This window comes from Nonomuraea sp. NPDC050451 (assembly GCF_044458585.1).
On the sequence record NZ_JBITHZ010000001.1, the window covers coordinates 227,927 to 339,577 of the forward strand.

The following is a 111,651-nucleotide window of genomic DNA, read 5'->3' on the forward strand; positions in this document are numbered from 1 at the left end:
TTCACCATCTGGATGCCGGCCGGGATGGAGGCGTGCACGTATCCCGCTGCTTTGGTGAACAGCAGGGCACGGAAGCCGTGGAGGGTGGCACTGGTCGCGTGGGCGGGAGCCGGCGCCAGCGCCAGCAACAAGGCTGGGAGTAAGAGGGCAGTGAGAAATCGTCGCATGGCGAATCTCCTGGGGGGTGTGGCGACACCTCGGAACGAGGTGTGAAGGAACACTGCTGCGAAGGCGCGCGCCACTGGGGGCGCACGCCGACGCGCGTCAGAGGGTGCGCAGGTAGGCGAGGCCGTCAGTGGCCAGCGTGTCCTGGCTTTCGGCGAGTGGCCGCCAGATGGAGGCCGCGGTGGCGATGGTCTGGTTGTGCGCGGTGAACGACTCGATGACGAGCGGCCCGTCATAGCCGACGTCGCGCAGGGCCCCGGCGAAGCCGGGCCAGTCGAAGCGGTCGGCCCCCGGCGTGCCGCGATCGGTGCCGCACACCTGCACGTGCGCGATCCGGCCTGCGGCGACCCGCACCGCCTGGGCGGGGTCTTTCTCCTCGATGTTCATGTGGTAGGTGTCGAGCGCCAGGTGGCAGTCCTCGGGCAGCGCGTCGAGGGCCTGCTCGACGGTGTTGACGAGGCTGGTCTCGTACCGGTTGAGCGGCTCGACCGCGAGCTTCACCCCGCGCTCGCCCGCATAGTCCAGGACGGGCCGCAGATGCTCACGCAACTCGGCGTAGACCGCCCGGCGCTCGTCCGGTGCCAACCGCCAGGTGCGGCCGACCGAGGCGTACGCCGGCCCCCCGATCACCGGGGAGCCGACGGCCACCGCCACGTCGACGCAGTGCCGCAGATAGTCCTGGGTATCGCGGACGGTCTCCGAGGAGGCGGCCACGAGCTCGCGCCCCGGCGGCATGACGAGCACCACGGAGGCGGCCAGCCCGTGCTCGGCCAGCACCGCCGCGGCCTTGCCGGGGTTCCAGTCACCGGGCTGCTCGACGGGCAGCTCGATGACGTCGAAGCCCCACCCGGCGATGCGGGGCGCGAGCCGCGCCAGGTCGTCGTCGGTCAGCGGGGAGACCCAGACCCAGGTGTTCACTCCGATGGAGAACATGGCGTCCCTCTTCGTCGTCGAATGGGCGGAGGGAAATGGTCAGCTCTTCTTCCCGCCCCAGGTCTCCGGGAACCCGGGCAGGTCCTCACAACCGCACAGCGCGTAGTGCAGCGGCGGCATGTTCGGCTTCAGGTAGGTCGACAGGTTCTCCGAGGTGACCTTCGGCTGCGGCAGGTTCCACATCTTGGGCACCTCCTCGCCCTTGAGGATCTTCAGTGCGGCGATGATCGGGGTGCGCCACTGGTAGGTCGGGTACGTGGGGGCGATGGCGGTGAGGTTGGAATCCTTCCACTTCTGCAGGAAGTCCTGCTGGTCCTCACCGTTGATCGGAGGCACCGGCAGGCCCGCGTCCTCGAACGCCTCGATCGCCGCCACCGCCGTGGCTCCCGCGTCCATCCAGACACCGTCGATCTTGCCGTACCGCTGGAGGTAGTCGCTGACGATGCTCTTGGTCTTGGCGGCGTCGCCGTCGGTGAACTCCACCCCCACGACCTGGACCTTGCTCTTGTCGAAGACCACCTTGGCCGCCGACCAGCGGGTCTCCAGCACGTCCACACCGGGCAGGATGCGCAGCGCCAGCACCTTCCCGCCCGCCGGCACCGGCACCTTCTCGACCAGGAACTCGGCGGCGTCGGCGCCGAAGGCGTAGCCGCCGATCGGCTTGATGAACGTCACCGGGCAGTCCGTCTCCACACCCCGGTCGAACACGATGACGGGCACCTTCCCGCAGGCGGCCGTCACGGCGGGGGTGAGCGTGGCCGTCGTGTTCGGCGAGACGATCAGCGCGTCGCACCCCTTGGCCTGCAGCTCGGCGATGTCGGAGATCTGCTTGTCGTCCTTGCCCTCGGCGTCGAGGGCCGTGAACTTGGTGATCTCCTTGTGCAGGCCGGCCTCTGCCTGCATCGTCTTCCACCCGACCTGCCGCCAGGGGTTGTTGACCGCCGCGTTGGAGAAGCACAGGTGGTACGGCCCGTCCTTCTTGTACTTCGCCGTGTCGGCCATCTGCGGGGCGATGGCCTGCTCCCAGGGCTTGTCGGAGGGACCCTCCGGGGTCTGGGTGCGCATGGCCAGCTGGGCGTCGAAGTCCGCCTGCACGAAGAACTTCGACTGCGCGCCCGTGCCCGAGCCCTGGGCACTCTGACTGGCGCTCGGGGCGGACGCGGCGGGTTGAGTCGTGGCCGTCGGCTTGTCTGTGGTGCAGCCGGCGAGGGCGAGAACGGCGAACACGGCGACTGCGGCCTTACGACGCGGCATGTGCGTCTCCTCTTCGGGGGGTGAACTTCCGGGGAAGTCGGATGGCTCCCGCCGCGACCGCGGCGATGATGATGACGCCCTGCACGGTGAACTCCAGCGCTCCCGAGATTCCGTACAGGTTGAGCAGCGTGAACAGGGCCTCCAGCGTGAAGGCCCCGGCCATGGCGGCGAGCACGGAGCCGCGGCCGCCGCCGAGCGCCACGCCGCCGAGGACGACCGCGGTGATGGCCGAGAACTCCAGCCCCTGACCCACCTGTGCCGAGACGCCGGCGAACCCGCCCAGCAGGATGGCCGCGACGGCCGCTGCCAGGCCGGACAGCATGAACGCAAAGATCTTGGCCCGATCGACCCGCACTCCGGACAGCGACGCGGCGCGCTCGTTGTCGCCGGTGGCCATCAGCGTTTTGCCAAAGTCTGCGCGCATGAGCCAGATCGTGGCGGCGCCCACGGCCAGCAGGATCAGCACCGACCACGGCACCGGTCCGAGACTGCCGCGGCCGAAGACTCGGAAACCTTCCGACAGGGCGCCGCGGGGCGCGCCGCCGGTCCACAGGAACACCGCTCCGCTGAGGACGAGCAGCATGCCGAGCGTCACGATGAACGACGGCACCCGCAGCTTGGTGGTGACCACGCCGTTCACCAAGCCCACGAGTAGCCCGATGATGATCAGTAGGGCGATGACCGGCCAGGTGGCGGACTCGTCGCCGTCGATGAGTCGTGCGGCGATCACCACTTCGGCCGTCACGAGCGAGCCGACCGACAGGTCGAACTCGCCGGAGACGATGACGAAATACTGTCCCGCGGCCAGGATCACCAGCGGCGCGGCCCGCTTGAGCAACGCCAGGAACCCGGCGGGCTCCAGGAAATGGGGATTGGCGGTGGCGATCGCGGCCAGCAGCACCACGAGGGCCACGAGGATGGGAAGTGCCCGCTTCATGCCGACCGTCCCTTGATGCGCCGGGCGTAGACGGCCACCGCGATGACGATGACCACGCCACGGACCACGTCCTTGACGAAGGAGTTGACCTCGAGCTGGTTGAAGATGGTGTCCAGGACGGCCAGCAGCAGGACCCCGCCGACCGTCCCGGACACGCCTCCTTTGCCGCCGGCCAGCGCGGTCCCACCGAGTACGACCGCGGCGATGGACTCCAGGTCGTAGCCGCCGTCGGTGCCGACCGTGGGCGCGCCGGCGCCGAGCCGGCTGGCCAGCAGCAGGCCCGCGATGCCGGCGCAGGCGGAGCAGAGCACGTGCGTGAGCACGATGACCCGGCTGGTGCGGATCCCGGACAGCCGGGCGACCTCCTCGTTGCCGCCGACGGCGTAGATGCGGTAGCCCAGCCGGGTCCTGCTCAGCAGGAACCAGGCCACGACGGCCACGCCCGCCCAGAGCAGGGCGGAGACGGGGACCGGCCCGAGGCGGGAGTAGCCGAGGAGCTGGAACGACTCGGGCACCTTGCCCGCCGGGCCGTCGTACAGGTGGTCGACGATGCCCCTGATGATCAGGGCGACGCCGAGCGTGGCAATGAAGGCGTGGACCTGGAGCCTGGTGATGACCAGCCCATTGATCAGCCCCACCAGCGCGCTGACGCCCAGCACCGCGACGACCGCGGGCACGATGTTGCCGTCCTGGCCCGCCATGATCTCCGCCGCGATCAGCGAGGTCAGGCTGATCAGGTACGCCACGGACAGGTCGAGCGAGCCGGCCAGAATGGCCAGCGTCTGCCCGATCGCCACGATGCCGAGGGCCGCCGAACGCTGCTGGATCCCGACGACGCTCTCCATGGTCAGGAACTGGCCGCCGTCGAGTGCGACGAGGACCCAGCCGACTGCGATCAGGCCGAACAGTGCGAGGAACACCACGTGCGTGGGCTCACGTAACCGGGCCGCCAGGCCGCCTCGTGCCTCGCTGCCGAGGGCGGGACGGCGACTGCGTGACAGAGTGTCCATTCAGGCCACCTCTCCCGCGGCCAAGCGCATGATGGCTTCCTCCGAAGGCCCGGCCGGCAGCGCGCCCGCGATTCGGCCGTCCCGCAGGACGACGATGCGATCGCTCATACCGATGAGCTCGGGCAGCTCAGAAGAGATCATCATGATGGCCATGCCGTCATCGGCCAGCTCGCGCATCAGGTCGTGGATGGCGGCTTTGGCGCCGACGTCGACACCCCGGGTCGGCTCGTCGAACAGCAGCACCCGCGGCGCCATCGTCATCCATTTCGCCAGCACGACCTTCTGCTGGTTGCCCCCGGACAGGTAGCGCACCTCCTGCTCCTGACGCGGAGGCGAGAGGCGTACGCGTTCGAGCAGGCCGCGGATGCCGTCGCGGCCCTTGGCGCCCACTGCGCGGGTGACGAGCAGGGCGTTGTCCCGCACCGACTGGCGTAGCGCGAGCCCTTCGGCCTTGCGGTCCTCGGTCACCAGCCCGATGCCCATGGCCACGCCCTCCCGGACCGAGCGGGGGCGTGATGGGGTCATCTCGCCCATGGTGAACGGCTCCGCACCGAAGATCGCTTTGGCCAGTTCCGACCGGCCGGCCCCCTGTAGGCCGGCGATGCCGACGATCTCCCCGGCACGCAGTTCCAGATCGATGTCGCGGAGCTTGCGGTTGCCCGCTCCGCGCAGGCTGAGCCGTACCTCGCCGGTCGCGGCCGACCGTGGCGGAAAGTAGGTGCCGAGATCGCGGCCGACCATCAGACGGATCAGCTCGTCGGACGACACCTCGCCGATCGGGACCGTCGTGACGAGCTTGCCATCCTTGAGCACGGTGACCCGGTCGGCCAGGTCGAACACCTCGCGCAGACGGTGGGAGATGTACACGACGGCGACGCCACGCTCCCTCAGCCGCCCGATCAGCCGGTAGAGCAACTCGACCTCGTGCTCGGCGAGCGCCGCGCTGGGCTCGTCCATGACGACGAGCCGGGCGTTCATCGACAGCGCCTTGACAATTTCCACGACCTGCTGCTGGGCTACCGACAAGCGCTTGACGGCATCACGCGGGCCGAAGGAGTTCTCGCCGAGCTCGTCGAGGAGCCGGGCGGTCGCTGTTTCCATGGCGGTCCGGTCGACCAGGCCGCGCCGGACCGGCTCGCGCCCGAGGAAGACGTTCTCGGCGACGGTGCGCTCGGGCAGCAGGTTGAACTCCTGGTAGATGATCGCGATGCCGGAGCGCTGTGCGTCCAGGGGGTGGCCGAAGGAAACCGGCCGACCGTCGATCTCGACGGTGCCCTCGTCCGGCGCGTGCACCCCGCAGATGATCTTCATGAGGGTGGACTTGCCGGCTCCGTTCTCGCCGACGACGGCGTGTACCTCGCCGGCCGCCACGTCCAGGTCGACGCCGGACAGCACACGTACGCCCAGGAAGCTCTTGCCGATGCCGCGCATGCTCAGCACTCGGTCCACCCCCCGGTCCGCGCCGAGGTCAGGACGGCCTCGCAGATGGCGGCGGCTCGGGCGCCGTCCGCGAACACCGGCAACCCGTCACGATGCTCGTCACGGAGCGCGGCGTAGGTGTCGGCGACGAAGGCGTCGAAGCAGTCATGGTAGCCCTGAGGGTGTCCGGCCGGGAGCGGCGAATACGGCTGGGCCGCCTCGGAAAGGATCGCCGGGTCGCGCAGGAGCGTCCGCGATCCGCTGCGGTCGCCGACCCAGAGAAGCTCGGGCTGCTCCTGGTCGAACGCGAGGCTCGCCTCGGTGCCTGAGATCTCCAGGAACAGGCGGTTCTTGCGGCCCGGGGAGACCTGGCTCGTGGCCAGCGTGCCGACGGCGCCGGAGGCGGTGCGGAACTGGACGGTCGCCACGTCCTCCGTCACGACGGGCGCGTTGGTCGCCCGACTGGACTGGACGATGGCGGTCTGCGCGCAGACGCTGACGATGCGGTCGGCGGTGACGAACTCCGCCAGGTCGCACCAGTGGGAGCCGATGTCGGCGAATGTCCGGCTGGGCCCGCCGAGCTCGGGGTCCACCCGCCAGTTGTCGTCGTCCGGGCGGAGCAGCCAATCCTGCAGATAGCTTCCATGGATCAAGCTGATCCTGCCGATGTCACCGCGGGCGACCCGTTCCCGCGCCTCCCGCACCGTGGCATGGAAGCGGTACACGAACGGCACCGTCGCGACCAGTCCCGCCTCGGCCGCCCGGCCCGCCATGAGCGCGGCGGTCATCGCGTCGCCGGCCAGTGGTTTCTCGCAGACGACGGCCAGTCCGGCCGACAGCGCTTTGAGGACGAACGGGGCGTGGAGATGGTTGGGGGTGCAGATATGCACCAGATCGATCTCGCCCGACTCGATGAGCTCGTCGGCGGAGGCGAAGACCCTGGCAGCACCCAGTCCGGCCTTCTGCGCCTTCTCTAATCGAGACCCGGCCACCCCGGCGATCGTTGCCCCGGCCATGCGTGCGGCGCGGGCATGCACCCGGCCCATGAAACCGGTGCCGACGATCCCTACACGTGGAGCATCATCCGGTTTCCGGCTTATGTCCTTCATGTTGCGGGATGCTAGATCGCACTTATGCCGAGGGTCAAGCAAAAGTTGAAGTGTAAATGGCATAATGGCGCATGAGGGATCATAGGAAGTGTGCATCTCTCGACGAAATGGAGCGCTGTTGACTGAGAGCATGCTGACCGGCACAAGCAGCCCGGCGGCCGGAGCGGGGGCTCTGCTCTCGCTCCTGCGCGACGGGCGGGCCCGCACCCGCGCCGAGCTGGTCGAGCTCACCGGCCTGGCGCGGTCCACGGTGTCCCTGCGCCTCGACGCCTTGCTGAGTCAGCGCTGGGTGGTGCCGGCCGACGACGTGATCTCCTCTGGCGGCCGTCCGGCGACGGCGTTCGCCTTCAACAAGAGCGCGCGGATCGTACTTGCGGCTGACCTGGGTGCGACGCACGCCAGGCTCGCCGTGACCGACCTGGCGGCCACGATGCTGGCCGAGCAGGAAGTGGAGATGCCCATCGCCCGCGGTCCGGAGGCCGTGTTGACCTGGCTCGTGGACACCTTCCGCGAGCTCCTCACCGAGTGCGACCGCCGTCTCGCCGACGTGTGCGGAGTCGGCGTCGGCCTGCCGGGTCCGGTGGAGCATGACACCGGCAAGCCGGTCAACCCGCCGATCATGCCCGGCTGGGACGGTTTTCCCGTGCCCGACTGGCTCGGCGCTCGGCTCGGTGTCCCTGTGCTGGTCGACAATGACGTGAACATGATGGCGCTGGGTGAATACTGGGCCGGGCGGTCCGGGGCCGAGCACCTCATCTACGTCAAGATCGGCACCGGCATCGGCTGTGGCATCATCAGCGGCCGCAGCCTGCACCGCGGTGCGCAAGGTGCGGCGGGGGACATCGGCCACATCCGGGTGCCCTCGTCCGAGGAGAACGTGGTGTGCCGCTGTGGCAACGTCGGCTGCCTGGAGGCCGTGTCGGGCGGCGCGGCGCTGGCCGCACGCCTGCACGCGGCGGGCCACGAGACCGCCGACAGCCGCGACGTCGTACGCCTGGTGCGTGCCGGCAACACCGAGGCCATCCAACTGGTCCGGCAGGCAGGCCGGGAGGTCGGCGTCGTCCTGGCCTCCATTGTGAACTTCTTCAACCCAGCCGTGATCTTGATCGGCGGTGACCTCTCGGGAGCGGGCGAGCACCTGCTCGCCGGACTTCGAGAGGTGATTTACAGCAGGTCCCTACCCCTCGCCACCCAGCATCTGAGCATTCGTGTCAGCGAGCTCGGCGACCGGGCGGGGGTGGTCGGCGCGGCGGTGATGATGATCGAGCACATGCTGTCGCCGGAGGCCGTGGACCAGGCGTTGTCGGCCTGACCGGCGCCAGTTAGGGCGAGGGTCGGCAGACTTATGCTTGACCATCGATAAAAGGACTCTTACGATCCGCGTAATCCCATACCGGTATGTCAACTCCATACCGGTATACGCGGAATGAACAGGAGCTCCTATGCGCAAGGTCGGTGTCTGGTTCATCGGAGCACGCGGATCCGTGGCGACCACCGCGACCATCGGTGCCGCCGCGGTCAGGGCGGGCGTTTTACCGGCCCAGGGATGCGTCATCGAGTCTCCGGACTTTCCCGGAGGTCTGGTTCCGATCGCCGGCCTGCTCTTCGGCGGCCACGACATCACTGAAGTCCCCTTACGGAAGCGCGCCGAACAGCTGAGCAAGGCGGGAGTGGTGCCAGCGGGCCTGCCCGGACTGCTCGACCAGGATCTCGACGCCGCCGACGCGGAGATCAGACCGGGTCATGTTTCCGGCGACAACACCCAGGCGACAGCCGCGGCCCGCCTGGCCGACGACATCGCCGACTTCCGCGACCGGCACCGGCTCGCCCGGGTGGTCGTCGTCAACGTCTCGTCCACCGAGCCTCCCGCCGCCCCACGCCCGGAGTTCCAGAGTCTGGCCGACCTCGAAGAGCGGCTCGCCGCGGGCGACGAGGTGCTGCCGACGAGTTCCCTCTACGCCTACGCCGCGTTCCGCGCCGGCTGCGGCTACGTGGAGTTCACCCCGTCGACCGGGCCTGTCCTGCCGGCCTTGGCCGAGCTCGCGGAGTTGCGGGCCGTCCCGTATGCCGGGCGCGACGGGAAGACGGGCGAGACCCTGGTCAAGAGCGCCCTCGCACCCATGTTCGCGCAGAGGTCGCTGGGGGTCCGCTCGTGGTCCGGGCTCAACCTGCTCGGCGGGGGAGACGGCGCCACCCTCGCCGACCCGGCCGCCCGGGCGAGCAAGGCGCTCTCGAAGGACCGGGCCGTCGCCGGGATCCTCGGCACGCCCGTCGAAGGAGAGACGCACATCGACTACGTCGAGGATCTCGGGGAGTGGAAGACCGCCTGGGATCATGTGACCTTCGAGGGCTTCCTCGGCGTGCGCATGAGCCTCCAGTTCACCTGGCAGGGTTGCGACTCGGCGCTCGCCGCGCCGCTCGTCCTGGATCTGGCCCGGCTGGTGGCTCGCGCGCACGAGCGCGGGCGGTACGGCGTGCTGGCAGACCTCGGCTTCTTCTTCAAGGACCCGCTGGGCACGGATGAGCATGCGCTCGCCGCCCAGTACTCCCGGCTGCGCGCGTTCGCCGAGGACCTGGCCGGGGATGCCTCGTGAAGGCGCTGCTCGAACTGGTCCGGGCTCCCGCCGCGCTGTCGGTGCCGGGGGACATGATGGCCGGGGCCGCCGCAGCCGGGCGGCGCTCCACACCTGGCCTGGCCCTCACCTCGGTGCTCATCTACTGGGCGGGCATGGCGCTGAACGACTGGGCCGACCGCGAGGCCGACGCCGTCGAACGGCCGGAACGCCCCATCCCCTCCGGCCGGGTGCGCTCGGGCGCCGCGCTCGGCATCGCGGCCGGGCTGACCGGCGCGGGCCTGATCACCGCCGCGGCGTCCGGAGGTCGCCGCGCCTTGGGAGTGGCCGGGTTACTGGCCGGTGCCGTGTGGGCGTACGACCTGGGACTCAAACGGACCCCGCTGGGACCGGCCACGATGGCGAGCTGCCGCGTATTGGACGTGCTCCTCGGAGCCGGCCCACGGGTGAGGGCTGCCGCTCCGATGGCGTTGGCGATCGGCGCGCACACCTACGGGATCAGCATCCTCGGCAGAGCCGAAGTGACCGGGGCGACGGTGCAGACAGTGCGCGGCGCGCTCGCCGCCAGCACCGCTGCGGCCGGGCTGGCGGCCGTGTCCTGCCTGCGTGACAGTTCCTCTTCGAAGGACGCCGCCGCGCGGGCGAGCGCGGTTCTTCTGCTTGCCGGCCATCTCGCTACCACCATCCCGGCCCAGGCAGGGTTACGCGCCCGCCCCGATCCCGAGCAGGTACGCAAGGCCGTCCGGGCGAGCATCCTCGGGCTGATCCCCCTGCAGGCGGCGGCGGTCGCAGGCAGTGGACGGCTGCCGACGGCAGGGGTGTTACTCGGCGCACTGCCCGCGGGCAGGTGGCTCTCGGCCCGGATGGCCACGTCATGACCGGGACCGGCGTGAAAGCTCCGGCCCTGAACTGGGCCTATTGCACCAACGGATTTTCCGGCCATCGACTCCACGAGGCTCTCGTCATCCTGTCCGAGCTGGGCTACACGGGTGCCGCCATCACCCTGGATCATGGCCATCTGGACCCCTACGCCCCCGGATTGACCGCCGAGGTGAACCGCATCGCGGGTCTGCTCGACCGGCTCGGCCTGAACGCGGTCATCGAGACGGGCGGTCGCTACACCCTGGACCCCCGGCGCAAGCACCATCCCACCCTCATCAGCGAGGACGCCGAGCGCCGCGTCGGATTCCTGAGCCAGGCCATGCGGATCGCCGCCGACCTGGGCGCTCCCGTGGTGCACCTGTGGAGTGGGGTCAAGCCCGAGGACGTGCCCGAGGAGACGGCGTGGGCCCGGCTGGCGCGCCAGTGCGAAGAGCTCCTCACCACAGCCGACCGCCTCGGCATCACGCTCGGATTCGAGCCCGAACCCGGAATGCTCGTGGAAGATCTGGCCGGGTTCGAGGGGCTGCGGGCCATGCTCGGCGATCACCCTCGCTTCGGGCTCACCCTCGACATCGGGCACTGCCGCTGCCTGGAGCCGGACGACGTGCCCGCATGCGTCCGGCGGGCGCTGCCGTATCTCGTGCATGTGCAAATCGAGGACATGCGCCGAGGCGTCCACGAGCACCTGGAGTTCGGCGAGGGCGAGATCGACTTCCCGCCGGTACTCGCCGCGCTGGCCGGTTATCGGGGCCAGGTGGCCGTGGAGCTCGCCCGGCACTGCCACGCGGCACCGCAGGTCGCCCGCCGGTCGATCGATTTCCTCAGGACGGCGAGTCAGGAAGGAAGGAGACAGTATGGGCGAGATGGGGCCGCGGGCGGAGGAGTGGCTGGCGCGGGCGCTGTCGCAGGTCGAGGCTGACCACGGCGCCGTACACCTGCTCTTCCCGCAGGCCGAACGGCGGGGCGGCACCGGCGCGCGGCGCGCGCTGCTCGCGGCGCTGCACGGGGACCTGACAACCGTACGAGCGCTCTACGAGCGGGGCGACAGCGGTGAGCGGCTGGCGATCCTGGCGGCCCTGCCCGAGCTCGGCCTCGGCGCGGCGGCGATCCCGCTGGTCGAGGACGCGTTGCGGACCAACGACGCGCGGCTGGTGGCCGCGGCCCTGGGGCCGTACGGCGCGCAGTGGCTCGACGACCACGCCTTCCGCCAGGGCGTGCTCAAGTGCGTCTTCATGGAGATCCCGCTGGCTTCCATCGCCGGGCTCGACCGCCGGACCGACGTCGAGCTGACCCGCATGCTGTCGGACTTCGCGACGGAGCGGCGGGCGGCCGGACGCCCGGTTCCCCACGACATCCTGGAGAGGATCTGATGCGCATCTTCGACCCGCACATCCACATGACCTCCCGGACCACGGACGACTACCAGCGGATGTACGACGCCGGGGTACGCGCAGTGGTCGAACCCGCCTTCTGGCTGGGCCAGCCGCGGACCAGCGTCGGGAGCTTCCTCGACTACTTCGACGCGCTCCTCGGCTGGGAACCGTACCGCGCCGCGCAGTACGGCATCCACCACCACTGCGCCCTCGCGCTCAACCCGAAGGAGGCGAACGACCCGCGCTGCGCCGAGGTGCTCACCGAACTGCCGCGATACCTGCTGAAGGACTCCGTCGTCGCGGTCGGTGAGGTCGGCTACGACTCGATGACCGACGCCGAGGAGCGGGCCTTCGAGGCCCAACTCGCGATGGCGGCGGAGAACGACCTCCCGATCCTGGTCCACACCCCCCACCGCGACAAGGTCGCGGGAACCCGCCGCAGCCTCGACGTCGTCAAGGCGGCGGGCACCCCGCCCGAACGGGTGCTCGTCGACCACCTCAACGAGCCCACCGTCGGCATGGTCGCCGATTCCGGCTGCTGGATGGGGTTTTCGATCTACCCCGACACCAAGATGGACCCCGGCCGGATGGTGGCGATCCTCAAGGAGTACGGCACCGCCAGGATGCTGGTGAACTCGGCCGCCGACTGGGGCCGCAGCGACCCGCTGAAGACCCGTGAGGTCCGCGACGCCATGCTCGCCGCCGGCTTCGGCGACGACGACGTGGACCAGGTGCTCTGGCGCAATCCGGTCGCCTTCTACAAGCAGAGCGGACGGCTCGATCTGGAGACCGGCTCAGCCGACCCGGACTACGCCGGCAACACGATCAAGCGGGGATGACCATGCGACTGCGCCACCCGGACGGCTCGACCGTGCACCTGGCTTACTGCACCAACGTGCACCCTGCCGAGGATCTCCCCGGCATCCATGGACAGCTCTCAGGTATCGCGGCGAGGGTCAGGAATCTGCTCGGCACCGAACGGCTCGGTCTCGGCCTGTGGCTGTCGCAGCACGCCGCCGCGGACCTCCTTGCCCGGCCCGAGGAGCTCGCCGGCCTGCGTGAGCGGGTGTCCGAACTCGGGATGGAGGTCGTGACCCTCAACGGGTTCCCGTACCGCGGCTTCCACGACGAGATCGTGAAGTACCGCGTGTACATCCCTGACTGGGCCGACGCGGAGCGGCTGCGCTACACCCTGGGGCTCGCCGAGATCCTCGCCGCGCTGCTGCCAGACGACGTCACCGAGGGCACGATCTCCACGCTGCCCCTCGCCTGGCGGACCGGCTGGACGGCGGAGAAGGCGGCAGCGGTCGCGGCCAATCTCGACACCGCCGCTCGTGGACTGCGCGAGCTGGCCGATCGAACCGGCAAGACGATCCGGCTGGGCTTCGAACCAGAGCCCGGCTGCATCGTCGAGACCACCCCGCAGGCCACCCGCCTGCTCGCCGACGTCGACCGCGACCACCTCGGCGTATGCCTTGACGCCTGCCACCTGGCCGTGGGCTTCGAGGAAGCCGCCGCGGCGGCCGGCCTCGGACTCCCCATCGTCAAGCTCCAGGCATCGTGCGCCCTGGAGGCGCCACCCGGCAGCCAGGACACGCTGAAGGCGTTCGACGAGCCCCGCTTCCTGCACCAGACGCGCTCGCCGAGCGGATTCACCGACGATCTGGGCGAGGCGCTGGCCGGCGGGCTGCCCGTGGGGGAGCGCTGGCGGGTGCACTTCCACGTACCGCTGCACGCCGCACCACCGCCACCGCTCACCACCACCGCGCCCTACCTGCGGGAAGTGCTGGACGCCCTGCTCGGCGGCCCCGCCCCGCTCACCCGGCACATCGAGGTGGAGACCTACACCTGGAACGTGCTCCCCGGCGCACCGCCGGACCTCGCCGAAGGCATCGCCGCCGAACTCGACTGGACCCGGCGGCAGTTGGTCGCGCTCGGTCTGAAGGAGCTGTGATGGCGCCACTGGTCGTGATCAACGTCGTCGGACTCACTCCGCGCCTGCTGGCACACATGCCCAACGTGGCTAAGGTGGGCCCGGCCGCCGGCCTCCGCCCGGTCCTTCCGGCCGTCACCTGCTCGATGCAGGCCACCCTGCTCACCGGCGCGCTGCCGCGCGAGCACGGCATCGTGGGCAACGGATGGTACTTCCGCGACCTCGGCGAGGTGCTGCTGTGGCGCCAGCACAACGCGCTCATCCAGGGAGACCAACTCTGGAGCGCCGTGCCCGGCCTGCGCACCGCCAACGTCTGCTGGTGGTACGCGATGGGCGCCGCGACCGACCTGCTCGTCACCCCGCGTCCGATCTACCACGCCGACGGCCGCAAGTCGCCCGACTGCTACACCCGCCCGCCCGCACTCCATGACGACCTCGAGGCCGCGCTGGGGCCGTTCCCCCTGTTCACCTACTGGGGCCCGAACGCGGGGATCGCCTCCTCCGCGTGGATCATCGCCGCGGCCCGCCGCATCCTGGCCCGCGAAAGGCCGGATCTGCTGCTGGTCTACGTGCCTCACCTCGACTACGACCTGCAACGGTACGGCCCCGACGGTCCCGAGGCGATCGCCGCGGCCCGCGCCGTCGACGCCGCGCTGGCCCCGCTCCTAGAAGAGGACGCCGAGGTGGTGGTGCTCTCGGAATATGGCATCACGCCGGCCTCCCGCCCGGTGGACATCAACCGCGCGCTGCGCACCGCAGGCCTGCTGGAGGTCTACACCCAGGCCGGGATGGAGTACCTAGACCCGTGGACCTCCCGCGCCTTCGCCGTCGCCGACCACCAGGTGGCCCACGTTTACGTACGTGACCCTGCCGACCTCGACCGTGCTCGCGACGTCATCGCCGCCCTGCCCGGCGTGGACGAGGTGCTCGACCAGACGGGCAAGGCCAAGTACGGCCTCGACCACGAACGCGCGGGGGAACTCGTCGCGGTGGCCGAGCCCGACGCCTGGTTCACGTACTACTACTGGCTCTCCGACGATCGGGCGCCGGACTTCGCGCGGTTGGTGGACATCCACCGCAAGCCCGGCTACGACCCGGCCGAGCTGTTCATGGACCCCCGGGACCCGTTCGTCAAGCTCCGCGCCGCGGCAGCGCTCGCCAGGAAGAAGCTGGGGTTCCGCTACACGATGTCGGTCGTGCCGCTCGACCCCTCGCCGGTCCGCGGCAGCCACGGCCGCCTCCCCGACGATCCCGCCGACGGCCCCGTCCTCATCGGCCCATTCGACGGCGACGCCTACGCGGCGACCGAGGTCAAGGACCTTCTCACCGCACTCATCCGCGGTTGACCGCCTTGACCTCGACCTGGTGTGGCGGGCGGTCACACTTGCCGCGCGAGTCCGTCTCTGTAGCAGCTTCCCCAGAAAAATCACTAAGCCGCGTAATCGCCTTCGGCGGACGGACTCCTTTCTGGCGAAAGGAGCTCCATGAAGAGAATCAGATTGCTGTTCCCGCTGTCGTTGCTGTTGTCGATGCTGGCGGGAGTGCTGACCGTACCGTGGTCCACCTCAGCGGTGGCAGCTTCGCGATCGCAGTTCGCCTGCGACGCAGCGGATTCGCCGGGCAAGGGATGGGTGTTACCGATCTACGTCTATCAGCCAGAGCAGGACAAGTACGACGCCGACCTGGGCGCCCTGTTGAACGCCATCTGGGAGACGGACCAGACCTTCGACGCCAGCGCTCAACGGTTCGAGATCTCCCGGAGAATCCGGTTCCTGCAGGATGGCGACTGCCGTCCCGTGGTGGCGAAGCTGCCCTTCGTCAAGGGCCGCAACCGGGCGGAGATGAGCAAGGCGCTCGGGGAGAACCTCGCCGCCCAGCCGGCCCTGGTGCGTAAGCTCTGGCCTACCAATCGTGTCAAGCCGCTGTTCTTCGTCAGGGACAACGACATCACCAACTCGTGCACGGGCGGCGGTGCCGACGCCGGACTCAGCAATGGTGGCGCCATCCTGCCTCGCTGGTGCTGGGGCGAAGCCGGGCTCACCCACGAGCTGCTGCACACCTTCGGGCTTTCGCACTGCAACAACGATCCCAAGAACGGTAACGACCCGCTCTGCCGCAACTCGGGCAGCAAGCCGGAGTGCAAGAGCGACGCCGCGTCGAACTACCACCTCGACTCCTGCCGGATCGACGACTTCCGCTACTTCGAACCGACCCCGGTCAAGCAGCCGCCGCTGGCGAAGAACAGGAACGTCGCGTTCAGCCCGTACCTGATCCAGGACCAGCCGAGCCCGGTGTGGAACCTCCGCCTCAAAGCAGTCGATAACGGCAAGTGTCTCGACGACAGCGGGCAGCAGGTGGTACAGCGCTCGTGTGCGGACGCCAAGGACCAGACCTGGCAACGGAGCATCGACGCCGACGGCTATCTGACGATCCGCAACGCCGGAACCGGCGAGTGCCTGAAGATGGCCGACACGGTGACGACCGAGAAGTGCGTGGCGAAGGAACGGTCGCAGCAGTGGCTGCCCCAGGCGGAGCAGGAGCGGACGAGCTTCGTCAGTCGGGCCGGTGGCCGCCTGTCCGTCAAGGACAAGAATGACGGAGCTCCGGCGGTGCGCGATGCCGGAGGCACCGTCGTGGCCGAACTGCTCGGCAGCACCACAGCCGCGTCGACCCCGGCCAAGACCCCGGAGGCAACCACGACTCCCGCTCCGACCCGGACGCCCGAACCCTCCACGGCTCCGACGACGGCCCCTGAACCGCTGCCCTCCGCTGGGCCGCAGGCAAGGACCGCCAGCTTCAAGAGCTCGTACGGGACCTGCCTGACCGCCACCCGCACACAGGCGAGCCTGGGGGCGTGCCGGACGAAGTGGCGCGTCGTGCCGGTCGCCCGCGGGGCCGTTCAACTGCGATACAACAGCCGCTGCCTGGCTCTCGGCGCGGCCCGCCTGGGTAAGCGCGCGGTCGTCCTCACCGCCTGCCGCGGTACGGCCAAGGGCCAGCGCTGGCTGCTGGAAACGCAGCAGGACGGCACGGTGACGGTGAAGAGCGCGAGCACAAGGGCCACTCGGCTCGTCGGTCTCGCCGTCGGCAAGTCGGCTCTCGTGTACGCGAAGGCGGCGTACACGAAGAACGCGCTGAAGTTCGCGATCAGGTAAGTGACGGAGTCCACCATCGAGGACACCGCCCTGACCCGCCTGGTCAGGGCGGGGGACAGTCGCGCCATCGCCGAACTCCATGAGCGGCATCACGCGGCTGTCCTCGCTCTCGCCCGCCGTCTGTGTCCAGACCCGCAGACGGCGGAGGATCTCGCCAGTGAGGCGTTCGTCCGCACCCTCCGGACCGTCCGCTCTGGCACGGCCGGTCCGGAGGGGCCGTGGCGTCCCTACCTGTACGCAGTGGTCCGTAACACGGCAGCCGAGTGGGCCCGCCGCGATCAGCGGCTGGTCCTGACCCCTGAGTTCGGGGAAGACGCGCTGACGGCAGAGGCGCCGGAGCCGCCCGACCACTTGGTGGCCCGTGCTTACCGTTCGCTGCCGCCACGCTGGCAGACCGTGCTGTGGCACACGTTGATCGAGGAGGAGACGCCCGAACAGGTCGCCCAGATCCTCGGTATCACGACCGGCAACGTGAACGTGCTGGCCTTCCGTGCCCGTGAGGGGTTGCGCAAGGCGTATCTGGCCGCGCACATGGCAGGTGCTTCCCCTGAATGCCGCGTGTACGCCGAACCGCTGGCCGCGGCCGTACGCAGGAAGACGGGGTGGCTTCCGCGGTCGCTGCGCGCGCATTTGGTGTCCTGCCCGAGCTGCACGCAGGCCTATGGAGAGCTGCTCGATCTCAACACCACGCTGCGGGCCGCGCTGCCGATCTGGGTGCTGCCCCTCGCCATGGGGGCCGTGGGCAAGGCGAAGGGGCTCTCCGCCGGAGGACTGGGCTGGGTGATTCCCGCGTCGATCACGACGGCGGTCGCAGCCACCGCGGCCGTTGTGCTGATGGCCCTGCCGCCGGATCCTTCACCTCCAGCCGCAGCCCAGCCGACACTGAAAAGCTCAGCCAGCCCGGTGCCCACCCCCAAACCCAAGAAGACCCAGATACCCACCCCCGAACCCACGAAGACCCCGAAGCCCACGCCGACACCCACCCGGAAGCCCACGCCCAGAGCGGTCCCGGGCACCCGGATCGTTCACGCCGGCCGTTGCGTCGGTGTGATCAGCGGTCAGATCGCTGCGCCAGCCTGCACCGACGCGCGGACAGCCTGGCGCACCCAGGGGGAGCCTCAGGGCTTCCAGCTCGTCAACATCGTCAGCGGATTGTGTTTGACAGCGGGAGAGAAGTACGACGATGTCGCCTTCAACGGCGGCGGTATGCGTGCGGTCCGGCTCTCGCGCTGCTCCGACGCCCCCGCCCAGCGTTGGCACAGACCCATCTTCTCCGATGGAGTGCCGCGCCTGATCAGCGTGTCCTCCGGCATGGCGTTCTCGATCGGCAAGGAGTTCGCCGGCAAACGCCCACCGACCGCATTCATTCTGTATGGCGCCTACACAGAATCTCTCGACCAGCAAATCGCTTTCGCGTCCACTCGCGGATGATCGTGAAGGATCGCTTGCCCCTGTGTGCTCGTGATCGCATCAAATAACAACGGGTGGACATAGAGCCCTGCCCCTGCGGATGGGTGTATGCGGGGCCGTTCGCAACGTCGTCACGGTGACGCCATCGCGAATGGATCTGCGTCGCCGCCACGCCCGCGTCCGGCACCGGGGACTGCGCGATCGCACCGGGCTGATGCTCGGCACCCGCAGCCGCGGCGCCCTCGCCGAGTGGAAGATCCGCCGTCTGCGGCATCGGCACGTCCGGGAGTGCGCCCGCGATCCGCTGGTGTCCGGAATCGTGCCTGCGATGCTGCGTCGTTCGCGTGTCATCATCTTCGTCCGGGCGGTTGAGGGCCTCCCGGAAGGGTGTCAATACTCCGTTCGCAGTTGTGAGCTGCGGGTTTGTCCCGGCTTCCTGGTCGAAGCAGTGGTCAGGGTCGGACATGCTCGAGGCTCGTGGCGCTTCGTCTCTTCTATTTGATCTTCTGTCGCATCGTAGGCTGGTTGACACTGCTGGCTCGTGGCGACGCGTCCAAGACCTTGGAGATCCTCATGCTGCGGCATGAGGTAGCAGTGCTGCGCCGTGTGCGGTGCCAAAACGCGGACACTGCTGCTGAGCTGGGCGTTTGCCGGGTGATCAGGCTGCCCTATGGTACTCGTTGATCAGGCCTGCGGCGGTCCTTCGACGGTGGATCCGGGAAGTCATGTCGATCACCTTGCTGGGATCATGCAACGGCGGGCGAAGCGAACGGCCCTGATGCGGGCGATGATGGTTGAAGTGGTGTTCGTACTCGGCCAGGACCTTACGCAGGTGCCGCTCACCATGGATGAGTAGGTGATCGAGGCACTCACGGCGTAGCGTTCCCATGAACCGCTCCGCGAACGCGTTCGCTCGTGGCGACCGGACGGGCGTCTTGATGACCCGCACGCCATTGGCGGTGAACACCTCATCGAACGAGCGGGAGAACTTGCCGTCACGGTCTCGGATGAGAAACCTGAAGGCGTCGGCACGCTCGTCCAGGTCCATCAGCAGGTTCCGGGCTTGCTGGGTGGTCCAAGCGCCGGTCGGGTTGGAGGTGAGGCCCAGTAGGTGTATGCGGCGTGTCTCGATCTCCATGATGAAGAAGACGTACAGGCGTTTGAGGAACATGGTGTCGATGTGCAGGAAGTCGCAGGCCAGGATGCCGGAGGCTTGGGAGGTGAGGAACTGTCGCCAGGTCGGTGAGGTCTGGCGTGGCGCTGGGCCGAGGCCGGCCGCGGTGAGGATGCGGCGGATGGTGCCCTCCCCGATCCGATGGCCGAGGCTGAGCAGTTCGCCCTGGATCCGCCGGTGCCCCCATCGTGGATTCTCTCTGGCCAGCCGGATGACCAGCTCACGCAGTTCGTCCGGGATCGGCGGACGCCCGGTCGCGTTCGGGTAGGTCCAGCGTTGACTGACCAGCTGTCGGTGCCAGGCCAACAAGGTGCCCGGCGTCACGATCCGATGGAGACGTAGCTGCGTGGGCAGTAGTCGCGCCAGTGCGGCCAGCAGCGCTCGGTCGGCCCAGTCTGGTCGTGGCCGGGAGACCTGACGATGCAGGACGGCGACCTCATGACGCAGCACCAAGATCTCCACGTCCTTGGAGGTGTCGTCCCGCGTGAGAAGCGTCAACCAGCCGAACAACCGGACCATCAGCAGATACAGCAGGCGTAGAAACACGAGTGCCGAGGATAGAAGGCCAGGCCAGATGCCATGGACAAGTTTTTGGCACCGCACAGGGCCACCATCACCACCGTCCGGCCGGCCATCAGGCGCTCGATCCGCGCTACGGGTGACGCCCCAAAGGGACCGCCTGGTGCGGGATCGCGCCAGGTCGGGGTGGGCGGCATCAGGGTGCCGAAGACCTGCTCGGCCGCCGGGTAGCTTCTGGACCGGCAAGTGGCCGCTCTGACCGAGGCGGGCTGCCTGCGGATCTTCGCCGACAAGTAACTTCCGCAACTTCAAGGGTCTGATCTTCTTCCGCGCCTCGGAGAAGATCGCCTACCCGCACATCGACCAGCTGTTCGGCGAGAGCGGCCGCAACGTCATCGACTGGAAGCTGATCGACAAGCACTGGGTCGACCTGATGCAGGTGGCGATCTCCATCAGCGAGGGCCGGCTGTCCTCGGCCACGCTGATGCGGCGGCTGCGGTCCAACTCCCGCAAGAACCGCATCTACAAGGCCTTCCGCGAGGTCGGCCGCAGCGTACGTACCGTCGCCCTGCTGCGGTATCTGGCCGACCCGGCGCTGCGGGCCCGGGTCACCGCGGCGACCAACAAGGTCGAGTCCTACAACGGGTTCTCCAAGTGGCTCGGCTGCGGGGTCTTGGCCGACAACGACCCCGAAGAGCAGGAGAAACTGATCAAGTTCAACACCCTGCTGGCCAACCTGGTCGTCTTCCACAACGCCCTGGACATCTCCGACATCGTGCGGCAGTTGGTCGCCGAAGGATGGCAGATCACCGCCGACCAACTCGGCCGGATCGCCCCCTACCTGCGCGCCCACATCAGCCGCTTCGGCGCCTACGCCACCGACGACTTGCACCGTCGGCCCGATCCGTTCGATCCGCTGCTGAAGGAGGTCGACTTCACCGAGGTCGATCTGGCTGCCTGATCGTCGGCGGACGGTCTACGCGAGCCCGGCGTCCGGGGTTCTGTCATCGGCCGAGGGGATCGGCTGTGTCGAGGAGGTGGCGTAGCCGCAGCGCGTTCGGGGCGAGTGCGGTGATCAGGATGGCAGGTCCGGCGAGCGGGGTCAGCACGGCCTGCCCATCGGCGGGGTCGTCGCCGAACAGCCGGACGCCGGGCGGCTCCTTGTCGTAGGCGGGGTCGACGATGAGGATCTGGCCGGCGGCGCGGTGGCCGGCCAGGACGGCGGGTCCGTCCCAGCCGGGCGCGTCCGGCCCGTAAGCGCTCTGCTGGTCCAGTACCAGGCGTCCGTCGTGCCGGACGGTGAGGCGGGTGGTCAGCCGGCCCGGTGGTTCGCCGGCGCGGCCGAGGACCTGTTCTTCGCGCAGGACGAGACGGGCGTCGGCGGCGAGGTCGATGGTGCAGCTCTGGCGCAGGTTGCTGCGGGCGGCGGAGATCAGCGGCTCGGGCAGCCAGTGCAGGCTCGCTTGTTCGGCCACGCTCAGGTGCACGTCGTAGGTGGCGTGTCCGGGGGTGGGGCCGCGCAGTGCGATGGTGGCGGCGGCCGTGGTGAGGTGCAGGTGGGCGCCGGGTTCGGCGGTGGCTTCGATGCGCAGCCGGTCGCCGCCGAGCGGGGCGCTCATCACGCCCAGGATGCACACCCGTGCCTGATTCCCGCGTGGGCGGTGGCGGCGCAGGTCGAAGGGGCCGGCGCCGGCCAGGACGGGAAGGGCGGTCTCGTCTCCCACGCTGATCGCCCTGATCCGGGCGGTGGCATGCACGCCCCGGGTCGTGCGCCCGGCCGCGGCGGCCTGGGAGGCGAGGCTCACGCGGTGCTCGCGGTCCAGTCGGCCAGGCGCGCGCGGACCCAGTCCGAAACCGGTGTGACGCCGCCTTCGGTTTTGAGGGCGGTGAAGGCGACGGGCAGGTCGCCGCGCTGGGCCTTGGCATCGCGGGCCATGCCCTCCAAGTCTGCGCCGACGTAGGGGGCGAGGTCGGTTTTGTTGATGACCAGCAGGTCGGAGGCGGTTACGCCGGGGCCGCCCTTGCGAGGGATGTCGTCGCCGCCCGCGACGTCGATGACGAAGATCTGCGCGTCGACCAGGCCCCTGGAGAAGGTCGCGGTGAGGTTGTCGCCGCCGGATTCGATGAGGATCAGGTCCAGCGGGCCGAGCTGGTCTTCCAGGTCCTCGACGGCTTCGAGGTTGGCGGAGATGTCGTCGCGGATGGCGGTGTGCGGGCAGGCGCCGGTCTCGACCGCCCGGATGCGCATCGCGGGCAGGACGGCCTCGCGCAGCAGGAACTCGGCGTCTTCGCGTGTGTAGATGTCGTTGGTGACCACCGCGATGGACAGGTGGTCGCGCAGCGCCCGGCACAGGGCGGCGACGGTGGCGGTCTTGCCGGAGCCGACCGGCCCGCCCAATCCGATGCGCAGCGCGCGACGGCGGCCGTCGGAGCGGCTGTCAGGGTGTCCGGGGGCGGAACCGCCGGGACCGTGGGCGTGATCCTCGGGGAAGGCGTGGCTGTGGTGCAGGTGCATGGCTGCTCCAGGCGTTGGGAGGAGAACAGGTCAGGAAGCGAACAGGTCAGGAGGCGAACAGGCGCATCGGGTGGGCGGCATGTTGTTCGGCGGTGATGTCGAGCAGTGGCGCCGAGGTGGCGGGCAATGCCCGCACGCCCTCGGCCGGAACGCGCCGCGCGGCTTCGGCGGCCCGCTGCGCGAGGTGGTCGATGTCGGCGGCCAGGTGGGCCAGGATGGCGGTGGCGTCGAAGGGGTTCAGGCTGAGCAGGCGGACGGTGGCGGTGGCCGGGCCGCTGACGCTCTCGTACGCAGCCGCATAAGCGGCGTCCAGCGGCGTCAGGCCGGCCGAGCGGGCGGCCAGGCCGAGGACGATGGGCTGGTGCGCGCCGCGGGGCCGTGCTGCGGCCAGGGTGTCGAGTTCGGGTGAGGGCCAGGCGGCGCGGGCGGCGCGCAGGAGTTGCCGGCCGAGCCTGCGCGCGGCCTGGCGCAGGGCCAGTGAGGGGGTGCGAGCGTCGGCGGCCTCATCCAGCAGGAGAGGGTCGTAGCCGCTGGCGGACGCGGCGGCCAGGCCCGCCGCGACCAGGCCGGTCGTGTGCAACCGGCCTCGGCAGAACTCCTGCAGGCTCGCCACGTCGCGCACGCGTCGCGCGCTGACGGCCGCCTCGGCGCCGCCGGAGTGGGCGTGCCCGCCGGCGGGGAAGCGGCCGTCGGCCAGGACGAGTAGCGCGGCATGGTTCATCGCGCGTGGCTCACCTCTCGTGCGCGGGTCTGCGGGGGCGGTCGTTCACGGGCGCGATCAGGAGGCGATCACCAGGTGGTGGTCAGAAGAGGAAGTACAGCTGCGCCATCGGCAGTTCACTGGCTCCCGTGTCGCGGTCGGCGATCTCCTCGATCTCCTTGCCGAGCTGCTCGACCTCGGTGTCGATCGCGGTGATCTCCTCGGTCGTGGCGCTCTCGGTCCTGTTCCCGTTCTCGTCCTCCAAGCCGCCGATCATCACCTCGAAGGTGTTGGGATCGACGCGGATGTCGGGGAGGGCGTCGTTCTCCCGCATGTCGGCCTTGAAAACCTTGCGGGTGTCGCGGATGGGCGTGAACGTCTTACGCACGGTGACCCGGCCGGGCAGGCCGGCTCTGATGGCGGCCGCGGTGACGAAGTTGACGGAGTTGGCGGCCGGGGCCCGGCCGGTTGCGCCCCACATCGGGCGGGGCAGGATCGGCTGCGGGGTGCTGATGGAGCCGTTGGCGTCGCCGACCTGCGCGTAGGCGATCTGGCCGCCCTTGATCACCCGGTGCGGTTTGACGCCGAAGAACTTCGGCTCCCACAGCACCAGGTCCGCGAGCCGGCCCACCTCGACCGAGCCGACCTCGTGATCGATGCCGTGCGCGAGGGCCGGGTTGATGGTGTATTTCGCCACGTAGCGGCGGGCGCGATGGTTATCGTGCCCGTCTTGGCCCGCTTTGTCGCCGGCCAGTGCGCCGCGCCGCTCCTTCATCACGTGCGCGGTCTGCCACGTCCGCGTGATCATCTCGCCGATGCGGCCCATCGCCTGGGCGTCCGACGACATGATCGAAATGGCGCCGATGTCATGCAGGATGTCCTCGGCGGCCATCGTGGTGGGCCGGATCCGTGACTCGGCGAACGCCAGGTCCTCCGGCACCAGCGGGTTGAGGTGATGGGCGATCATCACCATGTCGATGTGCTCCTTGACCGTGTTGACGGTGAAGGGCCTGGTCGGGTTGGTGGAGGCGGGCAGCGCGTTCGGCAGGCTGACCATTTTGAGCATGTCGGGGGCGTGCCCGCCGCCGGCGCCCTCGACGTGGAAGACGTGGATCGGGTGGTCGCCGATGGCCGCGATGGTGTCCTCGACATTGCCGGCCTCGTTGAGCGAGTCGGCGTGCAGGGCGAGTTGCACGCCGGTCGCCTGGCACACCTGCAGGCAGCGGCGCAGCACGGCCGGGGTGGCGCCCCAGTCCTCGTGGACCTTCAGGCCGAGCACGCCAGCCTCCACCTGGTTGTACAGGGACTCGGTGGACATGGTGTTGCCCTTGCCGAGCAGCCCGATGTTGACCGGGAAGCCGTCCAGCGCCTCGAACAGCCGACTGATGTGCCAGGAGCCGGGCGTGACGGTGGTGGCGGTGCTGCCCTCGGCCGGGCCGGTGCCGCCGCCGATCAGCGTGGTCACCCCGGAGGCCAGCGCCTCGGTGATCTGCTCGGGGCAGATGAAGTGCACGTGGGTGTCGACGCCGCCGGCGGTGAGGATCTTGCCGTTGCCGGAGATGACCTCCGTCTCGGGACCGATCACGAAGTCCGTCGCTGTGGCGTGCCCGTCGTGCAGCCGGTCCATGGTCTCGTCGTTGTAGGCCTTGCCGAGCGCGACGATGCGGCCGTCGCGGATGGCGACGTCGGCCTTGACGATTCCCCAGTGATCCAGGATGACCGCGCCGGTGATGACGGTGTCGGGCGGCTGGGGGGCGCCGAACCGCGCCGGGTCGCGCGGCGCGCACGACTGGCCCATCGACTCCCGCACGACCTTGCCGCCGCCGAAGATGACCTCGTTGCCGCTGCGGCCGGGACCGCCGCACCAGTCCTCGGTGATCTCGATCCGCAGGCTGGTGTCGGCCAGCCGGATGCGATCCCCCGCGGTGGGCCCGAACCGGTCGGCGTAGTCGACCCGGCTCAGCGGCTGATGCCTGTCGTGTCTGCCCGGCCCAGGCAGCGGCGTCGGCGGCTCGGGTGCGGGCGGCTCAAGGGTCGGTGAGTCAGTCACGAAGTTTTCCTCCGACCTTGCCGTTGAGGCCCTCGACGATGCGCTTGCCTTCGATGGGCACCAGCTCCACCTCCAGCGGGTTGGGGGGTTCGAAACGCACCGAGCTGCCTGCGGGGATGTTCAGCCGCTTGCCGTAGGCGGCCTCGCGGCTGGGTTCGATGGCCAGGCGGGAGTTGACCTCGTAGAAGTGGAAGTGTGAGCCCACCTGGATGGGGCGGTCATCGGTATTGGTAACCGTCACGATCGTGACGTCGCGACCGGCGTTGAAGGCTACCGGGCCGGCGTCGCGCGGATGGTCGATCTTCCCGGGGTGAACCGGCGCCTCCTCCTTGCTCCCCTCCGGAATGGGGAGGATGCCCAGCTTCTGGATGGGGTTGCGAAGGGTGACCATCTTGGTGCCGTCGGGGAAGGTGGCCTCGATCTGGAGGTCGCTGATCATCTCCGCCACGCCGGGCATGACCTCGTTGTACGTGGGCAGCGGCAGGTCGTCCGGCTGATGCTTCAGTTCCATGAGGTCCTTGACGGATCTGCCGTCCCGTGCCCCTTCCAGCACATACGCGGTCAAGATCGCGACTGTCTCCGGGTAGTTGAGCTTTCGCCCTCGTCTTCTCCGCTTGTGGGCCACATCCGCGGCCACATGGATCATCAGACGTTCCTGCTCATGCAGAGTCAGATGCATTCCGCCACCTCGCCTTCGCTCTGCCCCGGGGAGGTCGCCCCTGGGAGACCGGCCATCGGCACGGGATGATCACCTCAGCGGCCCCGTCGGCCGGGCCCAGGCTATCGCGATCATCACCTCTTGCCCACTGAAAGTAATTCGATGAATACTTACAGTGATATGGCGTGGCGGTGAGGCGTGCGTCACCCGTGACACAGAATTCCCAGTACCTGTCACCCCCGGCGCTCTCAAGCCGTATCCGCCCAGCTCACCCACGCCACCGCAGGGCCGACTCGGTGGTGTTGTCTGTCACATCAGCCCTGTGGAGGGGGTCATGTCAATCCTGGCCTTCCCTGGCGCGCACGGCCCCGGCAACTCTGCGGGCGAGCTGGACGAGCGGGCCACTGTCGCCGACGCCGTCGACCCCTTCCTCGACTCCCTCACTACGGCCACCACCCGCCGCAGCTACGCCCCTGACCCGGCTGACCGCTGTGGCCAGTCCCCGCTATCCGGTCGCCGACCTCGACTGCGACCACTACGCCGCGGTGATGACCGCCTGGGACACCACAGCGGCGGCCACCTGGAACCGGCACCTGTCCGCGCTGATCTCCTTCACCACCTGGGCCCAGCGCCAGGACCTCCTGGCGACCAACCCGACCCGCCGCCTCCTGTGCCGCAAGACCGTCCAGCGCGGCGACCGCGCCATCCCCACCGCACGGCTGGAGAAGCTGTTCACCGACGACCGGCATGCCCCGCGTGAGCGGGTGCTGTGGCGGCTTCTCTACGAGGCCGCGGCCCGGGCAGAGGAAATCCTCTCCCTTGACGTCGAGGACCTGGACTTTGAGTTCCGCCGCGCCCGCGTCCGCTCCAAGGGCGGCGCATCGAATACGTGCACTGGGCCACTACCACCGCCCGGCTGCTGCCCCGCCTGCTGAACGGCCGCGCCGCCGGGCCGGTGTTCCTGGCCGACCGACGCCCCCACCTCCGGCCCCCGCGCCCCCGCGGCCGCCGACATCTGCCCCACCACCGGGCGGGCCGGCCTGTCCCACCCGCGCGCCGAGTACCTGTTCAAGACCTGTACCGCATCAAAACTAGCCATGGCGGCTCTGACTTGTGGTTTGACGAGGTTCATCCATGCAGACAAGATCGCGTCCTGTGCTGGTCCGCCTGTTCTACCTGATCATGCTCCGGGTATTCGGCTGGCTGATGTTGCTGGGCCGTGGCCAAGCGTCGAAGGACGCGGAGATCATGGTGTTGCGTCACGAGGTGGTGGTGCTGCGGCGTGAGGTCGGACGGCCGAAGCCGGACTGGGCCGATCGTGCTGTTCTCGCGGCGTTGGCTCGATGGTTGCCTGCCGGGCTGCGCGCTCATCGGCTGGTTACTCCGGCGACGTTGCTGGCGTGGCATCGTCGTCTGCTGCGTCGGGCGTGGACCTACCCGCATCGGCCCGGGCGTCCAGGAACGAGCCAGGAGCTTCGTGACCTGATCAATCGCTTGGCGCGGGAGAACCCCGCGTGGGGCCATCGACGGGTGCACGGAGAGTTGGTGCGGCTCGGTTTCCAGGTCAGTGAGGCCACCGTGCGACGCATCATGCGCTCGCGCCGTTTCGGCCCGGCGCCGCGGCATCTGACGCTTCCTGGCGCACCTTCTTACGGTCGCAGGCCGAAGGGCTCCTGGCTTGCGATTTCTTCCATGTTGACACGATCTTTCTGAAGCGCTTGTACGTGCTGTTCGTGATGGAGGTCCGCACGCGACACGTGCACATCTTGGGCGTGACCAGCCACCCGACCGGTGCGCTGAGTGCACCGATCGCCTGCTGATCTATGGCGAACGTCATCTGCGCTTGGTCCTGAACGAGTATCGCGATCACTACAACACGCATCGGCCGCATCAGGCTCGTGGACAACGACCTCCCGATCACGATGAGCATGTGGTCGTACCGATGGAAGGTCGGATCGAGTGCCACGAAATACTTGGAGGGGCGATCAACGAGTACCGCCGAGCTGCGTAGTCCGATCGGAGAACCCCCAGCTCAAACCACACGCGCGAGTTCTGACGCCCTACAGGTGGAGCGACTGAGGACCTAGTCTTGACCTACTGCATGTCCTCGATTGACCGAGCGGCCGTCAAGGGTGTTCTGACTTGAGCTTCTGGTGGCCATCTTTGGGGTCTGAGCTGACGCTGACCCACTAAATGATCTACCGGCCCGCCCGATCGGCGCCCATGAGCAGCCAGCGAGCAACCAAACATGATCAACTACTCGATCGCGAGCCCCAGGAAATCGAAAAACCCCAGGTCAAATGCGGTATTGGTGAGTAGGGCGGGTGGGACTTGAACCCACGACCCACGGATTATGAGTCCGATGCTCTGACCGGCTGAGCTACCGCCCCTGGATTAAGTTGTGGCGTGCGGTGGGACGTCGGAGGACCGTGCCGAGCCCCTGCGCATGCTAAGGCTAGAGCATCGGATGCGGTCTTGGTGTCCGGCCGAACGGGAGACGGGTCTCCGCGGATATCATTCCATGCCCGGCAGGGTTGTTGGAGCCTCGGTCGATCATATTCGGGGTCTTCGCTCGAAGCGGAGTCGCGAGGGATCGAGGGGGCGGTAGCGTCTCGGCGTGGCCGTGGCGCTGGTTTACGAGACTCACTCCATCACCGCGGACAACGAGACCGGCATCGCCACCGGGTGGTTGCCCGGTGAGCTGTCCGCGCGGGGGCGGGCTCTGGCTGTGGAGCTGGGGGCGCGGCGGAAGGCGGTGGATGTCGTGTACGCCTCCGACCTGCGGCGGGCCGTGCAGACGGCGGAGATCGCCTTTGCGGGCAGCGGCAAGGAGATCAGGCTCGATCGGCGGCTCAGGGAGTGTGACTACGGGATCTACAACGGGCGGCCGGTCGGTGAGGTGGCGGCGTTGCGGAGCAGGTACATCGATGAGCCGTGGCCGGGTGGGCAGAGTTATCGGCAGGTCGTGGTGGAGATGGCGGGGTTTCTGCGGGAGGTGATGGAGGAGTGGCAGGGGGGTTCGGTGCTGGTGGTGTCGCACTCCGCCAATCGGTGGGCGTTGCAGAATCTGCTGGATGGGACTCCGCTGGAGGAGTTGGTTGACGCGCCGTTCGAGTGGCGGCCGGGGTGGGAGTACAGCCTCGCCTGAGGTGGGGTGGGGTGGCCTCGGGGAGGGCGGGGGGCTCTCCCCGGGGCGATGCTTCGGGGTCCAAGGGGTGGGGGACCGGGGCGGATCGTGGTCTTCAGGGGTGGGGGCAGGGTTTACGGGGCGGTGCCGTAGCCGGGGTTGCGGACGAGCCAGTCGTGGTAGATCGGGCTGCGGCGTACGGCGTCCATGTGAGCCTGTTTGGCCTGTGCCACCACCCAGTCGGCCTCCAGGGCGGTGGGGTGGTGGCCGAGGAGTTGGCGCCAGCGCAGCGGCGCGCCGGCGAACGGCACCATGGACAGGCCCTGAGCGGGCTGGTGGGTGGCCTGGCAGAGCACGACCGCGCGGCCGACCTGGGCGAGGTGGGTGCAGGTTGAGACGTCGGTCTCGTAGATCGTGCCCGGGGTGAACCCCGCCCGCGCGCACGCCGTGGCGAAGCAGTCGGCGAAGCAGCCGTCGCCGGGCGTCACCGCCCACTGTTCGCCGGCGAGGTCGGCGAGCTCCACCTCCTTCTCCTTGGCCGCCGGATGGTCCTCGCCGACCAGGCAGAACACGGGGTCGAGGCTGATCGTCTCCCACATGAGCCCGCCAGTGGGGGTGCCGGAGTCGCCGCAGGCGCCGGTCAGCACGTAGTCGAGGCGGCCGAGCTCGACCATGCTGGTCAGCTCGTGGGCCGACCAGGAGGTGTACGTGCTGACCGCGCCTTCCGCGGCGAGCCGGTCGACCAGGCCGCCCAGTATGGGGCCGTTGGTGGCGCCTATGCGGAATCCGGGGGAGGGGGCGGCGGCGAAACGCACGGCTTCCTCCTGCAGCTCCTGCGCCGCGGGGAGCAGTACTCGTGCCCTGGAGAGCACGAGCTCGCCCAGCCTGGTGGGTCTCGCGCCATGCCTGTCGCGCTCGAACAGCGTGCCGCCGAGCACCCGCTCGATGCGCTTGAGCTGGGCGGTCAGGGCCGGCTGGGCCAGCCCGAGCTGGGATGCGGCCTTGCTCACACTTCCCGCGTCCGCGACCGCACGGACGATCCTGAGGTGCCTGAGCTCGAGGTCCATAAGGGGACCGTAAGGCGGCGATCTCTTACAAACAATGCCCATATGTCAGGAAATGTGACAGATATTGTCGGGGGTCTCTGGGGTAGGGGGAGCCCATGACGACGATGGGAATAGATCCAGCGCAGCTCAGCGATGAGGATCTGCTCCGCGAGCTGCGGCAACTGCACGCGACCCGGAGCGACACCTTCTTCCACGGGTCCGACGACGCTCTGGCGGTGCACACGTCCCGCATGAACGAACTGGAATCCGAATACCTTCGCCGCAACCCGGACCGCGAGGTCGACCCGAACCGGCTGAGGGAGGGGGCGAGACAGAGATCATGATCGAGATCCACGATGTGCAGGCTCTGTCGGACGTCGACGTCTACATCTACGAGGCGGTGGCGTCCCTGGCGGTGGAGCACGGCATGGCGCTGCCGGCCGCGTTGGTGCGGGCGTCCGGGCTGACGGAGGAGCAGGTGCGCGAGAGCCTCAAGCACCTGATCGAGCATGGGTACGTGGTGCCCAGGCAGGACGGGTACGCCCTCGGGGCCCATACGTTCGAGGTCGAGTACTGAGGCGTCCGGCCCCGGCGCGTGGACGAGCGGCCCTCGTGGTGCCGATCGCGTGCGCGCTCTGCGGCTTGGCGAGCCGCACGGTCGGATGGCGCACGCCGGTGGTGGCCGCGTGGTCGAGTGTCCGCTGCCCCGGGCGAGCGATGTTCGGAGAACACTCGCCACGCGGTCAGGGCCGCCGTACGAGCTGACCGAGCCGGGCCGGAGCGCTATCGGCATCCTGACTGCGAAAGGGCGTGTCGGTGATGTGATCGCCGCTCGTCGCAGGGCCTGCGACGAGCGGGCGCAGTCGAGCGGGCGCAGTCGAGCGGGCGCAGTCGAGCGGGCGGAGGCGAGCGGGCGCAGTCGAGCGGGCGGAGGCGAGCGGGCGCAGTCGAGCGGGCGGAGGCGAGCGGGCGCAGTCGAGCGGGCGCAGTCGAGCGGGTGAGGGTGAGCGGGCGGAGGCGGACGGGTGAGGGTGAGCGGGTGAAGGCGGACGGGTGGAGGAGGCGGTAAGAGCCGTCTGGCGCGGGCCGGGGGTCACGGAGGAGGCGGTCAGAGGCGTTTTACTCGGGCCCATGCCACGAACGCCCCGCCGAAGACGGCCATGGCGAGGCCGGTCCACAGGTTGATCGCGCTCCCGAGCGCCCCTGCGACGACGAGGATCACGCCGTACACCAGGAACAACCCGCCGATCACCATCCGAATGTCACTCACAGGATCACCCCGTACATCACAACGGCCAGGACGAGGGCGCCAGTGCCGAGCAACACCGGCGAGCGGTACCAGCGCGCGTCGCCCGCGAGCGCGTCGTCCTCCAGGTCGACGGCGCTGAGCCCGTACACGAGCCCGCGCAGCTCCTCGGCGGGCTTGGGCGTGGTGACCAGCGTGACCGCCACGGACACGATCACGTCCACGACGAACGCCACGCCCGCGCCCCAGAAGCTGGCGTTCAGCTCGGTGCCGAAGTTCACGATGCCGGCCTTGAACGCGATGTACGACGCGAAGGCCGCCAGCGTGCCCGCGAGCAGCCCCCAGAAGCCGGCCCACGGCGTCATCCGCCGCCAGAAGAGCCCGACGATGAACGTGGCGAAGAGCGGCGCGTTGAAGAACGAGAAGAGGGCCTGCAGGTAGTTCATGATGTTGGAGTAGCCGGCCGCGATGAACGCCGTCCCGACGCCCAGCGCCACGCCCGCCACGGTCGCGATCCGGCCCACCCGCAGGTAGTAGCCGTCGTCGCGGTCCGGCCGCAGGTGCGACTGCCAGATGTCGTTGGTGAACACCGTGTTGAACCCGCTGATGTTGGCCGCCATCCCCGCCATGAACGACGCCAGCAGCCCGGTCACCGCGACCCCGAGCACGCCGTTCGGCAGCAGGTCCCGCATGAGCAGCGGGATCGCGTTGTTGTACGCCTGCCCCTCACCCCAGCCGCTGAACAGCACCAGCGCGATCATCCCCGGCAGCACCGTCACCAGGGGGATGAACAGCTTCGGGTACGCGGCGATGATCGGCGTGAGCCGGGCCGCGTTCGTGTTCCTGGCCGACAGCGCCCGCTGCACCTCGGCGAAGTTCGTGGTCCAGTACCCGAAGGACAGCACGAACCCGAGGCCGAACACGATCCCGATCCAGTGCGCGTGCATCGGGTTGTCGCCCGCCGTGCCCGCCCACGTGTGCAGGCCGCCCTCGCCGAGCGGGCTCTGCCGTACCTTGTCCGCCAGCCCCGAGAAGCCGCCCACCTTGATCAGCCCGAGCACGGTCAGCGGGATCAGCCCGGCGAGGATCACGAAGAACTGCAGCACCTCGTTGTAGATCGCCGAGGAGAGCCCGCCGAGCGTGATGTACGCCAGCACGATCACCGCCGAGACCACCACCGAGACCGGCAGTGGCCAGCCCAGCAGCGCCTCCATGACCAGGGCGAGCGCGTAGAGGTTCACGCCCGCGATGAGGATCTGCGCGACCGCGAAAGTGATCGCGTTCAGCAGCTGCGTGGCGCCGTTGAAGCGCCTGCGCAGGAACTCGGGGACGCTGCGGACCTTCGAGCGGTAGTAGAAGGGCATCATCACGATGCCGAGGAACACCATGGCGGGCACGGCGCCGATCCAGTAGTAGTGCACGGTCATGGCGCCGTACTGCACGCCGTTGGCCGCCATGCCGAGGATCTCGATCGCGCCCAGGTTGGCCGAGACGAACGCGAGCCCGGTGATCCACGCGGGCAGTCCGCGCCCGGCGAGGAAGAAGTCGAGGCTGGAGCTGATCCGCTTGCGGGCGGCTAAGCCGATGGCGAGCACGGTGACGAAGTAGATCGCGATGAGCACGTAGTCGAGGAGGTTCACGTCGAGACGCACGGCAAGCCCGCTACCCCGGAAACGCCCAACATCACGCGGACATGCCACGCAGGCGTACTGTCAGGGTGTGGACGTCGCCGACCTCAGCCCGGCGCAGGCGCGCGAGCGCTTCCGCGCCGGCGAGCGCGTGCCCACCGCGGGGTGGTGCCAGGGGTGGACGCAGGCCAACCTGATCGCCGTGCCCCGGCGGCTGCGGTATGAGCTGCTGCTGTTCGCCCACCTCAACCCGCAGGCGTGTCCCGTGCTGGACGTGGGGGAGCCGGGCGCCTGGTCCACGCCGCTGTTCCCCGGCGATCTGCGTACCGACCTGCCCGGATACCGGCTCTACCGCGACGGTGAGCCGGTCGCGGACCTCGGCAACGTGGTGGAGCGGTGGCGGGACGACCTGGTGCCGTTCCTCATCGGGTGCAGCTTCACCTTCGAGCGGGCGCTGCTCGCGGCCGGGGTGCCGGTGCGGCACCTGGAGCTGGGGACGAACGTGCCGATGTACGTCACGGACGTCGCCTGCGCGGCGGCCGGGAGCCTGTCGGGACCGCTGGTCGTGTCGATGCGGCCGGTGCCGGACGAGCTGGTGAAGACCGCGGTCGAGGTGAGCGGGCAGTATCCGCTGGTGCACGGGGCGCCGGTGCACGTCGGGGACCCCGCGGCGATCGGGATCCGCGACCTGGCCCGGCCGGACTTCGGCGATGCGGTCGAGGTGCGGGAGGGGGAGGTGCCGCTGTTCTGGGCGTGCGGGGTGACGCCGCAGGCGGCGGTCATGGCCAGCGGCGTCGAGTACGCGATCGGCCACCTGCCCGGGCACATGGCGATCCTGGACGCCCGCGACGGCGACTACCGCATGCCGTCCTGACCGTCGCGCCGTCCTGACGGCTTGCTGTCCTGACACCCGCGTACGCGGATTTGCGTACGCGGGTGCCTCGTCTCGGCGGACGACCCCGGGCGCCGCCCAGGTCAGACTCCTTGACCATGCTGACCGTCTTGACCAGGGCGTTCCGGGTGCCGGAGCTGCGCAAGAAACTGCTGTTCACGCTGGGACTCATCGCGTTGTTCCGTCTCGGGCAGGTCCTGCCCTCCCCGGGGGTGGACGTGGTGGCCGTGCGGGAGTGCGTGGGGTCGGCCAGGGGCGGCCTGTTCGACATGGTGCAGATGCTCAGCGGGGGCGCGATGCTGCAGCTGTCGGTGTTCGCGCTGGGCGTCATGCCGTACATCACGGCCAGCATCATCATGCAGCTCTTCGCCGTGCTGGTGCCCCGGCTGGAGGCCCTCAGGAAGGAGGGGCAGCGCGGCCAGGCGAAGATCACCCAGTACACGCGGTACCTGACCGTCGGCCTCGCCGTACTGAACGCCGGGACGATCGTCGCGCTCGCCCGCTCCCGGCAGCTGCTGCCCGGGTGCGCGAAGCCGCTGCTGCGCGACGAGGGGCTGCTTCCCGTGGCCGTGATCGTGCTGACCATGGTGGCGGGGGCCTGCGTGGTCATGTGGCTCGGCGAGCTGGTCACGGACCGGGGCATCGGGAACGGCATGTCCATCCTGATGTTCACGCAGGTCGTGGCCGTCTTCCCGGGATACATGGCGAAGATCTTCGTGCTCAGCCCGGTGAGTTTCGTGGTGATGATGGCCGCCGGGCTGTGTCTAGTGGCGGCCGTGGTGTTCGTGGAGCAGGCGCAGCGGCGGGTCCCGGTGCAGTACGCGAAGCGGATGGTGGGGCGGCGGATGTACGGGGGCGGCAACACCTACATCCCGCTGAAGGTGAACCAGGCGGGGATCGTGCCGGTGATCTTCACCTCCTCGCTGCTGTACCTGCCGACGCTGGCGGCGCCGCTGCTGGGGGACTCGGCGCGGACGTGGGTGGAGCTCAACCTGACCTCGGGGACGCATCCGCTCTACATGAGCGTGTACGTGCTGCTCATCGTCGCCTTCGCGTACTTCTACGTGTCGATCACCTTCAACCCCGTGGAGGTGGCGGACAACATGCGGCGTTACGGGGGATTCGTTCCCGGGATCCGGCCGGGCGGGCCCACGGCGCGATACCTGGCGTACGTGCTCTCCCGGCTGACCGCGCCCGGGGCGCTCTACCTGGGGGTGCTGGCGCTGCTCCCGCTGGTGGCGTTCGCCATCCTCCGGGATCCGGGCACGCAGCAGAACTTCCCGTTCGGGGGGACGAGCGTGCTGATCATGGTCGGGGTCGGGCTGGACACCGTCAAGCAGATCGAGTCCCAGCTCCAGCAGCGCAACTACGAGGGTTTCCTGCGATAGGTCCTGCTTATGGCCTCACTCCGTGAGGCGGGTTCGGTCGCCCGGGAGCCGTCGCCTTCCCTCGTCGCTCTGGTCGCTGCGCTCCCGCCGCTCCTCAGTCCAGGCGACGGCGCTCCCTCACACGCTGAGCCCGGCTCGCATGGCGAAGACCACGAGTTGGGCCCGGTCCCTGGCGCGCAGCTTGAGCATGGCGCGGCTGACGTGGGTGCGTACGGTGTCGGGGCTGATCACCAGCTCCTTGGCGATCTCCTCGTTCGACCGCCCGGTGGCCACCCACGCCACCAGCTCCCGCTCGCGCGGCGTGAGCGTCTCCAGCCCTTCGACCGGCTCGCTGCCGTGCCGCCCGAACATCCCGATGACCCTCTTCGTGATCGCCGGTGACAGCAGCGCCTCCCCGGCGGCCACCACGCGTACGGCGTTGACCAGCTCCTCCGGGGCGCTGTCCTTGAGCAGGAAACCGCTGGCGCCGGCCTGGAGGGCGGCGAAGACGTACTCGTCGACGGCGAAGGTCGTCACCACGACGATCCTGGTGGCGCGCAGCTCGGGGTCGTCGGCGATGGCCCGCAGCACGGCCAGCCCGTCCATGCCGGGCATGCGGATGTCGAGCAGCAGGACGTCGGGGCGGGTGCGGCGGATCAGCGCGAGCGCGGCGGCGCCGTCGGCGGCCTCGCCCACGCACTCCATCCCGGGCGCGCGCTCCAGCAGGGCCCGCAGCCCCATCCGCACGACCGCCTGATCGTCGGCGACGGCCACCCTGATCACACCCTCAGGGGAGGCCGCACCGTCCGGGACGGTCGCCCCACCCAGGGAGGCCGCGTCGTCCAAGGGGATCGCGCGGTCCGGGGTGGTCACGCGGAGGTCCTGGGGAACCGGGCGGTCACCTGGAAGCCGCCGCCCTCGCGCGGTCCGGCGGCGAAGTGGCCGCCCGCTTCGGTGACCCTGGCGCGCATCCCGGCCAGCCCGCGCCCCTCGCCCGCGCCGGTACGGCCCACGCCCCGATCGGCCACCTCCAGCACGAACTCGGCCGGACCCCCGCCCACCCGCACGAGCGCCCTGGTGGGCCCGGCGTGACGCAGGACGTTGGTCAGCGACTCACGCACCACTCCGTAGACGGCGGCCTGGAGATGGGCGGGCACGGCGAGGTCCGCGGGCTCGACGTCCACCGGCACGCCCGCCGCCCGCACGCCGTCGATGAGCCCGGCGAGATCGGCCCCAGGCGGGTCGATGCCGTCGAGCGCGGCCCGCAGCTGGGCGAGCGCCGTCGTGCTGGTCTCCCTGATCGCCCGCAGCGAGGCGCGCGCCTGCTCGGGGTCGTCGTCCAGGGTGACGAGCGCGATCCCGGCCTGCATGGCGATGGCCGCCAGCCCGTGCCCGGCCGCGTCGTGCACCTCTCCGGCGATCCTGGCCCGCTCGGCAGCCAGCAGGTCCGGCCTGGAATCGCCGACGGAACGCACCGTCGTGAGCCGGTGGGGCTGGGCGGCCGGGATGCCCCATGCCGCCTGAGGCGGCGGCTCGGAGCGTACGGACTCGGCGGAGAACGGCGGCGGCTCGGCGTCCGCGGCGGCGGCAGCGGCCGCGGCGCGAGCCTGGGCGAGGCCGCTGAACGACCACGGGACGGCCAGCCAGCCCGCCCACGCCAGCATGATCACGACGGGGACGTCGCCGAACCGGGTCAGGCGCGACAGGGCGGCGAGCGGCCGGCGCAGGCGGCCGGCCCTGTACGTCTGCTCCGTCACCATCCCCACCCGGCCAAGGCTCGTGTTGCCCCGATCCTAGCGAGCTTTCACAGGTTCCGGGTCTGGCGCGGGCCGTCCAGCCCCCACGAGGTGATCTTCTTCGGCGTGATCCTGATGATCTCTCTCGAGAAGTACGGCACGGGCGGGTCGACGTCGCTCAGCGCCTCCGCCGTGCCCCTGATCTCGATGCCGCGCACCACCCACGGATCGACCGAGGCCAGGTCGTCGACGACGAGCGCGACGGTGCTGCCCTTCTGGACGTTCCTGAACTTCTTGGACGCGCCCATGGCGTGCCCGCCGATGGTGATCGTGCCGGTCGCGGCGTCGACGAAGAAGCCGACCGGGTTGTTCTGCACCTGCCCGCCGGGCGACACGGAGGCCAGCCGGCCGAGATGCTGCGAGGACAGGTAGTCGAGTTCCGCTGATGTGAAGGTCATGCAGGCGAGTCTGCAACCTTGACGTCGGTTGAGGTCAAGCCATTCCGCCTGTGAGCCAGCGCACGGGGTTCGCGGTGGTGATGAGGCCGATCGTGTCCTCGCCGACGCCCGCCTCGCGCAGGCGTGGCAGCAGGGCGTGGAAGAGGTGCGCGTAGCCCGGCCCGTCGTACTTGCGCAGCTGCGCCACCCGGCTCAGCCCCGTGCTGATCAGCAGGCGGTCCGCGTGGCCGTCCTCGATGAGGCCGAGCGCGATCCTGGCCGCCTGGTCGGGGCCCAGGCCGAGCACGCCGAGGCTCACGTACGCGCCAGCCTCGGCGATCTTCCTGGCCGCGCCCAGGTCGGTGCCCGCGTAGCCGACGGCCACCCGGGAGCCGGGCAGGCCCTGGCCGAGCAGGATCTCCAGGAGCGCGGGGGCGTGCGCGCCGTGCGTGGCGACGGGCAGGCGCGACTTCAGCGAGGCGCGGGCGGCGGCGACGAGCCAGCGCTCCTCGCGCGGCGTCGGCTCGGCGCCCCAGGTGCCGACCTCGCCGATCACGCCGGGGAACACGCCCATGTCGTCCACGCCGCTGAGGATCTCGTCCATGAGCCGGGCGGTGAGCGTGTCCACGTCCGCGTCGCCGACGTCAGTGAACGGCTCGGCGAACAGGCCGGTCGACGCGATCACCGGAACCCGGCTGCCGGCTGCCATGCGGGCCAGGGCGGCGGCGTCGCGGCCCATGCCCACGCAGGTCAGGTCGACCACGAGGCCGAGGCCGTCGGCCTGGCGCAGCTCGCGGAGCTCGGCGGTGACGGCCTGCTCCTCGTCGAGCCACCGGTACGGGTCCGAGTCGATGCCGACGGCCCAGCGCATGTCGGTACGCAGATGCTCGTGGGGGAGTACGGGGCCGGTGATGGCCGCGGCGCGTACAGGGCCGGTGACGGTACGAAGCAAGACCTCGGGCATAGCAGACATTAACCGATGTTTGCCGGAAGTAGCCTCTTCTGGCGGGAAATTTTGCCGTCCGTAGGGTTTCGGGCTTTGCTAGTCGCCTGCAAGTCGGCACCTAGTAGGGGCCCGTATCCTGGATGGCACACCGACTGCCGGGGGGAATTGTGCAGGTTCAGAACTCCGACACCGGCGACGCCGACCTGCTCAAGGGCGAGGCCGCCGAGCAGTCCGGCATGCCCGAGCGCCGTACGGGGCTCCACGGGTGGCTGGACGGGATCAGGTCCACGCGCACGGGCGCGCTCACGCTGAAGATCGTGTTCGGCGTGATCGGGACCGTCATGGTGGTGGCCGGGCTGATCATGGTGCCCTTCCCCGGGCCGGGGTGGGCGGTCGTGTTCGCCGGGCTGGCGGTGCTGGCCGTGGAGTTCCACTGGGCCCGCAGGGTGCTGGAGTTCGGCAAGCGCACGCTGCACGCCTGGATGGAGTGGTACAAGCGGCAGGGCTGGCTGGTTCGCGTCGTCGTGCTCGTCGTGACCGTGGCCGCCGCCGCGGTGATCGTCTACTTCGGCCTGCTCACGCTCGGCTTCGACGCGATCGAGTTCGTCCGGGGTTACATATAGATCGGTCCGGTATACCGGGCCGATAGTTCATGCTTTCCTGCCTATTCTGCGGGCGTGATCGCCAAAATCGCCATCGCGCTGTCCTTAACGCTTTCCGGCCACGCGTCCGCGGGGTTTACGGGTCCCGCCGCCCGGGCGGACCTCGTGCTCCCCGGGACCGGGGGCGTGAAATATCGCGAAACGACAGGTGATCCGGTACGCCTGACCGCCTACGGTCTCGGCACCAAGCGCACCTACCTCAGGTCCACGACCGGGAGCACGTTCACCTGGCAGCAGTCGCTGTCCGAAGTGTCCGTCGCGCCCGGCGGCCGGCTGACGGCAGGCGTGCCCAGGGCGTACCGGTCGGGCTACGACTCCCTGATCGTCACCGACCGCACCACCGGCGCCGCCGGCCGGATCCGCACGGTCAAGAAGCCCCTGACGGCTTCCTACGCCTCCTGGTCCCGCGACGGGAAACGGGTCGCGCTCACGGTCGAGCAGAAGACGGGCGGCACGTGGCGCGTGATCGGCTACACCGTCGTGGACGTGGCCGCCAAGACCGCGCGCACGATCAGGGTCACCGGCCTGAGCGCGAAAGCGGGCTTCTGGTGGAGCCCCGACGGCAACCTCGTCTCCATGTACGGCACCGGCCTGCGCGTCTACCGGGCCGTGGACGGCGCGGTCCTGCGCACCTACGCCGGCGTCGGCCTGCCGACCGGGCCCGAGGACTCGTTCTCGCCGTCGGGCACCCGCCTGACCACCTGGTGCCCGTCACGCTTCAAGGAACAGCTCTGCCTCGTCGACCCGGCCACCGGCAAGATCGTCCAGCGGGTGAACGCCCGGCCGGAGGCGCTGTTCGGCTGGTGGGACGACAGCCACGTCATCGCCGTCGTGGCGCGCGGCACGGCCTACCGGCTGGTGGTGCTGGATCTGACCGGCAAGGCGACACGCGTGCTCGCGGAGGTGCCCCGTACGACGTGGGCCGCGGAACTCTGGCTCTCCTTCACCCGAGGGTCATAGATAGAGACCGGTGCCGTGGTCGGTCTCCTGGGTGGCCACCGCGTGCAGGTCGCGCTCGCGCATCACCAGATAGACCTGCGCGTGCACCTCGACCTCGGACTGCTCGTCCGGGTTGAAGAGCACCTTGTCGCCCACCTTGACCGAGCGCACGTTCGTGCCGACGCCGCACACCTCGCCCCAGGCCAGCCGGTTGGCCATCTTGACCGTCGCGGGGATGACGATCCCGGAGCCGCTGCGCCGCTCCTCGGCCTCGGGCTCCAGCTTGATCATGACCCGGTCGTGCAGCATCTGAATTTCGAACTTGGGCTCTACCACGCGCCCAAGTTTACGAGCCACGGCACCCGCGAGACTCCGGAAGTCACGATCACGGCAGCCTGAGCTCGGAGAACACGGGCCGATGGTCGGTGCCCCGCAACGGCAGCACCTCGAACTCCCGCACCGCCATCCGCGAATCCGCCAGCACGTGGTCGATCGCCACACCGGGCAGGTTCACCTGCGACCCCTCCTGCGGCCAGGTCGCCACGAATCCCCGTCCCATGACGTCGGCCGCGTCCCGGTAGCCGCTCGCCAGCAGGGCGCGTACCGGCAGATGGTCGAGCGTGGCGTTGAAGTCGCCCGCCAGCACCCGCAGCTCCTTGCCCGCGGGCGGCAGCGCCTCCAGGCCCGACTGCCAGCACGGCTGCCGCCCGATCCGCTTGGGCGCGCACGGGTGCACCGACACGATCTCCACGCGTGCCCCGCCGGGATGCCTGAGCCAGGCCCTGGCCTGCCCGAAGCCGCCGTAGTTGATGGCCTGCCCGGCCGTGACCGGGTGCCGCGCGTACACGGCCGACCCGCCGACCCCCTCCCGCGGCCGGGTGACGGCGTACGGCAACATCGCGCGCACCCCCGCCCTGTCCAGCCGCCGCATGGCGTCCGGCGTGAACTCCTGCAACGTCAGCACGTCCGGCCGCAACCTGCTGATCAGCGCCATCAGCTCCGCCGTGTGGGCCCGCCCCACCAGCAGGTTCGCCGCGAGCACCCGCAGCACCGGCCCGTCGGCGTCGGGGTTGCCGTCGACCAGGCCACGAGGGAGCACGGCAGGCACCAATGCCAGCACCGTGACGAGCGCGACCGTGCCCGCCGCCCACCGCCGCAGCAGGCAGGCCAGCGCCAGGCTCACCACCGCCGCGCACACCGCGTACGGCGTGTACGCCACCACCGGCACCCACGGCCAGTCCGGTTCGAACCCGCTCAACCGCACCGCCGCCCACCCCGCGAACGGCACCACCACGATCCAGCTCATCCATGTCCGCACGCCCTGTATCGCCACAAACCGCGATCCGGGTTCATGAGTAAGGTGTGCTCCATGCGCGACGTGGAGGCCGGCGTCCTGAACGCCATCGACGAGGCCGAGACCGTGAACCTGCTGGCCGAGACCGTCGGCATCCCCAGCGTGACCGGCACCGACGCCGAGTCCGAGCTGCAGCACCGCTTCGCCCGCCTGCTCACCGAGGCCGGCATGGACGTGGACGTCTGGAAGCTCGACCTCGCCGACCTGACCGGCCGTCCCGGCTTCCCCGGCACCGAGGCGCCCAGGACCGAGGGGTACGGCGTCGTGGCCGTCACCGAGGGCGAAGGGCCGCCCGCGCTGGCGCTGCAGGGCCACGTGGACGTCGTCCCGACCGGCGACCTGGCCAAGTGGGACGGGCGCGACCCGTTCGCCGCCCGGATCACCGGCGACGTGCTGCACGGCAGGGGCGCCTGCGACATGAAGGCGGGCCTGGTCGCGAACCTGGCCGTGGCGCGGGCGATCAAGAAGGCCGGGGTCAGGCTGGCCAGGCCGCTGGCGGTGCACTGCGTGATCAGCGAGGAGGACGGCGGGCTCGGCGCGTTCGCCACGCTCGCCCGGGGGCACACGGCGGAGGCCGCGGTCATCACCGAGCCCACCAGCGGCGCGGTCATCACGGCCAACGCGGGCGCGCTGACGTTCCGGCTGGAGATCGCCGGGCGGGCCGCCCACGGGGCCACGCGGCACGAGGGGGTCAGCGCGGTCGAGGCGTTCTGGCCGGTGTTCGAGGCGATCAGGCGGCTGGAGACCGAGCGCAACCGGGACTTTCCCGACCTCTTCCGGGGCGACGGAGCGCCGTACCCGATCGAGATCGGCACCGTGCGCGCGGGCGACTGGGCCAGCACCGTGCCCGACCTGCTGGTCGCCGAAGGGCGGCTCGGGGTGCGGCTGGACGAGGACCCGGCGGCGGCGCGGGCCGCGTTCGAGGAGGCGGTCGCCGGCGTCGCCCATCCCTGGCTGCGCGCGAACCCGCCGCTGGTGACGTGGCCCGGCGGCCAGTTCGCCAGCGGCCGGCTGCCCGCCGGCCACGCGCTCCTGGACGAGGTGAGCCGGGCGGTCGCCGACGTCACGGGTGCGCGGCCCGCCGAGGCGGCGGCGCCGTACGGGAGCGACCTGCGGCTGTACGCGGCCGGCGGGATCCCGACCCTGCACTACGGCCCCGGGGACGTGCGTTACGCGCACGCCCCCAGGGAGCAGGTCGAGCTGAGCGAGCTGCGCGAGGTCACGCGGGCACTGGCACTGCTCGTTGTGCGCCGCTGCGGAGCACTCTGAGCAGGGTCCCCGGGCTCATCAGCGACGGCGGCGGGTCATAGAGGTTGGACACCCGCAGGAAGCGCAGCGCCAGCTCGGGGTCGTGCGCGGCGGCCGCGTGGAAGCGCTCCAGGTAAGCGTTCACCATGCGGACCTTCGGCGTCAGGTTGCCCTCGACGCCGGGCATCGGCAGGTCGCCGCCGACCGTGATCTCCCACGGGCCGTCCACGATCTTCGCGATCCGCCGGAAGAACGGCAGCGGCCGCAGGTCCGGGTCGAGCAGCATCCTGGCCTCCAGCGCGGCGACCGTCATGCCCTGGCCGTAGATCGGGTTGAACGCGCAGACCGCGTCCCCGACGACCAGCAGGCCCTCGGGGAAGCGGGCCAGGCGCTCGTAGCGGCGCCGGATCCCGGCCGGGATCCGGTACGTGCGCGGCTCGCCGATCGGCTCGGCCGTGCTGACCAGGCGGTGCAGGTCGGGCGCCCACAGGCCGGCGGCGAACTCGGCGAACTCGGTCAGGCCCAGCCCCGGGCCCTCCCCGTAGCCGGCCATGGTGACGATCCAGCGGTCGTCCTCCAGCGCCAGCGCGACCCCGCCGCGCGGCGACTCGACCGTGGGGGCGATCACCACGACGAGGTCGCCGCCGAAGTCGCCGGGGGTGCGGCGGAACTCGCGCGTGCCGTACCGCAGGTCGATGCCCACCCGCTCCTCCTCGGGCGGCCGGTAGCCCAGCTCGCCCAGCCAGAGCGGCGTGCGCGAGGCGCGGCCGCCCGCGTCCACCACCAGGTCGGCCGGGATCGGCTCCCCGTCGGCCAGGCGCACCCCCGTGACGCGCCCGTCCCGGGAGAGCAGGCCGGTGACGACCTTGCCAGGCGACACGTGCACGCCGGGCAGCGCGCTCACCCGGCGGCGTACCTGGCCTTCGAGCAGCGGCCGGCTGACGAGCAGCCCGATCATGCCGCTGTCGCCGCGGGCCAGCGTCCGCCCGGAGTGGTGGTGGCGCGCGTTCCGCTGCAGGTCGCCCTCCATCGCGCCCTGCGCGACGAGTTCGGCCGTGATGCCGGGCAGCAGCTCGTCAATGGTTTCGCGGCCCCTGGCGAGCAGGCCGTGCGCGTGCCGGCTCTGCGCGGTGCCCCGCCGGTGGACGTCCACGGCGGGCAGCGTGTCGCGGTCGAGTACTGTGACGGTGGCGAAGCGGCGGTGCAGGGCGGCCGCGGTCAGCAGCCCCGCCATGCTCGCGCCGATGACGACGGCGTGGTCCATGAGATCCCCCAGTTGGTGTCTGTCCGGCTGAGGGTCACCCGGGACGGCCGTTCGTTCCATGTCGAATGGCACGTTCCCGCTGTGCCGGCGGGCACTGAAAATGGACTAGAGTCCGAATCATGTCGGAGTCCCTGGAGCTTCTGGTCGGCCAGCCGGTGAAAGAGCGGGCGGACGCGGCGCGCAACCGGGAGAAGGTGCTGGCCGCGGCCGCCCGGCTGTTCGCGGAGAAGGGCGTGGAGGCCGTCTCCATGGACGCCGTCGCCGCGGAGGCCGGGGTGGGCAAGGGCACGCTCTTCCGGCGGTTCGGCGACAAGTCGGGGCTCGCCGTGGCGCTCCTGGACGCGCGCGAGCGCGATCTGCAGCAGCGCATCCTGTCCGGACCGCCGCCCCTCGGGCCCAGCGCCCCCGCGCCCGAGCGCCTGACCGCCTTCGTGGCCGCCTACCTCGACTACCTCTTCGCCCACCTGGACCTGGTCCGCATGTCGGAGACCGCCAGCCCGGGGGCCCGCTACCGGATCGGGGCCTACCGCTTCTGGCACCGGCACGTGGCGATCCTCCTGGCCGAGGCCCGGCCGGGCTGCGACGCCGACCCGCTGTCCCACGCGCTGCTGGCGGCGATGGGCGCGGAGGCGGCGGCGGCCCTTCAGGACACCTACGGCCCGGACCGCGCGACCGCGGCCATCACCACCCTCGCCACCACCCTCACCACCCCCTGATCCACCCGGCGGGGTGGGTCAGGCGGAGGTGGAGATGCGGCGGCGGGATTCGGGGACGATGAGCGGGGTGCCGGACTGCGGGTCCGGGATGATCTCGCAGCGCAGGTCGAACACCCGGTGCACCAGCTCAGGCGTGACGATCTCCGTCGGATCCCCCTCCGCGACGATCTCGCCGGCCCGCATGACGATCAGGTGGGTCGCGTACCGGCAGGCCTGGTTCAGGTCGTGCAGGACGGCCACCATGGTGCGCCCGGCCTCGTGCAGGTCGGCGCAGAGGTCCAGCACCTCGATCTGGTGGGAGATGTCCAGGAACGTGGTCGGCTCGTCCAGCAGCAGGATCGGCGTCTCCTGGGCCAGCGCCATGGCCAGCCACACCCGCTGCCGCTGCCCGCCCGACAGCTCGTCCACGATCCGGTCGGCCAGTTCCGCCACGTCGGTGGCGCGCATGGCCTCGGAGACGGCCGCCTCGTCGGCGCGCGACCACTGCCGCATGAGCCGCTGGTGCGGGTAGCGGCCGCGGGCCACCAGGTCGGCCACGGTGATCCCGTCGGGCACGACCGAGCTCTGCGGGAGCAGGCCCAGTCGCCGCGCCACCTCCTTCGACGGCAGCGACGTGATCACGCTCCCGTCCAGGTGGACCGCGCCGGTCCTGGGCTTGAGCATCCGGGCCAGGGCGCGCAGGAGGGTGGACTTGCCGCAGGCGTTCGGGCCGATGATCACGGTGAAGGACTCGTCGGGGATCGCCACGCTCAGGTCGGTCGCCACGACGCGCTGGTGGTAGGCGAGGGTGAGACCAGTACCTGACAAACGGGCGGTGCCTGACAAACGGGCCATCAGTGGCGGTCCTTTCGCAGGAGCAGGGCGAGATATGTGCCGCCGATGGCGGCGGTCAGCACGCCGACGGGCAGCTGGGTGGGGGCGAGGACGCGCTGGGCGGCCAGGTCGGCGCCGGTCAGCAGGACGGCGCCCATGAGCGCCGAGGCCCCCATCGTCACCCCGGCCGAACGCGTGAGCCGCCGGGCGAGCTGCGGCGCGGCGAGCGCGACGAAGACGACGGGCCCCGCGGCGGCCGTGGCCACCCCGGACAGCAGCACGCCGGCCGTGATCGCCACCGCGCGCACGAGCTCCACCCGGATCCCCATGGCCTTGGCCGCGTCGTCGCCCATCCCGATCATCCGCATCGGCCGCGCCACGAACGCGCACACCGGCAGCAGCACGGCCAGCGCCAGCGCCACGGGCATCGCGTGGTCCCACCCGCGCCCGCTCAGGCTGCCGGTGAGCCAGGCGCCCGCGGTGGCCGCGTCGTTGATGTTCGCCCTGGTCAGCAGGTACGAGTTGACCGCCAGCAGCAGCGCGTTCGCCCCGATGCCGACCAGGACCAGCCGGTAGCCCTGCACGCCGCCGCGGAAGGCCAGCGCGTACACGAGCACGGCCGTGATCACGCACCCGGCCAGCGCGCCACCGGCGATCACCATCGCCGAGCCGCCGGCCACGACGGCGACGATGCCGCCCGTCGAGGCGCCGGCGGTGAAGCCGATGAAATCGGGACTGCCGAGGGGGTTCCTGGTGAGGCTCTGGAAGATCGCGCCGCTCACCCCGAACGCCGCGCCGACCAGCAGCCCGGTCACCACGCGAGGGGCGCGGAGCTTGTTGACGATCAGCTCGGCGACCGGCGTGCCCTGGCCGAAGAGCGCGGAGACGATGTCGGGCACGGGCACCGTGAACTCGCCCGTCGAGATGGCCGCCACGGTCACCGCGCAGGCGACCACGACGAGGACCGCGCCGACGAGCAGGGCGCGGGGTGCGAGCCGTACGGACCAGGGGCCGACGCGGATGGTCACAGCGCCGCCACCCGCCTACGCCTGGCCAGCATGATGAAGATCGGCGCGCCGATCACCGCCCACACGATCCCCACCTGCACCTCTCCCGGCCGGGCGATGACCCGGCCCACCACGTCGGCCGCCAGCAACAGCACCGGCGCGGCCAGCGCCGAGTAGGGGAGCACCCACCGCTGGTCGGGCCCCACCACCGCGCGCACGGCGTGCGGCACGATGAGCCCCACGAACCACAGCGGCCCCGCGGCGGCGGTGGCCGCGCCGCACAGCAGCGTGACGGCCACCCCGGTGAGGACCCTGGTACGGTTCACGGCCACGCCGAACGCCCGGCCCGCGTCGTCGCCGAGCGCGAGCATGTTGAGCGGCCTGGCCAGCAGCAGCCCGAGCACCAGCCCGGCCACCATGAACGGCGCCAGCCGCACCAGCGTGTCGGCCGTCTGCCCGGCCAGCGACCCGGTCAGCCAGAACCGCATCCGGTCGAACGTCTGCGCGTCCATCCGCAAAATGGCCGAGGCCACGGCCGTGCACACCATGCCGAAGGCCACGCCCGCGAGCGCGAGGCGTACCGGGCTGGAGCCCGAGCGGCCCGCGGAGGCCAGGGCGTAGACGACGGCCGAGGCCAGCGCGGCCCCGCCGAACGCGAACCAGACGTAGACCGCCGGATCGGACAGCCCGAACAGGCCGAGCGCCAGCGTCACACCGAGCGCGGCCCCCTCGTTGATGCCCAGCAGGCCGGGGTCGGCCAGCGGGTTGCGGGTCAGGCTCTGCATGAGCGCCCCCGCCAGGCCGAGCGTCGCGCCGACGCCGAGGCCCAGCAGCGTACGCGGGATGCGCAGCTCGCGGATGACCGTGTGGTCGTTGGAGCCGTTCGGAGCGAGGAAGGCGTCGATCACCGTCGAGAACGACACGGATCGCGCCCCCAGCGCCACGCTCGCCATCGCCACGAGCGCCAGCACGCCCACCGTGACGACGAGCCCGGCGGCGAGCATGAAGGCTCGCCCCTTCGGACCTGCGGTGGGAGCGGGGTGGCCGGTGGCGGGCGGATCGTCCCCCACGGCCCCCCAGCGCGGCGGGGTCGTGTCTTCAGCCGGGCGCACCCGACCCCCTCTCGTAGCGGTCAAACTTAGGCAAGGCTAATCTAAACGCCCAGTAATCAGGCAAGCCTAACCTTAGGAGATGTACATGTCGGGACCGGTTCTGCCTCGCAGGGGTTTTCTGGCGTCCGCCGCGGGCCTCGCGGCAGCCCTGACACTGGCGGCGTGCGGCGGCGAGCCGGCCACCGGCGGGTCCGCCCCCGCCACCTCGGCCGCCACTGCTTCGGGCGCCGCTCAAAGCTGGACGTTCACCGACGACCGCGGCAAGAAGGTCGAGCAGCCCAAGACCCCGTCCAGGATCGTCGCCCAGGTCGGCGCCGCCGCCGCGCTGTGGGACTTCGGCGTGCGCCCCGTCGCCGTCTTCGGCCCGCACAAGCTCAAGGACGGCTCCAAGGACCCGCAGGTCGGCAACGTCGACATCACCAAGGTCCAGGGCCTCGGCAACGTGTGGGACGAGTTCAACGTGGAGCAGTACATCGCGCTCCAGCCCGACCTCCTGGTCAGCAGCATGTACATCAAGGGCACCCTCTGGTACGTGCCCGAGAAGTCGAAGGACACCATCGAGCAGGTCGCCCCGACCGCGGGCATCATGCTGACCGGCCGCAGCGCCACCCAGGTGATCGGCAAGTACGAGGAGCTGGCCAAGTCGCTGGGCGCCGACATGCAGGGCGTGCCCGAGGCCAAGGCCCGCATGGAGGCCGCCACCAAGGAACTCGCCCAGTTCAAGAACCTCAAGATCCTCATGATGTCCGGCGGCCCCGACGCGATGTGGGTGGTCAACCCGCCGGAGTACCCGGACATCGTGCACCTGATGGACGCGGGCCTGGACGTCGTCAAGCCGTCGAAGGTGGACGAGGGCGGCTTCTTCCAGACGCTGAGCTGGGAGAACGCCGACGAGTACGACGCCGACGTGATCCTCTATGACACTCGCACCCAGTCGCTCAAGCCCGAGGAGATGATGAAGAAGCCCACCTTCGCCAAGCTCCCCGCGGTCAAGGCCGGCCAGCTCTACCCGTGGAACGCCGAGGCGCCCTACAGCTACCAGGGCTACGCGGCCTTCCTCGAGGGGCTGGTGGCCAACCTGAAGAAGGCTAAAGAGCTCCCCTGACCTCGACGATCTCGGCGAGGGGGAATTCGAGGTAGTCGCCCGCCTCCTCGCACCACGCGTCCAGCGCGGCGCCCTTGAGCTCGCCGTGGCTGATCGTGGCGGTCAGCCCGTCGGTGAGCGTGATGCCGGCGCGTACGCCCCGGTCGACCACGAACCCGAGCAGCGACTGCTGGGCCGTCGGCAGCCTGGTGGCCATCCTGCCGATGATCGCCCAGGTGCGGCCGTTCTTGCCGTCCTCGGCGCGGCCGGTGGAGACCAGGCGGCGGGCATGCTCGTACGGGTCGGGGATCGGCTCGGCGAGCATGTAGGGCACCTCCAGCTCCGCGAGGCCGGGGAACTCCGACAGCTCGGCCACCTGGCCGCCCGGCAGCAGGATCAGCTTGCCGTTCGGCGGCTCTTCCGGCCTGGCGCGGTGAATGGTGATCTGGCCGGTGTCGGCGACGGGCACGGGGGAGTAGCCGACCTCGCGCAGCGCGGCCAGCGTGCGGTCGGCCGGCGCGGCGCTCACCAGCACCGTGGGCGCGAGCAGCCGCAGGCCCAGCCGGCCCAGCCGCCGGTGCGCGGCGATCTCGGCCAGCAGCGCGGGGTCGCCGGCCTGGACGACGCATCCGACGGTGGTGACGGTGACCTCGCCGTGCCTGCGCGCGGTGTCGCGTACGAGGTATTCGAGCGGCTGCGGGATCGTGCCGACCCCGGCCAGCTCGTCGAGCAGGGCGTCGGCGTCGTAGCCGCGGTCGAGCGCGCGGCGCACGCTCTCGGTCGTGAACCGCCACACCGAGGCCGCGCCCCGTGACTCGCGGTCGGCGGCCCGGTCGAGCAGCGCCGCCAGCTCCGCCGACGGCGGCCCGGTCACGACCGCGGTCAGGTCGGGCCCGAACAGCGCGCTCCTGCGCACGCTCGCCAGCGCCCTGGTGGCCGCCTCGGCCAGCTCGGGGTCGTGCTCGACCATGGGCACGGCGTCGTCGTTCTCGTCGCCCGGCCCGGCGGTGAGCCCGGCCAGCGCCCGGCCGAGGTCGGTGATCGCGTTGTTGGCCAGCAGGCCCAGCAGCGTCGCCTCGTCGAGCACGGCGGGCGCGCAGGCCAGCAGCAGCTCCAGATCGAGCAGCGGCGCGTGCCAGTGAACGTTGGCCACGAGGCTGTCGCGGTCGGCGAACGCCGTGCCCGCGGGCAGGCCGGCCAGGACCGGCAGCACGGACCTGCGGATCCTGGCGACCGCGCTGCCCGAGGGGTCGTCGCCGAGCACGGTGCCGTACTTGCCGTCGACCTTGCGCAGCGACGAGCGCTCCATGCGCCACCAGGCCGCCAGCAGCACCCGCAGCCGCGCCGAGCCCTCGTCGAGCCGCCACCGGTCGAACCGCTCGGTGGGGATCATGCCGCCCGACTGCTCGTCCCAGGCCAGCAGCCTGGCCACCGCGCAGACCTCCAGGAGCAGCCGCGTCTCGTCCTCGTCGCAGCCGGTCTCCTTGGCCACCCTGCGCACCTCGCGCACGCCCACGCCGCCGGTCTTGAGCAGGGGCAGCGGCGTCTTGGCGGTGTTGTCGAGCAGGGCCGCGCACCGCTCGACCACGTGCGGGGCGGCCAGCGTCATCAGATGGTCGACCTCCTCGGGGTCGACCGGGATCGTGGCCACCTCGGGCGCCTCGGGCCGGAAGGCCGGGTGGTAGCCGGGCCCGCGCAGGCAGATCGCCACCTCGCGGGGGATCTCCGCGACGTGCCAGCTGGGGCGGAAGAGCAGGCCGTGGTCGGCGCACCACTTCTCCGGCGTGCCGGGGGTGACGAACCGGCCGCCGTCGACGTTGAGCGCCGGGCCCTGCCAGGCGAACCGGTCGAGCAGCGGGATCGTGCCGTCGGGCGCGCCGCGCAGCAGCGCGTCGAGGCGCTCGCGGTCGGCGAGCGCCTCGGTGACGCGGGTGATGACGCGGCGCTTGTGGCCGTGGGAGGACAGGCCGAGGTTGCGGGCCAGCGCGTGCAGCGCGTCGTTGCCGATGGACCAGGAGTTGACGTAGTGGTCGAGCGGCTCGCCCAGGCTGAGCGGGGCGGACCACCAGCGGGCAACGCCCTCCGCGAGGTGGATGACGCCGTCGTCGCCCGGCCAGCCCAGCGCGTGGTCGTAGAGGTGCTCCAGCCAGGGGGTCACCTCTTCGACCGGCGCGTCCACAAAGCCGGCCAGCCGTTCGGGCGTGGGGCGGGTCATGGCCAGGGCGGCCTCGGCGAGCTGCAGGCAGGGCAGCGGCAGGGCCCGCAGGGTCTCCATCACGGCGAAGCCGTTGCTCAGCCGCTGGGCCAGGATGTCGAGCCGCCGCGGCCAGGGAGCGGCGATGGCGTCGGGCCTGTTGGCCAGGATGCGGCCCAGCCTGTCTTCGTTCAGTTTTCGCAGCCAGCCGAGCAGGTGATCTTCCATCTGTGAGCAACTCTCATGGGGTCGCACGCGGGGACTCACCGTGAGCCATGAGCATCCACGGTAATGCAGATCACCCCCGGTCAGGAGAGGACTGCCCAGACGATCTTCCCGTGAGGTGCAAGTGCGGACCAGCCCCAGCGGAGGCTGAGTGATTCGACGATGTGGAGTCCGAGGCCGCCGGTGTCAAGGGGGCCAGGGTATCGCAGCACCGGCACCGATGAGCCGGGATCGGTGAATGCGCTGGTCACCAGGGGTCCCCGGCGGACGAGGGACATGTGGACGGGGCGCTGGCAATGGGGCTCGTCCAGGTGCAGGCCGTGGCGCAGCGCGTTGGTGGCGAGCTCGGAGATCACCAGCTCCATGTTCTCGATCAGCTCGGCGAGCCCCCATCCCGACAACGCGCCGGCGGTGAAGCTGCGGGCCGAGTGGACCGAGGCCGGGCTGGGCGGGAGCACGAACGTGGCGCTCGCGGACGGGCCGGGGACCAACAGATCGCGGGCCGCCTCCGGCCACCAGCCGACCGGAGGCCACCAATCGAACGTGGTCCACAGGCCGGGCGCCGTGGTGGATTGCACGGTGATCATTCTGCGACAAATCCTCGTGCAGGTGCAAGAGCGAATGCACGTGCAGACAACCCGTGCAGGCGCTACGGTTGCCCTCAAATGGTCAATATGGGGGAAAGGGGATCTTGTCCGCGGCCCATGATCTTTCGGCCGTGAAGTGACAGACTGTATGTGTATACCCCGCAACATGGGGTGGGTCGCCGACCGCAGCCCACCCTAGGTGCATACTCCGCTACTTGCGGTGGACGGCCGAACGCCGCCCTCCGCGTCGCAAGGAAACGAACAAGGAGCAGCACGTGTCCATTGATCCGCCCGGTTCTGGTTCGACCGTACGGCGCATCATGCTGGGGGCGAGTCTCAGGCGCCTGCGTGAGGCCAGCGGGCTCGACCGTGGACAGGCCGGATTCCACATCCGGGCGTCCGAGTCCAAGATCAGCCGGATGGAGCTCGGTCGGGTCGGTTTCAAGACACGTGACGTGGAAGACCTGCTCACCCTGTACGGCGTCGTCGACGATGCCGAGCGCCGTGCCCTGCTGGAGATGGTTCGCGAGGCCAACACCCCCGGGTGGTGGCACAAGTACTCGGCCGAGCTGCCTTCGTGGTTCACCACTTACGTGGGCCTGGAGGAGGCCGCCGAGATGATCCGCACCTACGAGGTGCAGTTCGTGCCCGGTTTGTTGCAGACTGCCTCGTATGCGCGATCGGTATTCCAGCTTGGCAACCCCGGTCTGAGTCCGGACAAAATCGAACGCCGCGTGCATATGCGCATGCAGCGTCAGGAGCGCTTCACCCAGAAGGACGGACCCCGCCTGTGGGCCGTCATCGACGAGGCGGCGCTCAAGAGGACCATCGGCGGGCGGGAGGTCATGGCGGAGCAGCTCCAGCATCTGCTGGAAGTGGCTGCCCTTCCCAACATCACCATTCAGGTGATGCCCTTCAGGTTCGGCAAGCATGCCGCTGAAGGGGGCGCGTTCAGCATCTTGCGGTTTCCCGAGTCCGACTTGTCGGACGTTGTCTACGTCGAGCAGCTCTGGGGTGCCCTGTACCTGGACAAACGCGAGGACATCGACCCGTACCTCACGGCCATGGAGCAGTTGTGCGTGGAGAGCACCACGCCAGGGGGCACCGTCGAGCTCATCGGCGGTCTTCTCAGAAAGATGTAGATGAACCAGACCTACAACGGCATGCCCGCGGCGAACCTGACTCAGGTCGCCTGGCGCAAGAGCCGCTACAGCAACTCGCAGGGCAACTGCGTGGAGCTCGCCGAGCTTCCTGACGGGGGGATCGCGGTCCGCAACTCGCGCTTCCCCGACGGCCCTGCCCTCATCTATACCCGCGACGAGATCCGGGCCCTGGTGCTCGGGGTGAAGGACGGAGAGTTCGACGGCCTGCTCGTTTAACAGCCTTGTAACCTCCGGCGCACCCGCTTAACGGGGGTGCGCCGGAGGCTTAACAGCCCGGCCTTCTGTTGCCGAGAGGATCAGGGTCATGCTCGACCAGATGACCCTGTATCCGATCGCCGACGACGTGCTGTTCGCGCCCGGCGGCAAGGTCGTGATCCGTACGTATGGAGTGGCGCCCGCCACCACGGGGGCCTCCGTCTCTTACCGGACCTGGGTGACCGGCCTCCGCGACCAGCCGCGGTACTGGCACTGGGGCCACTTCGAGGACGCCGCCTCCGGGCACCGCAGGGTCCTGGAGTGGCTCACGGGACGGGGACCGCAACCTTCCCAATCGCTGACCTGATCGCTATCCTCATGCCAAGCAACCGCTTGGTAGAGGAGGCGTGGTGCGGCGCGCGATCCACCTGATCGAGGAGGTCGACTTCCGGCCGATGAACTCCAGGCGGCCCCTGGAGTACCTCACCTGGCTGACCCGCTACAAGCGCGAGGACGAGAGCCGCGGCGCGCCCTCGCTCACCTCCGGCATGTCCATCAGGTCCCGCGAGATCGACCTGGTGGGCGCCTTCTACGCCGTCGGCATCACCGGCCATCCGCAGTTCAAGGCCGTCACGCTGTGGGACTGCCACGGCGGATGGGACGGCGGCTGGCGGCAGATGATGGAGATCTACCAGGGCGTCGACGAGCGTCTCTTCCTGTCCGACATCGACGACCTGCGCTTCTCCGCCTTCTCCAGGCCCCTCGGCGCCGCGCCCGGCTGCCCGCCGCTGTTCGAGGCGCCCGCCGCCGAGCTCTACCTCTTCGAGAACGCCCGGGTACGCCCGGGGGCCGCCCTCGACTACCTGCACGCGGTGCGCACCGAGCGGGCGCCGCTGCTCGCCGAGCACGGCCACACCCTGGTCGGGCTGTACGAGGTGCTGTTCTGCGACACCGAGGCCGTCACCGTCTGGGGCGTCTCCCTCGACGACCACCTGGCCACCCAGCGCGCCCGCGACGCCGCCCTGGGCCTCGACGACGAGGTCGCGCCCGATTCCCGGCTTCTGGACTGGAGCAAACGGGCTCGCGACTATCTGGAAGGCCCCTGGCGTGAGACGCTTCTGGCACCGTTCCCCGGTTGCCGCCTGGCGCCGGAGGTCCCGCCGGGTTAGCGTCGGCTGCGGAGGTGGCCATGACGGACTCGTACCTCTACAACGGGCAGAGCCCCGACGAGCACGTCGCCGCGTGCCCCGACTGCCGCGCCGCCATCGCGCTGCTCGACCATCCCGACCCGGCGGCGGAGCCGCCGCCCACGCTGCGCGAGGCGGTGCTGTCCAAGGCACGCCGCCGCCGCAGCCCGGCCGTGCTGGGCGTGTCGTCGGTGGTGGTCCCGTACGCCGAGCAGGTCGCGCTCATGGACGACCTGCTCGCCGAGCTGAGCGTGCCCCAGTGGGACGCCCCGATCGTCAAGCACGGCACGGTCAGGGGGCTGATGGAGCACCTGGCGGCCAACGACGCGACCGTGGCCCGGTTCATGGGCGTGCGCGGCACGAGCGGCCCGCCGGTGCACCGGCGCTGGCGCGAGCAGGCCGGCAGCCTCCTCGAACGGGTCTCGGCCAGCAGCGAGGTGCTGCTCGGCGTGGAGGTCGCGCTGGCGGGAGCGCGGCCGGCCCGCGCGCCGCTGCGCCAGGCCCTGATCCAGCGCACGTTCGAGACGTGGACGCACGCCGACGACATCAGGGCCGCCACCGACCGCTCCCAGGAGCCGCCGCGTCCCGAGCACGTGCACATGATCGCGGAGTTCGGGCTGGCGCTGCTGCCGCGGGCGATGCGGGAGCCGCGCCGCGACGTCTCGGCCACCGTCGTGCTGACCGGGCCGGGCGGCGGCACCTGGACGATCCCGCTGTCGCCCACCTCCGACCACGTCGCGGTGCTGGTGTCGGCCGACGCGGTGGACTTCTGCCGGCTGCTGGCCAACCGCCGGCCGCCCGACTCCTTCCCGTACGCCGCCGAGGGCGACTCCGCCCTGGCCCGCGACATGATCAGCGCCGCCGCGACGCTGGGGTGCGATTGATGAGCGACATGGAGCTGTGCGCGCGCTTGACGGCCGGTGACCTCGACGCGCTGGCCGACGCCTACGACCAGCACGGATCGTACGTGTACGGGGTCGCGGTCAAGGTCACCGGCAGCCAGGCGCACGCCGAGGAGATCACCCAGAACGTGTTCACGGCCCTGTGGGAGCAGCCGCTCTCCTACGACCCCGCGCTGGGGTCGCTGCGTGGCTGGCTGGTCAGCCGCGCCATGCACGAGTCGGCCGTGCGCTCGAAGGTCGGCTGACCCGTCAGCTCACCTGTCAGCTCACTGGGGCGTTCCAGGCCAGGAGCACGGGCTCGGCGTGCTCGTAGCCGAGCCGCGAGTACGTGCCCGTGTCCAGCTTCAGCAGCCTGCCCTCCTCCGGCCCGAGGCCCAGCCAGCGGGCGGCCAGCACGCGCAGGAAGTGCCCGTGCGCCACCAGCACCACCCGCCCCCCGGCCTTCCCGGCCCGCTCGATCGCCCGGTCGGCGCGGGCGGCCACCTGCTCGGCGCTCTCGCCGGGGTGCTCGGCGTCGCCGGGGATCACGCCGTCCCGCCACAGGTACCAGCCGGGGTGGCTCTCGCGGATCTTCGGCGTGGTGATCCCCTCGTAGCCGCCGTAGTCCCACTCCCACAGGTCCGGGTCCACCTCGTAGCCGGTCAGGCCGGCCAGCTCCGCCGTACGCCGTGCGCGCTGGGCGGGGGAGACCAGCACCAGGTCGAACGACTGCCCCTTGACCAGCGGCGCCAACGCCCTGGCCTGGTCCTCGCCGTGCTCCGTCAAAGGCAGGTCCGTACGTCCGGTGTGCTGACCCGCCTTGCTCCATTCGGTCTCACCGTGCCGGAGCAGCAGCATCTCTTCCATGGAGTCCATCATCCGGTATGCCCGGTTCCGGCCCGGCGTCAGGTGGCGAGCTCCTCGACGATGGGGGCGAAGGCGTCCAGGTCACGCTCGTGATGCACCACGAAATACGAAATATCGTGCTCGTCCCGCCAATAGCGGAGCTTGTCGATGATGTCGGCGCGGGTCCCGAGCAGGACCTGCGGCGTCTCCCCGAGCGACGAGCTGTCGGCCGCGCTCCACGCCTCCTCCGCCTTCCGCTCGCCCACCTGCACCACGCTCGTCCCCAGCTCCAGCGCGTCGTAGCGCTCGCCCGCGGCCTCGCGCACGATCTCGAGCTTCCGCAGGAACGCCGCCAGGCCGCCGTCTTTGTCGTCGGGCCCGCTGCCGTCCGGCCGGACCCGCATCCCGATGTTCACGACGTCCGCCTCCTCGGCCGCCAGCCGCAGCATCCGCGGCCCGCCGCCGCCGAGCACGATCGGCGGGTGCGGCCTGCGTACGGGCTTGGGCCGCTGGTCGAGCCCGTCGATGCGGTAGTGCTTGCCCTGGAAGCTGAACGGCCCGTCCCCCCAGAGCCCCTTGAGCACGGCCACGGCCTCCCGCAGCCGCTCCACCCGCACGCCCGGCGGCTCCAGCGCCAGCCCGGCCCCTTCGTAGTCGCGCGCCATCCACCCGGTCCCGATCCCGACCTCCAGCCGCCCGCCGGACAGCAGGTCGAGCGTGGCCGCCTCCTTGGCCAGCACGGCCGGATGCCGGAAGTCGTTGGCGAACACCAGCGTGCCGACCTGCAGCCTGGTGGTGGCGCAGGCGGCCGCCGTCAGCGCGGCGATGGGCGCGAACCTGGGGCCGACGAGATGGTCGGGCACGAGGAGTACGTCGTACCCCTGGGCTTCGAGCCGCCGCGCCTTCTCCGCCCACGCCTCGCCCGACCCGGCCTCCCGCACCACCGCCCCGAACCTGAACCGCCGCACGATGCCTCCCATCATCTTGAGCAAGCGCTTGGGCGACACTGTACGCGCGAACGCCCGCTCCCGCTCGGCGGCGTCGGGCTCCCACGGCCTGGTGGGAGGCGCCTGCGTTCGCGGGAGCCGGTCGGGTCAGCGGGAGGGGAGGGCGAGGGCGATGCCGGTGGTGGCGGCGGTGAAGACCAGCCAGGCCACGCCGCCCGCCGTGTCCGGGAGCCCGGCGAACCAGGGGACCGGGATGAGGAACGGCGCCACGATCATGGTGATGGCCGCCCACTTCGGCGCGGCGCTGCGGAGCGCGGCGACCCCCAGCAGCGCGAAGCCGAGCAGGCTCAGGAAGAACGTGAACCCGAGGATCGAGGTCGGCATCCCCTCGCTCAGTTCCGTGACCAGCCGGTTCGTGGTGGGCACGTCGAGTCCCGCCTTGGCGGCCGCGTAGATGGTGTCGTCGGAGGTCAGGCCGAAGGGCAGGGCCATGGCGAAGGCCAGGATCATGCCCACGAGCCCCAGCACGGGCCGCCCCGAGCGGGCCACCTTGCTCACCGCGAAGATCGCGGGGATGAGGGTGACGACGCCGAGGGCGCCGACCCAGCTCCACAGCGCGTAGGCGTCGAGGTCGGCGACGAGGGCGCGGATGTACGGCTCGCCCTCGGCCGTGGCGTCGAACGGCGCGAGCAGGAGTGTCAGGGCGACGGTGAGCGGTGAGATCACGGCGCAGGCGATCATCGCGTTCCGGGTGAAGCCGGTGGTGGAGGAGGTTGTCTCAACGGTGGTCATGCCCCGAGGGTGAGCCCGCGGGGCGGGGGCTCGCATGAGTAAGGGATACTCAAATCGCGGGTTTACCAAGCGCTTGCTTAGGTGCCAGACTGTGGGCATGGAGATCCCGGTGCGCCAGGTGACGGACGACGAGGCGGCGTTCTTCGGCGAGCACGGCTGGGTGCGGCTCGGCCGGCTGATCGACCCGGGCACCGCCGCGGCCCTGCGCGAGCGCGCCACCGGCTTCCTGAACGGCCGGTCCAGGAGCCACGAGTCGCTGGTCGACGAGGCGTTCGGGCAGTCGAGGGACATCGCGGCGAGCGACGAGATGTTCGGCGCGCTGACGTCGAGCCCCGAGATGGGCCGCAACGCCGTACGGCTGCTGCGCGGCGTCCGGGCCGTGCGCGTGCAGGTCACCAACCTCCTGGTCAAGGAGGCGGGGGAGCACGGGGCGACCGAGTTCCACCAGGACTTCCCCTGGATGCCGATGGACCGCTCGGCCATGCTGACCGTCTGGCTGGCCCTCGCCGACGTGCCCGCCGACATGGGGTCGCTGCGCTTCTACGACCGCTCGCACCGGTACGGCCTGCTCGGCCGCAGCTTCACCCGGCCGGGGGACGACCAGCTCACCCAGCACCCGTGGCTCAAGGAGCTGGAGCTGTCGCCGCCGCTCGACCTCGAGGCGGGGGACGCCACCGTGCACCACGCCCTGACCGTGCACGGCGCGCCCGCGAACCGCCGCGACAGCCCGCGCCTGTCGTTCACCGTGACGTACTTCGACGCCGACGCCCTCTACACCGGCCTGCCCTACCGGCAGACCGACGGGCTCGGGCTCGAGGTCAACCGGCCGTTCGAGCACGAGAGGTTCCCGTGCGTGAGCCTCGGAGGCCCGGATGCCTGAGACCGTACGGGGGCCGGTGGTGGAGCTGGGGGCGACGCTCATGCACGAGCACGTCTTCGGGCTGAGCCCCGAGATCCTGTGGAACTGGCCGGACATCCCCGAGGGATGGGACCTCGAGACGCGGGCGCGCGAGGCGGCGGGCAAGCTCGACGCGCTCAAGGCCGAAGGCATCGACACGATCGTGGACCTGACCGTGCTGGGACTCGGCAGGTACGTCCCCGCCGTCCAGCGCGTGGCCGAGCTGACCAGCGTGAACATCGTGGCCGCCACCGGTCTCTACACCTACGACGCGCTGCCGCCGTACTTCGGCAACCGGGGCCCGGGATCGCTGTTCGGGGGGCCGGACCGGCTGGCCGAGTTCTTCGTGCGGGACATCGTCGAGGGGATCGGCCGGACCGGCGTGAAGGCGGCCATGCTCAAGTGCGCCTCCGACCACCTGGGGATGACCAAGGGCTGCGAGCGGGTGTTCAGGGCGGTCGCGCAGGCGCACCTGGAGACCGGCACGCCGATCACCACGCACTCCCACAGCGCCTCCAGGGGCGGCCTCGAACAGCAGCGCCTCCTGGGCGAGCTGGGCGTGGACCTGGGCAAGGTGGTCATCGGGCACGCGGGCGACTCCACCGACGTGGCCTACCTGGAAGAGCTGATCGCCAACGGCTCCTACCTCGGCATGGACCGCTTCGGCATCGAGACGATCAGCCCGTTCGAGGACCGCGTGGAGATAGTGGCGAAGATGTGCGAGCGCGGACACGCCGGAAAAATGGTCTTAAGTCACGACTCGTACTGCTTCAACGACCGCTTCGACGCCGACGTCGTACGGCGGCGCCACCCCAACTACCACCTTCTCCACGTCCCCCGCGACGTCGTGCCCGAGCTCCGCAAGAGGGGCGTCACGGACGACCAGGTCCACCAGATGCTCGTCGACAACCCGCGGAGGATCTTCGCATGACCGATGACATTGAGGACTTCGACGTCAGCGCGGACTGGCACGTCGCCGCCCCGTACGACTTCCTCCGCCGGCTGCGCGAGGAGCGGCCGGTCTTCCGCAGCGAGCACCTCGGCGCGTACGTCCTGACCCGCTATCCCGACGTGCGCGCGGCCTACGGCGACCCGCGGCGCTTCTCCTCCAAGGGCTCGCTCACGATCTCCCGCAGCCTGACCCGCGAGACCAGGGAGAAGCTGGGCGAGCATGGCTCGTTCCTGTCCAGCTTCGTGGCGAACGTGGACCCGCCCGACCACACCCGCCTGCGCCGGTCGGTGTCGAAGGCGTTCACGCCGCGTGCCGTGGCGGCCATGGAGCAGGAGTTCCGGCGGCTCAACGAGGACCTGCTCGACCGCCTGGAGCCGCGCAAGAGCGCCGACTTCGTCAGCGAGATCGGCCACGAGCCGTCGATCAAGCTGACCGCCCGCTTCATCGGCGTGCCCGAGGCCGACGAGGCGTTCGTGCAGGCGCACGTCAAGGACTGGTTCCAGCTCTTCCTGTCGCCGCAGCCCCCGCAGCGCCAGCTCGAACTCGCCGACAGCTTCCTGACCTACCTCGACTACGTGGACCGCCTGGTCGCCTCCCGGGCCAAGGACCCGCAGGACGACTTCACGTCCCTGATGACCTCCCTGATCGGCGTGGAGCTGACCCACCGCGAGGTCGTCGAGCTGATCTCCACGATCCTGCTCGGCGGCAACGACACCGTCCCCAACCAGCTCGGCAACACCGTCCTGCGCCTGCTGCGGGAGGGCGCCTGGCCGGTGCCGCCCGAGCTGGTCGCGAACGCCGCCGAGGAGTGCATGCGCATCGACGGCGCGTCGCTGGGCTCGTTCCGCTACGCCGTGACCGACATCCCCCTGCACGGCGTGACGATCCCGGCGGGCGCCCTCGTCCTGCTCTCCACCGACTCCGCCGCCCACGACGAGAGCGTCTTCCCCGAGCCGGAGCGCTTCCTGATCGACCGGGCCAACGCCGCCGAGCACATGGTCTTCGGCTACGGCATCCACTTCTGCGTCGGCGCCGCGCTCGGCCGCCTCCAGCTGCGCACCGCGCTCGACGTGCTCGGCCGCCGCCTGCCCGGCCTGCGGCTCGTCCCCGGCGCGCCGGTCGCCCACCGCAGGTCGATCGTCGGCCGCGGCCTGACGTCCCTGGCGGTGGAGTGGTGAGCGGCCGCCCCTCAGGCCGGTTCGACGGCCGGGTCGCGATGGTGACGGGCGCGGGCTCGGGCATCGGCGCGGCCTGCGCGGCGCGCCTGGCCGCCGAGGGCGCCTGCGTCGGCGTCCTGGACCTCCGCGCGGCCGGGGCGAAGTCCACCGCGGCCGCCATCCGCGCCCACGGCGGCACGGCCATGGCCCTGACCTGCGACGTCTCCGACGAGAAGCAGGTGGAGGAGGCGGTCGCGGCCCTGGTGACGTCGTTCGGCCGGGTGGACGTCCTGCACTCCAACGCCGCCGCGCTCGACGCCGGCGTCTACGGCCGCGACCGGGATCTGGACTCGCTCGACGTCGAAGTCTGGGACCGCACGATGGAGGTCAACCTGCGCGGCGCCATGCTGATGGTCAAGCACACGGTGCCCGCCATGCCGGACGGCGGCGCCATCGTCCTCATGTCGTCGGTGTCCGCCCTGGTCGGCGACGAGGTCCACGCCGCATACGGGGCCTCGAAGGCGGCCCTGATCGGCTTCACCCGGTTCGTGGCCACGATGTACGGCTCCCGCGGCGTCCGCTGCAACGCCGTCGCCCCCGCCCTCGTCCTCACCCAGACCGCCCAGCGGGCTTTGAGCCAGGAGCAGCTCGCCGACAAGGCCGCCGAACGGCTGCTGCCGTGGCCGTGCACCCCGGACGACGTCGCGAACCTGGTGTGCTTCCTCGCCTCCGACGAGGCCCGCTGCATCACCGGCCAGACCCTGACCATCGACTCCGGCACCCTGGCCCACCGCCCGCAGCACGCCGTCCAGCGCTGGCGCGACCTGAACGACGCGCCCACTGATCGGGCTCACTGATTGGGCCCACTGACGCCGATGGGCGGGCGCCGCGCGGGGCACCCGCCCATCGAGCCAACCGGCCGTTGTGCTGCGGTATGGGAAGATCCTCCCCATACGTGCGGTGAGCAGGGGAGGTCTCATGGAGCCGGTGGCGGTCGGGCTGGTCGGAGCGGGCCCGTGGGCCGAGAGGGCGCACGCGCCGATGCTGTCCAGGGGGCCGCACACGCGGCTGGCCGGGGTGTGGGCCCGCCGTCCCGAGGCCGCCGCCCGGCTCGGAGCGCCGGTGTTCGAGCGCGTCGAGGAGCTGTTCGACGCCTGCGAGGCCGTGGCGTTCTGCGTGCCGCCCGCCGTACAGGCCGAGCTCGGCGTCCGCGCCGCCCGCGCGGGCAAGGCCCTGCTGCTGGAGAAGCCACTCGCCGACACGCTGGACGGCGCGCGGCGCCTGGCCGAGGCCGTCGCGGAGGCGGGCGTCGCCTCCCAGATGGTGCTCTCCCTGCGGTACGCCGCCCGGACCCGCGACTTCCTGGCCCGGTGCCGCGAGATCCAGCCGTTCGGAGGCCACGCCGCGAACATCTCCGGCGTCCTCCTCGGCGACCACCCCTACGGCACGCCGTGGCGGCTGGAGAAGGGCGCCCTGCTCGACGTCGGGCCGCACGTGATCGACCTGCTCGACGCCGCCCTGGGCCGGGTGACCGCCGTGCGCGCGCACGGCGACCCGCTCCGCTGGACCGGGCTGCTGCTGGAGCACGAGGGCGGCGCGGTCAGCGAGGCGTCCCTGTGCATGGCCGCCGTCGGCGACCCGCCGCCCGCCACGTTCGCCGTGTACGGGCGGGCCGGCAGCGCCGTGCTGGAGCGGTACGACGACGACCCCCTGGTCACGCTCGTGGCGGAGTTCGCCGAGACCGTGCGGAACGGCGGCCGTCACCCCCTCGACGCCGCCCACGGGCTCAGGCTCCAGGAGATCATCGCCGAGGCGGAGTCCCAACTGACCCCTTGACGGCGCGGGCATCCGGAGGATTGATAGCGTTTGTCCGATGCGCAGGGTCGCAGCGAAGTCCGGTGCGAGTCCGGCGCTGTCCCGCAACTGTCATAGCCAGGTCGCCTGCCTCTGCGCTGACGTCATCAACCCTCGTGGAAAAGGGTGATCCGTCGCTCAAACGCGGGTCTCTCGGTTCCGACAGTGAAAGGACTACTCGTGAGGCCCCGACGTACGGCCCTCGCGGGCGCGCTGCTGGGAACGCTGATCCTGGCCGGATGCGGCCAGACCGGCACCACAGCCACCCCGTCCGCAGCCCCCGGCGCTTCCTCCGCCCCCGCCCCCGCCTCCGCAGCGGGCTTCCCCGTCACCGTCGAGGCGGGCAACGGCAAGGTCACCCTCGCCAAGAAGCCCGAGCGGATCGTCTCCCTCTCGGCCACCCACACCGAGACGCTCTTCGCCATCGGCGCGGGCCCCCAGGTCGTCGCCGTGGACGACCAGTCGAACTACCCGGCCGAGGCCCCCAAGACCGACCTGTCCGGCTTCAAGCCGAACGTCGAGGCCATCGTCGCCCAGAAGCCCGACCTGGTCATCGTCTCCAACGACATCGACCAGATCGTCGCCGAGCTGGGCAAGGTGAACGTGCCCGTCCTGCTCGAACCCGCCGCCACCAAGCTCGACGAGGCGTACGAGGAGATCGCCGAGATCGGCGCGGCCACCGGCAACAAGGCCAAGGCCGACGAGGTCGTCTCCGGCATGAAGACGGCCATGGACAAACTGGCCGCCGAGGCGCCCAAGGACAAGAAGCTCACGTACTACCACGAGCTCGACCAGACGCCGTACGCGGCGACGTCCCAGACGTTCATCGGCCAGGTCTACAGCCTGTTCGGCCTCACCAACATCGCGGACAAGGCGCCCGACCAGGCGGGCGGCTATCCCAAGCTGTCGGCCGAGTTCGTGGCCCAGGCCGACCCCGACATGATCTTCCTCGGCGACGTCAAGTGCTGCCAGCAGAGCAAGGACACCCTGGCCAAGCGGCCGGGCTGGAAGGGCCTGTCGGCCATCAAGAACGACCAGGTGATCCAGCTCGACGACGACCTGGCCTCCCGCTGGGGGCCGCGCGTCGTCCAGCTCGCCGAGTCCATCGGAGCCGCGGTCGCCAAGGCCGGGGCCAAGAGCTGACCATGGCGGCGCAGGCCGGCCCGTCCAGGGCCAGACCACTCTGGATCGCGTGCGCCCTGGGCGTGCTGGCCGTCTGCATGATCGCCGGGCTGCTGGACGGGGCGGCCGACATCTCGCCCTGGCAGGTGGTGCTCCAGGCCGTGGACTGGCTGCCGTTCGTGCACGTGGACTCCGGGCTCGCACCGGTCGAGCAGGGGCTGCTGTTCGAGCTGCGGCTGCCGCGGGTGCTGGTGGCCGCGGTGGTCGGGGGGCTGCTGGCCATGGCGGGGGCGGGGTACCAGGGCGTGTTCCGCAACCCGCTCGCCGACCCGTACCTGCTGGGCGCCGCGGCCGGGGCCGGCCTGGCGACGACCGTGGCCATCGTGCTGCTGCCGGAGTCGGGCGCGAGCATCCCCGTCGCGGCCTTCCTCGGGGCCGTGGGCGGGGTGTTCCTCGCGTACACGCTCGGCAACACCGCGGGGCGCTCCGGCGGCACCGCGACGCTGGTGCTGGCCGGGGTCGCGGTCACCTCGTTCCTGACCGCGATCCAGACGTTCGTCCAGCAGTTCAAGGTCGAGGAGCTGCAGCGCGTCTACTCCTGGATCCTCGGCGACGTCGGCGGCGGATGGGACCAGTTCTGGCTGGTGCTGCCGTACGCCGCCGTCTCGGCCGTGCTGCTCCTGCTGCACGGGCGGATGCTGGACGTGCTGTCCGTGGGCGACGAGGAGGCCACCAGCCTCGGCGTTCGGGCTGCCAGGGTGCGCCTCACCGTGCTGCTGGCCGCCTCCCTGGCCACCGCGGCGGCCGTGGCGGTGAGCGGGCTGATCGGGTTCGTGGGCATCGTCATCCCGCACATCGTGCGGCGGCTGGCGGGCGGCTCGTACCGGATCGTGCTGCCGCTCTCGCTGATCGGCGGCGGGGCGTTCCTGGTGCTGGCCGACCTCATCGCGCGTACGGTGATCGCGCCCGCGGAGCTGCCGATCGGGGTGGTGACCATGTTCGTGGGGGCGCCGTTCTTCGTCGGGGTCCTGCGCATGACCAGGCGGACGGCCACATGATCAGCACCCACGCGCTGTCGGTACGGCTCGGCGACCGCGAGGTCGTGTCCGACGTCTCGCTCCAGGTGCGAGGCGGCGAGTGGCTGGCGATCATCGGGCCGAACGGGGCGGGCAAGTCCACCCTGCTCAAGGCCGTCATGGGCCTCGTCGCGCACCGGGGCGAGGTCACGCTGGACTCCCGGCCTGCGGCCCGGCTCAAGCCCCGCGAACGCGCCCGCCTGCTGGCCTACGCCCCCCAGACCCCCGCGCTGCCTCCCGACATGACGGTCTTCGACTACGCGCTGCTCGGGCGCACCCCGTACATCCCCTACCTGGGCCGGGAGAGCGCGCACGACCGGGAGGTCACCGCCGGCGTGCTCGAACGGCTCGACCTGACCGCCCTCGCCATGCGGCGCGCGGGGGAGCTGTCCGGCGGCGAACGCCAGCGCGTGGTGCTGGCCAGGGCGCTCGCCCAGGGGGCGCCCGTACTGCTGCTGGACGAGCCCACGACGGCCCTCGACCTCGGGCACCAGCAGCAGGTGCTGGAGCTGGTGGACCGGCTGCGGCGGGCGGACGGCCTGACCGTCGTCACCACCCTGCACGACCTGACCGTCGCCGGGCTCTACGCCGACTCCCTGCTCCTGCTGGCCGGCGGGCGCGCGGTCGCCTCCGGCCGGCCCGCCCAGGTGCTCACCGAGCCGTTGGTGGGACGGCACTTCGACGCCCATGTCAAGATCGAGCCGGGGCCGGACGGCCGGCCCGTCGTGCACCTCGTCAGGGGAGGGCCATGAAGCTCACGTATCGCGTGGAGGACGGGGCACGGCTGGGGGCGCTGCTGTGGGAGTTCGGGCCGGGCTGGCGGATGATCTCCTCCGCGCTGCTGGGCGGCGGGATCGGCTTACGCGAGTGGGTGCTGAACGCGCAGGTGGTGGCCGGGTACTCACGGATGGACCCGGTCGATCACCTGCTGTCGTTAGGCCCGGAGGGGGACGGCGTCGGCATGCTGACCGCAGCCTCCGTCGACCGCTGCGTCCAGGCCTCGGACGGCGGCGTGGAGGCGTACGCGACCGTCGGCCTCCGCGTCCCGACCTGGGCCGCCGCCCCTGAAGGGAGCGCGGACCCGGAGCTGGCGCCGATGCGGGTGGGGACCGTCAACATCGTGACCGTGCTGCCGGTGGCCATGACGGACGCGGCCCTGGTCAACGCGGTGATGACGGTTACGGAGGCGAAGTCCCAGGCGCTGATCGAGGCGGGCTTCCCGTGCACGGGCACGGCGTCGGACGCGGTCTGCGTGGCCGTGCCGGCGGACGGGCCCGCGGAGCTGTTCGGCGGGCCCCGCTCGGAGTGGGGCGCCCGGGCGGCCCGCGCCGTCCACGCCGCCGTCCGTCAGGGCGCCGAATCGTGGCGGCCTCGTGACTTCAAGTGACGGACGTGCGCGCGTGGGCCGACCGCCTAGGGGGCCGGTGTCACCCTGTCGTCGCCCTTCCCTTGAGCCTCGATCCCGCTGACTAAGCCATGAAACCGTAATCCTCGGTCGCCCCTCGTGGCGTGACGCGGCCCGCCTCCAGGTCGGCCAGGATCGCCTCAGGGTCGCGTTCGGCCGGTGGGCCGAGGCCGGCGCCGCCCGTCGTCTCCACGATGAACGCCTCCCCAGCCGCGAACCGTACATTGTTGACCTTGGACGCCAGCCGTTCCACCGTCCCGTCCAGGTGGCGCTTGAAGAAGCCGCCGAGCCGCCCCGGCAGCCCGCCGTCACGGCCCGGGGGTGGGAGGCGGAGGCGGTCGCCGCGGGTCGTGACGTGGCAGTCGGCCAGGAAACGGTAGACCGTGCGCGAGCCAAGCCCGCCCCGGAACCGGCCGGGGCCGCCGGAGTCCGGGATGGTCTCGACGGACTCGACGATCAGCGGGCAGCGGCTCTCCACCGGCTCCGCCTGCGGCACCGAGTTGCGGCCGATGCCGAAGTGCACGCCCGTGGCGTCCGGGCCGTCCAGGCCCCGGCGGGCGCCCACGCCGCCGAAGTCGTAGGAGAGGTGGATCCAGTACGGCGCCCCGACGGCGGCGATCGAGAACGGTTGCAGGATCCCGCTGGGGGCGATGGCGCGCTCGGGGACGGCGTCGGACATGGCCTGGAAGACGGCCTCCATGGCGGCGTAGATCGGGACGTACCGGCCGCCGCACGGATAGGGGGAGCGGGCGTTGAGCAGGGAGCCCTCGGGGAGGCGTACGTCGATGGCCCGCAGGCAGCCGTCGTTCATGGGGATGGTGGGGTCCAGGAAGCAGCGGACGGCGAAGACGGCGGCGGCGAGCGATTGCGAGGCCGAGGCGTTGATCGCGGCCGGGACCTGCGGGCCGGTGCCCGCGAAGTCCAGCACGGCTCGTTCGTGGCCGAGGGTGACGGCGACCCGGATTTCATGCGATTTTTCCGGATTTATGCCGTCATCGTCGATCGGGTACGCCGCCTCTAACCGGCCCGCCGGCAGCTCGGCCAGCGCCGCGCGGGTCCTGGCCTCGGTGTAGTCCAGGTAGTCGTCGACGCCCGCGCCCAGGCCCTCCGCGCCGTACTCGCCGATCAGGGTCTCCAGCCGGGCGGCGGCCACCGCCGTCCCGGCCACCAGGGCCCGTACGTCGCCCATGACCTTGTCGGGGGTACGGCTGTTGGCCCGCAGGATGGCCTCCACCGCCGGATCCAGGCCCTCTTCGGTGGCCAGGCGCACCGGGGGTAGCTGGAGGCCCTCAAGGAAGATGTCCGTCGCCAGCGGGGCCATGCCGCCCGCCGAGAGGCCGCCCAGGTCGGAGACGTGGATCATGGTGGCGGTGAAGTACGCCGGGGTCCGGCCGACGAAGACCGGGCGGTAGACGAGCAGGTCGTTGGTGTGCACGCCGCCCCGGTAGGCGTCGTTGAGCACGTACACGTCGCCCGGGCTCATCCGGTCCGGGGGGATGTCCTTGAGGAGCTCGGGGAGCGCCACCTTGAGGGCCATGCTGTTCATGAGGGTGGTGGCCATGGACTGGGCGATCAGGCGGCCCCGGGCGTCGAGGACGGCGGCCGAGGCGTCGGAGCCCTCCACGATGAACGTCGAGTACGCGGAGCGGACCACCACGATGCTGGCCTCTTCCGCCGCTACGACCAACGCGTTCCTGAGCACCTCGGCGGTCAGGAGGTCGGGCATGTGGTGCTCCTGGTGAGGTGGACGGCGCGGGTCCCGGCGAGGGTGGCGCTCCAGCCGGGCGGGACGACGATGGTGGACTCGGCGTCCTCGATGATCGCGGGGCCGTGGAGCGGGCCGCCGGCCATGGTGTCCCTGGTGTGGACGGGGACGTCGACATACCCGCCCGTCTCGGGGAAGTACGCCCGCCTCGCCCGGGGCACGGCCGCCGCCCCCTCGTCCCCGGGCACCTCGCTCCCTGGCGTCCCGGGGTCGGTCGCTGCCGCCTCGTCTCTGAGCGGCTCGCTCTCGGTCGCCTTGCTCCCGGCTGTCGCGCCACCGGCCGCCCCGCTCGGTGTCGCCGCGCTGGGCGCCGTGCCCGTTGCGCCGGGCTCCGCCGTACCCACGCTCGCCGCATCGGCGCCGAAGGGGTGCGGGCTGAGGGAGGGCGTGTTGGCCTGCGGGCTGGAGGTGGGGGCGAGGGCACGCACGGCAGGGGCGTCGTCGGCGACGGGCGCGGCGGGGCGTGCGTCAGGCGGCGGCGCGGCGGCGTCGGCGGGAGGTGCGGCGGGCGGCGCGGTGGTGTCGGCGGTGTGTGCGGCGGGAGGTGCGGTGGTGTCGGCGGTGTGTGCGGCGGGAGGTGCGGTGGCGTCGGGGGGCGGTGGAGTGGGGGCGGTGAGGCGGATGCGGTAGCTGACCAGTTCGATGTCGCCCCGCTGCGCGATCCCGTACACCTCCTCGTACCGCGTGAAGAAGCGGGACGCCAGCACCTCGCGGGAAGGTGTCCACTCGACGGTCAGGTCGTGGGACTGGCCCTTGAAGCGGACGTCCACCGAGCGTGACACCAGCACCCCGGGGTCCGAAGGGGAGACGCCCAGGTCGGCGGCGGCCTCGGCGGTCAGGGAGGTGAAGACGGCGGAGGGGTCGGGGGCGTCCAGGCGGGACAGGACGCGGTCCGTGGACAGGGCGCCGGTGAGGAGTCCGGCCGCCGAGGCGACGCCGCAGTGCGCGGGCACCACCACCGTCCCGATCCCGAAGCGCTCCGCCACCCGGGCCGCGTGCATGGGACCGGCGCCGCCGAAGGCGACCAGGGCGAAGCCGCGCGGGTCGATGCCGCGCTGCACCGTCACCACGTGCACCGCCGACGCCATCGAGGCGCTCACGATCTCGTGCACGGCGTACGCGGCCTCCTCCCGGGAGACCCCGAGCGGCGAGGCCAGCCGGTCGAGGGCCTTGGCGGCCAGGTCCGGCGTCAGGGGGAGCGAGGCCGAGGAGAGGTAGCCGAGGACCAGGTTCGCGTCCGTGACCGTGGGCTCGGAGCCGCCCAGACCGTAACAGGCGGGCCCGGGGGAGGAGCCCGCCGAGTGCGGGCCGACGCGGAGCGCGCCGGCGGCGTCGAGCCAGGCGACGCTGCCCCCGCCCGCCCCCACCTCCGCCAGGTCGATGGCCGGGGTCTTGATGGGCACGCCGGTGCCCGCCCGCCGGCCGCCGAAGCTGCCCTTGCCGCCGACGTGGAACTCGTTCGTGATCTCGGGTGCCCCGCCGCGCACGACGCACGCCTTGGCGGTGGTCCCGCCCATGTCGAACGAGATCACGTTCGGGAACCCGGTCCCGGCCGCCGCCAGCACCCCCGCCGCCGGGCCCGACTCGATCGTGGCCACCGCGCGCCGGGCGGCCAGCTCGGCGGAGATCACGCCGCCGCTCGACTCCATGACGTGGACGGGCGCGCGGATCCCGATCTCGGCCAGCCGCTCCCGGAGCTGCGAAAGGTACGAAGCCATCAATGGGCCGATATATGCGGACATGATGGTGGTGGTGGCGCGCTCGTACTCGCGGATCTCCGGCCAGATCTCCGACGACGTCACCACGTCCGGGATCGATTCGCGCAGGATCTCGGCGACCTGCCGCTCATGGGCCGGGTCGGCGTACGAGTGCAGCAGGCAGACGGCCGCAGACGTGATGCCGCGGGCCGTGATCGCCGCGGCGGCCCGGCGTACGGAATCGAGGTCAAGCGGCGTCAGCACGGCGCCGCGCGCCGAGACGCGTTCCACCACCTCGAAGCAGTCGCCGGCGGCCACCGGCGGAGGCGGCGGCGAGAAGCGCAGATCGTAGCGGTCCTCCTCGACCCGCGCGTAGCGCCCGAGCGGGACGGCGGCGCGAAAGCCCTGAGTCGTGACAAAAGCGACCCGGACCCCTTTACGTTCGAGCACCGCGTTGGTGGCCAGGGTCGTCGCGTGGACGACCCGTCTGACCTGCGCGGGGTCGCGGTCGCCGAGCGCGCGCGTAACGCCGGCCACGATGCCCGCGATGGGGTCGTAGTGGGTGCTCAAACATTTGGCCACGGCAATCGCGCCGGACGTGCCTCCAAGGACCACATCGGTGAAGGTGCCACCGACATCTACGCCGATCGTGTAGCCCACCCAGGTACGTTATGCCCCCTAGCAAGCGCTTGTCTACGTGGCGGTCTATTGACTTACAGCATGTGATTGGGACCCTGGTCCTAGACCTGCGTTGGGAGCGGAGATGGCGCGCCTCACAGCTCTTGCCGGTGTCGTCGCGGCGGCACTGGCGCTGATCGCGATGCCGGTCGCGGCTCACGAACACCCGAGCGGGATCACCGACCTGGTGACCTCGGCCGTGGTGCGGCTCGAAGCCGTGTCTCATGTGGAGATCACCCTGCTCGACCACGTCGGCGAGCTCAAACATGTGGAGCGGTCCTACGACATCCCGTTCGCCGCCGGCACGGGCACCGTCGTCAACCCCGACGGCACGATCGTCGCGCTCAGACGCCTGGCCGTGAACCCCAACGACGTCGCGATCTACGCGGCGAACAAGGTCTTCGCCGAGCACCACAAGGTGAAGATCCCTCTCGACTACAAGAAGCACAAGCTCAAGGACGACCTCCTCAACCACCACCTGGCGGAGTGCTACCCGCCGAAGACCAACACCGCCACCTGCATCATCAACGTGACCACCGAGATCACGGCCTACCCCAACGTGTCGCCGCCGAGTCCCAACGGCATCAAGGTCAAGTGCATCAAGGCCGGCCCGACGCCCGACAGCCCCGCAGTGCTGGTGCCGGTGACCCCCGTGACCGGAAGCGTCGGCATGCCCACCGCGCCGCTCGCCGACAAGGTGCCCGACCAGGAGGGCTCGCCCACCAACGTGGCGGGCTTCCTCGGCCGGCCGGGCCCGAAGGTCCTGGAGACCGTCGAGATCGCCCACCTGGCCAAGGGCGGCGTGGGCGGCGACACCGGCAGGCCGTTCGCCGACCCGGAGAAGAAGGTGGACGAGCCGGTCAAGCTGGGCGGTCTGGCGGACCAGGGACTCATCGGCGCCCCCGTGATCGGCGACAAGAACGGCCACGTCATCGGCCTGCTGGTGGGCGGCGGCAAAGAGGGCAAGATGATCGGCGTCAGGGAGATCAACGGCATCCTGGCCGCCGCCAAGGTGGTGCCACGCAGAGGCGCGATCGACACGGCGTTCGAGGCGGCGCTGACCCGCTATCACACCAAGTACTACACGGAGGCCGCGCCCGGCTTCCAGCGCGTGCTCGAGCTCTATCCGGGCAACGTGGTGGCCGCCAAGCTGCTGAAGACCTCGCTGGAGAAACGGGGCGGGCCGGAGGACCAGGGCACGAAACAGGTGGCGAGCCCGGCCACCCGGTCGACGCCGCTGTGGCCGTTCATCGTGGCGGCCGGAATCCTTTTCATGGCGGCTGCGGGCGGAGCGTATCTGCTGTGGCGCCGCCGTGCTCCTGAAAAGGTGACAGAGCCACCAGAGCCACTGGCGGCGGCGGCACCACCGCTCGACGACGGAGCCAACCAGACCGTGGTCGTACGGCGGTCGCAGGCGTTCCCCATGGTTCCGCAGCAACAGCAGCAGGTGATGACCGCGCCGGACCCGGCGATCAAGTACTGCACCTCGTGCGGCATGCGACTCGGGCCCGCGCATCGCTTCTGCGGCTACTGCGGCCACCCCATCGAGACGTGATGCCATTGAACGAAAGATCGCTCATCGGCCAGGAGGTGGCCGGGTACTACATCGAGGACATCGTCGGCAAGGGCGGCATGGCCGTGGTCTACCTTGCGCTCGACCCCAGGTTGAGCCGCCGCGTGGCGCTGAAGATCCTCAACCCGGTGCTCAGCGTCGACGACCGGTTCAGGCAACGGTTCATCCTGGAGTCCAGAACGGTCGCCAGCATCGAGCACCCCAACATCATCCCGATCTACGAGGCCAACGCCGACGCCGACGGCGTTCTCTACATCGCCATGCGCTACGTCGACGGGCTCGACCTGCGCCGGCTCATCTACGACCGCGGACCGCTGCCGATCGGCCAGGCCAACCAGATCTTCGCGCAGGTCGCCGCCGCCCTCGACGCCGCGCACGCGCACGACCTGATCCACCGCGACGTCAAACCGGCCAACATCCTGCTGGCCGGCGACCACGTCTACCTGACCGACTTCGGCATCACCAAGCACCGCTCGTCGATCTCGGGGCTGACCCAGACCGACCAGTTCATCGGCACGCCCCGCTACATGTCGCCCGAGCAGATCAACAAGGAGCACATCGACGGCCGCTGCGACCAGTACGCGCTGGCCTGCGTGGTCTACGAGGGGCTGTCGGCGCGGCTGCCGTTCCAGCGCGAGAACGACATCGCGCTGCTCTGGGCCCATCTGGCCGAGCAGCCGACGCCGCTTTCGCAGCTCAGGCCCGACCTGCCCGCCCAGATCGACGCCGTGATGATGCGGGCGCTGGCCAAGGCGCCCGAGCAGCGCTACGCCACCTGTACGGAGTTCGTGACCGCGCTGCGTGACGCGATCAGCGGGTATCAGTCCGATCCCATGAGCGGCCCGACCAGCGGACCCCACTTCGTGCCCCGCCAGGGTCCCCACTCCGGGCCGCACCCGGCGCCGTACCCCGCGCCCGTCCCGGGATCCACGACGGGCCCCCCGACCGGGCCCGCCTCCGGCCCGCACCCCGCGCCCATCCCCGCGCCCATCCCGGGGCCCGTTTCGGGGCCTCCGTTCACGCCGGTCGGGTCGGACCGGGCGCCCTCGCCGCCCACGCATCCGACCGCGCCCAAGAAACGCCCGGGACGCATCCCGATCGTGGCCACCACGCTGGTCGCCGCCGTGGCGGCCCTCGCGATCGTCGCCATGATCATCATGAATCACCGCGGCGACACCTGGTCGCGCTACAAGACCAGCGCCGCCGCGCCGCTCACGTTCGAGTACCCGGGCGACTGGACCGTGCGCACCCACCAGGACCTGTTCGCGGTGGTCTCGCCGCACGCCCAGGAGTTCGAGTCCCTGTTCGTGGCCGGCCCTGGCGCGGACTGGACGGCCGTCTCCCAGGTCGTCGAGGACGACCCCGACTCCGCCTCGGGCGTCTACGTCCAGGTCTCCGACACCCTCGACGCCAGCGGCAACTCCGAGCAGATGAAGGCCAAGATGGAGGCCCTGCTGCCCGGCCAGGTCGACGTCGGCAAACCCGTGCCGGACCAGGCCGGCACCAGCCCCGCCACCCGCTTCGACGGCTCCCTGCACGACCCCGCGACCGGCACGAGGCTGGGCTTCGTCAGCTACGTGATCGACCGCCGGCCCAAGACCATGCTCGTGATGTACTTCTGCGCCAAGACCACCTGCGACGACGCCACCCAGACCCGCATCCGGCAGAGCGTCCACGTGTCGTGACTTGTGACTCACTTGCGTGCGGCTTGGCCTGGGTGTTCAAGCGGTGTTCAAGGTGGGGCCCGGCGTCTACCCTCCGGCTTGTGGGCATTCGCATAGTCATCGCCGACGATCAGGCGATGGTCAGGGCCGGGCTGCGCATGGTCGTCGACAGCGACCCCGGCATGGAGGTGGTCGGCGAGGCGTCCGACGGGCGCGAGGCCGTCGCCGTGGTCAGGCGTACGCGGCCGGACATCGTGCTCATGGACATCTCGATGCCCCGGCTCGACGGGCTGGCCGCGGCCAAGGAACTGCTGGACGACCCGTCGCCGCCCAAGGTCATCACGCTGACCACGTTCGACACCGACGAGAACCTCTACGCCGCCCTGCGCGCCGGCACCAGCGGCTTCCTGCTGAAGGTGTCGCCGCCGGAGCAGCTCCTGGAGGCGATCAGGGTGGTGCACGCCGGTGACGCGCTGCTCGACCCGGCCGTGACGAGCCGGGTGATCGCCACGTTCGCGGGCCGGGCCGAGCCGACGCCCTCGCCCCGGCTGGCCGAGCTGACGCCGCGCGAGCTGGAGGTGCTGCGGCTGCTGGCGCGCGGCCTCACCAACGCGGAGATCGCCGGGGAGCTGTACGTGGGGGAGGCCACGGTCAAGACGCACGTGGCGCGGGTGCTGATGAAGCTGTCGCTCCGGGACCGGGCGCAGGCCGTGGTTTTCGCGTACGAGACCGGGGTGGTCCGGCCGGGTGCCGCCTGAGGGTTTGGCGATGTAGGGACTGTCTTGTGTATATTTTCCGTCAGAAGGCGGTAGATACAGGAGATATTTCATGCAAGCGTTCCCTCGGGTGCTGTTCGACGAGGCCCACAGCGAGTCGTGGACCGTCCGGCGCGAGGTGGCCGAGGCCATCAATCCCGCCCATCCCGACGACAACAGCTACGCCCGCGCGGCCGGGTTGCTGCGGCACCTGGGGCACACGGTCGGTGCCCACACCTCCGGCGCGCTCACGCCCGAGGCGCTCGCCGAGCAGGACGTCCTGGTGATCGCGCACCCGTCCGGAGAGCGGTGGGAACGTACCACCGGGCAGGGCAGCCCCGTCTTCACCGCCGCCGAGCTGGACGCGATCGAGTCCTTCGTCGCCGACGGCGGCGGGCTGGTGGTGCTGGCCGAGGAGGAGCAGGACAAGTACGGCAACAACCTGCGTGAGCTGCTCGGGCGGTTCGGGGTGGGCGTGGCGCACACCACCGTGCGCGACCCGAAGCACGCGCACCGGGACGTGGCCACCTGGGTGCTCGCCGGGCCTGCGACCACCTCCGGCCTGCTCGCCGGGGTCCGCACGGCCTGCTTCTACCGCACCGGCGTCCTCACGCTCGCGGGCGAGAGTGAGGTCCTGTTCGCGACCTCGCCGACCGCCGACCCGGCGGGCGCGCCGCTGGCCGCCGCCGTCCGGTACGGCAAGGGGCGCGTCGTCGCGTTCGCCGACTCCGACCTCTTCGGCGACGACTCCATCGAGGACTACGACCACCGGCGCCTCTGGGGCAACGTGATCACCTGGGCCGCCCGCGTCCCCGACGCCGGCGCCGCCGCCGGGTCGCGTGACGAGGCCAAGGCGGCCGGGTTCGCCCGGCTCAAGGCGGCCGTCGAGGAGCTGCGGCCGCTGCAGGTCAAGGACGGCTCGGTGCCGGAGGAGAAGGAGCGGGCGAAGGCGCTGGTGGCCGAGATCGGGGCGCACTTGGGCGAAATATCGCCATATTTCCCCCATGATGCCGCCTACCTCCAGGCCGTCCAGAGCGACCTGGCGAAGTGGGCCGACCAGGACCTCGGCGTGCCCGACTTCCTCGACTCGCTCGACCTGTTCCACCCCGACACCCAGCGCGAGGACGGGCTGGAGCACGTCGTGGTCTTCCCCATGTACACCCAGAACGGCAACCCGGCCCGCAACCTGGAGGCCGTCTGGATCCGGACGATCTGGCCGGACTGGCTGGCCGAGCTGGAGGCGGGCGGCTACGACAACCCGATGTTCGTGCCGATCGCGTTCGAGGACTTCACCTCCGGCTACGACACCCACTCCGCCGTGCTGTTCCCCGAGACGGTCGCGGTGCGGCAGGCTCCGGCGCGCTTCACCTGGGGCGGGATCTTCGCCGACCGCGAGGCCGCCAGGTTCAGGCGGGTGTCGCAGGCCGCCGCCGAGACGCTCAAGCTCGACCTGCCGCCGGACGCGGCCAGGCTGCTGGACTCGCAGCGGCTCGCGCAGGACACGTTCGTGCTCTGGGACCTGGTCCACGACCGCACCCACAGCCACGGGGACCTGCCGTTCGACCCGTTCATGATCAAGCAGCGGATGCCGTACTGGCTGTACTCGCTGGAGGAGCTGCGCTGCGACCTGACCGCGTTCGGCGAGGCCGTCAAGCTGGAGGCCCAGGGCGTGCCGCACGCGCGGTACGTGCAGGTGGCGATCCTGTTCGACCGGCTGTTCAGGTTCCCGATCACCGGGGAGCGGGTGCGGAACTACGACGGGCTCGGCGGGCAGCTGCTCTTCGCCTACCTGCACCGCAACGACATCGTGCGCTGGACGGACAACCGGCTCACGATCGACTGGGAGCGGGTCGCGGACGGGGTCGCCGACCTGCGGGGCGAGGTCGAGAAGCTGTATCGCGACAGCATCGACCGGTCCAAGCTGGCGCACTGGCTGGCGGCGTACGAGCTGGTGAGCGCGTACGTGGCGCCGCACCCCGGCTCCGTCTGGGCCAAGGGCGTCCAGGCGCTGCCGGAGGAGCAGAAGGCCAAGGTGGACGCGGTGCTGGCGGACGAGTTCCCGCTGAGCATGTTCTACGAGGCACTGCGCCGTAAGCTGGCCGAAGTGGTCGAATCGACTAAGGGACTGCGCGCATGATCATTCTGGTGACGGGTGCTGGGGGGCCGACCGGTGAGGCCGTTTCCGGATATTTCCGGAAAAATGGTCACACGGTGATCGGGGTCGACAAGGAGGACGTCGACCTTCTCGACCGCACCGCCGTACAGGGCTTGGCTGACCGGATCGAGCGGGAGCACGGCCATGTGGACGGCGTGGTGCACCTGGTCGGCGGCTGGCGCGGCGCCGGCTCGTTCGCCGAGACCAGCCTCGACGACTGGGACCTCCTGCACGACCTGTTGATCCGCACGCTCCAGAACGTGTCGCTGGCGTTCGAGCCGCTGCTGCGGGACAGCGACAACGGCCGCTTCGTGATCGTCTCGGCCAAGGCGGCCGAGCGGCCCTCCGCCGGGGGCGCCGTCTACGCGGCGGCCAAGGCGGCTGCGGAGGCGTGGACGCTCTCCCTCGCCGACGCGCTCTCCGGCACCGGCAGCGCGGCCACCATCCTGGTGGTCAAGGCCCTGGTGAACGACGCCATGCGGGCCGAGAAGCCCGACGCGAAGTTCGCCGGCTTCACCGACGTACACGACCTCGCGGCGGCCATCGGCGGCCTCTACGACCGCCCTGCCGCCGAGGTCAACGGCACCCGATTGGACCTTACTGCGTGACTTCCCGGCACGACCCCCGGCTCAAGGCGTTCGCCAGCGACAACTACGCCGGGGTGCACCCCGAGATCCTCCAGGCCATCGCCGCCGCCAACGGCGGCCACCAGACCGCCTACGGCGAGGACGTCTACACCGAGGCCATGGCGGAGGTCTTCAAGCGGCACTTCGGCGAGCAGGCGCAGGCCTGGCCGGTCTTCAACGGCACGGCCGCCAACGTCGTCTCCCTGCGTTCGATGACCGCCCACTGGGAGGCGGTCATCTGCGCGGAAAGCGCCCACATCAACACCGACGAGGGCGGCGCGCCCGAGGTGGCGGGCGGCATCAAGCTGCTCACCGTGCCCACGCCCGACGGCAAGCTCACGCCGGAGCTGATCGACCGGCAGGCGTGGGGGTTCGGCGACGTGCACCGGGCGCAGCCGCGCGTGGTGTCCATCTCCAACACCACCGAGCTCGGCACCCTCTACACGGCCGACGAGATCGCGGCGATCTGCTCGCACGCCCATGACCTGGGGCTGCTCGTCCACCTTGACGGCTCCCGCCTCACCAACGCCGCCGCCGCCCTCGACGTCCCGCTGCGAGCCCTCACGACGGACGTGGGGGTGGACGTGCTCTCCTTCGGCGGCACCAAGATCGGGCTGCTGTACGGCGAGGCCGTCGTCGTCCTCAACCCCGCCGCCGCCAGCGGGGTCGACTACATCCGCAAGACGTTCATGCAGCTGTCGTCGAAGATGCGCTTCGTGTCGGCGCAGTTCGAGGCGCTGCTGTCGGGGGACCTGTGGCTGCGCAACGCCCGCCAGGCCAACGCCATGGGCCGCCGCCTGGCCGACGCGGTCAGCGGCATCCCGGGGGTGACGCTGACCCGGCCGGTGGAGGCGAACGCCGTCTTCGCGATCCTGCCCGGGGACGTGACGGAGCGGCTGGCCAAGCGGTTCCGGTTCTACACGTGGAACGAGGCGACGGGGGAGGTGCGGTGGATGTGCGCCTTCGACACGACGGAGGCCGACGTGGACGCCTTCGCCGCCGCCCTGTCCGACGAAATGCACACCGCCCGCCCCTGACCCCTGGCCCTATCCGGCGGGGGCGGCGTGCTCGGCGCCCCCGCCCGGGGGGTGGGGCGCCGTTGGCGTTGCGCCGGGCTCCTTCGCACGGCGCTTCGCCAGCGGGGTGGGTGGCGGGTGGCATGGAGCGCGCCGCCGTCGGCCGTTACGGCTTGTGGGGGTTGGTCTGCAGGGCGAGGCGGGCTGCCTGCCAGCCGCCCATCCCGTGTACCGACGGGCCGGGTGGCGTGGAGGCCGAGCACAGGAAGACGCCCGGCAGTGGCGTGCGCCACGGCGCCGGGGACCAGACGGGGCGGCGGAGGAACTGGATCAGGCTGGTGAGGCCGCCGGTGATGTCGCCCCCCACCAGGTTGGGGTTGGCGGCCTCCAGGGCGGCGGGGCCCATCGTGTGGCGGGCCAGGACGCGGTCGCGGAAGCCGGGCGCGTACCGCTCGATCTGGGTCTCGACGGCGTCCGTCATGTCCACGGTCGAGCCGGCGGGCACGTGGCAGTAGGCCCAGAACGTGTGCCCGCCCCTCGCCGAGTCAGCCGCGTACGGCTGGACCGCCAGCACGTACGGCCGGGGCGAGTGCCGGCCGGCGGCCGTCTCCGCCTCGCTCAGCGCGATCTCCTCCAGCGTCCCGCCCAGGTGTACGGTGCCCGCGCCCGCCACCGCCGGGTCCCGCCACGGCACCGGCCCGTCCAGGGCCCAGTCCATCTTGAAGACGCCGGGACCGTACCGGAACCGGGCGAGCCGCCGCCGGTAGCCCGCCGGGAGGTCCGCCATCGCGAGGAACTGCCGGGGCGAGACGTCCAGCACCACTGTCGGCGCTGACAGCTCCGACAGCCGGCGCACGCGGTGGCCGGTGACCGCCTCCCCGCCCAGCGACCTGAGCTCGGCCACCAGCGCGTCGGCCAGCACCTGCGACCCGCCCCGCACCAGAGGCCAGCCCGCCAGGTGGGCCAGGGACGCGAGCATCAGCCCGTATCCGGCGGTGATGGGCGCGCGCAGGTCCTGTACGGAGTGGGCGGCCATGCCCGCGATGAGCGCCCGCCCCTCCACGGTCCGGAACACCCGCCGGGCGAACGTCGTGGCGGGCAGTGCCGCCGCCATCCCGAACCTGGCCGCCTGCGCGAACGCACGCGGCCCCACCCCCTGCGAGCCCGGCCCCACCGCTGTGGCCCGCCACGGGCCGAGCGGCTTGAGGAGCAGGTCGACCAGCGGGAACCCGGCGCGGGCCGCCGCGCCCACGGTCGCCAGCCACGCGCCCGCGTCGCGCCCCAGCCCCTGGGCGGTGCGGTGGGCGTCGCGGTGCACGAGTACGGCGGGACGATCGTCGAGCGGATGGGCCGCGGGCACCGGGGGATGCACGAACTCCACACCCGGAAGATCCAGTGCCCGCAACGCGGGGGACGCCACGGCCATCGCCATCACCGTCGCGCACAGGTCGTGCACCCGCCCCGGCAGCGTCAGCTCGCCGGACCGGAGCCCGCCGCCGAACCGGTCGGCGGCCTCCAGCAGCAGCACCCGGCGCCCGGCCCGGGCCAGCATGACGGCGGCGACGAGCCCGTTGGGCCCGGAGCCCACCACGACCGCGTCGGCGTCCATGGCCTTACTGGGGCTTGAGGATCGACGGGTAGGGCTGCGCGCCCCGCTGCTTGAGCAGCTCCGTCATGAGCTTGATCTCCCCGCTCTGCCCCTGGACGATCTTCTGCGCCATGCTGACGACCTCGGCGCGCGTGGACAGCTTGAGCAGCCCCTCGGCCATCTGCACACCCCCCTCGTGGTGGCGGATCATCAGCTGCAGGAACAGCACCTCGGCCTGCGTGCCCTGCGCCTGCTTGAGCTGGGTCAGCTCCTGCGGCGTGGCCATGCCGGGCATGGAGCCGGGCGCGGCCCCGCCGGCGGGCGTCGCGGTGCCGCCGTGGCCGTGGCCGCTCATCCAGGCCATCGGCTTCTGGCCGCTCGCCTGGTCGAGACCCCACTGCTGCAGCCAGCCCAGGAACATGCCACGCTGGTTTGCCTGGGTGTTGATGATGTCGAACGCCAAGTTTCTGATCTCTTTGGCCGGACCCTTGTCCCTGACGATGAACGACATGTCCACGGCCTGGGCATGGTGCGTGGCCATGTCGCGGGCGAATCCGGCCTCGGGCGAGGTGTCGCCGGGCGTGCCGTCGCGGCCGAACAGGAAAAATGCGGCCAGGGCGAGCACCAGCACGCCGCAGACGATCAGGATGGGTTTACTCGCGGGTTTTTCCATGGCCCGTCCAGCGTACCCACCGCGGGGGTCGTGATCGGACGCTTATAAGCGCCTTATTCTCCGCATACGCCAGGAGGCAATAGGGTGACCGGAGTTGGTACGCCGATGGAGGAACGATGACGAAGGAGAAGGCGCAGGCGAGGCGCGAGCATCTTGCGAAGATGCGGGCCGAGCAGAAGCGCAAACAACGCCGCGCCGCGCTGCTCATGTGGGGGACGGGCGGTCTGATCATCGTGGTGCTCGTCGGCGTGGTCGGCTTCTACCTGGTCAAGCAGGCCCGCGAGACCTCGCTGGACGCCGTGGCCAACTACAAGTACGAGGCCGGGCAGCACGTGTGGAACGCGGTCACCTACAAGGAGAGCCCTCCGGTGGGTGGTCAGCACAACAACTACTGGCAGTCGTGCTCGATCTACGACAAGCCCATCCACAACGAGCACGCCGTGCACTCCCTGGAGCACGGGGCCATCTGGATCACCTACCGGCCCGACCTGCCCAAGGCGCAGGTCGACAAGCTGAAGGAAGTGGCGACGTCCACGGGCCAGCAGGACTACATGCTGGTCAGCCCGTACCCCAACCTGCCCGCGCCGGTGGTCGCGTCGTCGTGGGGGCACCAGCTCAAGCTGAACGACCCCGCCGACCCGAAGCTGGGGGCGTTCATCAAGAAGTTCCAGAACGGGGCTGACACGCCGGAGCCCGGCGCCACGTGCGGCGGCGAGGACGCCATCACGACGACGGCCGACCAGGCGCCGCTGCCGCCGGAGCCGACGGGCAACCAGCAGCAGCCGCCGATGGAGACCATCTCGCCGTCGCCCAGCCAGTCGCAGAAGTAGCCCGCGCGGCCGGTGGGCATCGGCCGGAGCGAGGAGCGGCAGTACGCCGGAGGGGTGGATGCGTGGCCCCTTCGGCGGCGTGGCCGCCCCCTCGTGGGTGTGGGCACTCCGGCCGACGCCCGTGACGGGGTGCTAGACCCCGTCGATGAGGAGGCCCTGGCGGGCCCGGGCGTACTCCTCGAAGGAGATGCGGCCGTCGCCGTCGGCGTCCACGCGGGAGAAGGCCGTGGCGAGGTCGGTGTCCGCGCGGTTCCAGACGGTGCGGAAATCCTCCATCGTGATCCAGCCGTCGCCGTCGCGGTCGGCGACGGCGAAGGTGGCCCGGGTGATCGGCGCGAGCACCGCTTCGAGGGCGCCCGTGCGTACCAGCGACTCGAAGGACTTGACGTACTCCTCCTTGCTGATCTGCCCGTCGCGGTCGGTGTCGAGGGCCCGGGCGTGGGTGTCCCAGGCGTTGAGGAACGCGTTGACGACCGCCTCGGCCTCGGGCGAGTCCGCGCGCACGCCGGTCTGCTCCAGCCGCCGCTGGGCCAGCGCCAGGTAGTCGTATCTGGTCAGGAAGCCGTCGCCGTCGGCGTCCAAGTCCTTGAAGTTGCGCTCCGCGCTCTCGCGGAAGCTGCTCTTCTGCGCCATCATGACTCCGATCAGTTACTCTACGTAGTCTAACGCTACTTAGCGTAACTCGCACCGGATGTGATGGACAGAAGGCTCACGAAAGAGCGTGTTCGATGGGCTTCCACTCCAGACCGTGCGCCTCGGCCACCGGGCGGCTGGTCAGGTGGCCGTCGTGGGTGCTCAGGCCCAGCGCGAGCGCCGGGTCCTCGCGCATGGCCTGCTTCCAGCCCAGGTCGGCGATGGCCAGCGCGTACGGCAGCGTCACGTTCGTCAGCGCGAACGTCGAGGTGTGCGGCACCGCGCCGGGCATGTTGGCCACGCAGTAGAAGAGCGAGTCGTGCACCCGGTACGTGGGTCGCTCGTGCGTGGTCGGCCGGGAGTCCTCGAAGCAGCCGCCCTGGTCGATCGCGATGTCCACCAGCACCGAGCCCGGCTTCATCCGGCTCACCAGGTCGTTGCTCACCAGCGTCGGCGCCTTGGCGCCGGGCACCAGCACCGCGCCGATGACCAGGTCGGCCTCCAGCACCGCCTGCTCGATCTCCAAGGTGTTGGAGGCGACGGTCTGGCAGTGGCCCTGGTAGATCAGGTCGGCCTGGCGCAGCTTGTCGATGTTGTTGTCGAGCAGCAGGACCTCGGCCTGCATGCCGAGGGCGATGGCGGCGGCGTTCATGCCGGACACGCCGGCGCCGATGACCACGACCTGCGCCGCGCGCACGCCGGAGACGCCGCCCATCAGCACGCCCCTGCCGCCCCCCGAGCGCATCAGGTGGTACGCGCCCACCTGCGGCGCCAGCCTGCCCGCCACCTCGGACATGGGCGCGAGCAGCGGCAGCGCCCTGTTGGCCGTCTGGACGGTCTCGTAGGCGACGGCCGTGCAGCCGGAGTCGAGCAGGGCCTGCGTGCAGGGCCTGGACGCGGCCAGGTGCAGGTACGTGAACAGCACCTGCCCCTTGCGCAGCCGGTGGTACTCCTCCGGCACCGGCTCCTTCACCTTCATGACCATGTCGGCGGCCGACCAGACCTCGTCGGCGTCCGGGACCATGACGGCTCCGGCCGCGGCGAAGTCGTCGTCGGGGATCGCGGAGCCGACGCCCGCCCCCTGTTCCACGAAGACCCGATGGCCGTGGCGTACGAACTCGTGTACTCCGGCCGGGGTAAGGGCCACCCGATATTCGCTGTTCTTGAGCTCTTGCGGAACACCGACTTTCATGGGCGAACTCTTCTCGCTCTTGTGCGCTTACGCCTCCATTCTTCCTCTCTCCCCCGAATAGGTGAGGATTATCGGGCTGATTACCCCGGTGCCGCCGTACCTCGATAGGCTCACCGGCAGTCCGAACGTCAGGATGGGATCGCCATAGATGGACAAGCCGGAAGAGCCGCCACCCGCGGACCCCGGGGAGCCGAAGGCCAGCAAGGCCACCACCATCTTGCTGATCGTCTCGCTCGTTCTCGTCGTGCTGGTCGCGGGCGTGGTCGGCTCGATCGCCGTCCTGATGACCAGAAATCCCGACATGCCGCTCCTGGGTGCGGCGCCGGCGCAGCGGCTGGCCGTGCCCATCCACTTCGCCCCCGTCCGGAAGGCCGAGGCCGCGCCGTGTCCCCGCGCGGAGGCCGTGCTCGACGAGGAGCAGAAGAACTGCTACTTCCTGGAGGACGGCGTCACGGTCGACTCCGTGCAGCGGGTCGAGCCGGTGCGCGAGAAGGACGGCCAATACTCCGTGCGCATCGCGATCGCCCCGCGGTTCAAGGAGCGTCTCGTGCAGCTCATCGACGAGCTGGTGCCCGAGCAGCGGCAGGTGGCCATCGTGCTGGCCCCCGCGCAGCCTGACGTGCCCAAGGTCGTGCTGGCCGCGCCCGTCGTCACCCAGTACATGGACGGCGACAGCATGAGCATCTCGGGCTTCGAGAAGGAGGAGGCCGACGCGCTGGTGACCCGCCTGCTGGGCACCACGCCGGGCGCGTCCACGCAGCCCTCGGACCCGGCCTCGCAGCCGCAGCAGCCCGGCGGCACGCCGTCGCAGAACAGCCAGAACCCCCCGGGCCAGCAGAACACCACCCCCGGCACCGCCACCAACCCGGCCAACCCCGGCACCACGGGCAATCCCGGCACCACGGGCAATCCCGGCACCACAGGCAACCCCGGCATCACCGGCACCCCCGGAAGCACCAACCCCGCCTCGGGCCCCCGGCGCACCCCCGACAAGCGCTATGCCGGCTGCAAGGAGGCCGTGGCCGCCGGGGACGGCCCCTACTACAAGGGCACCCACGAGGAATACTCCTGGTACGTGGACGTCGACGGCAACGGCGTGGCCTGCAACAGCGGCGACATGCGCTAACCGAACAGCTCCTCCAGCCCGTCGATCGCGAAGTAGGCCACGAAGATCAGCGAGACGATCCAGAGCAGCCACGGGATCTCGGAGAAGCGCCCTCTGGCCGCCTTGACGAGGGTGTAGGCGATCACGCCCGCGCCCACCCCGTTCGTGATCGAGTACGTGAACGGCATGAACGCGATCGTCAGGAACGCCGGGATGGCCACGTCCAGGTCGGCCCAGGGCACGTTCCTGCTCTGCATCATCATCAGCGCCCCGACCAGCACCAGCGCGGGCGCGGCAGCGGCGGCGGGCACCACCGAGGTCAGCGGCGTGAACAGCAGCGTCAGCCCCAGCAGCGCCCCGGTCGCCACGCTGGCCAGGCCGGTCCGCGCGCCCTCGCCGACGCCCGCGGCGGACTCGACGAAGACGGTGTTGGCCGAGGAGCTCACCGAGCCGCCGATCATGCCCGCCACGCCGTCCACGGTCAGGACGCGGCCCAGCCGGGGCACCTGGCCCCGCTGGTCCACCATCCCGGCCTCGTCGCTCACGCCGATGATCGTGCCCATCGCGTCGAAGAACCCCGACAGCACCAGCGTGAACAGCACCACGGCCGCCGTCAGCGCCCCCGCCCTGCCGAACCCGCCGAACAGGTCGAACGCGCCCACCAGCCCGAAATCCGGCGCCGCGACCAGGCGCTCCGGCACGCGCGGCGTCACCACGCCCCACGACCGGGGCGGGACCTTGGCGACCGAGTTGACCCAGATGGCCAGGGCCGCCGTCACGACGATGCTGATCAGGATCGCCGCCGGGGTCCTGCGTACGAACAGGACGATCATCAGGAGCAGGCCGAAGCAGAACACGACGACCGGCCAGCCTATGAGGTGGCCCGTGGCGCCGAGCTGCACGGGCGTGCCGGTGCCCCGCGTCACGAACCCGGCGTCCACCAGGCCGATCAGGGCGATGAACAGCCCGATGCCCACGCTGATGGCGTGTTTGAGCGCGAGCGGGATGGCGTTCATGATCAGCGTGCGCAGGCCCGTCACGGCCAGCACGATGATGACGAAGCCCTCCAGCACCACCAGGCCCATGGCCTGGGCCCACGTCATGTGCGGGGCGGCCTGGTAGGCGACCACCGCGTTGAGGCCGAGCCCGGCGGCCAGGCCGAAGGGCGCGTTGCCGACGAAGGCCATCAGCAGCGTGGAGACGGCCGCGGCGAGCGCCGTGGACGTGGTGAGCTGGGCGATGGAGAGCCGGGCGCCCGTGACGTCCGTGGCGCCGGCCAGGATGATCGGGTTGAGCAGGATGATGTAGGCCATGGCCACGAACGTGGTGACCCCGCCACGCACCTCGCGGCCGACGGTCGTCCCCCGCCCGGTGAGCTCGAAGAACCGGTCGAGCACCCGCCATCCCCCTTCGCATGATCAAGGGGGATGGCGCATAGCTACCCGGCGGCCGGCGAGATCACGCCTTCTCGTGGCGCCCGTGGCCCACGAGCCCCATGAACTCCTCCAGCCCGATCGTCCCGTCGCCGTCGTTGTCGGCCGACTTGATGAACGCCTCGATCTCGCTCTCGGACGCGCCCTGTCCACCCAGCGCCTCGTTGGCCCGGCGGATCTCGTCGGCCGTCAGCAGGCCGTCGCCGTCGGTGTCGAAGCGCCGGAACTCCGCCTCGGCCGCTTCACGAGCGCTTGCCATCGGTTACCCCCATTGTCGATCCGCTATCAAACAACGCGATATCTTCTGGCCTAATCGGAACCCGAGTCAACCGCAGACCGGTCGCCGCCCGCACGGCGGCGGCGACGGCGGGGGTGGAGGAGAGCGTCGGGGGCTCGCCGGCGCCGCGCAACCCGTACGGCGCCGCCGGATCCGGATTTTCCAGGATCTTCATCTGCATCGGCGGCATGTCGAGGATCGTGGGGATGAGGTAGTCCGTGAACGACGGGTTCAGCACCCGTCCGTCGCGGACCTGGATCTCCTCCATGAGCGCCAGCCCGAGCCCCTGCGCGGACCCGCCGTGGATCTGGCCCTCGAGGGCCTGCGGGTTCAGGATCCGGCCCACGTCCTGGACGGCCGCCAGCTCGACCACCTTGACCAGGCCCAATTCCACGTCCACGTCCACGACGGCCCGGTGCACGCACAGGGCGAGCTGGGTGTGGGAGCTGCCCTGCCCGGTGATCGGGTCCATCGGGTACGTGGGGCGGTGCCGGTACTCCCGCGTCTCCTCGATCGGCCCGAACTTCTCCAGCGCCTCCTCCGGCGGCAGCCCGTTGAAGCGCTTGCGCACCGCCTCGCAGGCGGCCTGCACCGCCCCGCCGGTCACGTACGACTGGCGCGAGGCCGACGACGAGCCGGCCGAGCCGACGGAGGTGTCGGCGGTGGCCACGGTCACGTTCGCGATGCCCAGCTCGCTGCGGGCGATCTGGGCCTGGATCGTCACCAGGCCCTGGCCCACCTCGGCGGCGGCCGTGTGCACGGTGACGTGCGGCTCGCCGCCGACCAGCTCGGCGCGCACCCGGGCCGTGGAGAAGTCGTCGAAGCCCTCGGAGAAGCAGATGTTCTTGATGCCGACGCCGTAGCCGACGCCGCGGCGCACCGACTCGCCGTGCGTGGTCTGGGACACGCCCCCGGGCATCGACCGCAGATCACTGAGGGGTTCTGAAGGGAGCGGCATCGCATCGAGGTCGCGCAGCATCTCCGCGAGCGGGGCCGGGGAGTCGATCACCTGGCCGGTGATGAGGTGGGAGCCCTGGGAGACGGCGTTGCGCACGCGGATCTCCACGGGCGACAGGCCGCACGCCTCGGCCAGCCGGTCCATCTGCGACTCGTACGCGTAGCACGCCTGGACCGCGCCGAAGCCGCGCATCGCGCCGCAGGGCGGGTTGTTGGTGTAGACGCCGGTGGCGTCCACCTGCACGTTCTCCACCTCGTACGGGCCCACGCCCAGCGACGCGGCGTTGCCGACCACGGCGGGGGAGGAGGAGCAGTACGCGCCGCCGTCCAGCAGGATGTCGGCCTTGACGTAGACCAGCTTGCCGTCGCGGGTCGCGCCGTGCTCGTAGCGCATCACGGCCGGGTGGCGGTGCACGTGGCCGAAGAACGACTCCTCCCGGCCGTACACGATCTTCACGGGCCGGTTCAGCCGCAGCGCCAGCATGCAGGCGTGCGCCTGCATCGACAGGTCCTCGCGGGCGCCGAACGCGCCGCCGACGCCGGACAGCGTCAGGCGCACCTTGTCCGGGGGCAGGCCGAGGCAGGGGGCGAGCTGGTCGCGGTCCACGTGCAGCCACTGGGTGGCGATGTAGAGGTCGACGCCGCCGTCCTCGGCCGGGACCGCCAGGCCGGACTCGGGGCCGAGGAAGGCCTGGTCCTGCATGCCGACCTCGTACTCGCCGGTGACCACGACCTCGGCCTCGAACGTGTCGCCGCGCCGCACCGGCTGGTGCCGTACGAAGCGCTGGGACCGGCGGGGGTCGGTCACGGCCTCGCGCACCTCGTACTCGACCACGATGGCCGCCGCCGCCCTGCGCGCGGTCTCGGGGTGGTCGGCGGCCACCACCGCCACCGGCTCGCCCTGGTAGCGGACCTGGTCGATGGCCAGCACCGGCTGGTCCTTGTGGTCGAGCCCGTAGAACTTCTCGCCCGGCACGTCCTCGTGCGTGAGCACGGTCAGCACGCCCGGGATCTTCAGCGCGGGCCCCACATCGATCGAGCGGATCCAGGCCGACGGGTGCGGGCTGCGCAGCGTCGCGCCCCACACCATGCCGTCCAGCCACAGGTCGGAGGCGTAGGCGAACTCGCCGGTCACCTTCAGCGTCGCGTCGGGCCGCCGCGCGCTCTCGCCTACCCCTTTTCCGGCCCCTCGTCCGGTGCCGTGCAGGGTCGTGTACGCGGTCTCCGTCATCCTCCGAGTAGAGCACCGCCGCCGCGCCGAGTCCTATGCGCGTCGCGTGAAATTGCGGTCAGCGGTTGGCCTCGGCGCCTTGTATATTCCTCCAAGTGCGCATCTCTGACCTGCTGGCCATCGACGAACTGCGCCTGACCCTGCTCGCCGGCGACCCCTCGCGCGAGTTCGGCACCGTGCACATCACCGACCTGCCCGAGCCTGGGCGCTACCTGAGCGGCGGCGAGCTGGTGCTGTCGGGGCTGATGTGGTGGCACGAGCCGGGAGACTCGGCCAGGTTCGTGGCGGCGCTGGTGGAGGCCGGGGTCGCCGCGCTGGGCGCCGGTCAGGCGTGGCTGGACCACGTCCCGGCCGACCTGGTGGCCGCGTGCGAGGCCGCCGGTCTGCCGCTGGTCGAGGTGCCGACGGAGGTGTCGTTCCGGACGCTGGCGGAGCTGGTCGTGCCGCGGCTGGCCGGCGACGTGCGCGACGCGCTCGGCCGCCACCGCAGGCTGGTCGCGGCCATCGCCGAGGGCGCCGACCTGCGCGAGCTGTTCCAGCTGACCGCCGCCGAGCTGGGCGTCACCGGCGCCGTGCTGTCCGCGTCGGGCGAGGTGATCGTGGGCGCGGCTGCAGATCCCGTACGGCTGGCGAAGGCGTACCTGACGGCGCCGCGGCTGCCCGCCCACGTCGGCGACCATACGATCTTCGCGGTCGGGCGCGGCCACCGGGCCGCGGGCTGGGCGCTGGCGTGCGACGGCGACCTGATGGGCCGGGCCGACCTGGGCTACGAGCTGGCGTCCTGCGTCGGCCTCGAACGCAACCGCATGGAGGAGGGCCACCGGGTCGAGCGCCGCCTGACCGAGCAGCTCATCGTGGCCGCGCTGGCCGAGTCCGACGCGGCCGAGCTCAACGCCAGACTGCGAACCTGCGGGATCGACGCGGCGGAGCCGTACGCCGTCGTGAACGCCACCGCACCCAGGCAGGGCGCCACCCGCGGGCCCGACCCCGCCACGCTCGGCGGGCAGGTCGTGGAGGAGCTGCTCGGCCGCGAGGTCGTCGCGGCGGCGGGCGCGGACGGCGCCATCGCCGTGGTGCCGCTGCGCGAGCGCACCACGGCCGAGCTGGCCGATCGGCTGCGCGCCGGGGCGGAAGTGCTGGCCGCCCTGCCCGACACCCGCCTGTGCGTCGGCGTGAGCGGCGCGCTGACCGGGGCCGCCGCCGTCAAGGGCGGCGTGGAGGAGGCCGGGCACGCCAGGCGCCTGGCCGAGGCCCGCTCCGGGGGCGTCGTCACCAGCGACGAGATCTACACGCACGCGCTGCTGCTGGCCACGGTGCCGGGAGACGTGCGCCGCTCGTTCACGGCGCGGCTGCTGTCGCCGCTGCTCGACTACGACCGGCGGCACCAGTCCGAGCTGGTGCGCACCCTCGGCGTCTTCCTCGACTGCGCCGGCTCGTGGAACGCCTGCGCGGAGCGGCTCCACGTGCACGTGAACACGGTCCGTTACCGCATTCGCAGGATCGAGGAGCTGACCGGGCGAAACCTGGCCACGATGGCCGACCGGGTCGACTTCTTCCTGGCGCTCAGGGACACGGGCCCGCCTGGATAGCCCCCCGCGCCTCGTCCACGGCCACCCGCTCCTCCCTCAGCCGCCGCTCCCAGCGAGCGTGGCCGAGCCCGCCACCCCCGGCCACGGCCTCCTCGACGTAGGACAGGGCCCGGTCGGGATCGTTCAGCATCCGGCACGCCTGCGACAGCCCGATCAGGCAACGCAGCTTCCCGATCCGGTAACCGGTCGCCTCGAACAGCTCACGAGTCCTGAGAAGGTGCGGCAGAGCCTGCTCCGGGTCGCCCAGGCCGAGGTAGACCTCGCCGAGCGCGAGCCGGCTGCTCGCCTCGTGGCTGGAGTCGCCCGCCTGCTCCGACTCGGCCAGCGCCTCGTGCAGCGGCTCGCGCGCCTTGCCCGGATGTCTCATGCCCAGGTGGGCGTGGCCGATCATCATCAGCGCGTACCGGACCCCCACGCTCGCGCCGATGCTCTTGGCCAGTGCGAGCTGGCGCTCCGCCCAGGGCAGCATCTCCTCGTGGCGTTCGCCCGAGTTGTAGGCGTTGGCCAGGTTGCCCAGCGCGCGCATCTCGCCGAAGGCGTCGCCGATCCGCCGGGCGAGCTCCAGCGAGGACCGCAGGTGGGCGACGGCCTCGTCCGTGCGTCCGGTCATGCGCAGGGCGTTGGCTATGTGGTCGTGCGCGGTCAGGGCGCCGGCCTCGTCCCCGACACGCTCGCTCACCCGCAACGCCAGCGTGTTCAGCTCCTTCATCTGCGCCATGTGGTAGGCCCGCTCCTGGGGCCAGATGAGGCCGAACGTGAGGTTGACGCCGAGCCGGGCGATCGTGTCGTCGGGGGAGTTCAGGGCCTGCACGGCCGCGGCCGTCAGGACGGCCTCCTCGTCGCGCAGCCACGCCTTCGCCTCCTCCGCGGTGCGGACCTCGTGCGGGACCGCGTCGACCGGGGCCGCCGGCTGCGTACGGTGCGGGTCGCTGACGTGGCTGGCCAGGCGGGTGGAGGCGGCGTAGTACGACAGCGCGCGGATCAGCGGCCCGCGCCAGTCGCCGGGACGCAGCTCGCCGGCGAAGAGGCGGACGAGGTCGTGCAGCTGGTAACGGTCGGGGGCGGCGCGATCGAGCAGGTGGGCGTCCACCAGCCGCTCCAGGGCCGCTTCCGCCTCCCCGGACGTGACGCCGGCCAGCGCCCCCGCGGCCTCCGCGGTCATCTCGGGCACGTGCAGGAGCCCCAGGAGCGACAGTATGCGCGCGGCCAGCCGGTCGACGGGGCGCGAGCCGCGTTGGAGCGCGGTGTGGCTGGCGGCCAGGCTGGAACGGACCGCCAGGTCGCCGGTCGCGAGCTCGTGCAGCCGGGTCCGCTCGTCGCTCAGCCGGGACGCCAGCGCGGACACGCTCCAGTCAGGGCGTCCGGCCAGGCGCGCCCCGGCGATGCGTAAAGCCAGCGGGAGACCGTCGCACAGGCGGACGAGCCTGGCCGTCTCGCCGGCGTCAGCCGTGATCCGGCTCGCGCCGGCCAGGTTGGAGAGCATCGTGGCCGACTCCGCCTGCGACATCCTGGCGAGCTCCAGCTGGACGGCGTCCTCGCCCCAGCTCATGGTCTCCCGGCTGGTCACCAGCAGCGTGTTGCCGAGCGAGGCCGACAGCAGCGGCCGGATCTGCGCGAGGTCGGCGGCGTCGTCCAGCACGGCCAGCACCCGCCGGTCGTGCAGGCGGCTGCGCCACGCGGCCGCCGCCTCGTCCAGGTCGGCGGGCACGGCGCTGGGTGGCACGCCGAGCGCGCGCAGGAACCGCCCGAGCACGTCGAGTGGGGTGAGAGCGGGCAGCTCGGGCGTGGCCCCCCGGCAGTTGACGTGGAGCTGCCCGTCGGGGAAGCGGTGCATGGCCAGGTGGGCGACGTGGGCGGCGAGCGCCGACTTGCCGACGCCGGGCGGCCCGGTGATGATCATCAATGGGCTCGGCGAGGTCTCGTCCCCGGGCGCGAGCCACTCCGTCAGGCGCGTGATCTCCGCGGACCTGCCCACGAACTCCGCCAGCGGGCGGGGCAGCTGGTGCGGCGTCTCGTGAGGCGCCGGCGCGCTCGGGACGGGTGCCGCATCGGCACGCAGCACCATCTCATGGCATCGGCGCAACCCCTCGCCGGGCGACAGGCCGAGCTCCTCGGCGAGCAGGACCCTGCCCTCCTCGTAGACCTGCAGGGCCTCGGCCGGGCTGCCCGAGCGGAACAGGGCCGTCATGAGCAGCTCGCGGACCCGCTCGCGCAGGGGGTTGCGGCGGGTGAGGTGGCGCAGCTCCTCGACGATGTCCCGGTGGCGGCCCAGGCGCAGCAGGCTCTCCGCGCGCAGCTCCAGGGCGGCGAGCCGGAGCTGCTCCAGGCGGTCGCGCTCCGCCTCCGCGAACGGGCCGGACAGCCCGCTCAGCGCGGTGCCGCGCCACATCGCCAGGGCCTCGTCGAGCAGGCGTACGGCCTGGGGGTCGTCACCGGCGCGCCGGGCCCGCCTGGCCGCCTCGATGCCGTCGGCGAACAGCATCGCGTCCACCTGGGCGGGCTCCACCCGTAAGACGTAGCCGGCCGGCGTCCCCGCCAGCACCCGCGACGGCTCGCGCCGCCCGCGATCGGGCTCGAAGGCGCGGCGCAGGCCGGCGATATAGGTGTAGACGCTCTGCTCGGCATTGCGCGGGGCGTTCTCGCCCCAGATGCCGGCGATCATCTGGCTCATGGGAATGGGACGGGCCACGGCGGCGGCCAGGATCGCGAGGGCGGTCTGCTGCCTGGCGGGTCCGAGATCGGCGTGCTCTGCGGCCGTTCCGCGGTGGAGCTCCGCGGTCACCGCCCCCAGCAGGCGGATGAAGATGCCCTCGCCCACACGACCTCCTCGACTCGCCCCTTGAATCGCATCAACAGGGCAGCGTAATCAAGATCGTCGTTCAGTAAAGGCTTACCGGGCCGCTGTAGATCGAATGTAGACGGGGTCGATAAATTGCATATCAATCCGTGCCTGCCGGGCAGCAGGCCACGTGGCCTGACTGATCAGCGACTCAGGCAAGGTCGCCCGGACGGCAGATGGCGGGGCCAAGAGGCCCCTCACCGGCCGGGCCACGGTACGACAGGGCACGGAGTGCGGTTGCGTGCCTGGTATGCCGCCTTGCCTCGGCTAACAATTGCCGCTCAGCAGCAGTAAACGTCCGATTGTCCAGAGGACAGGGAAGACGTTGCGGCACTTGTGGCCGTAGCATTACCTCCAACGGTTACCGCGGCAGTGATCACGGCAACCAGGACGGACAGGACAATGCGCATGCGCACGGGGGTTCTCCCTAGCCTATGTGAGTTGCTTGGACTTCATCTTCTCAGGGAGCGGCTGCTGTGACCACATCTGACCTAGTCGGACTCCGCATCAAGACGGTTCGGCGGCAACGCGGCTTGTCACAGGCGCAGCTGGCGCACCCTGAACTGTCCGACAGCTACGTCTCGTTGATCGAGAGCGGAAAGCGTACCCCCACCCCTGCGGTCCTGGAACTGCTGGCCCAGAAGCTGGACTGCTCGCTGTCCTATCTGATCAACGGCGTCACCGCCGAACAGATGGAGGACATCGAGCTCGCCCTCGGCTACGCGCGCCTGGCGCTCGAGAACGGCGAAGTCGCCGAGGCCCGCACACGCTTCGAGGAACTGCTGGGCAACAGCAACCTGACAGGTCTGACCGCACTTCGTCAAGAAGCCGAATTCGGCCTGGCGCTCGCGACCGAGGCCGGGGGCGATCTCGACCGGGCGATCTCGATCATGCTCAAGCTCCGTGCGGAGGAGCTTCCCGCCGAGCAGAACATCGAGGTGGCCATCGCGCTGTGCCGCGCCTATCGGGAGCGCGAGCGGCTGAGCGAGGCCGTCGAGGTGGGCGAGCAGGTCCTCAGCGGCAGGTCCCGGCAGGGCTGGACCGACCTGCTGGTCGAGCTGGGCGCCACGCTGCTGGCGGCCTATCTGGAGCGCGGCGACATGCTGCGCGCCAGGCAGTTCGCGGCCGAGCTGCTCAACGCGGCCGACGCGCTGGGCACGCCGCGCTCCATCGTCGCGGCCAACTGGAACGCCTCCATCGTCGCCCGCGCCACCGGCCACAACAGCGAGGCGGTGGCCCTCGCCGAGCGGGCCCTGGCCGTGCAGGTGGAGCACGGCCAGCCGCGCAACACCGCGAGGATGCGGCTCCAGCTCGCGCGGACGCGGCTCAGGACCGGCGCGCAGGACGCCGTGGTCGTACGCGACATGCTGCGTACGGTGGTCGCGGAGTTCGAGCAGACCTCGACCAGCACGATCGACCAGGCCATGCTCTACATGGAGCTGGCCAGCGCCGAATACATGACCGGAGACCTGGACAAGGCCGCCGAGCACGCCGTGATCAGCCGAAACCTGCTCCCCGAGTTCGGCCACGTGCTGGGCGCGGAGGCCAGCCTGCTGCTCGGCAGGGTCTGCGGCGCGGTCGGCCGGGTGGACGAGGGCCGTCAGCACGCCGCCGCCGTCAAGGGCTGGCTCACGCCGCTGCCCGACTCCCGCCGCTCGGCCCGCACCTGGTACGCCGCCGCCGAGACCATGGAGGTGCTGGGCGAGACGGACGAGGCCGTGGAGGCGTACCAGCGGGCGCTGGCCTGCGCGGGGCTATAGCGAGGTCCGGACCGGGCGGGGGCGTCGGTAGCCTTGGGGGTGTCATGAAGAGATCCCCGCTTGCGGCACTCGCCGCGACTGCCGCCGCCCTGCTCGTGTTCCTGTTCGGCACGGCGGCTCCCGCGCTGGCGCACGACGCGCTCAAGAGCAGCTCCCCGGCCAAGGGCGCCGAGGTCAAGAGCCTCGACGAGGTGCGGTTGGAGTTCACCGCGGGCGTGCGCCTGCCGTTCGTCATCGTACGCGGCCCCGGCGGCGCCGAGCTGCAGAGCGGCAAGCCCCAGGTCGACGGCAAGGTGGTGACCCAGGCGGTCAAGGAGCCGGTGCCCGACGGGAAATACACGATCGCCTACCGGGTCGTGTCGTCCGACGGGCATCCGATCGAGGGCGAGATCCCGTTCCAGGTGAAGGGGGCGGAGACGCCGTCCCCCAGCCCCAGCGCCGCGAGCCCCGGCGACTCCTCCAGCGCGGCGCCGGCGAGCTCCGCCCCGGCCACGCAGGCCGCCCAGCCGGCGCAGACGTCGCCCGCCACCGACCAGGCCTCGGCCGCGCAGCCGGTGACCTTCCCCGTGTGGCTCGTCATCGTGATCGGCGCGCTCGTCGGCATCGGCATCGGCTTCCTGCTCAGCGCGCGGAAGAGGAAGCCATGAGCAAGGCGGCGCGGCTCGCGCTGGCCGGGGCGGCCGCCGCGGTCGTCGCCCTGGTCATCGGCATGATCGCCGGTGGCAGAGCGTTCCCCAGGATCATCCCGGGGCTGCCCGACTCCGGCGCGGTCGTCCGGTGGGGGCTTCCGCTGTCCAAGCTGCTCATGGACGTGGCGGGCGTGACCACCGTCGGCCTGCTGCTCATGGCCGCCGCGCTGCTGCCCAACGACAAGGGCGTGCTCGGCAGGACCGCCTCCCAATACGTCAAGGCCGGCTCGTGGGCGGCTCTCGCCTGGGCCGGCTCGGCCTTCGTCGCCATCGTGTTCAGCACCGCCGAGTCCATCGGCAGGACCGTTCCCCAGATCCTCGACCGCACCTTCCTCACCAGCTACGCCACCCAGACCACGCAGGGTGTGGCGCTCACGCTCGTGGTGCTGTTCGGGGTGGCGATCGCGCTGTTCTCCCGCGGCGCCATCACCGCGGGGGCCGCGGCGGGCCTGCTGGTCTTCGCCCTGGTGACGCTGCTGCCCGCGCCGCTCACCGGCCACACCTCCTCCTCGCCCAACCACGACCTCGCCACGTCGGCGGTCTCGCTCCACCTGCTCGCCCTCGCCCTGTGGGTGGGCGGGCTCGCCGTGCTGGCCCTCCACGCGGTCCGCAAGCAGCCGCAGCTCGAGGTGGCCGCCCGCCGGTTCTCCGACATGGCCGTGTGGTGCTACGCCGGGGTGGGGCTGTCCGGGGTGTTCAGCCTGATCGCGCGGCTGGGCGCGGTGTCCGACCTGTGGACCACCCAGTACGGCCTGCTCGCCGTGGTCAAGATCGTGGCGTTCGTGCTGCTCGGCTACATCGGCTACTGGCACCGGCAGCGCACGCTGGCCGACCTCGACAAGGGCAGGCCCCGGGCGTTCACCCGGCTGGCCGGCGGCGAGATGGTGATCATGCTGGCCACCATCGGGGTGGCCGTGGCGCTGTCGCGCACGCCGCCGCCCGACTTCAGCGTGCCCGCCGACCGGGCCTTCGAGCTGCTCGGCTTCCCCCTCCCCGCCGAGATCACGCTCGGCAACGTGTTCACCCTGTGGTGGTTCGACCTGTTCTTCGCCACGGTCGCCGCCGTGCTGGCCGGGCTCTACGCGCTCGGCGTGCGCCGCCTGCGCAAGCGCGGCGACGCGTGGCCGTGGGGGCGCACGGCCTCCTGGTACGTCGGGATCGCGCTGCTGGTGTTCGCCACGCAGAGCGGGCTGGCCCGCTACGCCAAGGTCATGTTCGACGTCCACATGATCGAGCACATGACGCTGTCCATGGTCGTGCCGATCTTCCTCGTCATGGGCGGGCCCGTCACGCTGGCCCTGCGCGCGCTCAAGCCCGCCACCCGGCGGGGTGACCGGGGGCCGCGGGAGTGGATCACGACGATCCTGCACAGCCGGTTCACCAAGGTCGTCTCGCATCCCGTCGTCGCCACGTCCATCTTCATCGCCTCGACGTACGCGCTGTACTTCACGCCGCTCTTCGAGTCGGCCATGGAGGAGCATCTCGGGCACATCTGGATGACCCTCCACTTCCTGCTCAGCGGGTGCCTGTTCTTCTGGGTGATCGTCGGGGTCGACCCCGCGCCCAACCGGCTCCCGTACGTCTGGCGGCTGCTCATGCTCTTCGTCACCATGCCGTTCCACGCGTTCTTCGGGGTCGCGTTGATGATGATGGGTACGGTGATCGCCTCCGGCTGGTACGAGCAGCTGGGCCGCACCTGGGGCGCCACGCTGCTGCAGACGCAGCAGGACGGCGGGGCCATCGCATGGGGCTTCGGCGAGATCCCGACGCTCATCGTGCTGCTGGCCATCGCCGTGCAGTGGTATCGGGACGACGAGCGGCAGGCGCGGCGCACCGACCGCAAGGCCGACCGCTCCGGCGGCTCGGGTGATGCCGAACTCGACTCCTACAACGCCTACCTCGCCCGTCTCAACCGCGCCGACAAAGGTGAGTGACAGGTTTCCGGCGAGTAGCCGTTCGGCCATGGCCTTCTATCTTCCCACTACAAGTCTCTGTACCGCCAGGTAGCCTGTCTCCCAGGGGAGACGGGCATAACCCCATGACCAGCGTGCGTAGGCCTTGAGGGGGGACGCGCACCGCCAGGTGAGGGCGCCGGAGTGGGGACCGGCGTAGGCCCGGTGTGCCTAGGAAGGCGAGAACCATTGTCGGAAGAGACACGGATGCGCGGGGGGCAGAGCCTGGCCGAGGCTCTTGAGAGCTGTCTGGCCGAATGGTCCGAGCGCACGGGGATCGCCGTCGAGACCTGGGCGCTGCCGGCCACCGACGTGCCCTCACGGGTCTCGAGGGCCGTCATGGCCACGATCGACGAGGCCCTGTCCAACGTCGAGCTGCACAGCCGGGCCCGGACCGTGTCCATCGCCGTGACGGTCTCCAAGAGCGGGCTGCGCATGACGGTCAGCGACAACGGCCAGGGCTTTCACGCGGCTGGGGCGGGAAGCGGCATCGCCAGGATGCGGGCCGCCTTCACGGAGCTCGGCGGGAGCCTGTCGGTCAACAGCGTGCTCGGCGAGGGCACTACCGTGACCGGGGTGGTGCCCAGGCGCGGCTGACGGGGTCAGGAGAGGGTGAGGATCTCGCTGCCCGTCTCGGTGACCACGATCGTGTGCTCGAACTGGGCCGTGCGCTTGCGGTCCTTGGTCACGGCCGTCCACTTGTCGGGCCAGATGTCGTACTCGATGGTGCCCAGCGTCAGCATGGGCTCGATCGTGAACGTCATCCCCGGCACCAGCTCCACCCGCAGCGACGGGTCGTCGTAGTGGGGCACCATGAGCCCGGAGTGGAAGCTCGTGCCGATCCCGTGGCCGGTGAAGTCGCGGACGACGCCGTAGCCGAAGCGCTTGGCGTACGCCTCGATGACCCGGCCCACCACGTTGAGCTGCCGCCCCGGCGCGACCGCCTTGATGGCCCGCATCATCGCCTCGCGCGTGCGCTCCACCAGCAGCCGCGACTCCTCGTCGACCTCGCCCACCAGGTAGGTGGCGTCGGTGTCGCCGTGGACGCCGCCGATGAAGGCGGTGATGTCGACGTTGACGATGTCGCCGTCCTGGAGCACGGTGTCGTCGGGGATGCCGTGGCAGATGACCTCGTTGATCGACGTGCACAGCGACTTGGGGTAGCCCTTGTAGCCGAGCGTGCTCGGGTAGGCGCCGTGGTCGATGAGGAACTCGTGGCCGACCCGGTCGAGCTCGTCGGTCGTGACACCCGGCCGGATGTGCTTGGCGACCTCGTCGAGCGCCTGGGCGGCGAGCCGGCCGGCCACCCGCATGCGCTCGATGATCTCGGGGCTCTTCACGTCGGACTCGCCGGTCTTGGGGCGCTTCTTGCCGACGTACTCCGGCCGCTCGATGTGGGCGGGAACCTTTCGCATGGGCGAAACTCGCCCGGGCTGGAGCAGTGTCGTCATGAAACATGAGTCTACGGGGCAGAATTGACCCCGTGAGCGATGGCCAGTGGTGGTTCTGTCTCAAGCACATGCGGGTCGAGCCCGAACAGGGCTGCCCCAACAAGGACCGGATGGGTCCCTACACCTCTGAGCAAGAGGCGGCCGGGGCGCTGCAGCGCGCCGCCGACCGTAACAAGGCCTGGGACGAGGCCGAGAATGACGACGACTAGGGCACGACCGCGTACGCCCTGACCGGGAAGGTCCCCATGCCCGCGACCATCGGGGGCGCGGCGTGGAACCGGAAGCCGTCCCCCTCGGATGACTGGGGCAGCGCGGCCAGGCCCGTCAGGTGCTCCACCAGCGGGATGCCCGCCTTCAGCAGGATCGTGTGGGCGGGGCGCTCGCCCTGGGGCGGGGTGTCGTCGATGTTGAGCGAGTCGATGCCCACCAGCGCCGCCCCCTGTTCGGCCAGCCACTGCGCCGACTCGGGCGCGAGGTAGGGGTGGCCGTGCAGGTAGGCGTCGGTGCCGAAGTGGCGGTCCCAGCCGGTGTGGATCAGCACGGCCCGTCCCCGTACGTCCAGGTCCTTGCTGATCGTCACCTCGCGGCCCTCGCCGGCCCGCACCACGAGGCCGGGCAGGTCGGCCAGCTTGCTCACCGGCACCTGTGACAGGTCGGGCCCGTCGGGATAGCGGTGGTACGGGGTGTCGAGGTAGGTGCCGGTGTTGGCGGCGAGGGTGATCATGCCGATGTGGAACTCCGTGCCCGGCGCGTAGACCTTGCGCGAGTCCTCCCGGGTCAGGTGCACCCCCAACTTGGGGCCGGGGATGCCGGGATAGGTGACCATCCCGTCCACGATGCGGTGGCTGAGTTCGACGATCATGCGGACGCTCCTATACGTGCGAGCTTGATCAGGGCGAAGACACCGATGCCCGCCCAGATCAGGTTGAGGCCGGCCGACGGCCAGGCGGCGCTGTAGGCGCTGTTGACCATGAGCCCGAGCGAGCCGGCGAGGTTCATGAGCTGGTACGTCGCGCCGTCGCCCGGTAACCGAGACTGCGTGACCAGGACATACCCGACCAGCAACAGCGCGGCGCCGATCCAGCCGACGGCGGCGAAGAGGAGGTCCATGGGCGTCATTGTCTGGACTGATCGACGTGAAGCGCAAATAAAGAATGCTAAAGGTGCGCGTAAGCTGACCTGCATGGACATTGATCCACGGCGGCTGCGGATCCTGCACGAGGTCGCCCGCCGCGGCGGCGTCATGCGGGCCGCCGAAGCACTCTATCTGACCCCCTCCGCCGTCTCCCAGCAGCTCGCCCAGCTCGAACGCGAGGTCGGGCTCGCCCTCATCGACCGTTCCCAGCGCAGCGTCTCCCTCACCCCGGCCGGGCGCGTGCTCGCCGGCTACGCCGAGCGCGTGGAGGAGGAGCTGCTGGAGGCCAGGCGCGAGCTCACCCGGTTCACCGAGCGCCTGGCCGGGCCGGTGCGCATCGCCGCCTTCCCCACGGTCATCACGCACATGCTGGTGCCCGCCATGCGCGACCTGGCCGCCCGCCACCCCAAGATCACTCCGTTCATCCACGAGATCTACGGCCAGCCCGCGCTGCAGGAGCTGCGCATGGGCGCGGTGGACGTGCTCATCACCGAGCAGGACATGAGCCTGCCGGGGCTGTCGCAGCCGTCTCTGAGCGCGCGGCTGCTCTACGTGGACGAATACCGCATCGTGCTGCCGCCCGACCAGCCGGACCCGGGTTCGGTGCCCGAGCTACTGCGGCTGCCCTGGGTGGCCAGCGAGCCGAGCCAGGCGTGCGGGCAGGCGCTGGAGCGGCTGGCGGGGCTGCACGGGTTCGAGCCGCGCAAGGTGCACGTCATCACGGAGTTCGGGCCCACGCTGTCGCTGGTGGCGGCCGGGCACGGGGTGGCGATCGTGCCCGCGCTGGCCCTGCTGGACGTGCCGGAGGGCGAGGTGCGGGTGAGCGAGGTGCGGGACGTGGGCGCGCGGCGGCTGGACGCGGTCACGCGGGTGAGCCGTACCAGGTCGGGGGAGCCCGACCCCGTGCAGGCCGTGGTGATCGGCGCGATCGAGGAGGCCACGGCGGCGCTGGAGACGTCCCTGAGCGGACGCCTGCACAGTGCCGCCGAGCCTGGGCGGCTGGGTCCCTAGTCGGTCAGCTGGGGGCCGCTGACTTTGTCCAGCAGGCGGGCCAGGCGCTCGCGCAGGCCGGGGCGGCGTTCGGGCTCTCCGGCCGCCGCGCTCACCAGGTGCTGCGCCCCGTCGAAGGTCACCAGCCCGTCCCGCGGCACCTCGATGCGGTCGTGCGCCAGCCCGGCCAGCTCCCGGTCGCCGCCCTCGATGGCCAGGATCGTCGCCCCCGTGCGCCGGGCGTCGTCCACGCGTTCGAGCAGCGGCACCGGCGCCTCCCGCTCGGCCAGCACGAACAGCGTCTCGCCCCGGGCCGCGCGCTCCAGGCGTTCGATGCCGACCCGCAGGTGGGCGGGCGCGTCGGCGGGCGGCGTCCAGCGCACCAGCGTGGGCGTGAGCTGCGACAGCCCGGAGAACCTGGCCTCGTCGGCGAGGTGCGCGGTCAGGTGCCAGGGCTCGTCGTCGGGAGTGCCCACCAGCAGCAGGCCGCCGGGCGAGCGGGTGGCACGCAGGGCGATGCCCAGCTCACGGGCGCGTTCGAGCCAGCCGGTCTCGGCCAGGAGCTCACGCAGCAGTGCCACCGATCCTGAGTCCATGTCCCCATGGTGCCTGACGCCGCACGCGCGGGGTGGCTGATTCGGGAGTGATGTGTTGACACGAGGTGCGTTTCCCCGTCATTTCGGGCCTTGACAGGAGGTTACTCCCGGGTAACGATCGGCTCGCGGCGCCGCCGTCCCAAGTATGTGGTCCTCACGGAGAGGGGCGGCACATGTCCTTACGTGTCCGCGTCAGCATGTCCATGGTCCTGTTATTGATCATGTCCCTCACCACGACCCCGGCCCGCGCGGCGGCTCCGGGAGACGTGGTCTCCGCCCAGCCCACCACCGTCTACCTCCTGCCGGGCAAGCTCCTGGAGGTTCCGGTCAACGCCTGGCACCTCCTCTACAACTCCACGTCCGCCACCGGCTCGCTCAACACCGTGTCGGGGACGCTGCTCGTGCCCAAGAGCAGCTACCCGCTCGGCACGCGCCCCATCGTCGGGTACGCCGTCGGCACCCACGGGCTCGGCGACCAGTGCGCCCCCTCGGTCAGCATGAGCCAGGGCAGGGAGGCGGAGCTCGCGCTGGTGAGCTTGTTCCTGCTCAAGGGGTACGCGGTGGCCATGACGGACTACGAGGGGCTCGGCACGCCCGGGCCGCACACGTACATGGCCGGGATCTCGCAGGGGCACGCCGTGCTCGACTCGATCAGGGCCGCCACCCGCGTGTCCGGGGCCGGGCTGTCCAGCCGGGCGCCCGTCGCCGTCATGGGCTACTCCCAGGGCGGGGCGTCGGCCGGGTGGGCGGCGCAGCTGCAGCCCTCGTACGCGCCCGAGCTGCGGCTGAAGGGCGTCGCGGCCGGAGGCGTGCCCGCCGATCTGCACGCGGTCGCTGACCACCTGGACGGCGGGTCCGACTTCGGGCTGGCGGCGGCGGCCGGCGTCGGGCTCGACGCGGCCTACCCCGAACTGGACCTGCAGGCGGACCTCAACGACCGCGGGCGCGCCCTGCTCGCCGACGCGGCCGACGACTGCGTGGGCGACCTCGGCAAGCTGGCCGGGCTGCGCTTCTCCGACCTGAGCCCGATCGACCTGCTCAACCAGCCGAAGTGGCTGGCCCGGCTCGCGGAGAACCGCCTGGGTGCCACGGCTCCGCGGGTGCCGATGTTCCTGTACCACGCGCGGGGGGACCAGATCATCCCGCTGTCCGTGGGCTCGACGCTGCGGTCCGAGTACTGCCGGGCCGGGGTGAACGTCCGGTGGGCCGCGCTGCCCGCGCCGGACCACGTCACAGGGGCCGTCGAAGGAGGGCCGCTGGCCATCGAGTGGCTGGCCCTGCGGATCCTGGGGCTGCCCGCGATCGGCAACTGCTAGTTCGTACGCCGGCCGGGCCCGCGCGACCGGGCCCGGCCCACCCCGTGGCGAGCGCCATGCGGCCGAGCTGGCATGATCGGGCGTATGACAGATGTGAGCGGGCTTTCCATCGGCATCCTCGGCGGCACCGGTGACCAGGGGAAGGGGCTGGCGCGGCGGTTCGCGCTGGCGGGGCACCGGGTGCTGATCGGGTCGCGTAGCGAGCAGCGCGCCCAGGACGCGGCGAGCGACATCGGGGCGGGTGCGAGCGGGGGCGCGAACGCCGCCGTCGCAGCCGAGGCCGACATCGTGATCGTGGCGGTGCCGTACGAGGGGCACAAGGCGCTGCTGGAGTCCCTGCGGGCCGAACTGGCCGGGAAGATCGTCGTCGACTGCGTGAACCCGCTCGGGTTCGACAAGCAGGGCGCCTACGCGCTGCCGGTGGAGGAGGGCAGCGCGGCGCAGCAGGCGGCGGCGGTGCTGCCCGAGAGCCGCGTGGTCGCCGCCTTCCACCACGTCTCGGCGGTCCTGCTGATGGACCCGGCCGTGGAGAAGGTGGACCTCGACGTGCTGGTGCTCGGCGACGACCGCGAGGCCACCGACACGGTGCAGGCGCTGGCCGAGGTCATCCCGGGCGTGCGCGGCGTGTACGGGGGGCGGCTGCGCAACTCCCACCAGATCGAGGCGCTCACCGCGAACATCATCTCCGTGAACCGCCGCTACAAGGCCCACGCCGGCCTCCGCATCACCGACATCTGACCCGCCACGCGCAGGGGTCTCAGCCCGGGTGTGTCACAGCCAGCCCGCGTCCTCGGCGATGCGGATGGCGTCGATCTTGTTGCGCGCTCCCGTCTTCGTGATCGCCCCCGTCAGGTAGTTGCGCACGGTGCCGGGGGAGAGGTGGAGCCGGGAGGCGATCTCCTCGGCCGAGGCGCCCCGGGCGGCCTCCCTGAGCACGGTGGACTCGCGCGGCGTCAGCGGGCTCTCGCCGTACTGCATGGCCGAGGACACCAGCTCGGCGTCCAGCACGCGCAACCCGGCAGCGGTACGCCTGATCGCGTCCGCCAGCCGGTCGCCCGGGGCGTCCTTGACCAGGAACGCCTCGATGCCCACGGCCAGAGCCCTGCGTACGTGGCCCGGCTGCCCCATGGCCGTGAGCACCAGGACGCGGCATGACGGGAGGCGCTCCAGGAGCGTGGCGGCGGCGGTGATGCCGTCCACCACCGGCAGGTCGATGTCCACGACCGCGACGTCGGGCCGCACCCGCAGCGCCTCGGGCACGATCTCGTCGCCCCGGGTCACCTCCGCGACCACCTCGATGTCCCGCTCCAGGCGGAGGAGGGCGGTGAGCGCGGCGCGGATCATGTGCATGTCCTCGGCCAGCAAGACCTTGATCACCCCACGACCTCCACGGCCGAGCGGCCCCGCCTCGCCGCGACCCCCGAGCCCGAGCTGTCCCGCCTCACGCCGCGACCTCCATCGTCAGGAGGAAGCCGCCGGCGCCGGTCCGGGCCGCCGCGCATGAGCCGCCCGCCTGGGCCGCGCGTTCCGCCAGCCCCGTGAGGCCCCCTCCGGCCGGGCCGGGTTCGGCGAGAACGCCGTCGTTGGCCACCTCCAGCCGGAGCGTGCCCCCGTTCACGGAGGTGGTGATGGTGCAGGTCGTGGCGCGGCTGTGGCGCAGGACGTTGGTGACGGCCTCGCGTACGGCCCAGGCCAGCGCCTCCTCCGAGCGGCCGGGCAGCGCCACGTCCGCCAGGTTCGCCTGCGCGCCGACCCCCGACGACTCCAGCAGCGCCACCGCCCGGTTCACCTCGTCGGCCAGCGACAGGGCCCGGTAGCCCCTGGCGACGTGGCGTACGTCCTGGGCCGCCTCCCTGGCCACCTGCACCAGCTCGCCCACCTCCGTCCGGGCGGCGGCCGGGTCGCGCTCCATGAGCCGGGAGGCCAGGTCGCCCTTGAGCGCGATCGCGGTCAGGCTGCGCCCGAGGCCGTCGTGCAGGTCGCGGGAGATGCGCAGGCGCTCCTTGAGCACGGCCGCGTCCGCCAGCTCGGCCCTGGCCTGCTCCAGGTCGGCCGCCACCCGCGTGAACCGCACCAGCGCGTACGTCATGGCACCCGTCGTCGGCACGGTGACCACGTAGAAGAGGGTGACGACGGACGCGCCCACGCCCCACCACAGCGCGGTGCCCTCGTACAGCATCATCAGCACCACCAGCGCGCCACCCCAGCGCAGCGGCAGGAACACCAGCAGCGTCCCGGCCAGCATCGGCGCCGTCACCCCCGACATGCCGCCGGGCAGCAGGAAGTCGGGCAGGTACGTGACGACGGCCTGGAGCACGATCGTGAGCGGGTAGGCGGGCGGGCGCTCGCCGCGCAGGCCGGCCCGCATGTTCAGGTAGTGCGTGGAGATCACGGCGAGCGTGGCGACCCCGGCCGCCGCGCCGTAGCCCGGGCCGTGCAGGAAGTAGGTGAGCGCGAGCAGCGAATAGGCGGCTGAGACGGCGGTGATGAGGCCGGTCGCGAGCCTTCTGGCCGAGGAGGAGACCACGGGGAACGATTATCTCTATGAGCGGCGCGGTTCCCAGCGGAACCACAGCCGGATCGCGGCGAGCCCGACCACCGTCCAGGCGGCCAGGACCAGGGCGGGCACGGCCAGCTCGCCGGTCTTGACAGCGTTCACGACGGCGCTGGTGGGCAGCAGGTCCAGGGCCGGCCGCAGCCACGAGGGCAGCGGGATCGGGCCCATCGCGCCCGCGGAGACCCCAGCCACCAGGAAGACGGGCGTGGTGAACGCGGCGGCCAGCTCCGCGCGCGGGATGGCGGCCGTGTACGCGGCGCCGAGCAGCGACAGCACCACCGACCCCGCCACCGTGATCGCGGCGAACCCCAGCGGGTCGTCCGGGAGCGGCACGCCGGCCACGACCCGCACGGCCACCGTGCACAGCGCGATCATGGCCACCGTCTGCGTGGCCGTGCTGGCGACCTGGCCGAGCAGGATCTGCCCGTCCGTCAGCCGGCTCGCCCGCAGGCGCTTGAGCACGAGCTGGTCGCGGCGGGTGGCCAGGGCGACGGCGACGTTCATGAACGCGGTGATCGCCAGCAGCAGCGAGATCGCGCTCTGGAAGATCGCGGCCGCGGCCGAGGCGCCCACCGTGTTCCTCATGAGCAGCGGCATCCCCACGGCCAGCCCGACCGGGGTCACCACGGAGGCGAACAGCATGGTCTTGTCCCGCCAGAACAGGCGCGTGCCGAGGCGGTAGGTGGCGGTCATGCTCATCGGGCGCTCTCCAGGAAGAGGTCTTCGAGGGTGGCGGTGCGGACCTCCAGGCCCGCCAGGCGCAGGCCGCGCCCGGCCGCCCAGGTCAGCAGCGTCTGCGCGGCCAGGTCGGGGTCGTCGGCGCGGCAGACGGCCGTCTCGCCCTCCATGGTGACCGGCAGCGGCAGATCGGCCGGGTCCACGTCCGCGGGCAGCCGGAACGCGACCCGCCCCGACCGGGCGGCCAGGGTCTCGGCCATGTCCCCGGACGCGACGATCTCCCCGGCGTCCAGGATGGCCATGGCCGAGGCCAGGCGCTGCGCCTCTTCCAGGTAGTGCGTGGTCAGCAGGATCGTGGTGCCCTGCCTGGCCAGATCGCGGACGACGGTCCAGGTGTTCCTGCGGGCCTCGGGGTCCATGCCGGTGGTCGGCTCGTCGAGGAACAGCACGTCGGGGCGGCCCAGCAGGGCCAGCGCCAGGTCGAGCCGGCGCTTCTCGCCGCCGGACAGCTGGCGCACCTTGGTGTCCCGCCTGCCCGCCAGCCCGGCCAGCTCCAGCGCCTCGTCGCGGGGACGGGGCGCGGCGGTGAAGTCGCGCCAGGTGTCGACGGTCTGGGCCACTGTCAGGTCAGGGAAGAACCCGGCCTCCTGCAGCATGATCCCGGTGCGCTGCCTGACGGCCGCGCGGTCGGTGTACGGGTCGAGGCCGAGCACGCGCACGGTCCCGCCGTCGGCCCGCTGGAAGCCCGCCAGCACCTCGATCGCCGTGGTCTTGCCCGCGCCGTTCCTGCCGAGGAGCGCGAAGATCTGACCCTCCGCCACCTCGAACGAGATGCCCTTCACCGCCTCGAACCCCTGGTGGCTCTTCCTGAGCCCGTTCACTTCGATCGCTGTCATGCGTACGAGTGTTTCCGGGCAGCCAGCGGGGCGACAGTGAAGAATTCACGACTTGCGCGCGAGCTTGAGCAGCGCGTCCGTGACGCCCTCGGGGTCGACGAGCTGGTGCAGGTGCTGGCCGGGCACGCGGGTCACGGGCCAGCCCCGCCGGGCCGCCTCCTCGGCCACCTTCTCGTACGGCGGGCCGAACCACAGGCACGAGCACCTGACCTCGTCCCACCCGGCGGGCACGGGGATGGACTGGGTGTAGTAGTCGAGCGGCAGCCGCGGCTGCTCCGCCGCCACCCTGATGCGCACGGCGGGGTCGGGCAGCATGGCCACCACGTCCTCCTCGTCCCACCAGTCGGTCCAGCGCGGCAGCACGCCGTCGGGCCCGGCCAGGTCGTGCAGGAACGGCAGGAAGCTCTCCTCCGCGACCTTGATCAGACCTTCGCGCGGCGGGACGTGCGCGTCGGCGAAGACGCACGCCACCACCCGCTCGCCCAGCCCCTCCTTGATCAACGGCATGAAGAACCCGGCGTTGCTGTGCGCGACCAGCACGACGGGCGTGTCAGGCGCGACCGCGCGCACCGCCTCGACCACCCGCGGCCAGTACGGCGCGCCGCCCGTCGCCACGCCGGTCAGGTCGGGCACCACGGCCGCGTGTCCGCGGCGTTCCAGCGACTCGGCCACGGGAACCCAGGTCGAAGGCCCGACGGAAGGGCTGTGCACGAGTACGAAGGTCGTCTGCATAGGCCCACCCTGTCAGACGACCAGGGTGTGCCGGGACACCGGGCGATCGCTGCCGTCGAAGAACGCCCAGGCCACGGCCAGGTTGTTCACCGCTCGCGAAAGCTCCTCCTCCGGGAACAGGAAGTGCAGGCGCATGCGGTCGGCGTGCCCGCCCAGCGGGTCGAACGACCTCCCCGGCGGCACCGCGACCCCGTGCCTGAGGGCCACCTGGGCGAAGGAGTCCACGTCGCCGCGCGGGATCCGTACCCAGATGGTCTGGCCGCCGAGTGCGGGCTCGAACTCCCACGACGGCAGCCGCTCGCGCAGCTCGGCGCACAGGTGGTCGTGGCGCCGGCGCAACGTGCGCACGCGCTCCGCCCGTACCTCATCCAGGCGGCGCAGCAGAGCGACGGCGGCCAGCTGGCTGAAGACCTCGCCCCCGAGGTCGAGTACGGCCCGCAGCCTGGCCAGCCGCGACACCAGCGGCGCCGCCGCGCGGATCCACCCGACCCGAAGCCCGCCCCAGACGAGCTTGCTCAGCGAGCCGACGGTGATGAGGTGCTCCCCCCGCTCGAACGACGCCAGTGGCGGCGGCGTCTCGCCCGTGAAGCAGAGCTCGGCGCACACCTCGTCGTCGATCAGCGGCACATCGTGCTCGGCGGCCAGCGCGGCCAGCCGCCGGCGGGCCGGGTTGTCCATGACCGCGCCGTCCGGGTTGCGGCTGGTGGGGACGAAGTAGGCCAGCGCGGGGCGTTCGCGCAGGTCCTCCGCCGTCCCCGGCCGCACGACGGCGGCGGCGTGCCGGAACACCTCCAGCGCGCCCGGGTACGTCGGCGCCTCGGTCAGCACGGTGTCGCCGGGCGCCACCAGCAGTCCGGTGAGCAGGGTGAGCGCCTGCTGGGCGCCCGTCGTCACGATGATCTCCTCGGCCGTCGTCGGCACGCCGCGGCCGGTGTAGTAGGCGGCCAGCGCGGCACGCAGGGCCGGGTTGCCCGCCGGCTGGTAGCCCAGGTCGCGGGTGCCGGCCAGCCGCGCGCCCGCCTCCTCGTACGCCTCGAACATCGCCGCCGGCATGTCGTCCGGCGCGGCGCACGTCAGGAGCTGCACGCCGTCCGGCGGGTGCAGGATGTGGAGCAGGAGCGGGTTGGCGACCACGCCGTCGGCGGCCCGCGTCGCGGGCAGTTCGAGCGGGGCCACCCGGGTGCCGCTGCCCTGGCGGCGCACCACGCGGCCCTCCTGCTGCAGCAGGTCGTACGCGGCGACCACGGTGCCCCGGCCCACGGCGAGCCGCTTGGCCAGCACCCGGTCCGGCGGGAGCGCCTGGTCGGGCGGCAGCACGCCGTCGTCGATGAGCGCGCGCAGCCGGGCCGCGAGCAGCAAGTAGAGCGGGCCGCGGCCCGACGCCCAGCGGCCCAGGAGATCGACGAGGTCGCCGTCGGCGAGATTGGCCCCATTCATGGACCAATTCTGCCGCATTGGCTCTGACATCGGACCGTTTTGCGGGCGATCCTTGATGCATGACCGATTCTCATCCCTCTGAGCTCCGCCCCGAGACGCGCGCCGTCCACGTGCCGCACCCCGTCATCGAGGGCAGCCGGCCGATCACCGTGCCGATCTACCAGACCTCCGGATTCATCTTCGACGACCCCGCCGTGATGGCCGACGCGATGGGGCGGGCCGACGGGCCGTTCGTGTACGGGCGCTACACCAACCCCACCGTCCGCTCCCTGGAGGAGGCCGTCTCCGGGCTGGAGGGCGGGGTGGGGGCCATCGCCACGGGCTCGGGCATGGGCGCGATCAACACCGTCCTGCTCGGCCTGCTCAAGCCCGGCGACCACCTCATCGCGCAGAAGTCCCTGTACGGCGGGACCGCCGCCATGATCAACGACCTGGTGGGCAGGTTCGGGATCACGGTGACGCACGTGCCCGAGAACGACCCCGCCGCCCTGCGCGCCGCCGTCCGCCCCGAGACCCGGCTCGTCTACCTGGAGACGATCAGCAACCCGATGACGCTGGTCGCCGACCTGCCGGGGATGTGCGCGGCGGCCCGCGAGCTGGGGATCGTGTCCGTGGTGGACAACACGTTCGCCACGGCCCTGCTCTGCCGGCCCATCGAGCACGGGGCGGACATCGTCGTACACTCCACCACCAAATACCTGTCCGGGCACACCGACGTGGTGGGCGGGCTCGCCGTCTTCGCCTCAACCGAGCTCTACGAGAAGGTCTGGCACTTCGCGATCGAGCTGGGCGCCTCCGCCGACCCCTTCGCCGCCTGGCTGTCGCTGCGGGGGCTGCAGACGCTCGCGCTGCGCATGGACCGCCACTGCTCCAACGCCCGCCTCCTCGCCACCCGCCTGGCCTCCCATCCCGCAGTCACCGCCGTGCACTGGCCGGGGCTCGCCACGCACCCCTCCCACGAACTGGCCGGGAAGCTGCTGTCCGACTTCGGCGGGGTGCTCTCGTTCGACCTCGCGGGCGGGCGGGAGGCGGGGGAGAAGTTCATGAGCTCCGTACGCCTCATGCTTCTCGCTCCGTCGCTGGGCGGCGTGGAGACGCTCGTCATGCACCCGGCGACGACGTCCCACCGCTCGCTCGACGCCGAGGAGCTGGCCAGGCACGGGATCGGCGAGGGCACCGTACGCATCGCCGTGGGCATCGAGCACCCCGAGGACCTGTGGGCCGACGTCTCGCAGGCGCTGGCATAGTGGCCTGTGTGGATTACTCGGATGTGCTGGCGGCGGCCAGTCGTATAGACGGGCTCGTGCTGCGTACGCCGGTGCTGGAGGTCTCGCCCGGCGTCTTCTTCAAGCTGGAGCTGCTGCAGCACTCGGGGTCGTTCAAGGTCCGCGGGGCCTTCAACCGGATGCTGTCGGCGGGCGAGCTGCCGCCCAGCGGGGTGATCGCCGCCAGCGGCGGCAACCACGGGCTGGCCGTCGCCTACGCGGCGCGGGTGCTGGGGGTGCGGGCGGAGATCTTCGTGCCCGAGGTGACGAGCCCGGTGAAGGTCGCCGGGCTCGAGGCCCTGGGGGCCCGCATCACGCAGACCGGGGCCATCTACTCGGAGGCCGCCGAGGCCGCCGCCAAGCGCGCCGCGGAGACGGGGGCGTTGGTGGTGCACGCGTACGACCAGGCTGAGGTGGTGGCAGGGCAGGGGACCACGGGGCTGGAGATCGTCGAGCAGACGGGCGGGGTGGACACGGTGGTGGTCGCCGTCGGCGGGGGCGGCTTCGCCGCCGGCATCACCCTGGGCACCTCCGCCCCCACCACGCGCCCATCCCCCGGCCACACGCCCACCACCTCACCCACCCCGACGCCTGGCTCCGCTGCGACGCCCGGCTCCACGCTGGGGGCCTTGCCCGGGGCGGCGGCCGTGGCGGGGTCCGGGGCGGGGTCCGGAACGACGCCGGGGGGCAGGCCCGGGACGGCGCTGGACGTCGAGTCCGGGGCGGCACCGGTGGCCGGGTCCGGGCCGCGGATCATCGCGGTCGAGCCCGAGCGGATCCCGACCCTCCACGAGGCACTGCGAGCGGGACACCCGGTGCCTGTAGAGGTAAGCGGGGTGGCCGCCGACGCGCTGGGCGCCACCAAGATCGGCGCCATCGCGTTCGAGATCCTTTCCTCACCTCGGGTGGAGAGCGTGCTGGTGACCGACGAGGCGATCGTGGAGGCCCGTCGTACCCTCTGGGCCCGTCACCGGGTGGCGGCCGAGCCCGCGGGCGCGACGGCGTACGCCGCACTGCTGGCGGGCGCGTACACGCCGGCTCCGGGGGAGCGGGTGGCGGTGGTGCTGTGCGGCTCCAACACCGACCCCAGCACCCTCACCACCCCCTGACCACCTCCCACCCACGCCCCCGCCCCGTGCCCGGCGACGGAGGCGGGCATCTCCTCGGCCCGTGCCGGCGACGGAGGTGGGCGTCCCCTCGCGCCGGGTCCGGCGACGGAGGCGGGCGTCCCAGAGCCCGACCGTGGACGCCCGGCTCGAAATACCGTGGCCTGGACTACCACCCCGAGGCCCGCCGCCAGCGCCTGGCCCTGGACGCCCGAGCCGGAATACCCGGCCCGGGACGCCTGATCCAACCGTCGCCGTGAGGTGGTCGCGACATCAGGCGGCCGTACCGTCGCAGGCGGCCGTACCGCCGTAAGGGGCCGTACCACCGCGTACGGGGGTACCGCCGCGTGCCGAGGCGTACGGCCGCGTACGAGGGCGTGCCGTCGAGCCGCTGTCAGTTGTACGTGTGCTCAGCAGCCGGGAAAGCGCCCGCAGTCACGTCGGCGGCGAAGGCGCGGACGGCGCGGTCCATCTCGGCGCCCAGGTCCGCGTAGCGCTTGACGAACCGGGCCGGACGCGGTGTGAGCCCCATCAGGTCCTGCCACACCAGAACCTGCGCGTCCGTCCCGGCGCCCGCGCCGATGCCGATGGTCGGGATCGTCAGCGACGCCGTCACCCGCTCCGCCAGATCCGCCGGCACGCACTCGAGCACCACCGAGAACGCCCCCGCCCGTTCCAGGTCCTTGGCGTCCGCCATGAGCTCGTCGCCCGATTGGCCGCGCCCCTGAACGCGGTAGCCGCCCAGGACGTTCACCGACTGCGGGGTCAGCCCGAGGTGCGCCATGACCGGGACACCGGCCGAGACCAGCGCCTCCACCTGCGGGACGACCCGGCGGCCGCCCTCCAGCTTGACGGCGTGCGCCCCGGCCTCCTTCATGAAGCGCGCGGCCGACTCCAGCGCCTGCTGGGGCGAGGCCTGGTACGACCCGAACGGCAGATCC

Annotated in this window: 110 protein-coding genes, 1 tRNA gene and 1 pseudogene (2 of these 112 only partly in view); 59 read left to right on the forward strand and 53 right to left on the reverse strand. The window is 71.2% G+C overall.

All coding sequences use genetic code 11. The features are described from left to right. The 7 genes from ACIBI9_RS00880 to ACIBI9_RS00910 form a co-directional block, all read right to left on the reverse strand. A protein-coding gene (locus ACIBI9_RS00880) for a ThuA domain-containing protein (protein ID WP_397219842.1) crosses the window boundary here: on the reverse strand, positions 1-167 show its 5' portion. 4,456 nt of this gene lie to the left of the window's left edge; only the first 167 of its 4,623 coding nucleotides appear in the window; its start codon is at positions 165-167; its stop codon lies off the left edge, out of view. Between the two features lie 97 nt (positions 168-264). Beyond that, positions 265-1,098, reverse strand: a complete 834-nt coding sequence (locus ACIBI9_RS00885) for a sugar phosphate isomerase/epimerase family protein (RefSeq protein ID WP_397219843.1) — start codon at positions 1,096-1,098, stop codon at positions 265-267. A 39-nt stretch (positions 1,099-1,137) separates the two neighbouring features. Next, entirely contained in the window at positions 1,138-2,352 is a 1,215-nt protein-coding gene (locus ACIBI9_RS00890; RefSeq protein ID WP_397219844.1) for an ABC transporter substrate-binding protein, read from the reverse strand. Next, the gene (locus tag ACIBI9_RS00895) at positions 2,339-3,289 is read right to left on the reverse strand and encodes an ABC transporter permease (RefSeq protein ID WP_397219845.1); all 951 of its coding nucleotides are present in this window, start codon (positions 3,287-3,289) and stop codon (positions 2,339-2,341) included. Before ACIBI9_RS00895 ends, ACIBI9_RS00890 begins: the two co-directional genes overlap by 14 nt. Then, positions 3,286-4,299: an ABC transporter permease gene (locus tag ACIBI9_RS00900; RefSeq protein ID WP_397219846.1), complete on the reverse strand. Its 1,014-nt coding sequence runs from the start codon at positions 4,297-4,299 to the stop codon at positions 3,286-3,288. The genes ACIBI9_RS00895 and ACIBI9_RS00900 overlap by 4 nt, the downstream gene beginning before the upstream one ends. Then, entirely contained in the window at positions 4,300-5,730 is a 1,431-nt protein-coding gene (locus ACIBI9_RS00905; RefSeq protein WP_397220814.1) for a sugar ABC transporter ATP-binding protein, read from the reverse strand. Between the two features lie 2 nt (positions 5,731-5,732). Continuing rightward, positions 5,733-6,827: a Gfo/Idh/MocA family protein gene (locus ACIBI9_RS00910; RefSeq protein WP_397219847.1), complete on the reverse strand. Its 1,095-nt coding sequence runs from the start codon at positions 6,825-6,827 to the stop codon at positions 5,733-5,735. Positions 6,828-6,945: 118 nt separating this feature from the next. Here ACIBI9_RS00910 and ACIBI9_RS00915 point away from each other — a divergent pair, with 118 nt between their 5' ends. The 11 genes from ACIBI9_RS00915 to ACIBI9_RS00965 all read left to right on the forward strand — a co-directional run bounded on the left by ACIBI9_RS00915 (position 6,946) and on the right by ACIBI9_RS00965 (position 18,655). Next, a complete protein-coding gene (locus ACIBI9_RS00915) occupies positions 6,946-8,139 on the forward strand; it encodes an ROK family protein (protein ID WP_397219848.1) in 1,194 nt (397 codons plus the stop codon). Positions 8,140-8,269: 130 nt separating this feature from the next. Continuing rightward, positions 8,270-9,421: an inositol-3-phosphate synthase gene (locus ACIBI9_RS00920; RefSeq protein ID WP_397219849.1), complete on the forward strand. Its 1,152-nt coding sequence runs from the start codon at positions 8,270-8,272 to the stop codon at positions 9,419-9,421. After that, on the forward strand, positions 9,418-10,278 hold the full coding sequence (locus ACIBI9_RS00925) for an SCO3242 family prenyltransferase (RefSeq protein ID WP_397219850.1): 861 nt from the start codon (positions 9,418-9,420) through the stop codon (positions 10,276-10,278). Before ACIBI9_RS00920 ends, ACIBI9_RS00925 begins: the two co-directional genes overlap by 4 nt. Beyond that, positions 10,275-11,201: a sugar phosphate isomerase/epimerase family protein gene (locus ACIBI9_RS00930; protein ID WP_397219851.1), complete on the forward strand. Its 927-nt coding sequence runs from the start codon at positions 10,275-10,277 to the stop codon at positions 11,199-11,201. The genes ACIBI9_RS00925 and ACIBI9_RS00930 overlap by 4 nt, the downstream gene beginning before the upstream one ends. Continuing rightward, on the forward strand, positions 11,137-11,652 hold the full coding sequence (locus ACIBI9_RS00935; RefSeq protein ID WP_397219852.1) for an EboA domain-containing protein: 516 nt from the start codon (positions 11,137-11,139) through the stop codon (positions 11,650-11,652). Before ACIBI9_RS00930 ends, ACIBI9_RS00935 begins: the two co-directional genes overlap by 65 nt. Continuing rightward, on the forward strand, positions 11,652-12,494 hold the full coding sequence (locus ACIBI9_RS00940) for a TatD family hydrolase (RefSeq protein WP_397219853.1): 843 nt from the start codon (positions 11,652-11,654) through the stop codon (positions 12,492-12,494). The genes ACIBI9_RS00935 and ACIBI9_RS00940 overlap by 1 nt, the downstream gene beginning before the upstream one ends. A gap of 2 nt (positions 12,495-12,496) precedes the next feature. Beyond that, positions 12,497-13,609 carry a metabolite traffic protein EboE gene (eboE, locus tag ACIBI9_RS00945; RefSeq protein WP_397220815.1) on the forward strand — a complete coding sequence of 371 codons (1,113 nt, stop codon included), beginning with the start codon at positions 12,497-12,499 and terminating at the stop codon, positions 13,607-13,609. Continuing rightward, positions 13,609-14,934 (forward strand): alkaline phosphatase family protein, encoded by a 1,326-nt coding sequence (locus tag ACIBI9_RS00950; protein WP_397219854.1) that lies wholly within the window; start codon positions 13,609-13,611, stop codon positions 14,932-14,934. The genes eboE and ACIBI9_RS00950 overlap by 1 nt, the downstream gene beginning before the upstream one ends. A gap of 138 nt (positions 14,935-15,072) precedes the next feature. After that, positions 15,073-16,743: a ricin-type beta-trefoil lectin domain protein gene (locus tag ACIBI9_RS00955; RefSeq protein ID WP_397219855.1), complete on the forward strand. Its 1,671-nt coding sequence runs from the start codon at positions 15,073-15,075 to the stop codon at positions 16,741-16,743. Further along, the gene (locus ACIBI9_RS00960) at positions 16,744-18,174 is read left to right on the forward strand and encodes a sigma-70 family RNA polymerase sigma factor (RefSeq protein ID WP_397219856.1); all 1,431 of its coding nucleotides are present in this window, start codon (positions 16,744-16,746) and stop codon (positions 18,172-18,174) included. A 130-nt stretch (positions 18,175-18,304) separates the two neighbouring features. Next, entirely contained in the window at positions 18,305-18,655 is a 351-nt protein-coding gene (locus ACIBI9_RS00965; RefSeq protein ID WP_397219857.1) for a hypothetical protein, read from the forward strand. A 156-nt stretch (positions 18,656-18,811) separates the two neighbouring features. Here the strand turns inward: ACIBI9_RS00965 and ACIBI9_RS00970 are convergent, their stop codons facing one another. Continuing rightward, positions 18,812-19,873 carry an integrase core domain-containing protein gene (locus ACIBI9_RS00970; RefSeq protein ID WP_397219858.1) on the reverse strand — a complete coding sequence of 354 codons (1,062 nt, stop codon included), beginning with the start codon at positions 19,871-19,873 and terminating at the stop codon, positions 18,812-18,814. Between the two features lie 280 nt (positions 19,874-20,153). On the opposite strand from ACIBI9_RS00970, the pseudogene ACIBI9_RS00975 reads away from it, so the two are divergent. Continuing rightward, positions 20,154-20,807, forward strand: a pseudogene (locus ACIBI9_RS00975) (Tn3 family transposase); the annotation flags it as partial. A 43-nt stretch (positions 20,808-20,850) separates the two neighbouring features. Here the strand turns inward: ACIBI9_RS00975 and ACIBI9_RS00980 are convergent. The 5 genes from ACIBI9_RS00980 to ACIBI9_RS01000 all read right to left on the reverse strand — a co-directional run bounded on the left by ACIBI9_RS00980 (position 20,851) and on the right by ACIBI9_RS01000 (position 25,790). Next, positions 20,851-21,651: an urease accessory protein UreD gene (locus ACIBI9_RS00980; protein WP_397219859.1), complete on the reverse strand. Its 801-nt coding sequence runs from the start codon at positions 21,649-21,651 to the stop codon at positions 20,851-20,853. Continuing rightward, positions 21,648-22,361 (reverse strand): urease accessory protein UreG, encoded by a 714-nt coding sequence (ureG, locus tag ACIBI9_RS00985; protein ID WP_397219860.1) that lies wholly within the window; start codon positions 22,359-22,361, stop codon positions 21,648-21,650. The genes ACIBI9_RS00980 and ureG overlap by 4 nt, the downstream gene beginning before the upstream one ends. Before the next feature lie 46 nt (positions 22,362-22,407). Further along, positions 22,408-23,082, reverse strand: a complete 675-nt coding sequence (locus ACIBI9_RS00990) for an urease accessory protein UreF (protein ID WP_397219861.1) — start codon at positions 23,080-23,082, stop codon at positions 22,408-22,410. A gap of 82 nt (positions 23,083-23,164) precedes the next feature. Next, the gene (locus ACIBI9_RS00995; RefSeq protein WP_397220816.1) at positions 23,165-25,024 is read right to left on the reverse strand and encodes an urease subunit alpha; all 1,860 of its coding nucleotides are present in this window, start codon (positions 25,022-25,024) and stop codon (positions 23,165-23,167) included. A 79-nt stretch (positions 25,025-25,103) separates the two neighbouring features. Then, positions 25,104-25,790 (reverse strand): urease subunit gamma, encoded by a 687-nt coding sequence (locus tag ACIBI9_RS01000; RefSeq protein ID WP_397219862.1) that lies wholly within the window; start codon positions 25,788-25,790, stop codon positions 25,104-25,106. 470 nt (positions 25,791-26,260) lie between these two features. On the opposite strand from ACIBI9_RS01000, the gene ACIBI9_RS01005 reads away from it, so the two are divergent. The 3 genes from ACIBI9_RS01005 to ACIBI9_RS01015 all read left to right on the forward strand — a co-directional run bounded on the left by ACIBI9_RS01005 (position 26,261) and on the right by ACIBI9_RS01015 (position 27,780). After that, entirely contained in the window at positions 26,261-26,704 is a 444-nt protein-coding gene (locus ACIBI9_RS01005) for a tyrosine-type recombinase/integrase (RefSeq protein WP_397219863.1), read from the forward strand. A gap of 220 nt (positions 26,705-26,924) precedes the next feature. Beyond that, positions 26,925-27,482: an IS3 family transposase gene (locus tag ACIBI9_RS01010; RefSeq protein WP_397219865.1), complete on the forward strand. Its 558-nt coding sequence runs from the start codon at positions 26,925-26,927 to the stop codon at positions 27,480-27,482. A 106-nt stretch (positions 27,483-27,588) separates the two neighbouring features. Then, a complete protein-coding gene (locus tag ACIBI9_RS01015) occupies positions 27,589-27,780 on the forward strand; it encodes an integrase core domain-containing protein (protein WP_397220817.1) in 192 nt (63 codons plus the stop codon). Positions 27,781-28,085: 305 nt separating this feature from the next. Here ACIBI9_RS01015 and ACIBI9_RS01020 read toward each other — a convergent pair. Next, positions 28,086-28,159: transfer RNA gene (locus ACIBI9_RS01020), tRNA-Ile, on the reverse strand. Between the two features lie 227 nt (positions 28,160-28,386). On the opposite strand from ACIBI9_RS01020, the gene ACIBI9_RS01025 reads away from it, so the two are divergent. Beyond that, a complete protein-coding gene (locus tag ACIBI9_RS01025) occupies positions 28,387-28,917 on the forward strand; it encodes a histidine phosphatase family protein (RefSeq protein WP_397219866.1) in 531 nt (176 codons plus the stop codon). A 113-nt stretch (positions 28,918-29,030) separates the two neighbouring features. Here ACIBI9_RS01025 and ACIBI9_RS01030 read toward each other — a convergent pair whose 3' ends face one another. After that, positions 29,031-29,963, reverse strand: coding sequence for a LysR family transcriptional regulator (locus tag ACIBI9_RS01030; protein ID WP_397219867.1), 933 nt, complete (start codon positions 29,961-29,963; stop codon positions 29,031-29,033). Positions 29,964-30,058: 95 nt separating this feature from the next. On the opposite strand from ACIBI9_RS01030, the gene ACIBI9_RS01035 reads away from it, so the two are divergent. Both ACIBI9_RS01035 and ACIBI9_RS01040 read left to right on the forward strand, forming a co-directional pair. Continuing rightward, the gene (locus ACIBI9_RS01035) at positions 30,059-30,286 is read left to right on the forward strand and encodes a DUF6158 family protein (protein WP_397219868.1); all 228 of its coding nucleotides are present in this window, start codon (positions 30,059-30,061) and stop codon (positions 30,284-30,286) included. Beyond that, a complete protein-coding gene (locus tag ACIBI9_RS01040; RefSeq protein WP_397219870.1) occupies positions 30,283-30,519 on the forward strand; it encodes a hypothetical protein in 237 nt (78 codons plus the stop codon). Before ACIBI9_RS01035 ends, ACIBI9_RS01040 begins: the two co-directional genes overlap by 4 nt. Before the next feature lie 531 nt (positions 30,520-31,050). Here ACIBI9_RS01040 and ACIBI9_RS01045 read toward each other — a convergent pair. Both ACIBI9_RS01045 and ACIBI9_RS01050 read right to left on the reverse strand, forming a co-directional pair. Continuing rightward, positions 31,051-31,212 carry a hypothetical protein gene (locus tag ACIBI9_RS01045; protein WP_397219871.1) on the reverse strand — a complete coding sequence of 54 codons (162 nt, stop codon included), beginning with the start codon at positions 31,210-31,212 and terminating at the stop codon, positions 31,051-31,053. Then, positions 31,209-32,840 carry a sodium:solute symporter family protein gene (locus ACIBI9_RS01050; RefSeq protein WP_397219872.1) on the reverse strand — a complete coding sequence of 544 codons (1,632 nt, stop codon included), beginning with the start codon at positions 32,838-32,840 and terminating at the stop codon, positions 31,209-31,211. Before ACIBI9_RS01050 ends, ACIBI9_RS01045 begins: the two co-directional genes overlap by 4 nt. Before the next feature lie 67 nt (positions 32,841-32,907). Here ACIBI9_RS01050 and ACIBI9_RS01055 point away from each other — a divergent pair, with 67 nt between their 5' ends. Both ACIBI9_RS01055 and secY read left to right on the forward strand, forming a co-directional pair. Then, the gene (locus ACIBI9_RS01055) at positions 32,908-33,690 is read left to right on the forward strand and encodes a putative hydro-lyase (protein WP_397219873.1); all 783 of its coding nucleotides are present in this window, start codon (positions 32,908-32,910) and stop codon (positions 33,688-33,690) included. Between the two features lie 116 nt (positions 33,691-33,806). Then, the gene (gene secY / locus ACIBI9_RS01060) at positions 33,807-35,096 is read left to right on the forward strand and encodes a preprotein translocase subunit SecY (RefSeq protein WP_397219874.1); all 1,290 of its coding nucleotides are present in this window, start codon (positions 33,807-33,809) and stop codon (positions 35,094-35,096) included. Between the two features lie 117 nt (positions 35,097-35,213). Here the strand turns inward: secY and ACIBI9_RS01065 are convergent, their stop codons facing one another. From ACIBI9_RS01065 to ACIBI9_RS01080, 4 genes are all read right to left on the reverse strand, one after another. Continuing rightward, entirely contained in the window at positions 35,214-35,858 is a 645-nt protein-coding gene (locus ACIBI9_RS01065) for a response regulator (RefSeq protein ID WP_397220818.1), read from the reverse strand. An 86-nt stretch (positions 35,859-35,944) separates the two neighbouring features. Further along, positions 35,945-36,835: a sensor histidine kinase gene (locus tag ACIBI9_RS01070; RefSeq protein WP_397220819.1), complete on the reverse strand. Its 891-nt coding sequence runs from the start codon at positions 36,833-36,835 to the stop codon at positions 35,945-35,947. Positions 36,836-36,879: 44 nt separating this feature from the next. Then, on the reverse strand, positions 36,880-37,269 hold the full coding sequence (locus tag ACIBI9_RS01075; RefSeq protein ID WP_397219875.1) for a PPOX class F420-dependent oxidoreductase: 390 nt from the start codon (positions 37,267-37,269) through the stop codon (positions 36,880-36,882). A gap of 34 nt (positions 37,270-37,303) precedes the next feature. Then, entirely contained in the window at positions 37,304-38,212 is a 909-nt protein-coding gene (locus ACIBI9_RS01080; RefSeq protein WP_397219876.1) for a phosphotriesterase, read from the reverse strand. A 149-nt stretch (positions 38,213-38,361) separates the two neighbouring features. On the opposite strand from ACIBI9_RS01080, the gene ACIBI9_RS01085 reads away from it, so the two are divergent. Together ACIBI9_RS01085 and ACIBI9_RS01090 are read left to right on the forward strand one after the other, a co-directional pair. Further along, entirely contained in the window at positions 38,362-38,817 is a 456-nt protein-coding gene (locus ACIBI9_RS01085) for a TIGR02611 family protein (protein ID WP_397219877.1), read from the forward strand. 54 nt (positions 38,818-38,871) lie between these two features. Next, complete coding sequence (locus tag ACIBI9_RS01090) at positions 38,872-39,816, forward strand: hypothetical protein (protein WP_397219878.1); 945 nt, start codon at positions 38,872-38,874, stop codon at positions 39,814-39,816. Here the strand turns inward: ACIBI9_RS01090 and ACIBI9_RS01095 are convergent. Beyond that, positions 39,811-40,131, reverse strand: a complete 321-nt coding sequence (locus tag ACIBI9_RS01095) for a co-chaperone GroES (protein ID WP_192791957.1) — start codon at positions 40,129-40,131, stop codon at positions 39,811-39,813. The genes ACIBI9_RS01090 and ACIBI9_RS01095 overlap by 6 nt on opposite strands. A gap of 49 nt (positions 40,132-40,180) precedes the next feature. Then, positions 40,181-41,101 carry an endonuclease/exonuclease/phosphatase family protein gene (locus ACIBI9_RS01100; RefSeq protein ID WP_397219879.1) on the reverse strand — a complete coding sequence of 307 codons (921 nt, stop codon included), beginning with the start codon at positions 41,099-41,101 and terminating at the stop codon, positions 40,181-40,183. 63 nt (positions 41,102-41,164) lie between these two features. Here ACIBI9_RS01100 and ACIBI9_RS01105 point away from each other — a divergent pair, with 63 nt between their 5' ends. Next, positions 41,165-42,418, forward strand: a complete 1,254-nt coding sequence (locus tag ACIBI9_RS01105) for an ArgE/DapE family deacylase (RefSeq protein WP_397219880.1) — start codon at positions 41,165-41,167, stop codon at positions 42,416-42,418. Here ACIBI9_RS01105 and ACIBI9_RS01110 read toward each other — a convergent pair. After that, positions 42,369-43,661, reverse strand: coding sequence for an FAD-dependent oxidoreductase (locus tag ACIBI9_RS01110; RefSeq protein ID WP_397219881.1), 1,293 nt, complete (start codon positions 43,659-43,661; stop codon positions 42,369-42,371). The genes ACIBI9_RS01105 and ACIBI9_RS01110 overlap by 50 nt on opposite strands. A gap of 119 nt (positions 43,662-43,780) precedes the next feature. Between ACIBI9_RS01110 and ACIBI9_RS01115 the strand changes: the two genes are divergently transcribed. Beyond that, positions 43,781-44,377, forward strand: coding sequence for a TetR/AcrR family transcriptional regulator (locus tag ACIBI9_RS01115; protein ID WP_397219882.1), 597 nt, complete (start codon positions 43,781-43,783; stop codon positions 44,375-44,377). An 18-nt stretch (positions 44,378-44,395) separates the two neighbouring features. On the opposite strand, the gene ACIBI9_RS01120 is transcribed toward ACIBI9_RS01115, so the two are convergent. From ACIBI9_RS01120 to ACIBI9_RS01130, 3 genes are read right to left on the reverse strand one after another with little or no spacing between them, the layout of a single operon-like run. After that, entirely contained in the window at positions 44,396-45,211 is an 816-nt protein-coding gene (locus ACIBI9_RS01120) for an ABC transporter ATP-binding protein (protein WP_397219883.1), read from the reverse strand. Next, on the reverse strand, positions 45,211-46,218 hold the full coding sequence (locus tag ACIBI9_RS01125; RefSeq protein ID WP_397219884.1) for a FecCD family ABC transporter permease: 1,008 nt from the start codon (positions 46,216-46,218) through the stop codon (positions 45,211-45,213). Before ACIBI9_RS01125 ends, ACIBI9_RS01120 begins: the two co-directional genes overlap by 1 nt. Next, entirely contained in the window at positions 46,215-47,309 is a 1,095-nt protein-coding gene (locus tag ACIBI9_RS01130) for a FecCD family ABC transporter permease (RefSeq protein WP_397219885.1), read from the reverse strand. Before ACIBI9_RS01130 ends, ACIBI9_RS01125 begins: the two co-directional genes overlap by 4 nt. Before the next feature lie 85 nt (positions 47,310-47,394). Between ACIBI9_RS01130 and ACIBI9_RS01135 the strand changes: the two genes are divergently transcribed. After that, the gene (locus tag ACIBI9_RS01135) at positions 47,395-48,414 is read left to right on the forward strand and encodes an ABC transporter substrate-binding protein (RefSeq protein WP_397219886.1); all 1,020 of its coding nucleotides are present in this window, start codon (positions 47,395-47,397) and stop codon (positions 48,412-48,414) included. On the opposite strand, the gene ACIBI9_RS01140 is transcribed toward ACIBI9_RS01135, so the two are convergent. Then, positions 48,398-50,815: a helicase-associated domain-containing protein gene (locus ACIBI9_RS01140; protein WP_397219887.1), complete on the reverse strand. Its 2,418-nt coding sequence runs from the start codon at positions 50,813-50,815 to the stop codon at positions 48,398-48,400. The two genes, ACIBI9_RS01135 and ACIBI9_RS01140, sit on opposite strands and share 17 nt — an antisense overlap. An 80-nt stretch (positions 50,816-50,895) precedes the next feature. After that, positions 50,896-51,399: an ATP-binding protein gene (locus tag ACIBI9_RS01145; RefSeq protein ID WP_397219888.1), complete on the reverse strand. Its 504-nt coding sequence runs from the start codon at positions 51,397-51,399 to the stop codon at positions 50,896-50,898. Between the two features lie 320 nt (positions 51,400-51,719). On the opposite strand from ACIBI9_RS01145, the gene ACIBI9_RS01150 reads away from it, so the two are divergent. The 6 genes from ACIBI9_RS01150 (at position 51,720) to ACIBI9_RS01175 (ending at position 55,091) form a co-directional block, all read left to right on the forward strand. Then, entirely contained in the window at positions 51,720-52,541 is an 822-nt protein-coding gene (locus ACIBI9_RS01150) for a helix-turn-helix transcriptional regulator (protein WP_350741585.1), read from the forward strand. Next, positions 52,542-52,778, forward strand: a complete 237-nt coding sequence (locus ACIBI9_RS01155; protein WP_185072716.1) for a DUF397 domain-containing protein — start codon at positions 52,542-52,544, stop codon at positions 52,776-52,778. An 88-nt stretch (positions 52,779-52,866) separates the two neighbouring features. Next, the gene (locus ACIBI9_RS01160) at positions 52,867-53,124 is read left to right on the forward strand and encodes a hypothetical protein (RefSeq protein WP_397219889.1); all 258 of its coding nucleotides are present in this window, start codon (positions 52,867-52,869) and stop codon (positions 53,122-53,124) included. Between the two features lie 43 nt (positions 53,125-53,167). Beyond that, positions 53,168-53,926, forward strand: coding sequence for a hypothetical protein (locus tag ACIBI9_RS01165; protein WP_397219890.1), 759 nt, complete (start codon positions 53,168-53,170; stop codon positions 53,924-53,926). Positions 53,927-53,946: 20 nt separating this feature from the next. Continuing rightward, a complete protein-coding gene (locus ACIBI9_RS01170; protein WP_397219892.1) occupies positions 53,947-54,828 on the forward strand; it encodes a maleylpyruvate isomerase family mycothiol-dependent enzyme in 882 nt (293 codons plus the stop codon). Beyond that, positions 54,828-55,091, forward strand: a complete 264-nt coding sequence (locus tag ACIBI9_RS01175) for a sigma factor (protein ID WP_355383572.1) — start codon at positions 54,828-54,830, stop codon at positions 55,089-55,091. Before ACIBI9_RS01170 ends, ACIBI9_RS01175 begins: the two co-directional genes overlap by 1 nt. Positions 55,092-55,107: 16 nt before the next feature. Here ACIBI9_RS01175 and ACIBI9_RS01180 read toward each other — a convergent pair whose 3' ends face one another. The 3 genes from ACIBI9_RS01180 to ACIBI9_RS01190 all read right to left on the reverse strand — a co-directional run bounded on the left by ACIBI9_RS01180 (position 55,108) and on the right by ACIBI9_RS01190 (position 57,410). Next, positions 55,108-55,692: a histidine phosphatase family protein gene (locus tag ACIBI9_RS01180; protein ID WP_397219894.1), complete on the reverse strand. Its 585-nt coding sequence runs from the start codon at positions 55,690-55,692 to the stop codon at positions 55,108-55,110. A 38-nt stretch (positions 55,693-55,730) separates the two neighbouring features. Beyond that, positions 55,731-56,639: a TIGR03621 family F420-dependent LLM class oxidoreductase gene (locus ACIBI9_RS01185; RefSeq protein WP_397219895.1), complete on the reverse strand. Its 909-nt coding sequence runs from the start codon at positions 56,637-56,639 to the stop codon at positions 55,731-55,733. A gap of 126 nt (positions 56,640-56,765) precedes the next feature. Then, the gene (locus tag ACIBI9_RS01190; protein ID WP_397219896.1) at positions 56,766-57,410 is read right to left on the reverse strand and encodes a hypothetical protein; all 645 of its coding nucleotides are present in this window, start codon (positions 57,408-57,410) and stop codon (positions 56,766-56,768) included. Between the two features lie 97 nt (positions 57,411-57,507). On the opposite strand from ACIBI9_RS01190, the gene ACIBI9_RS01195 reads away from it, so the two are divergent. The 9 genes from ACIBI9_RS01195 (at position 57,508) to ACIBI9_RS01235 (ending at position 65,856) form a co-directional block, all read left to right on the forward strand. After that, positions 57,508-58,290 (forward strand): phytanoyl-CoA dioxygenase family protein, encoded by a 783-nt coding sequence (locus ACIBI9_RS01195; RefSeq protein WP_397219898.1) that lies wholly within the window; start codon positions 57,508-57,510, stop codon positions 58,288-58,290. Next, a complete protein-coding gene (locus ACIBI9_RS01200; protein WP_397219899.1) occupies positions 58,283-59,239 on the forward strand; it encodes a phosphotriesterase in 957 nt (318 codons plus the stop codon). The genes ACIBI9_RS01195 and ACIBI9_RS01200 overlap by 8 nt, the downstream gene beginning before the upstream one ends. Next, positions 59,236-60,438, forward strand: a complete 1,203-nt coding sequence (locus tag ACIBI9_RS01205; RefSeq protein WP_397219900.1) for a cytochrome P450 — start codon at positions 59,236-59,238, stop codon at positions 60,436-60,438. Before ACIBI9_RS01200 ends, ACIBI9_RS01205 begins: the two co-directional genes overlap by 4 nt. Continuing rightward, entirely contained in the window at positions 60,435-61,274 is an 840-nt protein-coding gene (locus ACIBI9_RS01210; protein WP_397219901.1) for an SDR family NAD(P)-dependent oxidoreductase, read from the forward strand. Before ACIBI9_RS01205 ends, ACIBI9_RS01210 begins: the two co-directional genes overlap by 4 nt. 103 nt (positions 61,275-61,377) lie before the next feature. Beyond that, positions 61,378-62,253, forward strand: a complete 876-nt coding sequence (locus ACIBI9_RS01215; protein ID WP_397219902.1) for a Gfo/Idh/MocA family protein — start codon at positions 61,378-61,380, stop codon at positions 62,251-62,253. 198 nt (positions 62,254-62,451) lie between these two features. Continuing rightward, positions 62,452-63,414 (forward strand): ABC transporter substrate-binding protein, encoded by a 963-nt coding sequence (locus ACIBI9_RS01220; RefSeq protein ID WP_397219903.1) that lies wholly within the window; start codon positions 62,452-62,454, stop codon positions 63,412-63,414. 2 nt (positions 63,415-63,416) lie between these two features. Next, positions 63,417-64,451, forward strand: a complete 1,035-nt coding sequence (locus tag ACIBI9_RS01225) for an iron ABC transporter permease (RefSeq protein WP_366324472.1) — start codon at positions 63,417-63,419, stop codon at positions 64,449-64,451. Then, positions 64,448-65,221: an ABC transporter ATP-binding protein gene (locus ACIBI9_RS01230; protein ID WP_397219904.1), complete on the forward strand. Its 774-nt coding sequence runs from the start codon at positions 64,448-64,450 to the stop codon at positions 65,219-65,221. The genes ACIBI9_RS01225 and ACIBI9_RS01230 overlap by 4 nt, the downstream gene beginning before the upstream one ends. Beyond that, positions 65,218-65,856: an adenosylcobinamide amidohydrolase gene (locus ACIBI9_RS01235; protein WP_397219905.1), complete on the forward strand. Its 639-nt coding sequence runs from the start codon at positions 65,218-65,220 to the stop codon at positions 65,854-65,856. The genes ACIBI9_RS01230 and ACIBI9_RS01235 overlap by 4 nt, the downstream gene beginning before the upstream one ends. An 82-nt stretch (positions 65,857-65,938) precedes the next feature. On the opposite strand, the gene ACIBI9_RS01240 is transcribed toward ACIBI9_RS01235, so the two are convergent. Then, positions 65,939-67,600 (reverse strand): hydantoinase B/oxoprolinase family protein, encoded by a 1,662-nt coding sequence (locus ACIBI9_RS01240; RefSeq protein WP_397219906.1) that lies wholly within the window; start codon positions 67,598-67,600, stop codon positions 65,939-65,941. Then, on the reverse strand, positions 67,585-69,996 hold the full coding sequence (locus ACIBI9_RS01245) for a hydantoinase/oxoprolinase family protein (protein ID WP_397219907.1): 2,412 nt from the start codon (positions 69,994-69,996) through the stop codon (positions 67,585-67,587). The genes ACIBI9_RS01240 and ACIBI9_RS01245 overlap by 16 nt, the downstream gene beginning before the upstream one ends. A 103-nt stretch (positions 69,997-70,099) precedes the next feature. Here ACIBI9_RS01245 and ACIBI9_RS01250 point away from each other — a divergent pair, with 103 nt between their 5' ends. The 6 genes from ACIBI9_RS01250 (at position 70,100) to ACIBI9_RS01275 (ending at position 77,824) form a co-directional block, all read left to right on the forward strand. Further along, positions 70,100-71,569 carry a zinc ribbon domain-containing protein gene (locus ACIBI9_RS01250; protein WP_397219908.1) on the forward strand — a complete coding sequence of 490 codons (1,470 nt, stop codon included), beginning with the start codon at positions 70,100-70,102 and terminating at the stop codon, positions 71,567-71,569. Continuing rightward, complete coding sequence (locus ACIBI9_RS01255) at positions 71,569-73,272, forward strand: serine/threonine protein kinase (protein WP_397219909.1); 1,704 nt, start codon at positions 71,569-71,571, stop codon at positions 73,270-73,272. Before ACIBI9_RS01250 ends, ACIBI9_RS01255 begins: the two co-directional genes overlap by 1 nt. Positions 73,273-73,352: 80 nt before the next feature. After that, positions 73,353-74,009, forward strand: coding sequence for a response regulator transcription factor (locus ACIBI9_RS01260; RefSeq protein WP_185072735.1), 657 nt, complete (start codon positions 73,353-73,355; stop codon positions 74,007-74,009). 70 nt (positions 74,010-74,079) lie between these two features. Continuing rightward, complete coding sequence (locus tag ACIBI9_RS01265) at positions 74,080-76,143, forward strand: DUF6421 family protein (RefSeq protein WP_397219910.1); 2,064 nt, start codon at positions 74,080-74,082, stop codon at positions 76,141-76,143. Further along, positions 76,140-76,769, forward strand: coding sequence for an SDR family NAD(P)-dependent oxidoreductase (locus ACIBI9_RS01270; protein WP_397219911.1), 630 nt, complete (start codon positions 76,140-76,142; stop codon positions 76,767-76,769). The genes ACIBI9_RS01265 and ACIBI9_RS01270 overlap by 4 nt, the downstream gene beginning before the upstream one ends. Next, a complete protein-coding gene (locus ACIBI9_RS01275) occupies positions 76,766-77,824 on the forward strand; it encodes a threonine aldolase family protein (protein ID WP_397219912.1) in 1,059 nt (352 codons plus the stop codon). The genes ACIBI9_RS01270 and ACIBI9_RS01275 overlap by 4 nt, the downstream gene beginning before the upstream one ends. Before the next feature lie 145 nt (positions 77,825-77,969). Here ACIBI9_RS01275 and ACIBI9_RS01280 read toward each other — a convergent pair whose 3' ends face one another. Beyond that, the gene (locus ACIBI9_RS01280) at positions 77,970-79,412 is read right to left on the reverse strand and encodes a phytoene desaturase family protein (protein WP_397219913.1); all 1,443 of its coding nucleotides are present in this window, start codon (positions 79,410-79,412) and stop codon (positions 77,970-77,972) included. Between the two features lie 4 nt (positions 79,413-79,416). Then, a complete protein-coding gene (locus ACIBI9_RS01285) occupies positions 79,417-80,064 on the reverse strand; it encodes a DUF305 domain-containing protein (RefSeq protein WP_397219914.1) in 648 nt (215 codons plus the stop codon). A 116-nt stretch (positions 80,065-80,180) separates the two neighbouring features. On the opposite strand from ACIBI9_RS01285, the gene ACIBI9_RS01290 reads away from it, so the two are divergent. Beyond that, positions 80,181-80,894, forward strand: a complete 714-nt coding sequence (locus ACIBI9_RS01290) for a DUF3105 domain-containing protein (protein WP_397219915.1) — start codon at positions 80,181-80,183, stop codon at positions 80,892-80,894. A gap of 132 nt (positions 80,895-81,026) precedes the next feature. Here ACIBI9_RS01290 and ACIBI9_RS01295 read toward each other — a convergent pair whose 3' ends face one another. Then, entirely contained in the window at positions 81,027-81,530 is a 504-nt protein-coding gene (locus ACIBI9_RS01295) for an EF-hand domain-containing protein (RefSeq protein WP_397219916.1), read from the reverse strand. Between the two features lie 73 nt (positions 81,531-81,603). After that, the gene (gene ald, locus ACIBI9_RS01300) at positions 81,604-82,719 is read right to left on the reverse strand and encodes an alanine dehydrogenase (RefSeq protein ID WP_397219917.1); all 1,116 of its coding nucleotides are present in this window, start codon (positions 82,717-82,719) and stop codon (positions 81,604-81,606) included. A gap of 148 nt (positions 82,720-82,867) precedes the next feature. Between ald and ACIBI9_RS01305 the strand changes: the two genes are divergently transcribed. Next, positions 82,868-83,845 carry an excalibur calcium-binding domain-containing protein gene (locus tag ACIBI9_RS01305; protein ID WP_397219918.1) on the forward strand — a complete coding sequence of 326 codons (978 nt, stop codon included), beginning with the start codon at positions 82,868-82,870 and terminating at the stop codon, positions 83,843-83,845. On the opposite strand, the gene ACIBI9_RS01310 is transcribed toward ACIBI9_RS01305, so the two are convergent. From ACIBI9_RS01310 to ACIBI9_RS01320, 3 genes are all read right to left on the reverse strand, one after another. After that, entirely contained in the window at positions 83,842-85,221 is a 1,380-nt protein-coding gene (locus ACIBI9_RS01310) for an NCS2 family permease (protein WP_397219919.1), read from the reverse strand. The genes ACIBI9_RS01305 and ACIBI9_RS01310 overlap by 4 nt on opposite strands. 61 nt (positions 85,222-85,282) lie before the next feature. After that, positions 85,283-85,516 carry an EF-hand domain-containing protein gene (locus ACIBI9_RS01315; protein WP_357729518.1) on the reverse strand — a complete coding sequence of 78 codons (234 nt, stop codon included), beginning with the start codon at positions 85,514-85,516 and terminating at the stop codon, positions 85,283-85,285. Further along, the gene (locus ACIBI9_RS01320; protein ID WP_397219920.1) at positions 85,500-87,722 is read right to left on the reverse strand and encodes a xanthine dehydrogenase family protein molybdopterin-binding subunit; all 2,223 of its coding nucleotides are present in this window, start codon (positions 87,720-87,722) and stop codon (positions 85,500-85,502) included. The genes ACIBI9_RS01315 and ACIBI9_RS01320 overlap by 17 nt, the downstream gene beginning before the upstream one ends. 95 nt (positions 87,723-87,817) lie before the next feature. Here ACIBI9_RS01320 and ACIBI9_RS01325 point away from each other — a divergent pair, with 95 nt between their 5' ends. Then, the gene (locus ACIBI9_RS01325) at positions 87,818-89,311 is read left to right on the forward strand and encodes a PucR family transcriptional regulator (RefSeq protein ID WP_397219921.1); all 1,494 of its coding nucleotides are present in this window, start codon (positions 87,818-87,820) and stop codon (positions 89,309-89,311) included. Here the strand turns inward: ACIBI9_RS01325 and ACIBI9_RS01330 are convergent. Beyond that, a complete protein-coding gene (locus ACIBI9_RS01330; RefSeq protein WP_397219922.1) occupies positions 89,286-92,129 on the reverse strand; it encodes a BTAD domain-containing putative transcriptional regulator in 2,844 nt (947 codons plus the stop codon). The two genes, ACIBI9_RS01325 and ACIBI9_RS01330, sit on opposite strands and share 26 nt — an antisense overlap. A 497-nt stretch (positions 92,130-92,626) precedes the next feature. Here ACIBI9_RS01330 and ACIBI9_RS01335 point away from each other — a divergent pair, with 497 nt between their 5' ends. From ACIBI9_RS01335 to ACIBI9_RS01350, 4 genes are all read left to right on the forward strand, one after another. Then, entirely contained in the window at positions 92,627-93,910 is a 1,284-nt protein-coding gene (locus ACIBI9_RS01335) for a helix-turn-helix domain-containing protein (protein ID WP_397219923.1), read from the forward strand. Between the two features lie 44 nt (positions 93,911-93,954). Then, the gene (locus ACIBI9_RS01340; protein ID WP_397219924.1) at positions 93,955-94,557 is read left to right on the forward strand and encodes a copper resistance protein CopC; all 603 of its coding nucleotides are present in this window, start codon (positions 93,955-93,957) and stop codon (positions 94,555-94,557) included. Next, complete coding sequence (locus tag ACIBI9_RS01345; RefSeq protein ID WP_397219925.1) at positions 94,554-96,533, forward strand: cytochrome c oxidase assembly protein; 1,980 nt, start codon at positions 94,554-94,556, stop codon at positions 96,531-96,533. Before ACIBI9_RS01340 ends, ACIBI9_RS01345 begins: the two co-directional genes overlap by 4 nt. Positions 96,534-96,758: 225 nt before the next feature. After that, entirely contained in the window at positions 96,759-97,148 is a 390-nt protein-coding gene (locus ACIBI9_RS01350) for a sensor histidine kinase (protein WP_397219926.1), read from the forward strand. 5 nt (positions 97,149-97,153) lie between these two features. Here ACIBI9_RS01350 and map read toward each other — a convergent pair whose 3' ends face one another. Beyond that, positions 97,154-98,002 carry a type I methionyl aminopeptidase gene (gene map / locus ACIBI9_RS01355; RefSeq protein ID WP_397219927.1) on the reverse strand — a complete coding sequence of 283 codons (849 nt, stop codon included), beginning with the start codon at positions 98,000-98,002 and terminating at the stop codon, positions 97,154-97,156. 5 nt (positions 98,003-98,007) lie between these two features. Between map and ACIBI9_RS01360 the strand changes: the two genes are divergently transcribed. Beyond that, positions 98,008-98,211, forward strand: a complete 204-nt coding sequence (locus ACIBI9_RS01360; RefSeq protein WP_397219928.1) for a hypothetical protein — start codon at positions 98,008-98,010, stop codon at positions 98,209-98,211. On the opposite strand, the gene ACIBI9_RS01365 is transcribed toward ACIBI9_RS01360, so the two are convergent. Both ACIBI9_RS01365 and ACIBI9_RS01370 read right to left on the reverse strand, forming a co-directional pair. Further along, positions 98,208-98,864, reverse strand: coding sequence for a cyclase family protein (locus ACIBI9_RS01365; protein WP_397219929.1), 657 nt, complete (start codon positions 98,862-98,864; stop codon positions 98,208-98,210). The two genes, ACIBI9_RS01360 and ACIBI9_RS01365, sit on opposite strands and share 4 nt — an antisense overlap. Further along, complete coding sequence (locus ACIBI9_RS01370) at positions 98,861-99,112, reverse strand: hypothetical protein (protein WP_397219930.1); 252 nt, start codon at positions 99,110-99,112, stop codon at positions 98,861-98,863. Before ACIBI9_RS01370 ends, ACIBI9_RS01365 begins: the two co-directional genes overlap by 4 nt. A gap of 73 nt (positions 99,113-99,185) precedes the next feature. Between ACIBI9_RS01370 and ACIBI9_RS01375 the strand changes: the two genes are divergently transcribed. Beyond that, positions 99,186-100,148, forward strand: a complete 963-nt coding sequence (locus ACIBI9_RS01375) for a LysR family transcriptional regulator (RefSeq protein WP_397219931.1) — start codon at positions 99,186-99,188, stop codon at positions 100,146-100,148. Here ACIBI9_RS01375 and ACIBI9_RS01380 read toward each other — a convergent pair. Next, positions 100,145-100,723 (reverse strand): hypothetical protein, encoded by a 579-nt coding sequence (locus tag ACIBI9_RS01380; protein ID WP_397219932.1) that lies wholly within the window; start codon positions 100,721-100,723, stop codon positions 100,145-100,147. The genes ACIBI9_RS01375 and ACIBI9_RS01380 overlap by 4 nt on opposite strands. 173 nt (positions 100,724-100,896) lie before the next feature. Here ACIBI9_RS01380 and ACIBI9_RS01385 point away from each other — a divergent pair, with 173 nt between their 5' ends. Further along, entirely contained in the window at positions 100,897-102,039 is a 1,143-nt protein-coding gene (locus ACIBI9_RS01385) for a lipase family protein (RefSeq protein WP_397219933.1), read from the forward strand. 84 nt (positions 102,040-102,123) lie between these two features. After that, positions 102,124-102,777, forward strand: a complete 654-nt coding sequence (npdG, locus tag ACIBI9_RS01390) for an NADPH-dependent F420 reductase (protein WP_397219934.1) — start codon at positions 102,124-102,126, stop codon at positions 102,775-102,777. A gap of 33 nt (positions 102,778-102,810) precedes the next feature. On the opposite strand, the gene ACIBI9_RS01395 is transcribed toward npdG, so the two are convergent. The 6 genes from ACIBI9_RS01395 to ACIBI9_RS01420 all read right to left on the reverse strand — a co-directional run bounded on the left by ACIBI9_RS01395 (position 102,811) and on the right by ACIBI9_RS01420 (position 108,339). Further along, positions 102,811-103,416: a DNA-binding response regulator gene (locus tag ACIBI9_RS01395; RefSeq protein WP_397219935.1), complete on the reverse strand. Its 606-nt coding sequence runs from the start codon at positions 103,414-103,416 to the stop codon at positions 102,811-102,813. A gap of 64 nt (positions 103,417-103,480) precedes the next feature. Then, positions 103,481-104,566, reverse strand: coding sequence for a histidine kinase (locus tag ACIBI9_RS01400; protein ID WP_397219936.1), 1,086 nt, complete (start codon positions 104,564-104,566; stop codon positions 103,481-103,483). 15 nt (positions 104,567-104,581) lie between these two features. Continuing rightward, a complete protein-coding gene (locus tag ACIBI9_RS01405; protein ID WP_397219937.1) occupies positions 104,582-105,295 on the reverse strand; it encodes an ABC transporter permease in 714 nt (237 codons plus the stop codon). Next, positions 105,292-106,170 (reverse strand): ABC transporter ATP-binding protein, encoded by an 879-nt coding sequence (locus ACIBI9_RS01410; protein ID WP_397219938.1) that lies wholly within the window; start codon positions 106,168-106,170, stop codon positions 105,292-105,294. Before ACIBI9_RS01410 ends, ACIBI9_RS01405 begins: the two co-directional genes overlap by 4 nt. Positions 106,171-106,215: 45 nt before the next feature. Beyond that, positions 106,216-106,902, reverse strand: coding sequence for an alpha/beta hydrolase (locus tag ACIBI9_RS01415; protein WP_397219939.1), 687 nt, complete (start codon positions 106,900-106,902; stop codon positions 106,216-106,218). A 12-nt stretch (positions 106,903-106,914) separates the two neighbouring features. Further along, positions 106,915-108,339 carry a PLP-dependent aminotransferase family protein gene (locus ACIBI9_RS01420; protein ID WP_397219940.1) on the reverse strand — a complete coding sequence of 475 codons (1,425 nt, stop codon included), beginning with the start codon at positions 108,337-108,339 and terminating at the stop codon, positions 106,915-106,917. A gap of 59 nt (positions 108,340-108,398) precedes the next feature. Between ACIBI9_RS01420 and ACIBI9_RS01425 the strand changes: the two genes are divergently transcribed. Together ACIBI9_RS01425 and ACIBI9_RS01430 are read left to right on the forward strand one after the other, a co-directional pair. Next, positions 108,399-109,586, forward strand: a complete 1,188-nt coding sequence (locus ACIBI9_RS01425) for a trans-sulfuration enzyme family protein (protein ID WP_397219941.1) — start codon at positions 108,399-108,401, stop codon at positions 109,584-109,586. 8 nt (positions 109,587-109,594) lie between these two features. Continuing rightward, positions 109,595-110,713, forward strand: coding sequence for a pyridoxal-phosphate dependent enzyme (locus tag ACIBI9_RS01430; RefSeq protein ID WP_397219942.1), 1,119 nt, complete (start codon positions 109,595-109,597; stop codon positions 110,711-110,713). A 391-nt stretch (positions 110,714-111,104) separates the two neighbouring features. On the opposite strand, the gene panB is transcribed toward ACIBI9_RS01430, so the two are convergent. Further along, on the reverse strand, positions 111,105-111,651 hold the 3' portion of the coding sequence (panB, locus tag ACIBI9_RS01435; protein WP_397219943.1) for a 3-methyl-2-oxobutanoate hydroxymethyltransferase. Its footprint extends 284 nt past the window's final position; 547 of the gene's 831 nt are visible here — the last part of the coding sequence; its start codon lies off the right edge, out of view — the gene reads right to left on this strand; it ends in the stop codon at positions 111,105-111,107.

Bases quoted from the DNA above. Each gene is read 5' to 3' on its own strand.
- ACIBI9_RS01265 (WP_397219910.1), top strand. From the start codon at position 74,080: ATGCAAGCGTTCCCTCGGGTGCTGTTCGACGAGGCCCACAGCGAGTCG.
- ACIBI9_RS01410 (WP_397219938.1), bottom strand. From the start codon at position 106,170: ATGACAGCGATCGAAGTGAACGGGCTCAGGAAGAGCCACCAGGGGTTC.
- ACIBI9_RS01425 (WP_397219941.1), top strand. From the start codon at position 108,399: ATGACCGATTCTCATCCCTCTGAGCTCCGCCCCGAGACGCGCGCCGTC.
- ACIBI9_RS00895 (WP_397219845.1), bottom strand. From the start codon at position 3,289: ATGAAGCGGGCACTTCCCATCCTCGTGGCCCTCGTGGTGCTGCTGGCC.
- ACIBI9_RS00890 (WP_397219844.1), bottom strand. From the start codon at position 2,352: ATGCCGCGTCGTAAGGCCGCAGTCGCCGTGTTCGCCGTTCTCGCCCTC.
- ACIBI9_RS01070 (WP_397220819.1), bottom strand. From the start codon at position 36,835: ATGGTGACGGAGCAGACGTACAGGGCCGGCCGCCTGCGCCGGCCGCTC.
- ACIBI9_RS00940 (WP_397219853.1), top strand. From the start codon at position 11,652: ATGCGCATCTTCGACCCGCACATCCACATGACCTCCCGGACCACGGAC.
- ACIBI9_RS01370 (WP_397219930.1), bottom strand. From the start codon at position 99,112: ATGGACCTCCTCTTCGCCGCCGTCGGCTGGATCGGCGCCGCGCTGTTG.
- ACIBI9_RS01140 (WP_397219887.1), bottom strand. From the start codon at position 50,815: ATGGAAGATCACCTGCTCGGCTGGCTGCGAAAACTGAACGAAGACAGG.
- ACIBI9_RS00900 (WP_397219846.1), bottom strand. From the start codon at position 4,299: ATGGACACTCTGTCACGCAGTCGCCGTCCCGCCCTCGGCAGCGAGGCA.
- ACIBI9_RS01345 (WP_397219925.1), top strand. From the start codon at position 94,554: ATGAGCAAGGCGGCGCGGCTCGCGCTGGCCGGGGCGGCCGCCGCGGTC.
- ACIBI9_RS01180 (WP_397219894.1), bottom strand. From the start codon at position 55,692: ATGGAAGAGATGCTGCTGCTCCGGCACGGTGAGACCGAATGGAGCAAG.
- ACIBI9_RS01230 (WP_397219904.1), top strand. From the start codon at position 64,448: ATGATCAGCACCCACGCGCTGTCGGTACGGCTCGGCGACCGCGAGGTC.
- ACIBI9_RS00990 (WP_397219861.1), bottom strand. From the start codon at position 23,082: ATGAACCATGCCGCGCTACTCGTCCTGGCCGACGGCCGCTTCCCCGCC.
- ACIBI9_RS01110 (WP_397219881.1), bottom strand. From the start codon at position 43,661: ATGGACCACGCCGTCGTCATCGGCGCGAGCATGGCGGGGCTGCTGACC.
- ACIBI9_RS00965 (WP_397219857.1), top strand. From the start codon at position 18,305: ATGGATCTGCGTCGCCGCCACGCCCGCGTCCGGCACCGGGGACTGCGC.
- ACIBI9_RS01175 (WP_355383572.1), top strand. From the start codon at position 54,828: ATGAGCGACATGGAGCTGTGCGCGCGCTTGACGGCCGGTGACCTCGAC.
- ACIBI9_RS01340 (WP_397219924.1), top strand. From the start codon at position 93,955: ATGAAGAGATCCCCGCTTGCGGCACTCGCCGCGACTGCCGCCGCCCTG.
- ACIBI9_RS01280 (WP_397219913.1), bottom strand. From the start codon at position 79,412: ATGGACGCCGACGCGGTCGTGGTGGGCTCCGGGCCCAACGGGCTCGTC.
- ACIBI9_RS01270 (WP_397219911.1), top strand. From the start codon at position 76,140: ATGATCATTCTGGTGACGGGTGCTGGGGGGCCGACCGGTGAGGCCGTT.
- ACIBI9_RS00935 (WP_397219852.1), top strand. From the start codon at position 11,137: ATGGGCGAGATGGGGCCGCGGGCGGAGGAGTGGCTGGCGCGGGCGCTG.
- ACIBI9_RS01160 (WP_397219889.1), top strand. From the start codon at position 52,867: ATGCTCGACCAGATGACCCTGTATCCGATCGCCGACGACGTGCTGTTC.
- npdG (WP_397219934.1), top strand. From the start codon at position 102,124: ATGACAGATGTGAGCGGGCTTTCCATCGGCATCCTCGGCGGCACCGGT.
- ACIBI9_RS01365 (WP_397219929.1), bottom strand. From the start codon at position 98,864: ATGATCGTCGAACTCAGCCACCGCATCGTGGACGGGATGGTCACCTAT.
- ACIBI9_RS01115 (WP_397219882.1), top strand. From the start codon at position 43,781: ATGTCGGAGTCCCTGGAGCTTCTGGTCGGCCAGCCGGTGAAAGAGCGG.
- ACIBI9_RS01155 (WP_185072716.1), top strand. From the start codon at position 52,542: ATGAACCAGACCTACAACGGCATGCCCGCGGCGAACCTGACTCAGGTC.
- ureG (WP_397219860.1), bottom strand. From the start codon at position 22,361: ATGCACCTGCACCACAGCCACGCCTTCCCCGAGGATCACGCCCACGGT.
- ACIBI9_RS00955 (WP_397219855.1), top strand. From the start codon at position 15,073: ATGAAGAGAATCAGATTGCTGTTCCCGCTGTCGTTGCTGTTGTCGATG.
- ACIBI9_RS01145 (WP_397219888.1), bottom strand. From the start codon at position 51,399: ATGATCACCGTGCAATCCACCACGGCGCCCGGCCTGTGGACCACGTTC.
- ACIBI9_RS01350 (WP_397219926.1), top strand. From the start codon at position 96,759: ATGCGCGGGGGGCAGAGCCTGGCCGAGGCTCTTGAGAGCTGTCTGGCC.
- ACIBI9_RS01240 (WP_397219906.1), bottom strand. From the start codon at position 67,600: ATGCCCGACCTCCTGACCGCCGAGGTGCTCAGGAACGCGTTGGTCGTA.
- eboE (WP_397220815.1), top strand. From the start codon at position 12,497: ATGCGACTGCGCCACCCGGACGGCTCGACCGTGCACCTGGCTTACTGC.
- ACIBI9_RS01100 (WP_397219879.1), bottom strand. From the start codon at position 41,101: ATGAGCTGGATCGTGGTGGTGCCGTTCGCGGGGTGGGCGGCGGTGCGG.
- ACIBI9_RS01030 (WP_397219867.1), bottom strand. From the start codon at position 29,963: ATGGACCTCGAGCTCAGGCACCTCAGGATCGTCCGTGCGGTCGCGGAC.
- ACIBI9_RS01120 (WP_397219883.1), bottom strand. From the start codon at position 45,211: ATGGCCCGTTTGTCAGGCACCGCCCGTTTGTCAGGTACTGGTCTCACC.
- ACIBI9_RS01000 (WP_397219862.1), bottom strand. From the start codon at position 25,790: ATGCATCTGACTCTGCATGAGCAGGAACGTCTGATGATCCATGTGGCC.
- ACIBI9_RS01320 (WP_397219920.1), bottom strand. From the start codon at position 87,722: ATGACGGAGACCGCGTACACGACCCTGCACGGCACCGGACGAGGGGCC.
- ACIBI9_RS01385 (WP_397219933.1), top strand. From the start codon at position 100,897: ATGTCCTTACGTGTCCGCGTCAGCATGTCCATGGTCCTGTTATTGATC.
- ACIBI9_RS01105 (WP_397219880.1), top strand. From the start codon at position 41,165: ATGCGCGACGTGGAGGCCGGCGTCCTGAACGCCATCGACGAGGCCGAG.
- ACIBI9_RS01305 (WP_397219918.1), top strand. From the start codon at position 82,868: ATGGACAAGCCGGAAGAGCCGCCACCCGCGGACCCCGGGGAGCCGAAG.
- ACIBI9_RS01195 (WP_397219898.1), top strand. From the start codon at position 57,508: ATGGAGATCCCGGTGCGCCAGGTGACGGACGACGAGGCGGCGTTCTTC.
- ACIBI9_RS01040 (WP_397219870.1), top strand. From the start codon at position 30,283: ATGATCGAGATCCACGATGTGCAGGCTCTGTCGGACGTCGACGTCTAC.
- ACIBI9_RS00950 (WP_397219854.1), top strand. From the start codon at position 13,609: ATGGCGCCACTGGTCGTGATCAACGTCGTCGGACTCACTCCGCGCCTG.
- ACIBI9_RS01255 (WP_397219909.1), top strand. From the start codon at position 71,569: ATGCCATTGAACGAAAGATCGCTCATCGGCCAGGAGGTGGCCGGGTAC.
- ACIBI9_RS01415 (WP_397219939.1), bottom strand. From the start codon at position 106,902: ATGCAGACGACCTTCGTACTCGTGCACAGCCCTTCCGTCGGGCCTTCG.
- ACIBI9_RS01360 (WP_397219928.1), top strand. From the start codon at position 98,008: ATGAGTCTACGGGGCAGAATTGACCCCGTGAGCGATGGCCAGTGGTGG.
- ACIBI9_RS01225 (WP_366324472.1), top strand. From the start codon at position 63,417: ATGGCGGCGCAGGCCGGCCCGTCCAGGGCCAGACCACTCTGGATCGCG.
- map (WP_397219927.1), bottom strand. From the start codon at position 98,002: ATGACGACACTGCTCCAGCCCGGGCGAGTTTCGCCCATGCGAAAGGTT.
- ACIBI9_RS01190 (WP_397219896.1), bottom strand. From the start codon at position 57,410: ATGACCACCGTTGAGACAACCTCCTCCACCACCGGCTTCACCCGGAAC.
- ACIBI9_RS00910 (WP_397219847.1), bottom strand. From the start codon at position 6,827: ATGAAGGACATAAGCCGGAAACCGGATGATGCTCCACGTGTAGGGATC.
- ACIBI9_RS00930 (WP_397219851.1), top strand. From the start codon at position 10,275: ATGACCGGGACCGGCGTGAAAGCTCCGGCCCTGAACTGGGCCTATTGC.
- ACIBI9_RS01420 (WP_397219940.1), bottom strand. From the start codon at position 108,339: ATGAATGGGGCCAATCTCGCCGACGGCGACCTCGTCGATCTCCTGGGC.
- ACIBI9_RS01205 (WP_397219900.1), top strand. From the start codon at position 59,236: ATGACCGATGACATTGAGGACTTCGACGTCAGCGCGGACTGGCACGTC.
- ACIBI9_RS01290 (WP_397219915.1), top strand. From the start codon at position 80,181: ATGACGAAGGAGAAGGCGCAGGCGAGGCGCGAGCATCTTGCGAAGATG.
- ACIBI9_RS01035 (WP_397219868.1), top strand. From the start codon at position 30,059: ATGACGACGATGGGAATAGATCCAGCGCAGCTCAGCGATGAGGATCTG.
- ACIBI9_RS01250 (WP_397219908.1), top strand. From the start codon at position 70,100: ATGGCGCGCCTCACAGCTCTTGCCGGTGTCGTCGCGGCGGCACTGGCG.
- ACIBI9_RS01080 (WP_397219876.1), bottom strand. From the start codon at position 38,212: ATGCCCGAGGTCTTGCTTCGTACCGTCACCGGCCCTGTACGCGCCGCG.
- ACIBI9_RS00885 (WP_397219843.1), bottom strand. From the start codon at position 1,098: ATGTTCTCCATCGGAGTGAACACCTGGGTCTGGGTCTCCCCGCTGACC.
- ACIBI9_RS01380 (WP_397219932.1), bottom strand. From the start codon at position 100,723: ATGGACTCAGGATCGGTGGCACTGCTGCGTGAGCTCCTGGCCGAGACC.
- ACIBI9_RS01295 (WP_397219916.1), bottom strand. From the start codon at position 81,530: ATGATGGCGCAGAAGAGCAGCTTCCGCGAGAGCGCGGAGCGCAACTTC.
- ACIBI9_RS01135 (WP_397219886.1), top strand. From the start codon at position 47,395: ATGTCGGGACCGGTTCTGCCTCGCAGGGGTTTTCTGGCGTCCGCCGCG.
- secY (WP_397219874.1), top strand. From the start codon at position 33,807: ATGCTGACCGTCTTGACCAGGGCGTTCCGGGTGCCGGAGCTGCGCAAG.
- ACIBI9_RS00905 (WP_397220814.1), bottom strand. From the start codon at position 5,730: ATGCGCGGCATCGGCAAGAGCTTCCTGGGCGTACGTGTGCTGTCCGGC.
- ACIBI9_RS01405 (WP_397219937.1), bottom strand. From the start codon at position 105,295: ATGAGCATGACCGCCACCTACCGCCTCGGCACGCGCCTGTTCTGGCGG.
- ACIBI9_RS01150 (WP_350741585.1), top strand. From the start codon at position 51,720: ATGCTGGGGGCGAGTCTCAGGCGCCTGCGTGAGGCCAGCGGGCTCGAC.
- ACIBI9_RS01200 (WP_397219899.1), top strand. From the start codon at position 58,283: ATGCCTGAGACCGTACGGGGGCCGGTGGTGGAGCTGGGGGCGACGCTC.
- ACIBI9_RS01235 (WP_397219905.1), top strand. From the start codon at position 65,218: ATGAAGCTCACGTATCGCGTGGAGGACGGGGCACGGCTGGGGGCGCTG.
- ACIBI9_RS01375 (WP_397219931.1), top strand. From the start codon at position 99,186: ATGGACATTGATCCACGGCGGCTGCGGATCCTGCACGAGGTCGCCCGC.
- ACIBI9_RS00920 (WP_397219849.1), top strand. From the start codon at position 8,270: ATGCGCAAGGTCGGTGTCTGGTTCATCGGAGCACGCGGATCCGTGGCG.
- ACIBI9_RS01170 (WP_397219892.1), top strand. From the start codon at position 53,947: ATGACGGACTCGTACCTCTACAACGGGCAGAGCCCCGACGAGCACGTC.
- ACIBI9_RS01075 (WP_397219875.1), bottom strand. From the start codon at position 37,269: ATGACCTTCACATCAGCGGAACTCGACTACCTGTCCTCGCAGCATCTC.
- ACIBI9_RS01315 (WP_357729518.1), bottom strand. From the start codon at position 85,516: ATGGCAAGCGCTCGTGAAGCGGCCGAGGCGGAGTTCCGGCGCTTCGAC.
- ACIBI9_RS01285 (WP_397219914.1), bottom strand. From the start codon at position 80,064: ATGGAAAAACCCGCGAGTAAACCCATCCTGATCGTCTGCGGCGTGCTG.
- ald (WP_397219917.1), bottom strand. From the start codon at position 82,719: ATGAAAGTCGGTGTTCCGCAAGAGCTCAAGAACAGCGAATATCGGGTG.